This window comes from Serratia proteamaculans (assembly GCF_949794035.1).
Lineage (GTDB): Bacteria > Pseudomonadota > Gammaproteobacteria > Enterobacterales > Enterobacteriaceae > Serratia > Serratia proteamaculans.
On record NZ_OX461105.1, the window covers coordinates 5,106,380 to 5,221,722 of the forward strand.

The following is a 115,343-nucleotide window of genomic DNA, read 5'->3' on the forward strand; positions in this document are numbered from 1 at the left end:
TAGGGATCGACAACCCCTGCCGCTGACACTCGAAGGTCGCCCCGATGGCCAGGTCATCGTTGGTGCAGAAAATACTGTCAATTTGCGGGTAGTCGCGCTGCGCCTGACGCAGTAACTCCCCCCCGGCGGAATAGGACGACGAACGCGCAGTCATCACGCTGTAGGGCTGCAGGCCAGATTCACGCATCGCCTGCTCGTAGCCCTGCTGTTTGATAATGGTACGCTCATCCTGACGCGCGCCAAAATACACCACGTGGCGATGACCATGCGCAATGATTTGCTGGGTCATCTGGCGCGCCGCTTCAAAGTTATTGAAGCCGACCGCCAGATCGATGCACGGTGAAACGCAGTCCATCAGTTCCACTACCGGGATCCCCGCCACCTCGATCATCTTCATGGTGCGCGCCGTATGGTGGCGTTCAGACAGGATCAATCCATCAATATTGTAAGACAGCAGCGAGGTCAGCCGCTGTTCTTCACGCTCCGGCAAATAACCGTAGTGCGCCAGCATGGTCTGGTAATTGTGCGCATCCGTGACGCTCTCAATGCCGCGCAACACTTCGGCAAACACCTGGTTGGTCAACGACGGCAGCAAGACGCCAATGGCGCGACTGGTGGAGTTGGAAAGGATATCCGGCGCACGGTTGGGAATGTAGCCCAGCTCATCAAGCGCGACGGCAATTTTTTGCTGCAAGACGGCAGAAACCTGATCGGGATTACGCAGATAACGGCTCACCGTCATCTTGGTCACGCCAACCTTGTCTGCAACATCTTGGAGTACCGGCCGTTTTTTCTTCATTATCAATGAACTGGCTAACCGTGAATGGGCGCTCATTTTAGCAAAAAAAAACCGGGGCCGATATTGTTGGTTATGGAAGGGTACAACGTAAAAAGGGCTCACCCTGTGAGCCCTTGATATTTACCGCTTAATCAGACTGGCGGCAGATCGAACAGTAAGATTTCACTGTCTTCATCGGCTTTAATCGACAGTGCAGTTTCATCCCACACCGCGAAAGCATCGCTGGTGCCGGCCTGCTGACCATTGACCACCACCTTGCCGCGTACCACCTGAACCCATACACGGCGCCCAGCTTCAATCGGGCATTCCGCCTGCTCTTCTTTGCTCAACGCCCAACGGGACAACGTCATGTCCTGGAACACCTTCAGCGAACCCTCACGTGCATCCGGCGACAGCACCAGTTGACGGCCCTGTGGCGCATCAAACATGCGTTGCTCATAGCGCGGCTCCAACCCAACCTGATCGGGAATGATCCAAATCTGGTACAGGTGCAATGGACGATCGCTGTTGCCGTTGTACTCGGAGTGGCGCACCCCGGTGCCGGCACTCATGATCTGGAATTCACCGGCCTGGATCTGCTCTTTGTTACCCATGCTGTCCTGATGTTCTACCGTGCCGCTCAGCACGTAGGTCAGGATTTCCATGTCTTTATGCGGATGGGTGCCGAACCCCTGCCCTGCATCGATCATATCTTCGTTGATCACCCGCAGCGCCGAGAAGCCCATAAAATCAGGGTCGTGATAGTTGGCGAATGAGAAGGTGTGCCAGCTATCCAGCCAACCATGATTGGCATGACCACGATCTTCTGCCTTACGTAAGTAAATCATATTCAACTCTCCTCAATGTTTTTTACAGTCTAGTCCTGACAGCAGAATATGAAAGCGCAAAAAACTCTTCGCTCTGTTCAAAAAATTAGATGGAGTTTTGAAGCGATGGGCAGTGGATTTGTTGAGGGCTCGCAGGGGCGGAAAACAGGCAAAAAAAAAGCCAGCACCCGAGCTGGCTAAGTAATACTTGGAAGCAATGTGAGCAATGTCGTGCCTTCGCAGCGAGGGTACCAAAGGTTGATACTCTCCCCGGAACGCATCGCAATAATAATCATTATCATTCGCACCTGTAAAGCGTTTTTTTAACCAATACGTAATAATATTGACTCGACACATTAAACGGATAAATTCAGAGGTTATTCAACCGGTAAGCCAAAGGAGCAGCGCAATGAGCGAAATAGTGGTTCGTCACGTGGAAACGGCAGATGCCCAAGCCCTTCATCAGCTTTACTCTCAGCCAAAGGCTTACCGTGACACACTACAGCTTCCGCTACCTTCAATCGAGTTGTGGCACAAGCGCCTAGCCAACCTCGAACCGGGTACCCATAACCTGGTGGCCTGTATCGACGGGCAGATCGTCGGCCAGTTAGGCCTGATGCTCAATCAGCGCGTGCGTCGTCGTCACGTGGCGAGCTTTGGCATTGGTGTCGACGACCGTCATCAGGGTAAAGGCGTCGGCAGCAGTCTGATGAAGGCGATGATCGACCTTTGTGATAATTGGGCGGCCATCGAACGCATCGAACTGACGGTGTTTACCGACAACCAGGCCGCCATTGCGCTATACCGCAAGTTCGGTTTTGAAATTGAAGGCACCAGCCGCGCCTATGCCATACGCGACGGCGAGCTGGTTGATTCCCATCACATGGCGCGTTTTCGCAGCGAACAGCAGAAAAAACCTTCATTATGAGTGAAAACAAAAGTGGAACCGGGGCGGATAAGCGCCCCTTAACCGTCAGCCGCCGCACCTTTGTGCAAACGCTGGCCGGCGTAACGGGTGCTATCGGCATCCTTTCTCCCACCACCTTCCTGGGGGCCGCGATGCCAACTTCTCCTGCCGTACGTACCGGCACCCGTAACCTGATTACCGACGTGCCCGGCCTGCGGGTCGGTGTCGCCCAGGACAGCCGGGTGCGCACCGGCACCACGGTGATCTTGCCGGATCGCCCGGCGATCGCTGCAGTCGACGTGCGCGGCGGCGGCCCGGCAACCCGGGAAACCGACGCGCTGGGGGAAGATAACCTGGTGCAGACCATCGATGCGTTAGTGCTGAGCGGTGGTTCGGTGTATGGCCTGGCCGCAGCCGACGGCGTGGCCGCCTGGCTGGGGCAACAGGGCAAAGGCTATGCGCTGCGCCCGGCTCCGGGCGTACCGGTTTCTCCGATAGTGCCCACCGCCTGCCTGTACGATCTCAGCAACGCGGGCGACAAAGACTGGCAGTTGAACCCACCTTATCGCCAACTGGGGATAGAAGCCGCAAGCAAGGCAGGCCATGATTTCCCACTCGGTACCGTGGGCGCAGGCTATGGCGCCATGACCGGCATGAGCAAGCTGAAAGGCGGACTGGGTTCGGCTTCGATCGTAGCGGCTAACGGCGCGACCGTCGGCGCTCTGGTGGCGGTCAACAGCCTGGGGTCGGTGGTGGCTCCCGGCACTCGCGCCTTCTGGGCCACGCCCTATGAAATCAACGGTGAGTTTGGTAACGGCGGTCCCGCAGCGCTGGCACAACTGCACGGACAGGGGGAAGACTGGATGCCGGAAGAGCCGACAGGCGGCAGAAAAAACACCACCCTGGCCTGCATCGCCACCGATTTGGCGTTGACCCGGGTTGAACTTAAACGCGTGGCGATCATGGCACAGGACGGCATGGCGCGTGCTATCCGCCCACTGCACAGCCCATTCGACGGTGACGTGGTGTTTGCCCTATCCACCAGCCAGCGTGAAGTCGAAGGCAGCCGAGAACTGGCGGTGCTGCAAATTGGCGCGCTGGCGGCGGACACCCTGGCGCGGGCGATCGCCCGTGGCGTTTACGCGGCGACCCCGTGGCCCGGCGGGCAGGTCACCACCTGGAAAACCCTCGCCTGACCCCCACCAGTAATAAAAAGGGGCGCATTGATTGCTCAAGCGCCCCTCCCAGACCTCTGCCGGATTAAATGCCGGCGGTCTCTTTGATATAGCGGCGTGCCTTCACTATTTCACTAGAGGTTCATACGGAAATATCAGTCAAACCAAAAGCCTCACACTTCCGATAATTTATACCAAGCATCCAACTTGTAGTTAATACTTTAATTACAGAACCAATTATAGAAAAGTGAGTTATGAATAAACCCACACATCTTCAACCGTTAATAAATAACCTCATCATGAGCGTAATATTTAAAATCTCACTTACTTACAAATACTGAGCCGCCATGGCTATACAGCCGACAAGGCCGCACTGTAAAGCGCATAGGCGTTGGTGCCAAACCGATAGCAATAATTTTATATCTATTTTAAATGAAGCCTAAACAGCATTAACTTGCCATGAATGAATAAGAACTCCAGTTATTAGTCGCTGTTTTTACATTGGGAACAACAACACTACATAGACGGAGTAATTATTCAATGGAAAAACATTTCTGTACTTTACTGTTAGGCGCTGCACTTGTTTTATCGGGTTGCGCAGTAAAAAATGACAATACCCGGGTTGGATTTATTGGTTTATCTTATCACTCCAACATAGAGAAACTTCCGGATGGAAACTATACGGCAGCGGTGGAGGCTTCGCCTGGCCGTGGAAGAGTGACTGGCGCAGAGGCTCTGGTAGCAAAGGACGCTACGGATTTTTGTAAGCAGCAGAACAAGGCGATGAAAGAAGTTAAATCAGAAACCGATTCGCATCTTTTGGTTAATGGCGTAGCGAAACTCGTTTTCCAATGCGTATAAATTTTAAAGGCGAACGCCACAAGGCCTTCACCCGTGGCGCTTGCGTCACCACCTGAAAAACCCTCACCTGACACCCACCAAGAACAAAAGGGGCGCATTGATTGCTCAAGCGCCCCTCCCAGACCTCTGCCGGATTAAATGCCGGCGGTCTCTTTGATATAGCGGCGTGCCTTCACCGCATACTCAAACGGGTTGGCCAACGCCGGATCCTGCTCAGCCTCCACCACCATCCAGCCTTTGTAACCGCGCTCATCCAGCAGTTTAAATACCGGCAGGAAGTCGATCACCCCGTCCCCTGGCACGGTGAAGGTGCCTTTCTTCACGCCATCGAGGAAGCTCAGTTTGTTGGCCTTCACTTCTGCTACCACTTCGTCACGCACATCCTTCAAATGCACATGGTTGATGCGCGGCAGGTATTTTTCCAGGATCGCCATCATCGCCTGTTGGCTGCCTTCGGAGTAGTAGGCATGGCCGGTATCAAACAGCAGGTAGACGTCGTCGTTCACCATGCTCATGTAGCGGTCGATCTCGGCGGTAGTCTGAATGCCGGTGCCCATATGGTGGTGCAGGCAGACCTGCATCCCCTTGCCCGCGGCAATTTTAGCCAGCTCATTGTAACCTTCAGCCACCCGCTGCCACTCTTCATCAGTGAAGTACGGCTTCTCTTCGAATACCCCTTTGGTGGTGCCCTGAATACTCTTGCTCTGCTCGGAGCAGCCAATCACTTTGGCCCCCATCGCATGCAGGAAATTCATATGGTTAATAAATTCATCGATGGTTTTTTCTTTCAGGCCATCGGCGAAGAAGGTGCTGAACCAGGCATTGCAGATCTGAATGCCGCGGATATCCAGCATCGGCTTCAGCACCGCCGGATCGCGCGGGTACTTGCTGCCCACTTCACTGCCGGTGAACCCGGCCAGCGCCATTTCACTGACGCACTGTTGGAAAGTGTTCTCTTTGCCCAGGTCGGGCATGTCGTCATTGGTCCAGCCAATCGGGGCGATGGCCAGTTTTACGTTGTCTTTATTCATTGTCAGCCTCAATAGTCAGATCGGCCTGGCGGTGATTTTCACCCGCGCAGCCAGGAATTTATTTGCCCAACAGCTCTTTTTCGATCCGCTCGCGGGTCGCGACCGCCTGGGTTTTCATTCTTTCCGGATAACCAAACAGCGAGGTGCAGATAATCGACTCACCGCCGACCTTAAAGCTGCGATTGGCAAACTCCATATCCCGCAGGGTCTGGAACAGGATGTCGAAGTCCACTTCGCCTTCGCCGATGCCCATATGCTGGTGCACAGCGGCGTCGACACCCGGTGGGTTGACGATATAACGGCAATGTTTGGTATGGTTCATGGTGTCGGCGATCAACACATGCGAGAGATCGTCACCGGCATATTTCAGCATACCGGCCACGTCGCCCTGGCCTTTGTCGTAGTAGAAGGTGTGCGGCACACTGTAGAGGTACTTAACGTGATCGCTGCGCAACGATTTGACGATATCGGCGGTTTCGTTGCTCAGTTCACAGAAGTCCCAAGGATGGGACTGGATCTCCATGCGGATACCTTCGCGCTCGATAATCGGCAACAGCTCTTCCATGGAGCGATACCACAACTCTTCACAGATCTCCGGCTCATTGGGGTTGCCCGCCAGCTCGGTGTTGATCACCTGCACCCCCATTTCCACTGCGATTTCGATCATCCGACGCCAGTTTTTGACTGCCGCCTGACGACGATCTTCTCCCGGGCCGGACCAGCGATACACCACGATAAATGAGGAGATCTCCACGCCGGTGGCTTTCAGCGCGTTTTTGTATTCCGCCATCACTTCACGCCCGGCTTTCGGGGGCTTGTAGAACGGATTGATCTGCGGATGCGGTGACTGTTCAATATACTGATAGCCCCAGTCCGCCACCTGTTGAACCATTTTGGTGATGCCCAGGTCCCTGATGACATCAACATCAAAAGCGATCTTCATAGTGATTCCTCTTTAAACGTGAGTACGGCGTTCAGCACACTACTTGTTGTAGAACGCCGGACGCGGCGGCAGGGTCACCGGCACAATCTCACCGCTGAGCTGTGCAGCCACGCAGGCATCGGCCGTCACGGCGGCAGCGTAGCCGTCCCAGGCGGAAGGCCCGGTCAGCGCGCCTGCCAGCACATCATTGATAAAGCCTTGCAGCTCAACGTCATAGGCATCGATAAAGCGGTCTTTCCAGTCGGTCAGAATTTCGGTCGAGAGTCGGGCACCGCTGCGCATCTGTACTGAAGAGGGCTCTGGCAGTTTGGCGATGCCGGTTTCACCCACTACTTCACACTGGATGTCATAGCCGTACTGGCAGTTAACGAAGATTTCGACATCGATGCGCGTGCCCTTGACGGTTTCGAACAGCACAATCTGTGGATCTTTCAGATGCGGGAATGCTTTGGGGCTTTTGCGTGGGAACACCACCTGCACCGAAACATAGTCGTCATCCAGCAGCCAGCGCAGCACGTCGATCTCGTGGATCAGGGTGTCGGTGATCGCCATATCTGTGGTGTAAGCTTCACCAACGGTGGGGTTGCGGTGCGCGCAGTGCAGCATCAGCGGCTCGCCGATTTGCCCGCTGGTCAGCACCTGTTTCAGCGCACGATAGCCCTGATCGTAAGGGCGCATAAAACCGACCTGCACCAGGCGTTTACCGTGTTTGGCTTCAGCCTCAACGATGTTTTTACAGCCCTGTGCAGTGACCGCCAGCGGCTTCTCACAGAATACCGGCTTGCCGGCGGCAATCGCAGCCAACACGAACTCTTCATGGCTCGGGCCCCAGGAGGTGACCAGCACCGCCTGCACGTCCGCGGCCTTGACCAGATCGTGGCCGTTGTCATACACCTTGGCGTCCAGCTTCAGGTCGCTCACTACCTTGGCAGCGTTATCACGGTTGATATCATTCACCGCCACGACGCGGCTGCCTTGCAACACTTTGCTGCAGCGACGAATGTGATCCCGACCGATTGCGCCGGTGCCAATAACCCCAATGTTCAGTGTCATTTTCGTTATCCTCTTCAAATAGTTGCGGCAGACGCAAGGTCTGGGTAATCAAGCCATGTGTTAATCAGTAGTCGCGAGCCTTGTCGATGTTCTCTTGCAGCTTGCGGGCTACGGCGACGATTTTTTCGCTGTCGGCAACCTGGGCACCGCCCACGCGCCACCAGCTGAGATATTTGTGCACCATGGTTTTTGGCAGCACTTTGATGTCCAGCAGGGTAGAAACGCTTTGCAGACGCGCATCGGCCAGCGCCTCGATCAGCTGCTGTTCGGTGGTCACGCTGTAGGTTTTACAGCCGTAAGCCGCCGCCAGCATGGCGAAATTGACCGGTACCAGCTTGCCGTCGAGTTTGCCGCCCTGCGGGTTGCGGAAGCGGAATTCGGTGGTGTAGCTGTCCATGCCGTGTTCCATCTGCAGGTTGTTGATGCAGCCGTTGGTCATGTTGTCGAACAGCACCACGTTGATTTTGCAGCCTTCCTGAATCGAGGTGACCAGCTCGGAGTGCAACATCATAAAGGCACCGTCCCCAACCATCGCGTACACCTCGCGCTGCGGTTCAGCCAGCTTGACCCCCAGCGCGGCATTAACCTCGTAGCCCATGCAGGAGTAGCCATATTCCACGTGATAACCGTGCTCGCCATGGTTCTGCCACACGCGCTGTAAATCCCCCGGCAGGCTACCGGCGGCGGCCACGATCACGCTGTCCTGTGGCAGATGCTGATTCAGCACCCCCAGCACCCGGCTTTGGGTCAGCAGCGAATCGGTCTTTTCAATAAATTCGGCAAACACGCGGTCTCGATCGAGATGGTCGTCGATTTCCGGTACAAAGCCTTCGCCGGTGTATTCCACCGCATAAACGCGGGCGGTTTCCTGCTGTTGCGCACGACGAGCCTCGGCAATGGCATCGCCCCAACCGGCGCGGTAATCGGCCTGCGCCAACCGTGCCCCCAAGGCAGACAGTGCCTCGCGGGCATCGGCCAACACCTGCAGGCCGTCGAGCTTGCCGGCGTCAAAGGCGCTGACATTGACGTTGAGAAAATCGACGTCGGGATTCTGAAACAGCCATTTGGACGAGGTGGTGAAGTCGGTATAACGGGTGCCCACACCAATCACCAGATCGGCCTGTCGGGCCAGGGTATTGGCGGCCAAACAACCGGTTTCACCAATGCCACCCAGGTTAAACGGGTGGCTGGACGGGACCGTGCCCTTGCCGGCCTGGGTCTCCACAAACGGGATCTGGAAGCGTTCGGCGAACTCGCGCAGCGCCTGGCCGGCCTGGGAATATTTCACCCCGCCGCCGCACACCAGCAGCGGTTGACGTTTGGTGGTCAACAGCGCCAGCGCATCGGCCAGCATGCCTTCGGTCGCCGGGCGGCGATCCAGACGGTGCACGCGTTTCTGGAAGAAGTAGTCAGGGTAGTCATAGGCTTCGCCCTGCACGTCCTGCGGCAGGCTCAGCGTCACCGCACCGGTTTCTGCCGGATCGGTCAGCACGCGCATCGCGTTGATACAGGCGCTCATCAACTGTTCCGGTCGCACAATACGATCCCAGTACTTGCTCACTGCACGGAAAGCGTCGTTGGTGCTGATACTGAGATCGTAAGACTGTTCAATCTGCTGCAACACCGGGTCCGGCTGGCGCGAGGCGTAAACATCACCCGGCAGCAGCAATAAAGGAATGCGGTTGGCGGTGGCGGTCGCGGCGGCGGTGATCATATTGGCGGCACCCGGGCCGACGGAAGAGGTACAGGCGTAGATCTGCTGGCGCAGTTTCTGCTTGGCAAAACCGGTTGCGGCGTGGGTCATGCCCTGCTCATTACGCCCCTGATGCACCACCAGCTCACCGCTGTCCTGTTCCAGCGCCTGTCCCAGGCCAAGCACGTTACCGTGGCCGAAAATAGCGAAGATACCTTTAACGAATTTGGTTTCCACACCGTCGACCAGCAGATACTGGTTGTCGAGGAACCTGACGAGTGCCTGTGCCATGGTTAACCGGATCTTGCCCATTTGCTCACCCTTTTAGAGTAGTCACGCCCGCTCCGGCACCACCCGCATGCCGAACCTGAGAAGCTGTGTGATATCCGCCGTCTTTCAGCGCACTGCGCTACTTAAGCCGACAACCTGAAACGTGAAGCGATTATAAACAAATATATTTTTCATAAAATCACATTACAGAAGAAACATTTCATTTTGCGATAAAGATCGCATATTGATGAAAACACCGTTTCATCCATGCCTTTAGAATTCACTGACTTAGCACCTCCTGCCCCCACCGATGTCCCGCCCCATCCGCAGCCTAACTCGCTGTAACCCTTGGTACCGTCGGCCTGTGGCGCCCTCAATGCCCTTGCCGTTTGCCGGTGTTTTCCCTTCAGGCAGGGCGCGGTTTTTAGTGCTTTTTGCTGGCGCATTGGCGCTGTTTTAAATGCATCACATTTTTGGGGTGTAAATTTCATTCAATCTTGAAATTGAAATTTTTATTCCTCATACTCCAAAAATGCTTCGTAGTCGGGGTTTGGCTTAATACAGAAGGAAACGGGTATGGCTACACAAGAAAAACAGCTTGATGTCATTTGTCTCGGGCGTATTGCCGTCGATTTCTATGCACAACAGATCGGCGCACGCCTGGAAGATGCCAGCACATTCTCCAAATATCTCGGCGGCTCTTCCGGCAACGTGGCCTACGGCACCGCCATTCAGGGTCTGAAGTCCGGCATGCTGGCCCGCGTCGGCGACGAGCATATGGGCCGTTTCCTGCGCGAAGAACTGCAACGCGTCGGTGCAGACACCCAGAGCCTGATCACCGACCCCCAGCGCCTGACCGGCCTGGTTATCCTCGGCATCAAGGATCAGGAAACCTTCCCGCTGATTTTCTACCGTGAAAACTGCGCCGATATGGCGCTGACGCCGGACGATATCGATGAGTCCTACATCGCATCCTCGCGCGCACTGGCCATTACCGGTACCCACCTTTCACACCCGAACACCCGTGCGGCGGTATTGAAGGCGCTGGAATACGCCCGCCGCCACGGCCTGCGTACCGCGCTGGATATCGACTACCGGCCGGTGCTGTGGGGGCTGACGTCGCTGGGTGACGGCGAAACCCGTTTTGTCGAGTCAGAAAAAGTGACCCGCGAACTGCAGGAAGTACTGCATCACTTTGATTTGATCGTCGGCACCGAAGAAGAGTTTCATATTGCCGGCGGCAGCACCGATACCCTGACCGCACTGAAAAACGTGCGTAAAGCGACCCAGGCCACGCTGGTTTGCAAACGCGGTGCACAAGGTTGTTCAGTATTCGAAGGCGAGATCGCCAATGACTGGCAGCAGGTAAAGCTGCATTCCGGCGTGCGGGTTGAGGTGCTGAACGTGCTGGGCGCGGGCGATGCCTTTATGTCCGGCCTGCTGCGCGGTTACCTGAACGATGAAGGTTGGGATCAGGCCTGCCGCTATGCCAATGCCTGCGGAGCCTTGGTGGTTTCGCGCCATGGTTGTGCCCCGGCGATGCCCAGCAAACAGGAGCTGGATGACTATCTGCAACGCGAACAGCAAGTGAAACGCCCGGATCGCGATGAGCGGCTTAACCATCTGCACCGGGTCACCACCCGTAAACAGCAGTGGCCGGAACTGTGCGTGTTCGCCTTCGATCACCGCAAACAGCTGGTGGACATGGCGCGAGAAGCCAATGTCAGCGAGGAACGTATCCCCAAACTGAAAACCCTGCTGCTGACGGCGGCGCAACAGGCCGCAGAAGCCGCCGGGCTACAGGGCAACAGCGGCATTCTGGCCGACACCACCTATGGTCAGGCCGCATTGAACGAGATCACCGGCCAGGGCTGGTGGATCGGTCGACCGGTCGAGCTGCCCGGCTCACGGCCGTTGCGGTTGGAGCATGGCAATATCGGTTCGCAACTGATCGACTGGCCGCAGGAACACGTAGTGAAATGCCTGGTGTTTTACCATCCGCATGACGCCGTCGAACTGCGCCGCGAGCAGGATGAACTGATTAGCGACGTGTATCGCGGCTGCTGTAAGTCCGGCCATGAACTGTTGCTGGAGGTGATCCTGCCAGAAAGTAACGCTGACAAGAATGAAAGCTACTACCTGGAGATGCTGCAGCACTTTTATCAGCTGGGCATTAAGCCGGACTGGTGGAAATTGCCGCCGTTGAGCGCCGAGCACTGGCAGCAGGTCGGCGCGTTGATCGACGCTAACGATCCGCACTGCCGCGGGGTATTGATCCTGGGGCTGGATTCGCCGGAAGAAACGCTGAAAGCCGGTTTTGCGGCGGCGGCGGATGCACGCTGGGTGAAAGGTTTTGCCGTCGGCCGCACCATTTTTGGCCAGCCTTCACGCCGCTGGCTGCAGGGTGAGCTGGATGACGCCGCTTTAATCGAGCAGGTGAAACAAAAATACCTGACGCTGATTGGCTTCTGGCGTCAATACCGTCCGACACCTCACCAGCATTAATTGCCGAACCCTCCCCTTAAACGGATTTTCGCCGCTTTAAGGGGATTTTTTTGCCTGTTTTCTGTGAAGTAACGCATCTTGCAATCGAATAAATCGCTTTTTGGTGAAATGAAATTTCCAATCCATCTGTTAGAATAACCTGTCAATTACTCAGGCGTCAGGCCGATACGCCTTAGCCCACACTGCGAGCCGAATGGATGAACAACCCAACTCAACTTTCGCTGTTACAGGACGAGATCCGTCACCGCTATGAAACGCTGAGCAAGCGTTTAAAACAGGTGGCGCGTTACATTTTGGATAACAGTAACAGCATTGCTTTCGATACCGTCGCCTCCATCGCCGCACAGGCCAGCGTCCCCCCCTCTACCCTGATCCGCTTCGCCAACGCCTTTGGCTTTAGCGGCTTCAACGAAATGAAACAGGTTTTTCGTCAGCACCTGATGGAAGAAACGGTCAACTACACCGAGCGGGCGCGTCTGTTTCGTCAGACCTCGACCGACGGTAACGTGGCACCGGAAAAGCCGGCGGAAATCCTTAACGTTTTCACCATGGTCAACTCCCAGGCGCTGCAACAATTGGCGATGCAAACCAGCTCCGAGCAGTTGGATCGGGCAGTTGAGCTGCTGAATAACGCCGAGAATATCTACGTGATTGGTCTGCGCCGTTCTTTCAGCGTCGCGTCCTACCTCACCTATGCGTTACGCCATCTGGAGCGCCGGGCATTCCTGATTGACGGACTGGGCGGCATGTTTACCGAACAACTGAGCATGGTGAAGCCGAATGACGTGGTGATCGCCATCAGCTATTCGCCGTATGCGCAGGAAGCACTGGAACTGGTTGAATTGGGTGCCAAAAGCGGTGCGCAGCAGATCGCCATTACCGACAGCCAGGTCAGCCCGCTGGCGGCCTTCAGCGACGTGTGCTTTGTGGTGCGTGAAGCGCAGGTGGATGGTTTCCGCTCCCAGGTCGCTTCAATGTGTCTGGCGCAAACCCTGGCGGTATCGCTGGCATTGAATAACGCCAAAGAAGAGTAACGAAGAATTACCCTCTCCCCCTGGAGAGGGTGACGCTCATCTTAGCAACGTCGTAAATATGCAATTATTTAGCTGCGGGATAGCCGTCGGTATTAATCCAGGCGTGGTCTTTTTCCCAGGTAAACTTCCACAAGCGTACTGGCCCGGCCATCACGTTAAGATAGTAGCTGTCGTAACCGGCCAGCGTCGCCACCGGGTGGTAGCCGCGCGGCACCTTGACCACGTCACGGTTATACACCGGCATGCATTCATCCAGTGAGCGATCGTCGGTATACACCCGCTGCATGCAAAAACCCTGCTCCGGTTGGATCCGGTGATAATAAGTCTCTTCCAGATAGGTTTCATCCGGCGAGTCTTCCTGGTCGTGTTTGTGGCTGGGATACGAACTGGTATTCCCCTCATCCGTATAAACTTCCACCACCAGCAGGCTGTCGGCCGGTTCACTGTCCGGCAGAATATTATGTACCAGACGCTGGTTACGCCCTTTGCCACGACGTTCGACGCCCACCTCTGCCGGGGTGATCAGGCGCGACGGCAGGTGCCCATGACCCGGTGCGCTGCAGACCGCCAACTCCAGTGTGGTTTCCGCCCGGACTTCAATCTTGTCATGATGCGGCACGTAAACCGCGTAAGGCGGTGTGCGCTCAAACGGGCTCATACGTTTGCCGATGCTCGGGTATTCCGCACGCAGGGTAGCGACGGAGGCAATACCGGCGACCAACACCAGACATAATTCTTTGTCGCCGCTTTCCAACTGCAGCGACTGACCGGCCTCAAGGTGATAGACATCAAATCCGACAAAGCGCCAGTCGGCATTCTCTGGGGTGACATGCTGGATGCGGCCCTGACCATCCGGCTGCTGACACTTGGCGAGTAATGAAGACATAGTATTCCTCCGAATTAAATACCCGTCGTCTTTCAAGCTGCAGCGTTGTTACCTGCACTCGCTCACCCCAGTTACTTACTAAAGTAAGCGCCTGGGGATGAGTGAGCTGGTCGCCTAGCTGCCACTCGAAATCCATAGGGTATGGGCATTAATCAATTCAAACGTAGAACTTTAGCCCAGCGTCGGCATACTGTATTCCGACACCGTCTGCTGCCCGGTTGGCCAGCGGGCGGTGGCGGTTTTCATGCGGGTGTAGAAACGTACACCGTCGGTGCCATGGACGTTCAGCGCACCGAACACCGAGCGCTTCCAGCCGCCGAAGCTGTGGAATGCCATAGGAACCGGCACTGGCACGTTGACCCCCACCATACCGGCTTGCACTTCTTGCACGAACTGGCGTGCGTAGTGGCCGTTGCTGGTAAAGATGGCACTGCCGTTGCCAAACTCATGGCTGTTTACCGTGTCGATGGCGGTCTGGTAGTCCGGCACGCGGACAATGCCCAACACCGGTCCGAAGATCTCTTCACGATAGATACGCATATTCGGTTTGACGTGGTCAAACAACGTGCCGCCAACATAGTAACCGTCCGGGTAGCCCGACACCTGATAATTGCGGCCGTCAGCCACCAGCGTTGCGCCTTCTTCCACACCCAGATCGATATAACCCAATACTTTCTTCTGGTGCGCCGAGGAAACCAGCGGCCCCATTTCGTTTTCTTCGCCGCCCTGCTGAATGCCTGGGCCAACGCGCAGTTGGGCGATCAGCGGTTTCAGCCTGGCGATCAGTTTATCCGCCGTGTCGTCGCCGACCACCACTGCCACCGGCAGCGCCATACAGCGTTCACCGGCAGAGCCAAAGGCACCGCCCATCAGGGCATTTACCGTCGCGTCCAGATCGGCATCCGGCATGATGATGGCCTGATTCTTCGCCGCGCCGAAGGCCTGTACCCGCTTACCCTGGGCACTGGCCGTGGTATAGATATGTTCCGCCACGGCGGACGAACCGACAAAACTCACCGCCTGAATATGCGGGTCGGTGCACAGCTGCGCGGCATCTTCGTTAGCGCAGTGCACCACGTTGAATACGCCGTCCGGCAGACCGGCTTCTTTCAGTAATTCTGCCATCCGTACCGACGCCGAAGGCACCAAGGCCGGTGGCTTAAGCACGAAGGTGTTACCGCAGGCCAGCGCGATAGGGAACATCCACATCGGCACCATCGCCGGGAAGTTGAACGGGGTGATACCCGCGACCACGCCCAGCGGCTGCATCAGCGAGAAGCTGTCAACGCCGCTGCCGACGTCCGCCGAATACTCGCCCTTGATCAAATGTGGAATGCCGCAGGCAAACTCGACCACTTCAATACCGCGGGTCAGTTCGCCGAGTGCATCGGAGTAAACCTTGCCGTGCTCACTGACGATAAGCTTCGCCAGCTCGTCGCGATGCTGTTCCAGCAGCGCCTTAAAATTGAACATGATGCGCGCCCGGCGCAGCGGTGTAGTACGTGACCAGTCGGCAAAGGCCTGGTGAGCCACGTCAATGGCCTGCTTCACCTCGGCGGCGGTGCTCTGCGTGACGCGCCGTTCAACCTGCCCGGTGGCCGGATTATGCACGTCGACGGTTTGATTGCTGCTGCTCAGGCACACCTGCCCACCAATAAAGTTACCCACGGTTTTCATGTCTCACCCTCTTTTAAGTCCGCTGTCGCCTGACCGCCTGTGCGGCACTGCCGCACAGGGTAGCGTTTTCATCACACCACTTGCCGGAAACTGCCCACAAGCAGGCTAAATCCTGACCGGATGAAGCAAACTCTATTTCATTGAAAAAAAAGTTTCAAATAAATTATTTTAGAAAATTTGTTTTTAGTGCGGGAGGTCGCAATTTTGCCATGCCCTTGTGCAAAGCCATTACATGTCGGGAAAAAAGCCGCCCTGCCGATCATCCGCCAACCGGCGGGAATTAACCCTGACTTTTATACAGAAACAGAGCCCACCGGGCACTACGACAAAGCCTGAGGCAAAGGGGTCGCCTGGTAACGCGGGTGGACTGTTTGCGGTTTTTTTTGAACTGGATCTAAAAATCAATATTTCATTATTCACTAATTATGAAATAAATGTTCTTGTTTAGCCCAGATTATTTCGAATATCACCGCCTTGATGACAGGCACGGTTCACACCCTTCCGCCTCCCTCTTCCCTACAACCTACTGCGCGGGTGGAAGCCAGGATAAAAATCGGAGCAACACATGTCACATCAGCGTAAGCATAATACCGGGTACATACTGCGAATTTGCGGCATTGCGGCACTCGGCGGCATTCTGTTCGGGTACGACACCGCCGTGATCTCCGGCGCCATCGATGCCCTGAAAACCTATTTTGACCTTAGCCCGGCTGAAACCGGCTGGGCGGTTTCCAACGTGGTGATCGGCTGTGTGGTCGGTGCTTTTGGTGCCGGGCCATTGGCTGCGCGTTACGGCCGCAAGAAGGCTCTGATGCTGGCAGCGGTGCTGTTCACCATCTCGGCAGTGGGTGCTGCGCTGGCCGCCACCTTCACCTGGTTTGTGATTTACCGCATTATCGGCGGTCTGGCCGTGGGCATCGCCGCCACCGTCTCCCCCATGTACATGTCGGAAGTCTCGCCAAAAGACATGCGGGGTCGGGCGCTCAGCATGCAGCAGTTCGCCATCGTGTTCGGCCAAATCGTGATTTTCTACGTTAACTTCAAAATCGCCAGCATCGCCAGCGAAGCCTGGCTGGTGGAGATGGGGTGGCGCTGGATGATAGGGTCGGAAGTGATCCCCTGCATGCTGTTCCTGATGTTGGTGTTTATCATTCCGGAATCACCACGCTGGAGCGTGATGGTCGGCCGTGACGATCAGGCTTTGGCGATGCTGACCAAAGTCTCCAACGCCGCCCATGCGCAAAGCGTGTTGCAGGAAATCAAAGACTCATTGCAGCAGGACCAGCAAAAAAGCCGGCAGAAGCTGAATTTCGGCGACGTGCGGGTGCGCTTTATTCTGTTTGTCGGCTGCATGATCGCCATGCTGCAACAGGTCACCGGCGTCAACGTGATGATGTACTACGCGCCAATGGTGCTGAAAACCGTCACCGAAAACGCCCAGGAAGCGCTGTTCCAGACCATTTGGATTGGCGTATTGCAGTTGGTCGGTTCGGTGATTGGCGCCATGCTGATGGATCGCATAGGCCGCATTCCACTGATGCGTTACGGCACCCTGGGTGCCATCGCCGGGTTGCTGATCACCTCTTATGCCCTCTACACCCAGGCCACCGGCTACTTTGCCCTGTTCGGCATGCTGTTCTTTATGGTGTTTTATGCCCTGTCCTGGGGCGTCGGCGCCTGGGTACTGGTGTCAGAAATCTTCCCTAATCGCATGCGGGCGCAGGGCATGAGCATCGCCGTCGGCTGCATGTGGCTGGCCAACTTTGTTGTTTCGCAAAGCTTCCCGATGATCAACGACAACCCTTATCTGTTCTCCAGCTTCCACGGCGCGTTCCCAATGTGGGTCTTCGCCGCCTGTTGCCTGTTTAGCTACTGGTTTATCAGCCGCTACATTCCTGAAACCAAAGGCGTCTCGCTGGAAAAAATGGAAGACGTGGTGATGGCCAAACGCTATCGCCAACCGCAACCCGAAACACAAAGAACGCCGCTGTAAGTCGGCAAAACTCAGGCTTCTCACATTATTCAGGAGTAATGCATCATGACCATTGCGCCAGACCGTTTTTGTATCAACCGCAAGATCGCGCCAAATCTGGATTTGGAGCCGTTTTTCAGCCTGGTGAAAAGGTGCGGGCTCAGCAAAGTTGAGCTGCGCAACGATATGCCGAGCGGCAAGGTGACCGATAACCTGAGCAACGATCAATTAAATGCGTTGGCGGCAAAATACGGTATCGAAATCATCACCATTAACGCCCTCGGCAGGTTTAACCTGCTGGACGATCAGGCCGGGTTGCAGAAGAACGCCGAGGCGCTGTTGTCGCAGGCTCAGGCGATCCATAGCCAGGCATTGGTGCTGTGCCCGCACTGTAGCGCGGACGATCGGCGCAGTGAGGAGCAGAAAAAAACCGACACGCTGGCAGCCCTGAAGCTGCTGGCGCCGCTGTTCAAGCAATACGGCGTGCAGGGTTACGTCGAACCGCTGGGGTTCGGCATCAGTTCACTGCGGTCATCCTTGCTGACGCAGTCCCTGATCCGCGATTCAGGCGCGCCGTACAAAATCGTGCTGGATACCTTCCACCATTATTTAAGTGATGTGGCGCAGCCTGAGTTTGATGCGCAGATTCAGATCGAGGGTATTGGCCTGGTACACCTTTCCGGGGTGGAAGATGCACGAGACAAAAGTGCGCTCAGCGACGAAGAACGCATCATGCTGAGTGACCAGGATCGGCTGGAGAGTAAAAAACAGGTGCAGAACCTGGAGCGCCTGGGCTACACCGGCATTTACGCCTTCGAGCCGTTCTCTTCGCAGTTGGATAGCTGGACAGAGGCGGATATCGAACGTGAAATCCGCCAAAGTATCGCTCTGCTGCAAGGGTAATGGCCACAGCGTAGGGGTCGAGCATGCTCGACCTGATTTCACCGGGCGCAGCGTGCATTTATGACGCTATTTCAGCGTGCTCACCACCAGTTGGTGACGGGCATTGTAGAACTTACGGTAGGCCAGGTAGCAGGCGATAATGGTCGACAGGCTGGCGGTGGAAAGCAGCATAAAAGTCACCATAATCTGGTACTTAATCGCCTTCACCGGATCAATACCGGCGAAGATCAGGCCGGACATCATGCCAGGCAGGCTAACCAGTCCAACGGTTTTGGCCGAATCCACCGTCGGGATTAACGAGGCGCGGATGCTGTCGCGGATCAGCGCCGCTGAGGCAAACTTCGGTGAGGCCCCCAGGCTGAGCATCTCCTGAATTTTCTGCTGATCGCTTTTGAAACGCTGCCCCAAATTGTTGTAACACAGCCCGACCGCCACCATCGCATTGCCGGCCACCATGCCAGAAATCGGGATCACCTGCATCGGGGTAAACTCTATCGAGCCGGTCAACACCAGCACCACCAGGGTTAAAACCGCGCCGGTGGTGATGGCTATAAACGAAGTCATAAACGCATGATCGATATATTTGCTGCGCTTTTGCGCGTTGTAAGCCGCGTTAAAACAGATAAACAGCACCATCAACACCGTCAGAATGGCGTTGTTCACATCAAAAATATATTTCAGCACGTAGCCGACAATAATCAGCTGCACCACCGCCCGGAAAATGCTCCAGATAATGTCTTTTTCCAGCGCCAGCTTTTCTTTATGGCTGATTAAAATGGCGATAATCACCAACACCATCGACAGGGCCAAGGATTCATTGCTGATATTATGCTGGTTCATCGGTTTTCTCCTGTGCCCGGGCACCCTGCGCACTCAGGGTAATGACATCATCCGCATGTTTGATTTCGTCTTTATCATGCGTAACCCACAACACCGCCACGCCATGCTGCGCTACCAGCTGATGAATAATCTCGTTCACGTTACGCTTGTTATCTTCATCCAACGCGCTGGTGATCTCATCCAATAACAGCACCTTGGGCATAAACTGCAGATTACGGATCAACGAAATACGCTGCTTCTCCCCACCCGATAATTCGTTAACGCTTTTTTTCAGCATATTTCCCGGCAACCCGAAACGCACCAGATCGGCCTGCATTTTTTTCTCGTCCGGTTTTTGCTTACGGATCTGGTAAGGCAGCGCAATATTGTCATACACACTGTCGCCAAACAGCGAGGGGGTTTGAAAACAGTAAGATACCTGTTGGCGATACTCTTCCGGCGCTATATCGGTGATGGCCTTGCCGGCAAAGATAATTTTTCCACGGGTCGGATCGATCAGCGAGGAAACGATTTTAAGCAGGGTGCTTTTTCCACAGCCGGACGGCCCGGTAATCAGTTTAAACTCCCCCGAATTCAGGCTGAAAGACACTGAATCCAGAATAACTTGCTCATCTATTTGATAATGAATATCATCCAATAAAAGTATTTCTTTGCTTTCCTTCATTTAAGCCCGCATCCCTCATGAACATATTTGCACTCAGGCCGCCAGTATAGAGCTTAAAAAAATGCGCTGGCAATGGTTGGTCATGCATCGTAACAATGGCGTCGGGCTGAGGAGCATTTCGCCCCACCAGCCCTGTATTGATTCACTGTGAAAGGTAGTCAAAAATACAAAACAGGAAAGGAATTACCATTTTTTGGGTGATGCACAAATATACCAGCGTAACGAATTATTGATGCTGCGGTGGGTACAACTCACTTTCCCCTCTTTTTCCAGTGCCAATAACAACGTACGCGTGGTGTAAATGTTCTCACCGCATTTGTCTGCCAACTCCCTGGTTTTAGGCCAGTGTTCCGGAGCCGGCGGATGGTGCCCGCCCGCCCCCGCCGCACGTTCCATACACAGTTTTCGTAACACGTTTAGCATATGTGACTTCCTGATTTCATATGTTATCGGCGCCTTGGCCATCGCGTTCTCCTTGAGTTACTTTTGCCTGCTCCTATCCTGCGGCAGCACGTCGGCCACCCGCAGGGTGTAAATCATGGTGGCTCCCGGTGGAATGGCCGGGGGGCTTTCATCGACATTACTGCGAATGTCGGCATATCCGGGGCGTTGGACAACGACCCGTTAAAATAAGACCCAACGACTCTGGTAGCCTGGTAGATTAATATTCTTAAACGAGTTAACGCGTTGCTGACAAAACGCGATGCGTTACTCTTCAGCTTTTTCCTTAGGATTATTCTGTGAAACTTTTTTCACAGCTACGTTACCCGTGCTATTTTTCCAGCGCAGTTGGACAACAGTAAGCAGATCATTATCAACGCGACCGTAGCGACTGCATAACGGCGAGTTGAATCATTAATTCTGGTAATCATTCCGTTTATCATCCTTTAATTATCGCTTAGGTCATTATTATGTTTCGTGGCCCTTTTTTGATCTGCCAGACCACGATTAATCCTACCCAGCCAAATAACAAAAAATCGCAACAACGGCGGATTTTGGTAATAATCACGCCTCATTGATATTGTTATAATTTTGTTAATTTAAAAAAGGAAACCCTCGTCGTCATAATGAATAAAAGCCGTATTCCAAGCCAAAAACATCGGCATTCTAACCTTTCAAAACAACGAGTTAACTTTTAACTTATGATTAACAGACAGAATTCATCATCTGCTGTTTGAGGGCGATATTATCAAAACAATATTGTTAATTGTAGTGTGATGGACATCTCTGCCGATCTAATATCTCGCATATTGCTATTTACGCAGTCATTTATTCTGCATAATATTTGTATACGATCTATTGATTTTCAATAATATATATTTCTTTTTCCTTTTGGTTTTATATTCTGTATTTGACTTAAATTAATAAAAGGTATTTCCAAGCACACCTATTATTTGCAAGAATAATCCCAGCAAAACGCTATGGCGATTTACCTGTTTTTATTTTACAGATTTTGCCTATACGACTTCCCAAACCTTTCGTTATTTACCCATAAATAACGGGTGGTGGCGTATTGCCCAGAGCAAAAGGATCTGGCTCCAACTACCACGTCGGCGACATGAGGTTGCTGGCGTTGTGGGGGATTTAGATGTGCTGTTCTTTTTATTTAAATACTCTCTACAGGAAATTGAGAAATGAAACTGAATAAATTAATGCTGGCAACCATGATTGCTTTCGCTTCTGCATCTGTTGCTCACGCCGCATCTAACCAGGGCAGCGGTAAAGTTACTTTTACCGGTGAAATTATTGATGCGCCATGCAGCGTAGCACCGGGTTCTGTTGAGCAAACCGTGCCAATGGGTCAAATCAGCAGCCGTCTGTTGGCCAAAGAGGGTAAATCCAGCTCTGAGCCATTCAGCATTGAACTGAAGGATTGTTCTGTATCGACCATGAATAACGTCAAAGTGACCTTCACCGGTACACCGGACTCAGATAACAACAAATTGCTGGCTCTGAGCGGCACTGCCACCGGCGCTGGCATCATGATCTACGACAACCTGCACTCCAAAGACGTTGAACTGGGCACCGCGACCGATGGTCAGGGCCTGACCGAAGGCAATAACTCTCTGAAATTTGCCGCTTACCTGCAAGGTAGCAGCGCTTCTGGCGCAGTGGTTCCAGGCGAGTTCACCAGCGTTGCAAACTTCACTCTGGCTTACCTGTAATCCCTGGCTGGGGATGCCCCTGCGGTATCCCCGCTTTGCCTGCACGGACATTGGGTTACGGGACCAACGGCAACAGGGAGACGCCGGCATGACCAACCAGATTTGGGGTGTATTGCTTATTGCGCTCAGCGTTTGCAGCGCAGAGGCGATGGCAAAAAATCAGGGCCACGGCACGCTCAACCTGGGTGGCGAGATCGTCGAAACCCCCTGCGGGATTGCCAGTGAAAGCCTGGATCAAACCGTTGATTTCGGGCTGGTATCCATGACCGATGCCGCGTTGGATGGACAGCCGGTTCTGATCGGCAGCCGCCGCAACTTTGAGATCAAGCTGGTGAATTGCGAACTGGCAAGCCAGGTCAAACCCGACTTTATCTACCGCGCAGCCACCGTCACCTTCGACGGTACGGCCGACAGCCGGGATCCCGCTTTATTGGCCGTTTATGGCGAAGCGCAAGGCGTGGCTATTGAGCTGCTGACCGCCGACGGCATCCCGATACCGCTGGGTAGCACCACGGCGGATTACCAAATTGTTGCCGGCAATAATACGCTGCGCTTTGGCGCTCAACTACGTATTCATCCTGACAGGGCACGAGCCGGCGGATTCAGCTCACTGGCGAAATTCACCCTGTCTTATCTGTAACGCCTCGTTAGGCGGGTACCGCCATCAGGTACTGAATGACATCACGTATTACGTTTTCAGGTCGTACAGGATGACCTGCTATTGGGCGCGGATTTGCCATGAGTGATTATGCTATGACGTCATTACTGACACGGAAAAAAATACCCCTCACCGTCATTCTATCTTTCCTCTGGGTGCATCCGGCTTTTTCCGCCACGGAATTTAATACCGACGTATTAGATATTGCCGATCGCAGCAAAGTGGATTTATCGCGTTTTTCCGATGCCGATTACGTCATGCCCGGTACCTATTTGCTGGATATCAAGATCAACCAAAAAACCCTGCCGCAGCGCAGCATCCAGTATTATCCGTCGCCGGACCAAAACAACCGTTCTCGCGTCTGTCTGCCGCCGGATCTGGTTGAAAAAATGGCGTTGAAAGAAGAAGTCGTCAAAAAAATCACCCTGTGGCACGACAACAGCTGCGCCGATATCAGCGGCATTAAAGGGGCCACGATTTCCGACCGCATCGGCAGCGGCGTGTTGGCGATTACCATCCCGCAGGCCTGGATGAAATATTCCGATCCGGACTGGACCCCACCGGAGCAATGGGACGACGGCATTCCCGGCCTGTTGCTGGACTACAGCATCAGCGGCCAGATCGGCAAACAGAGCCACAATCACAATACTGCACAAAACCTCAGCAGCTACGGGACCATGGGCGCTAACCTCAGCGCCTGGCGCCTGCGCGCCGATTATCAGGCCAACTACAACCAGCAGGCCGGTGAGCGTGACAGTAATTTCGACTGGAATCGCATCTACGCCTATCACGCGCTGCCAATGCAGGCCGCCAAGCTGACTCTCGGTGAAATCTATCTTGATTCGGGGATATTCGACTCCTACCGCTTTACCGGCCTCAACCTGGCCAGCGACGAACGTATGCTGCCACCAAACCTGCAGGGTTATGCGCCGGAAGTCCGCGGCATCGCCAAAAGCAACGCCAAGATCACCGTGTCGCAGGAAGGCCGTACGCTGTATGAAACCACCGTGCCTGCCGGGCCGTTCGCCATCCAGGATCTCAACAGTTCGGTACGCGGCCGGCTGGATGTGAAGGTGGAAGAACAAGACGGCAGCGTTTCAACCTTCCAGGTAGATACCGCCACCATTCCTTACCTGACGCGCCCCGGCTATGTTCGCTACAACGTCGCCGTAGGTAAGCCCTCGGCTTACGATCACCGCACGCAGGGGCCGGTGTTCTCCACCGGCGATTTCTCCTGGGGGTTAACCAGCGCCTGGTCACTGTACGGCGGCGCACTGCTCAGCGGCGATTACAACGCTTGGGCGCTCGGCCTGGGCCGCGATCTGAACGTGTTTGGTGCCATGTCGGTTGACGTGACGCAATCCATCGCTCGCCTGCCCGGTGAACCCACCGCCAGCGGCCTGTCATTCAAGGTCAACTACGCCAAACGCTTCGATGAGATGAACAGCCAGATCACCTTTGCCGGCTACCGTTTCTCACAGCGCAAGTTCATGAACATGTCGCAGTACCTGCAAGAACGCTACAGCGACTACGACGAACGCTATGACGGCCGCCAGAAAGAGCTGTACACCATCACCGCCAGTAAAACCTTTATGGCAGAAGACAACGCCAAAGCGATCACCGCTTATCTGACCTATTCGCACCAAACCTACTGGGATGCCAGGGCACAGGATCGTTACGGGGTGTCCGCCAGTAAATTATTCAACGTCGGCAATGTCAGCAACATCACCGCATCGCTGTCGGCCTATCGCACCACCTATCACGGCCGTACCGATGACAGCACGATGGTGAATTTCAGCGTACCTATTGGCGATCGTCGGCAACTGGGCTATTCGCTGCAAACCAGCAACAGCGACGTAACGCAGACCGCGTCTTATAACGACTACAGCGATCCGAACAACACCTGGCAGCTCAGCGGCGGCTTTAATCAGTCCGGCAAATCGCTTACCAGTGGCTACTACAGCCATAACGCCTCGTTTGGCACACTCAATGCCAGTGCTTCTTACCAGCAGGACAGCTATTCGTCGATCGGCGGTACCTTCCGCAGCGGCGTTACCGCTACCCGACATGGCGTAGCCGCACACCAAAACTCCAGCAACGGCGGCAGCCGGATGATGCTGGATACCGACGGCATCGCCGGGGTACCGATCAACAACGGTCGCGCCTACAGCAACCGCTTCGGTCTGGCAGTGATCTCCGACATCACCAGCTACTACAACACCGATACCCGCATCGACGTCAATACCCTGGCGGACGACGTGGAGGCCACCCGGGCCGTAGTCCAGGGCACGCTGACCGAAGGTGCCATCGGCTACCGTCACTTTGAGGTGGTGAAAGGCAGTAAGCTGCTGGCCACCATCAAACTGGCTGACGGCAGTGAACCGCCGTTTGGTGCCATGGTGCTGAGCGAACGTGGCCGTGAAGTGGCGGTAGTGAACGACGGTGGCTCGGTCTACCTGACCGGCGTGCAGCCGCAAGAACAGCTGGACGTCGCCTGGGAAGGCCAACGCCAGTGCCGCATTGTCATACCGACTGCCGCCAAGCCGCTGGACCAGCTATTGCTGCCCTGCACCAAACTGTAATCCGTAACACAGAGAATTAATGATGATGAACAACTTCCCGTTAGTAAAAATGGCCGCACTGGGCCTGGTATTGACCGCTGCAGCCCCTGTTGCCAATGCGGCGATATCGCTGGATCGCACCCGTGCCGTCTACCTCAGCGACGCGAAATCGATCAGTCTGAATATCGTCAACGAAAACAAGGAACTGCCTTTCCTGGCACAGTCCTGGCTGGAAAACGAGCAGCACCAGAAAATCACCTCGCCGTTGGTCGTGTTGCCGCCATTGCAAAGGGTTGAAGCCAATGAACGCAGCGTAGTGCGCATCACCAAGACGCCGGAGGCTGACCGCTTGCCGCAGGATCGCGAATCAGTGTTCTATTTCAATCTGCGAGAGATCCCGCCGAAAAGCAGCAAAACCAATGTGATGCAGTTGGCACTGCAAACCCAGATCAAACTGTTTTATCGGCCGAAGGCCATCGTCGCGCCGAAAGGCGAAGTGTGGCAGGAGAAACTGGTATTCCGCAAAAACGACGGCGGCTTCACCATTGAGAACCCTACGCCGTTTTACATCACCCTGACCGGCATGACCCGCCAGACCGAGAAACAAGGCGGCGGCGCACTCGGTGACTTTAAAGCGGTGATGCTGAAACCGAAGTCCAGTGAATCCGTCAAGCTGCGCGACAACGGGCTCAACAGCTTTGTCGTCAGCTATATCAATGACTACGGCGGCCACCCGGAGCTGCGCTTCGTCTGCAATGGCAGCGTCTGTAATGTCGTGCCCGATGCGAAAAAATAAGGAGATAGCACATGGCTGAATTCACCGGCGGCCGTCTGCGGCCACTGTTGCTCGGCGCGTTGCTGCTCACCGGCAGTGCGACGGCGGCAACGCCATTGGGTGTGATCCAAGGCACCACCGGCACCGTCAGTTTTCATGGTGGCCTGCTCAGTTCCCCCTGCAGTCTGACGCCGGACAGCCAGGATCAGGCGATTGATTTGGGTGATGTCAACGCAAGTGATTTCCAAAATGCCGGCGATCAAAGCGCGCCGGTACGTTTTCGTCTCTCCTTTCGCAACTGCCTGCTGGGAGCCAAAGCATTGGCAGATAACCCGGCAGGCCCCCGCAATGGCGACGCCGGACAGCTTTATCTGAAGGGCGAACAGGCCGTTACTCTGGTATTTCTCGGCGACAGCGATGTCAACAACCCGGATCTGCTGAAGCTTAACGGCGGTGTGCAGGGCGTCGGCCTGCGGTTGAAAGATCAACAAGGCCGCGCACTGTCGCTTAACCAGCAGAGTCGCCCCTACATTCTGCAGCCCGGCAGCAATACGCTGTGGTTCAGCGCTCAAGTCGAGTCCACACAGAAATATCCTCTGGCAAATCAATTCAACGGAGTGGTGCATGTTCAATTGGTCTATTTATAAACGCCTGCTGCTGTTGAGCAGTCTGACGATGCCGTTCAGCGTACAAGCTCTGGAATGTCATCTGGATAGCGCCAATGGCATTACAGAAGAAAGCGAAGATATCGGTCAGTTAAAGATCCCGGCGACCCTGCCGATCGGCGAACGGCTTTGGACCTCGCAGCCGATGAGCCGCAACGTAGTCTGCTGGGGCTACTCCAACGTGCCGCAAGGGGAATGGGTTTATTTCTATCCGAACCCGGATAAAAAACTGTTCGCCCCGGGCATTTCCATGGGCGTCATTTATAACGGCACTGACCTGGGCTTGATCACCACCGCTGCCCAAACAGACATGTTCCGCAAACCCAATCAAAAGGAAATGGGTCACGTCAACTATCAAGTCTATCTGCAAAAAACCGGAGACATCACGCAGGGGGGGTCCAGCCAGATTTCGATCTTTCAACTGGATGGGGTCAAGGGCCTCAATAATAAACCGGGGAAAAACTACCGATTTACCCTGACCGGACTGGACAAGATCCAGGTGATCCAGTGTTCCGCATCGGTAGAGCTCACCACACCGGAAGGCGTCAATTTTGGTGAGGTCCCGAGCTGGAAACCCAATGCCGGCACGGTAGCAAGTAAAGATTTTACCGTATTGATCCGTAAAAATGGCTGCAGCGACAAGTTCTCACTGAACGCTAACTTTATGGTGAAAAGCGGTTCGTTAGTCGATGCCACGGGCCTGGATATGGATAACGGCTCGGCATTGCGCATTTACGACAACACCAACCCCAAGTGGATAAAATACAACCAATTCGACAGTTTTGCCGATATGACTAACCGCGATCAGGTGCAGAAATCTTATACCGCATCGTTGCAGGCAACCGCCGAAGGAAAGGAGGGCGACTTTCAAAAAACCCTTATTTTGTTGATTAACTACATTTAATGGCGGCTGAAATGAAAAAATACGCTGTTATTACCACCTTGTGCAGCATCAGTTATTTATTTTCCTGCACCGCGGCGGCAGAAAATAAAGAAATCGATTTTTTCGGCACCGTGGTAAGCCGCCCCTGCAATATTGAACCGAAATCGGCCGATCAGGTGGTGGAGATGGACACGGTAATCGTCAAAACGCTGTACCGCTACGGCCATAGCACCCCGGTTCCCTTCAGCATCAAGCTGACCGACTGTAAAACGGCAGTGTTCAAATCCGTCAACGTGACCTTCAGCGGCACCGAAGACGGCGAGTTGCCGGGCAAGCTGGCGATTAATAACGGCACCAACGGCGCCGCTATCGCCCTGTTTGATCACCAGGGGGCGGATATTGATTTGAACCAGATCTCCAGCGCGGTGGCATTGCAGGATGGTGACAATATTTTGAATTTCACCGCCTATGTGCAGGGTCACCCCAGCGCGATACAGAATAAGACCATTACCGAAGGCGAATTTAGCTCGGTGGCCAATTTCGTGCTGGCCTACCAATAAGCCTGAGGTTTGCAGGAACAAGTGATGATTTCCAAACCCAAAGCGGCCTGGTTATTCGGGCTGGCGGCGTTTTATTGCCTGATCGCCATGCATATTTACTGGCCCAATCGCGGCGGCAGCGGTTTTTATCTGCCGTGGAATCTGGTCGGTGGAATTTTTATCGCCCTGACTATCCTCGGCGCGATGCTGTTTTGCCGACCGCCGTTAGCCGTTTCCGGCTTTTTTAACCGGCTGGCGCTGGGTAGCCTGATTTTATTTTTGCCGTTGTTGTGGGCGCAGCAACCCTGGCTTAGTGAAGCCTTACCGCGCCTGATCGGGCTGGCACTCGGCGTGATGGCCTACTTCGCGCTGCTGCAGATCCCACTCGACCGCTCACGGCGGCGCAGGCTGCTGACATTGCTGCTGGCGGCGACGGTGATCGAGGCCCTGTTCGGTCTGGTGCAATACAGCCTGCTGCAACCGGGCAACTGGATCGGCTATAACAGCCTGAAAAACCGCCCCTACGGTATCTTCCAGCAGTGGAACCTGATGGCCAGCTTTATGGCCACCGGCCTGGCGTTGGCACTGTACCTGCTGAGCAACCGCCGCCCCTTGTCGCGCAGCCTGCAAGGGTTAAGCACCAGCATATTGTTACTGGCGCCGCTGTTGCTGGTGGTGATTGCCTCGCGCGTCGGCCTGCTGGCCGCCCTGCTGCTGTCGCCGCTGCAACTGTGGATGCTGTACCGTATTAATCGCCGCCGTGCCGCCGCCGCCTTGTTGCTGCTGATTGCCGGGGTTGGCTCCGGCCTGCTGCTGGTGGTGATCAACGGCGCGACGCGGGCGGTCACCGTGGCGGAGCCGATTTTTTACCGGTTGGCTTACTGGCAAGAAGCGCTACGCATGATCGCCGAGCGCCCGTGGTTTGGCTGGGGTTACGGTCATTTTCAACACGATTTTCTGCATCATTTCTACACCACCCACAGCAGCGGGATGGAAAGTGTCGCGATCAGCCACCCGCATAACGAAATTTTGCTGTGGGGCATCGAAGGCGGCCTGCTCAGCCTGAGCGGCATTGCTATCGTCTGCTGGGGGTTATGGCGTTTGCTGCAACGCACCCGGGCGTTGCCACTGCGCCCCGCCCCCTGGATGGCAGCGCTGCCGATCCTGCTGCACATGATGGTGGAGTACCCACTTTATCTTTCCGCCGCCCATGCCGTGCTGCTGCTGGTGATCCTGCGTTCTGGCGACGTACGCCGCCGTTTGCAATTACCCCACCGCCCACAGCAAACCCTGCGCCTGCTGACCGGCATCACCGCTGTACTGATGCTGCCCTATCTGCTTAACGGCCTGCACAGCGCGCTGATCATTACCGCGGTGGAAAAAACCGGCCTGCGGCAGTTTGGCCCCATGAGCCAGGTGCTGGCGCCAACGCCCTGGCAGGTGCGATATGACTACGATGTCCAGTTGCAGCGGCTGCTGCAATATCCGCAAACCCGCGATGCCACCACCCTGTGGAGTTACCGGCAATGGGCCGAAAACGAAATCCTTGTGCGGCCGGACGCCAATATCTATATCAACCTGATAGCGGTCAGTCGCCTACTGCAACAACCCCAGCGGGCCGCCGATCTGCAGCGTCAGGCACATCGACTGTTTCCGCACGATATGCGCTTTGAGGAGTAATCATGCTTAATATTCGGTTCACCCTGCTGGGCAGCGATAACTTTTATCAATTCGGCTTACGGCTGCTACTGGAAGTAGTATCTGCAAGACCTGAACAGCAGCAGCCGTAGATATCCGATCGATATGCAGAATCTGGATCCGATCGAAATCGTGTTCCGCACCCTGGAAGATACCTGTGGCTGTGCCCGCTGCTATCAAAGCCCGCACCAGACGCCGCGCCACCGGCAAATGACCGTGCTGGTCCTCAATGATCGTGATACCCGATATTCACACGCCCATCCGGCACTCTTCAGCATTAACCTGCGCGATGACTGCACCATGGTTCGCAACAAGTTGCAGATGGCGCTGGAGCTCTTTTGCCAACAACCCTGGGTGGCCATGCACGCCAGCGATATCTGGAAATGTCGGCAGTGCCGCATCGCCGCCCTGAGCAGTTGCGAAAAGAAAGTGCTGAAACTGATGAGCACCGGTATGTCCGCCTGCACCATCGCCGGCATGTTAGACCGCAGCCAGAAGACCATCAGCGCCCATAAGCGCTCGGCGATGCGCAAGCTGAACGTAAACAAAAACACCGAGCTAAACAAAATGCTGTTGAATCAGATGGGGTTGAATTAAAACCGGCAGGGATCAACCCGCCGCCAGCTTCTTTTGCAGGAAGATCTCCGCCAGCATGCAGCGTGCACCACCGCCGCCGAGATCTTCAATAATGTCGATCGGCCCCAGTGCCAGTCGGGCATAACCGCTAATCAACCCCTGCTGCTGCGGGGTGAAACTGGCCCAGGCGCGGGTCGACATGGCGTAAACCGGGCTGCCGTCTTCGGCGCGCAGTTCCAATACGTTGCAGGCGAACGCCTCCATCTGAGCGAAGCTGACGTCAATAAGGGTTTTTCCGCTGCGTTCCAGCGTGGCGATCAGCGCGCTTTTTTGCGCCTCATTACACAGGCTTTCAAGACAAATAATGGCGAACTGAGCGCCGACGCTCATCATCACATTGGTGTGATAGATCGGTTGATTATTACGATCCACCGCGTCAAACCACACAATCTTATAGCCGGAGTGGCATTCAAATTCGTGGCCAACCTCCGGCGAACTGCGGGAAGACAGGCAGCAGTAAGCCAGCTTGTGCTGGTGATCCAGGATCAGTGAGCCGGTGCCTTCCAGAAAGCGTCCGGCCAATTCGTGGGTGGAAAGATCGATTCGTCGTTCAATCACAAAATCATTGGCGAGCTGCGCGATAATATCCTGGCGGCGTTCCCGTCGTCGGTTGAGCGCTTCCATCGGAAAGGTGAACAGGCTGCCGTCACCCAACAGAGCAATCCAGTTATTGGGAAATAAGGCGTCCGGCGTTTCCTGCCCGCTAATCTCATCAATCACCCTGACATCGACCCCGGCTTGCTGTAATGCAGCGACGTAGCCGTTAAAGGCAACCAATGCCTCTGCCATGTGATTTTCATTTTTCTGCGTAATCTTCTGGAAAAAATTACTGAGCAGGGTTTCCTGATTGGCGGCAAAGCCAGACGGCCTGATCATAAAAACGGATTGGGTGGTTTGCATGATATTTCTCACCGGGTTCAGGATTTTCCAAGGGCTGGCACTACACCATTATGGATAATCAACTTGAAGCCAAACAGTGTGAAAAATGACTAAATTGCTCTATATTTTTACAAATCGATACTTAACAGTGACACTTTGACAGCATGAATGATACCGATCGCCAGATCCTCGCGCTGCTGCGCGAAAACGCGCGTGCCTCCGTCACCGAGATCGCCGGCAAGGTGCGAGTCTCGCGCGCAACGGTACAAAAAAGAATTGAGGCGCTGGAAGCACAGGGGATCATCACCGGCTACACCATCCGTATAAAACCGGGCGTGGAACATAACCGCATCCGTGCCTGGATGTCTGTGGCGGTAGAAGGCACCAAGGCGCAAAGCGTGTTGCAACAGCTGCGCGGTGAGCCTTCGGTCTTCACCCTGCACACCACCAACGGCAAGTGGGATATTCTGGTGGAGATCCGTACCGACAGCCTGGAGAACTTCGATAAAATTTTGGGCCGCATCCGGCGCATCGCCGGTATTTCCAGTACCGAGACCAGCATCCTGCTGTCGACGCACAAGGCTTAGCGGCTCACGGGAGGTTTGACTACCCCAAATTTTAAACAGGCAATACCGCAGATGAAGGTAGGGCTAAAAAGAAGCGGTAAGTGATGGCTGTTATTTAAACTCTTTATCATTACACCAATAGTATAAAGCGAAGATACTCATCCACAGGGTATAAAAACCTACAAAAGAAAGAGCTGCGACGATAACGTCAATCAACTGCCCACAAGGCTGAACAATCTGCAATGATGACTTATTGATAAACCATAGATTAAAAAGACTGGCAGCCGCAGCTAGCGGCCTACAGGATTTTCGGCTTTCCATGCCCCTCTCCCTTTACGAGTTATATTAAAACGAAACGGTAATTGATAGCGGTTACTTAAATTCTTCCCCCTTATACCAAAAGTACAAAGCAAATACATTCATCGACAAGGTATAAAACCCGACAAAAGAAATAATCGCAACAATGATATCAAAGACATCCCCACAAAACTGGGCAATCTGCAATGATGATTGATTGACAATCCACATATTAAAGGAACAAGAGCCTACAGCTGATGGCATCCAGGATTTTCGACTTGCCATGTTAACCTTCTTTGCGAATTTATTTATTAAATGCTCGGGTAAATATTACCCGAACATTACTTACAATTACCAATGGCACTGGCCATTTACGCTGTTTGGATTGGCATCGCCCCCAAAAGCGCCCCGCCCCCTATCACCATTATTATTATATGGGCTGTTGCTGGGGTATCCTATTGCTCCTGCGATTCCTGCCATAATTCCCGCAGCAATTATTCCATATGGGCCAAGTCTGGATGTAACTGAAATCCCTGCACCAAGTAAGCCTATGACAGCAGTATCATTTACTTGGGTTTTAGGCGCACCGCCCCCATTACCGCGACCGCGCTGCTTGTTTCGGCCACCATTATCGGTACGGTCCCCGCCATTATTCCCTCGGCCACCGGCTATCTGATCTAATAAATTGCAATCAATAGTTTTCATTAACGGTTCCTTTTATTTGAATTATTTAATTGACCTACGCCTTTTAATTCTATTTATTGTTAACCCGTAGATTCCTCAAAAGCAAGCTAATACCAATAAAATAAAAACGCGTAGTTCACATATTTTCAACGCTACATATAAATACATATAATAATTTAATCATTAAACAATGATTTATTAATGCAGCGATGGGAATAAGGGGGGTGTTTTTTTAGCTTTATCACGTGCAAATACTTTTCACTTACCGATTCATTTAAATCTTATAACTGATATATAACGCATGCGGCCACTGCCGGGGAAGGCAGTGGCCGTATGCATTTAATGCTAGTGAAAATTCACATGCTTAAATTACATGGTTACCCGCGGTGATACCGCCGTCAACAAGCAGGGTTTGCCCGGTCACAAACCGGCTACCTTCGCCAGCCAGCATATCGGCCCAGGCGACAATGTCGGATATTTTACCCAGTTTGCGTAATGGGTGCAGGTTCGCCAACGCGCGGAAGGCCTCTTTATCCATAAGTTCATCGTACAGCGGGGTTTCGATCACGCCCGGTGCAATGGTGTTAACCCGGATATTGTCTTTGGCAAACTCGATCGCCAAATGGCGGGTCAGCGTGTGCATACCCCCTTTGGCCACCTGTGAGGCGGAGCTTGGCGTCGCTTCAAGCGGGTGCTCTACCCACATTGAACCGATATTAATGATAGAACCGCCGCCTTGCTTGATCATGGTAGGGATCACCGCCTGTGACGCAAAGTAAGGTCCTTTTACGCCACTGGCGTAATAACGATCCAAATTCTCTTCGGTCTCATCAAGGAAAGGCTTGGGAACAAAGATACCCGCATTATTGATCAGCACATCTATCGTACCGAATTTTTCCATCGCCACCCGGGCCATATTATCACTGGTGGTTTTCAGACTAATATCTCCGGGCGCCAATGCAATGCGATCTTTATCGGCAGGGTGTTCAGCCAGAAACTTTTCTAGTTTCGACGCGGTCCGACCGTTAATCACAACATTGGCGCCCTTAGCCAGAAAGTGCTCCGCCATCGCTTTCCCCAGGCCTGAGGATGCACCGGTGATCAATACTGTTTTTTTAGCAAACATACTATTTCCTTACTTATCAAATATCATCAGGACTACTCTGCTGGGGATAACTACCTGACCGCTGAAGCAGTAATACTGAAAAATTACAGGCCGTTGACCAACCAGCGGCCCTGATTAACGCCGAGCCTTGCGAGAAACTCGCAAGGCAGATATCGCAGTTACACGCGTTGTGGCGCAACCTGAGGTTGGGCAAAAGGAGGCGACATAGGGTAAGCCGAAGGCTCGCCATGTAAGTGCCGCGACAGTGGTAACCACATCGTCAGGATCGGCGTAGTGCGATCAAATACTTTTTGCACATTAAGCTCTAATGGCAACAGGGGTTCCGCTGATGGAAGTAACGCCAGACGATCTATCGAGCGTGTCGCAACGTCACTCGGCTGGTCGCCATCAACCTTGCTGGCAACGCTCAGGATGGCGATTTGTTTCTCATCCGGCTGGTACATCAACCACACCGCCGCCAGCCCCTGCTTTTCGGCCTGCTTGCGCAGGGTCGGCCAGATGCGGGTCAGCAACTGCTCTGGATTATCGCCATTGAATGTCCAGCGCTCGAAGCGGTTCACATGGTGAGTGGTCGCTAATGGGGTAAAGTCATGGGCACCAATCACCTTCCAGATATGGCGATCTACCGGGCCAAAAATATCGCGGTCCCAGAATTTAACCCCCGGTTCAAACTCCAGCTCTTCACTGGTAAAACGGGCGTAATCGCTCACATTTTCCCAGGTATCAAACAAATATCGGCCACCATTAATTTGCGCGCCCGTGGCGGCATGGAAACCCAGCGGCGAATATTTACGGTTCATGCCAGGACGAATATCCATGCTGCGTCGTTCTATTTCCATTTGATCAACCAGCACCTGATTCGGAATATCGCCAACTAATTCAAAATCGGAAGTCATTGCTGCTTTGGCAAGGATCTCGCCAGTTTCATAACCTAAAATAGTCATTCGTTATCTCCTTAAAATATCCAGTACTGCTTGAGAGAAAGCTACTGTACTTCCCCCCTGCGGAATGATAAATAAGGTAAAGAACACAGGGCTTATTACATGGAGTAACAGATTGCAGCGAAAATTCGACGATCTTCAATTGGGCACGCTCGAGCTATTTTGCCTGGTCGCTGAGGTGGGCAGTTTTTCAGCGGCGGCCGTGTCGTCAGGCATTACGCCAGCGGCGGTCAGCCGTTCGATCGCCCGGCTGGAAGATCGCCTGGGTGTCCGGCTGTTTGTCCGTTCCACTCGCCATATTCACCTGACCGATGCAGGCAAAGGCTTTGCTGAACAATGCCGGGAGGCGATAGCATTAATCGACAATGCAGAACGGCAGATACAAGGCCAGCAGTTGGAGCCCGCAGGGTTACTACGCATCAGTATCCCCACGCCTTACGCTCACTTTCGGCTGTTACCGGTCCTGGCGGCCTTTAGCCAACGCTACCCTAAAATTCAGTTGGCACTGAACCTTAACAACTACAACGTTGACCTTACGGATGGCGGATACGATCTGGCGATCCGCGGTTATCACCCCGCTGACTCAAACCTGATTGCCCGTAAGCTGGAAGATGCCGAGTTGGTGGTGATTGCCTCTGCCGATTATCTGGCGCGGGCCGGTGAACCCAAGCAACCGGAAGATCTGGCCCAACATAACTGCATTCAGTTTGAGCTGCCCAGCACCGGCAAAAGCGCCCCCTGGACGCTTAAGCACAATAATAAATTGATCGATGTCGCCACTCGCGGCAATGCCAGCTGCAATGGGGATTTTTTGGGCGGGCTGACGCTGGCAAAACATGGCATGGGGGTATTTCAGACTTACCGTTTTACCGTAGAAGAGCTGCTGGCGAGTGGCCAACTGGTGGAGATCCTGACGGAATATGGCGGAGCCACGCGGCCCTTTATTATGGTCTACCCGCACCAGCGGCATAAGTCGCTGGCGCTGCGCAGCCTGATGGATTTTTTAGTGGCGACGCTGCAACCGGCTTCAGCCTAATCATGCTCCGCCGGTTTGCTTAATGCCCGTCAACAACGGGAGCCGCCTTTATGCTCCATAGCCGGCAAGATAACCTTCGTGCATGGCCGCCAGGCCATTGCGCACCTGCTTAGCATCGCCAATGACCTGGGTTAAAATCCCCGCCTCATTCAGCGGGGTTTCCAGTTTGTTGACCGAACGGGAGCCTGCTGCCACCACTACGGTATCAACATCATCCAGCCTGATCTGTTTACCGTTTTTCTCAATGGCAACATAATCATCGCCAATACCGACCACTTTTGCCGATTTGATCACATCCATACGGTAATGGCGAATAGCCTCTTTAAGGCCTATTTTAGTTTCTCGCTCCAGGCCCGGAAGGATCTCATTGCGCATTTCCACAATGGTAATAGAACTGCCGCAAAAGGCCATGTATTCGGCAGTTTCTACCCCCACGGAGCCCCCGCCGATCACCACGACATTCTCACCAAACGGCGCATCCTGCGTTAATATCTTGTTAGCCTGCACAACACTTTGACGTTCAATCCCGCTAACAGGCGGTAAAATCGGTTGGCTGCCGGTAGCAATAATCACCTTATCCGGGGCTAACGCCACAATCTCTTCCACCTCAGGGGCTGAGTTAAGCTTTATGGTTATATTCAGGCGTTTCATTTCGCTGATTTGCCATTTAACCAGCGACACCAACTCGCCTTTAGATAAAGGTAAACTGGCGATTAACCAGGTTCCCCCCAGTCGGTCTGATTTTTCATACAGGGTAACGTCGTGCCCTTTTCGCGCGGCCGTAATAGCGGTTTCACAACCGGCAATGCCGCCGCCGATAATTACGATGTTCTTCTTATCGACGGCTTTAGTCAGATCCAGCTGATATTCACGATTGATTTCTGGATTGACCATACAACGACAGATTTCCCCACGGACATTGTTACCAATGCAGCCCTGATTACAGCCAATGCAGTGGCGGATTTCATCCCAGCGCCCTGCCAACACCTTATTGGGCAGGTCGGGATCCGCAAGAGAGGCACGTGCCATACCGACAAAATCGCTCTTCCCTGATAACAGGGTAGTTTCAGCCAGGTCGGCATCATTAATCCGCCCCGTGGTGATCACCGGGATACTGACTATTTTTTTAATTTCCTCGGCAATATCGACGAAAGGTGCGTTCCCCACCTGGAAAGGTTCAACAATATTGTTTGAGACGGTGACAATGCCCTGAGAGCAATTGATGGCATCGATACCCAGTTCTTCCATCCTTTTGACGATCACCCGGGTTTCTGCGATTGATAGCCCACCGGGGACAAACTCCTTAGTGGATAACCTGACCAATACCGGAAAATCGTCCCCGACCTTAGTCCTGACATCCTTAACAATCTCTTCCAGAAACCGCATGCGATCTCTCAAACTACCACCATACTCATCAGTTCGATGATTGGTGTATTTAGACAAAAAGTTTGAAATAAGGAAGCCATGCGCGGCATAAATTTCTACTGCGTCAAAATTGGCCTTTTTAAGGTTTCTGGCCGTATCACCAAATTGAGAAACGATTTTTTTAATTTCCGGAATGGTCATCTCTCTCGGTTTAAACTCACCGTAAACATCTTTCAGCGCTGAGGAGCTGACGGCATTTTCTCTTGGATGCCCATGATAAATTTCTCTGCCTGCATGGGATATTTGCGCCGCAATCTTTGCACCGGTTTGATGTACACGCCGTGTCAATTCCGTATGGTTTTTTATCAGATCGTCGTTCCAAATCCCCAATGCCCGGGGGAAATAGCCGACGTGTGGCGCTATGGCATAATACTCCGTGATGATCATCGCCCATCCACCCTGGGCTTTACGCGCTAAATAGGCCATCAGTTGTTCAGTGGCGTAACCTTCATCGGTGGCCGTCAGGGTTGAAATAGAGGTTACAATCATCCGGTTTGCTAACCTGAGATTGCCAATCTTGCCAGGTGTAAATAATTTGATAAACATAATATGTCTTCTTAATTTAATTATTCCTGGCGCCATTTAACCCTAAATAGTTAGTTTTATTTTTGATTATGCGTGCCTGTTTTCCAATATGTTATTTTTGGTTTATTTTGTTAACGGCCGGAGGGAATGTTGGGATTTGAAAGAAAAAACTCATGGGGTTCTTTATGATTATTGCTATTTATTATGAATGTTGCGCGTCATGTAGAAAATAACGCGCAACAAATGTAAATCCGGGAAAATATCAGGCTGATTTTACGGTTATCGCGCCAAACACCATCATCGCGTAAAATCCGTCCCAGTACTCTTCAAAATACGTTATTTTTCCATGATGGACTTCTACAAATGCGTGAATATCCTGATGGTAGGGTTTATTATCGGGAACCGTAATTGCATCCCCGGTGTATTCGAACAGAAACTTTTTAGATCCACTCAGTGAGTAACACCCCCAATCACTCAAGGGATTAATTTTGTAATCACGTAATGCAGACTGCAAGCCCTTGGCATATTTTAAAATCGCGGCCCTGCCTTCAATTCTTTTAGGGAACCCGTAGGCTTCACCTGGCGCGTAAGGAAACTCAATAACAGCATCCTCAGCAAACAAATCGATGATCTTTTCCGGATTATTGGCAAAGTTATCCAACATCTTTTTCATCAGTTCCGCGGCATGTTTTAAATCGTCATGGTGCATAATTTGTTTCCTCTATTTGATAGCTAAGTTCATCTAGTTCCTCTTGAACCAGGGGATCCCCCTTAGCTGCAAGAAAACTCCGACAAATACGACCACCTATACATCAGTTAAATTATAGGTTAACAAAATGTTGTAAACATACCGAAGAACAAATGTAAAATTACATCATGTAATATATACATCCTGAAATGGTTAACCCCAATAGCAAGAAATTAAAATTAACACTATTTTTATTGCGAAATATCATATCAGAAGGGAATATTTATTAACGCAGCCAATGGAGTAGGCATAATCGCAATATCAGGCGGTTGCTACGCACAGGTAATCATAATAAATAGCACAGGATTTACTTGAGAAGGTTAAGGATGAAATCTGACGGGCTGGTTTATACCAACGAAAAAGAATTACAGCGCTCTTCACGTTGCTGGGACTATGGCCGGGTCGATCTCGTACGAGTCAGCGGCCCTCATGAAGCTCGTCTGATTCGTCCAGCCCATACGTTGATCGTCTATGACGGCTATCACTCGGTCGATGGCAGCACAACCATCAGCGGTGATGTTTGGTTCGACCAAAAACGCACGTCGGCAACGCGGGTTATAGGTCAGGTCGCCGATATCATTCCAGCGGGATGCGATTTTGACGCCATGAGCTATGCCGAAGGCACATTAAGCTATACCGCAATCTCGATTTCACCACGGTTGATTGAGTTAATGCCTGGCGGAAAAGCAGGCCTGATCATTGAACCTGGGGCAAACCTGCGCAACCCGGTGCTTAAACAGTTATGCCTTGGTCTGCAGCAAAGTGACAGCGAGCTGCACGCCGCTTCACTGATGATTGCCATGTTGGCTGAAGCTGCACGTTATCAGCACGCGGCAATACCGGACCGGCAACACCGTGAAATTCTTTCCCGGCCGGTGCGCGAACTGCTGGCCAGTTATATAGAAGACAACCTGGGTGAGAATATTACCTTGCAGGCCCTGGCGAAGATTGCCAACCTGAGCATTTTTCATTTTTCTCGTGCCTTTCGGCAACACTTTGGCCTGCCGCCCTACCAATATGTTTTATCACGCCGCCTGGAACGGGCCCGCCAGCAAGTCACCCAAACAACTCTCACCCTGACCGCCATTGCCCTGCAGTGCGGTTTTAGTTCACCCGGGCAATTCAGCACCCAATTTCGCCGTTACTTTGGCCAGACGCCTTCCGCTATGCGGAATAATCTTGGGAGGTAAGTACCACCAGGCCTCCCATCGGCTGGCACCAGCGCAATCTACATTGCCATTCGCCGGACTTTATTGCCCCTGCACAGCCAAAGCCTGAGCACAGGCCCAGGCCGAGCTCCAGGCCCACTGGAAGTTATAGCCCCCCAGCCACCCTGTCACATCCACCACTTCGCCGATAAAGTACAGGCCCGGCACCTTGGCGGCCTCCATCGTCTTGGAAGAAAGCTCTTTGGTATCCACACCGCCGAGCGTCACTTCTGCAGTACGGTAGCCTTCGGTGCCGTTCGGCTGCACGCGCCAATTCTGCAAAGTATCTACCAGCTCAGCCTGCTGCGTCGGGTTCAACTGCTTCAGCGTGACTTCCGGTAATTGCCCTAACGTCTGCAGACACTCCACCAGACGCTTCGGCAGGTGTAGCGCAAGGGTGTTTTTCAGGCTTTGATTCGGGTGGGCCTGGCGTTGCTCGTTAAGGAAGTCCGCCAGATCAAGCGCAGGAAGTAAGTTAACGCTTACAAACTCACCGGGTTGCCAGTAGCTGGAAAGTTGTAATACCGCCGGACCAGACAGGCCACGGTGGGTGAAAAGCAGGCTTTCGCGGAAGCTGACGCCATTTTCGGCAGTGATCACCGCAGGCACAGAGACACCAGACAGGGCCTGCAGATGTTCCAGCAACGGTTTATGCAGCGTAAAAGGCACCAGCGCGGCACGCGTCGGCAGTACTTTCAGGCCAAACTGCTCCGCCAGCTTGTAGCCGAACGGCGTAGCCCCCAGTCCCGGCATCGACAGACCACCGCTGGCCACCACAAGTGAGCGAGCACTCACTTTCTCGCCATTCAGTGCCAGTTCGAAGCCTTCGGCGGTTTTTTCGACGCCCAGCACTTCGCTACGCAGGCGCGTTGTCACCTGACCCAGCTCACACTCTTTGAGCAGCAGTTCGACCACCTGCTGCGCCGAGTCGTCGCAGAACAGTTGCCCCAGCGTTTTCTCGTGGTAGGCAATGCCGTGGCGGTTGATCAGATCGATAAAATCCCACTGGGTGTAACGCGCCAGTGCCGATTTACAAAAATGCGGGTTATTCGACAGGTAAGCGGCCGGTTCGGTGTACATATTGGTAAAGTTACAGCGCCCGCCGCCGGACATCAGGATTTTGCGGCCCGGTTTTTTGCCGTTGTCGAGCAGCAGCACCCGGCAACCGAGTTGCCCTGCCTGCGCCGCGCAAAACATGCCCGCTGCGCCCGCACCTATTACCACGACATCAAACTGTTCCACCTGCGCCTCTCTGAATAAAAATCACAATCGCGACAAAAGGCCGCCATATTAAGCCGAATCGCTACCGGTAACCGGCAACTTTACGGCGGCAGATTGTAAAGCCATGACACCGACAACACCATAGTAAGAAAATATTACAACGGGCAAGACAGCATAACGCACTGATATTTCATATCTTTGTCATACCACTGCCATCATTTCGTCATATCTAAATCAAAAAAACGTCATATTTTCCTTTTCCCCGGCCCCGGTTGTCACGGATAATGCGCGGCGTTCATGTCCACAAACTGGCGTAACGCTTATGCTGCATTTGTTCGCTGGCCTGGATTTCCATACCGGCCTGATGTTAATTCTCGCATTGTTGTTCGTGTTGTTTTATGAAGCCATTAACGGTTTTCATGATACGGCCAATGCGGTTGCTACAGTAATCTATACCCGTGCCATGCGCTCGCAACTTGCGGTCGTGATGGCTGGTTTGTTCAACTTTCTTGGCGTAATGCTCGGTGGTTTGAGTGTTGCTTACGCCATTGTTCACCTGTTGCCAACAGATCTGTTGTTGAACGTCAGTTCAGCACACGGATTAGCCATGGTATTTTCCATGCTGCTGGCGGCTATTATCTGGAATCTCGGCACCTGGTATTTCGGTCTGCCGGCCTCCAGTTCCCATACGCTGATTGGCGCAATTATTGGTGTGGGTTTAACCAACGCACTGATGACCCACACTTCGGTGGTGGATGCGCTTAACGTCCCGAAAATGATTGGTATTTTCCTGTCATTGCTCATCTCGCCGCTGGTTGGCATGATGGTCGCCGGGTTGATGGTGTTTGCCTTGCGCCGCTATTGGAGTGGCACCAAGAAACGCCAGCGTATCCACATGACGCCTGCTGAACGTGAAAAGGTCGACGGCAAACGCAAGCCGCCGTTCTGGACCCGTATCGCACTGATCCTGTCGGCTATCGGTGTCAGCTTCTCGCACGGCGCCAACGACGGCCAGAAAGGTATCGGCCTGATTATGCTGGTGCTGATCGGCGTGGCTCCGGCCGGCTTCGTGCTTAATATGAATGCAACCGGTTATGACATCACCCGTACGCGTGATGCCGTTGCCCACCTGCAGCAATATTACCAACAGCACAGTGACGCCCTGTCACATGTGGTGGCTCTGACTCCGTTGGTGCCAAGCCCGGATGAGGACGTCTCGCCGGATAAACCCGTCGAGTTCCATTGTGACAGTGCCCGCGCCATGCCGGCGATTCAGCTTGCCTCAGGTTTGCTGAACAACCTGCAAAGTTACGATCAACTGACGGTAGATCAACGCAGCCACCTGCGTCGCCTGCTGATGTGCGTAACGGATACCGCGGACAAGGTCGCCAAACTGCCGGAAACCTCTAGCCAGGACCAACGCTTCCTGAAAAACCTGCGTCAGGATCTGCTGCAAACCGTTGAGTATGCACCGATCTGGATTATCGTCGCGGTAGCTCTGGCGTTGTCACTCGGTACTATGGTGGGTTGGCAGCGCGTTGCGACTACCATTGGCGAGAAGATCGGTAAGAAGGGCATGACCTACGCTCAGGGCGTGTCGGCTCAGATGACCGCAGCCTTGTCGATTGGTGTGGCCAGCTATACCGGTATGCCGGTTTCCACCACCCACGTCCTCTCTTCGGCAGTCGCCGGGACGATGATTGTGGACGGCGGCGGTGTGCAGAGTAAAACCGTGAAGAACATCCTGTTGGCCTGGTTATTGACCCTGCCAATCTCGATTCTACTTTCCGGTTCGCTGTACTGGTTGGCGCTTAAAGTGATTTAAGCAGCTCGCTCCATGTGAAAGGCGGCCCTGGTGGCCGCCTTTTCTTTGTCTGTCGTCGGCAAAACCGGCCGGATTTAATACCAAATCATCAACGCCAGTAGGCTGATCACCACCAGTCCACACAGCGCGGAGGTCAGCATAAACTGCCCGCGTAACCGCTCACAGCGGCGAATAAACTCCGGATCGTGATGTTCTGTATAGCGCTGCGAGAAGATATAGCGCACCAGCCGTATCTGTTTACTCGGCTGACCGTGGGCGGTAAAGAAACCACCGCCGTCGACATACTGATACAGCAGCGGGTCGCAGCCGCGCAAAACCACTAACAGCGCGCGCAGAGAAGAGTAATACCGCACCATGTTTAACACACACACCACACACAGAGCCCAAAACAGCGCGACGGTACTGATCATGATTGCCTCCTCAAGGCGTTGTTATCCACGGCGCTCCGCCGGGTCCAACTGCCCTACCTCTATACCATTACTGCGGGAGCCTACCGCTCCGATCCCCTTGGCACCGCACAGGCCGCGCAAAACCCACTGCCTCTGGAGGTCACCCATCGTTATGCAGATGCACATCTCGCAGGTTTGGCTCAGAGGAGTAATGATAAGGCCCATATTCATTATTGTAGGTTATTGAAACGCAACTGGCCTGAGCAGTAGATAAAATTTACCGTAACCCGCCAATTTGTCATCTATCGATTGGTTATATCTGATTCCCGCCCTGACTGATGGCTGACGGCCTTTTCCCCTGCCCAATGGGCTATTTGGGACTATACTCTGTTTAAGAATGCTTATATTTCAATCGGTCAACCTGCCAATAGCACCACGGGCGATAGGATTTTCTGCCGGGCGGGTGTAAAACTGACAGAGTAGCGATAAAGAGATTTTTTGATGCGGTGCAGTGTGATCGCCCCAACATATCATTATGTTATCTGAATGATAAAATGAAACCTAAAGCGCCAGGCTGGTACGCTGATGCCTGCTAACTTTTAATCGGCATTATATGGAAGGAGTATTCTCATGGCTTACAAACACATTCTGATCGCGGTAGACCTATCCCCGGAAAGCAAAATTCTGGTAGAAAAAGCCGTATCTATGGCGCGTCCGTACAACGCCAAAGTTTCCCTGATCCACGTAGATGTTAACTATTCCGACCTGTATACCGGCCTGATCGACGTTAATCTCGGCGATATGCAAAAACGTATCTCGGAAGAAACGCATCACGCCTTGACCGAACTGTCACAAAACGCCGGCTATCCGATTACCGAAACCCTGAGCGGCAGCGGCGATTTGGCGCAGGTGCTGGTCGATGCTATCAAGAAATACGATATGGACCTGGTCCTGTGCGGCCACCACCAGGATTTCTGGAGCAAGCTGATGTCCTCCGCACGCCAGTTGATCAACACCGTGCATATCGACATGCTGATCGTGCCGCTACGTGACGAAGAAGAAAAAGCTGAAGATTAAGTAAGCGCCCACTAACATTAGTCCCCAACGCCCGCAGCCGCGGGCGTTTTTCGTTCTTCCGCCATCATTAATCGCTTGATAATCAACCGCCCTCCAGTGATATAGTCGCTAAAGACACAACATCATTCCCCACGCTTTACCCATACCAATATCTATAAAAATAGTGGGGGAATTCAACAATATTACCCTATGAATTTCAGGCTGTAGCTAGGCCGTGAATAACAACGCTACAGCCTGAAAGGCGACGGGTATAAAGGAGTTATCCATGGAACATGCCTTATCGGTAGAATCATTCTTGTCCTCACTACAACAGCATAATCCTCATCAGCCAGAATTTTTACAGGCGGTCAGAGAAGTCTTCACCTCGCTGTGGCCGTTTATCGAGCGCAACCCGCGTTATCGTGAATACGCCCTGCTGGAGCGCTTGGTTGAGCCGGAACGCACCATTCAGTTCCGGGTCAGTTGGGTGGACGATCGCGGCCAGGTACAGGTTAACCGCGCCTGGCGCGTGCAGTTCAACTCCGCCATTGGGCCCTATAAAGGTGGCATGCGTTTTCACCCGTCGGTCAATTTATCGATCCTGAAATTCCTCGGTTTTGAACAAACCTTCAAAAATGCACTGACCACATTGCCAATCGGCGGCGGGAAAGGCGGTTCGGACTTTGATCCGAAAGGCAAAAGCCAGGCGGAGATCATGCGTTTCTGCCAGTCGCTGATGACCGAGTTGTACCGCCATCTGGGGCCAGACACCGACGTGCCCGCCGGAGATATCGGCGTTGGCGGTCGTGAGGTCGGCTTTATGAGCGGCATGATGAAGAAGCTGTCCAACAACACCGCCTGCGTGTTTACCGGCAAGGGGTTGTCATTCGGTGGCAGTTTGATCCGCCCGGAAGCCACCGGCTATGGCCTGGTGTACTTCACCGACGCCATGCTGCAGCGTCACGGATTAGGCTTTGAAGGCATGCGGGTGGCGGTATCCGGATCAGGCAATGTGGCGCAGTACACCATTGAGAAAGCGCTTGAGCTGGATGCGCGCGTCATCACCGTGTCTGACTCCGGCGGCACCCTGGTCGACGAAGCCGGTTTCACCACTGAAAAACTGGCCCATTTGGTGGAGATCAAGAATCAGCGCTATGGCCGGGTGGAAGATTACGCCCGCGAGCGCGGCCTGACCTATCTGGCCGGTCAGCAGCCATGGAGCATCCCGGTGGATATCGCCCTACCGTGCGCCACCCAAAACGAGCTGGATCTGGAAGCCGCCCAAATGCTGATCCGTAACGGGGTAAAAGCCGTGGCCGAGGGCGCCAATATGCCGACCACCATTCAGGCGACAGACGCATTCCTGGACGCCGGCGTGTTGTTTGCCCCTGGCAAAGCCGCCAACGCCGGTGGGGTCACGACCTCCGGCCTGGAGATGGCGCAGAATGCCGCGCGCATCGGCTGGCGAGCGGAGAAAGTGGATGTACGTTTACAACATATCATGGCGGATATTCATCACGCCTGCGTGGAATACGGCGGTGAGGGCAAGCAAACTCACTACGTACACGGCGCCAATATTGCCGGATTCGTCAAGGTTGCCGACGCCATGCTGGCGCAGGGCGTGCTGTAATCACCCAATAAGGTGATGTTGTTCACACATTGCTTAAATGTTTCAATGCCGGCGCTCAGACCGGCATTTTTTACGCCAAAAAGCGACGTTCCTTCGCTCCAATCATTGCAAATATGTAAAATAATATGAGTTATATTGTTAATTAACTGATGATTTTAGGTGGTAAAATTACCACCCCTAAATTATTAAACATTTAATTAACATAAAAACCGCTATAATTTTACCTCAATGTGCACAGCTCACAGTTTTCAAATTCGGGTTACGCCCCCTCTTCCTTTCCTTTGTAATCTGCTCAGGTGGAAAAACAACCACCCCTACAGATAAAAAAGGTACAGCGAATGAAATTTAACCTCGCATTATTAAATGCATGTGTGGTTTCTGCGTGCATGTTATCAACAACACCTGCCTTAGCTGCTGAAAAGTACGAGATCGCCGTGGTTGCCAAAGTGACCGGCATTCCCTGGTTCAACCGTATGGAAGTCGGCGTCAACGAAGCGGCGAAAAAGCTCGACGTTAATGCCTACCAGACCGGGCCTTCTACCCCAGACCCGGCAGCACAGGTCAAAGTGATTGAAGACCTGATCGCCAAAAACGTTAACGCCATCATCGTGGTGCCTAACGACGCCAAGGTACTGGAACCGGTGCTGAAGAAAGCCCGCGAGAAAGGCATCGTGGTACTGACCCATGAATCCCCGGACCAGCAGATTGGCCAGTGGGACATTGAAACCATCGACAGCGAGAAGTATGCGCAGGCCAACGTCGATGAGCTGGCAAAAGACATGGGCGGCAAAGGTGGCTATGCCATTTACGTCGGCTCGCTGACCGTGCCGCTGCACAACGCCTGGGCGGATTCCGCCATCAAGTACCAGAAAGCCAAATACCCGGACATGTTCGAAGTGACTTCGCGCCTGCCGGTGGCGGAAAGTATCGATAAATCCTACGCCACTACGCTGGATTTGATGAAAACCTATCCGCAGATGAAAGGCATTATCGGTTTCGGCTCCCTCGGCCCGATCGGTGCCGGTCAGGCGGTCGCCAAGAAGCGCGCCAAGGACAAAATTGCCGTGGTGGGTATTGCCATGCCGGCGCAAGCCGCACCTTACCTGATGCGCGGCGACATCAAGAAAGCGCTGCTGTGGGACCCGAAAGATGCCGGCTACGCGCTGGTGACCGTCGCCGACCAACTGTTGCAGGGCAAGGAAGTGACCAAAGATTTGTCGATCGAAGGTTTGGGTAAAGCCGACGTCGATATGGATAAGAAAGTGATTCGGTTTAATAAAATTCTTGAAGTTACCAAAGATAATGCCAAATCACTGGGTTTTTAACCTTAAGTAATATTTCGCCACACCGGGAAAATCATTAAATAACGTCGGCGCGCAGCCCACCGCGCCCGACGATAATAAAAACCTGCACAGGTTAACGCTATGACCACATCCACCGCATTTATCAGCCTGGAAAATATCAGTAAACAATTTCCAGGCGTGCTGGCACTGGACCAGATCAACCTGACTCTAAATAAAGGCGAAGTGCACTGCCTGGCCGGACAAAATGGCTGTGGTAAAAGCACCATAATTAAAATTATTTCCGGCGTTTACCAGCCGGAAAAAGGCGCCAATATTTCACTGGAAGGCAAACTGTTTCATTCCCTGACGCCGCAGCTATCCGGTTATTACGGCATTCAGGTGATTTATCAGGATCTGTCTTTATTCCCCAATCTGACGGTGGCGGAAAATATCGCCATTCACCGCTACCTGCCCGGCGGCCATTTCTGGGTACGCAAGCGGGTAATGCGTCAGACGGCACTGGACGCCATGGCGCGCGTCGGCGTGCATATCGATCCCGACAAGAAAGTCGAAAAGCTGTCGATTGCCGATCGGCAACTGGTGGCGATTTGCCGCGCCATTGCCGCCGAAGCGCGGCTGGTGATCATGGATGAACCTACCGCCTCGCTGACGCGTCAGGAGGTCAACGGCCTGCTGCGGGTGGTCAACGAACTGAAAGCGGCGGGCATCTGCGTGGTGTTTGTCAGCCACCGGCTGGATGAAGTGATGGAAGTCGCCGACCGCATCAGCGTGATGCGCGACGGCAAGCTGGTCGGCACTTACCCGGCAAGTGAGCTGGACAGTCATGAACTGGCGTTCCTGATGACGGGCCAACGCTTTCACTACAGCCAGTTACCCCCACGGGCAGAAGCCGACGGTGCGCCGCGACTCGAAGTGCGCAATCTCAGCCGACGTGGCAAATATCAGGACATCAATCTTTCCCTGCACGGCGGCGAGATCGTTTCGATCGTCGGGTTGCTTGGCGCAGGGCGCACCGAGCTGTGCCTCAGCCTGTTCGGCATGACCCGGCCAGACAGCGGTGAGATCAGGATCGACGGCCAACCGGTACGGCTGCACAACAACCGCGAAGCGGTGCGCCAGGGCATCGGCTATGTGTCGGAGGATCGTCTGACGCAGGGATTGATCATGGAGCAGTCGATCTACGACAACACCATCGTCACGGTGTTTGATCAACTGCATACCCCGCTCGGGCTGCTGGATCATGCCAAAGCCGCCGGGTTGGTTAACCGGCTGATCCGCGATCTGAACATCAAGGTGTCCGACAGCGCGCTGCCGGTCAAAACCCTGTCCGGCGGCAACGCCCAGCGTATCGCCATCGCCAAATGGGTAGCGACGCAGCCGAAGATCCTGATCCTCGACTCGCCGACCGTTGGGGTAGATATCGCCAACAAAGAGGGGATCTACCAGATCGCCAAAGATCTGGCGGCACTCGGCATGGCGGTGTTGATGATCTGCGACGAGATCCCGGAAGCCTATTACAACAGCCATCGGGTGATGGTGATGCGCAAAGGCGAGTTGATCGCCGAGTTTTCGCCGCACCACAGTACCGAACAACAGATCGCCGAGGTGGTGAATGGATAAGTCATTACTGGCCCGCCTGGCCGGGCGGCATGAGTTTTACCTTGGCCTGCTGGTGTTGCTGCTGGCCATCGGCCTGAGCGTCAGCACCAGCGAATTTCTGACGCTGGGCAACCTGACCGATGTGGCCACCAGCTACGCCATTCTCGGCATTCTCGCCTGCGGCCTGTTCGTGGTGCTGATTGCCGGCGGTATCGACATTTCGTTCCCGGCGATCACCGCTATCGCCCAGTACGTGATGGCCAGTTGGGTGATCCAGCACGGCGGCGGTTTCCCGCTGGCGTTCGTTCTGGCAATGGGCGTCGGTCTGCTGCTCGGATTGGTGAACGGTTTTCTGGTCTACTGGCTGAAAGTGCCGGCGATCATCATCACCATCGCCACGCTGAACCTGTTCTACGGCCTGCTGGTGTACGCCACCAACGGCACCTGGCTGTATGGATTCCCCGATTGGTTTATGGACGGCATCAGTTGGTTCTCGTTCCAGGGCACTGATGGCTATGACTACGGCTTGACGCTGCCGCTGCTGTGCCTGCTGGCAGTGATTATCGTCACCGGCGTGCTGATGAACTTCACGCGTCTCGGCCGCCAGATTTTTGCCATGGGCGGTAACCGCGATGCGGCGTCGCGCCTGGGGCTGAACCTGCTGCGGCTGCACTTCTACGTTTACGGTTACATGGGCATTCTGGCTGGCATTGCCGCGGTGGTACAGGCGCAGATCACTCAGTCGGTGGCCCCCAATTCGCTGCTCGGCTTCGAACTGACGGTACTGGCGGCGGTGGTACTGGGCGGCACCAGCATGACCGGCGGCCGCGGCTCGCTGACCGGTACGCTGCTGGGTGTGGTGCTGCTTGCCTTCCTGCAGAACGGTCTGACGCTGCTTAGCGTATCGGCCTATTGGCACCAGGTATTCAGCGGCGCGATCATTTTGATCAGCATCAGCAGCACCGCCTGGAATGAAAAACGCAAGCTGGCCAAGGAGCTATAACATGATCCAGTTAACCCACCTGATCCCAAACGATCGGATCATCCGCCTGCAAAGCGCGATCATTATCATCGTGGCGCTGCTGTTCGCCGGGCTGCTTGGATCGCGTTTCTTCAGCCTCGGTAATTTCCAGTCGATCGCCTCGCAATTGCCGATCCTCGGCATGTTGGCGCTGGGCATGGGTATTACCATGCTGACCGGCGGTATCAATCTGTCGATTATCGCCGGGGCCAACGCCTGCTCGCTAGTGATGGCGGCCGTTATCGTCAGCCACCCGGATCAACCGCTGTTTCTGGTGCTGGCGCTGCTGGCCGGGTTACTCGTCGCCGTCGCCATTGGCGCGCTTAACGGCGTGCTGGTCGCCTGGGTCGGCGTTTCGCCGATCCTTGCCACACTCGGCACCATGACGCTGATCACCGGCCTGAACATTCTGCTGTCCAACGGCGCGGTGATCTCCGGTTTCCCGGCGGCCATTCAGTATCTCGGCAACGGCAGCCTGCTCGGCATTCCGGTGGCACTGCTGCTGTTCCTGCTGGTCTCGGTGAGCCTGTGGCTGCTGCTGGAGCACACCACGCTGGGACGTAGCCTGTATCTGGTCGGCTCCAACGAGCAGGCCACCCGTTTCAGCGGGGTGAACACCGCCCGGGTGCAAATCGCGGTGTATATCCTGTCGGCCCTGCTCGGCTGGGGTGCCGCACTGCTGATGATGGCCAAATTCAACTCGGCCAAGGCTGGCTACGGCGAATCCTATCTGCTGGTGACCATTCTGGCCTCGGTGCTGGGGGGGATTAACCCGGATGGCGGATTTGGCCGGGTGCTCGGGCTGGTGCTGGCACTGATTGTGCTGCAAATGCTGGAGAGCGGCCTCAACCTGCTGGGCGTCAGCAGCTATCTGACCATGGCCCTGTGGGGTGCGGTGCTGATCTTGTTTATCGCATTACAGAATCGAAAAGCCTGACTGGAGAAAAATAATGGCGAGCTATTTTATTGGCGTAGATGTAGGCACCGGGAGTGCGCGCGCAGGGGTATTCGATCTCAACGGCCACATGGTCGGACAGGCCAGCCGAACCATCGATCTGTACCGCCCGAAGGCCGACTTTGTTGAACAGTCCTCGGACAATATCTGGCAGGCGGTGTGCAACGCAGTACGTGATGCGGTCAATCAGGCCGACATCAACCCGATCCAGGTCAAAGGGCTGGGCTTTGACGCCACCTGCTCCCTGGTGGTGCTGGACAAAGAGGGTAAGCCGTTGACCGTCAGCCCTTCCGGCCGTACCGAGCAGAACATTATCGTGTGGATGGATCACCGGGCGATCACCCAGGCCGAGCGCATAAATGCCACCAAACACCGGGTACTGGATTTCGTCGGCGGCATCATCTCGCCGGAAATGCAGACCCCCAAAATGCTGTGGCTGAAGCAGCATATGCCGACCACCTGGGCCAATGCCGGTTACCTGTTTGACCTGCCGGACTTTCTGACCTGGCGCGCCACTCAGGACGCCACCCGTTCGTTGTGTTCGACGGTGTGCAAATGGACTTATCTCGGCCATGAACAACGCTGGGACAAGAGCTATTTCAAACAGATTGGGCTGGAAGAGGTGCTGGAACACGATGCCGCCAAGATCGGCAGCGACGTCAAAATGATGGGTGAACCGCTCGGACACGGCCTCACCCAGCGCGCCGCCAGTGAGATGGGATTGATTGCCGGTACCGCGGTCAGCGTGTCGATCATTGATGCCCACGCCGGTACCCTCGGCACGCTGGGTGCCACCGGGGTTTCCGGTGAAGTGGCGGACTTTAATCGCCGCGTCGCGCTGATCGGCGGCACCTCCACCGGACATATGGCGATGTCGCGCACCGCACGCTTTATCCCCGGCGTGTGGGGGCCGTATTACTCGGCCATTCTGCCGGAATACTGGCTGAACGAAGGCGGCCAGTCCGCCACCGGTGCACTGATTGACCACATGATCCAATCGCACCCTTGTTATCAGGAGTTGCTGGCGCAGGCAAAAACGCAGGGCCTGACCATCTATGAAGTGCTGAACGCCCTGCTGCGTCGTATGGCGGGTGAGCCGGAGGACATCGCCTACCTGACCAAAGACATTCATATGCTGCCGTATTTCCACGGCAACCGCTCGCCGCGCGCCAACCCGACGCTGACCGGCACCCTGACCGGGCTGAAGCTGTCACGCACCCCGGAAGACATGGCGCTGCACTATCTGGCGACCATCCAGGCCATCGCGCTCGGCACCCGCCATATTATCGAAACCATGAACCAAAGCGGTTACAGCATTGATACCATCATGGCCAGCGGCGGCGGCACCAAGAACCCGATTTTCGTGCAGGAACATGCCAACGCCACCGGCTGTGCCATGCTGCTGCCGGAAGAGAGCGAGGCAATGCTGTTGGGCGGCGCGATGATGGGCACCGTGGCGGCCGGAGTGTTCGAAACCCTGCCGGAAGCGATGAGCGCCATGAGCCGCATCGGCAAAACCGTGACGCCGCAGACCAACAAGATCAAGCGCTATTACGATCGTAAATACCGCGTGTTCCATGAGCTGTATAACGACCACATGAAATACCGCCAACTGATGCAGGAGGAAGCCTGATGCAGCAGGAATGGCAGCGAGCCACACAGGCCTGGGCGGTCTACAGCCGGGAGTTGGCCCAGTTGGGTCAACGCATCGACGCGCAGACCTGGCAGCGGCTGCTGACCCGGTTGGCGGAGTGTCGGGGCAAGATTGTGGTCACCGGCGTCGGTACCTCCGGCATCGCAGCCCGCAAGATTGCCCATATGCTGGCCTGCGTGGAGCGGCCGGCCATCTACCTGAACGCCACCGATGCGGCGCACGGCGATCTGGGCTTTCTGCGCGGCGATGACCTGATGATTCTGATTTCGCGCGGCGGTAATTCTGACGAGTTGACCCGGCTGCTACCGACGCTGCAGGCCAAGGGCGTGCCCTTGATTGGCGTGACGGAAAATCCGGATTCGGCAATCGCCCAGGCGGCAGAGTTGGTGATCCGCACCGGGGTGGAAAATGAGATAGATCCGCTGAATATGCTGGCAACCACCTCTATCGTTCTGGTATTGGCGATTTTCGACGCGGCCTGTGCCTGTTTGATGGAACGCAGTGGCTACAACAAAGAAACGCTGCTGGCGGTACACCCAGGCGGGGATGTCGGCAAACGGTTACTGCTGGGGCATTAAGGTAACAGGGCTCAGCATGCTGAGCCCCTACACACATGCCGAGCCCGTAATCATTCTCAGGCTTTGTTAATCGCCTCGATAATCACCAACTGGTCACTCAAACGCTTTTTCGCCACCGGATCACTGGCGGCAGTTAACTGCGCCTGCAGCGCAGCCTGTTGCTGCTGACGTGCCTGTGGCTCGCTGAGCAGCAACCCTTTCACGTTGAATGACGCCACGTTGCCGTAACGCCCATCTTCACTGGTAGGTACGCTGATTTTGCCGTCGTTCAGCAGTTTTTCGACGATCTTGCGTTCGCGGTCATAACCTTCCAGCCCGACCAACTGCCAGCGCTGCACCGCCTGCCCCTGATACTGGCCTTTCTTCACCTCGGTCAGATAACGAATGGTCAGATTACGGATGGTGCCCGCCTCTTCGCCGTATTCCACCTTGCTGTCAGACAGCACCGGGAACTGCATGCCTTCCAGCGCGCCGCCTTTTTGCGTCAGGTGCCCCATGCGGTAGCTGTTCATCCCCAGACGGATTGGCGTGCTGTCTGTCACCGGCGTGCCGTCGGCCATCCGCAGGTCACGGATGCGCTGCCCGGCCGGCTGGCGCAGGTCAATTTTGTAGGTCACGCCATCGAAGAAATCATTGGTCGAGTATTTTGATGCGCGGCGCTGCGGGTTGAAACTGTAGGTCACATCGCCGTCATGCAACTGATTGAAGTAGCCCGCCGACCATTCCATGTACTTCTTCAACTCTTTGCCGCTGAGCTGATAAACGGTGATCTCGCCGCCGGCATATTGGTAGTTGAAGGCGATGTCCTTGGCGGTAATGGTACCGACGTTCAGTTTCGGCCGGTCGTTATCAATCTGCAGCGCGATCACCTGCGCCTTTGGTGCATAGTAATGCCCGGCTTCCTGATACAGCTTGCTGATGCCGGTATCCTGCACATGCACCTGCGGAATGCCTTTCACTGCATCCGGCGGCACCAGATCCTGACCGCTGAGCTGGGCAATCGGCCGATTGGCGTTGGCCCGCAAAATCTTGTGGTACGGCTGATAAATCTCTTCCAGCTTTTTATCAGACGTGATGCCTTTGATCGGATAGGTATAGCTGTCTTTGTTGATCAGCACGTACTTGCCGTTGTGCTGCTCAAACTGCAAATCGATGCGTGACAACGCGCGGCCATATTTGTCCGGTTCTGTGACGATCACCCCGTTAATCACTTCTTTATCGACTTTTACATGCATATGCCCGGCGACGATCGCTGTCAGTTCCGGGTTAGCCCGGGCAATATCACCCACGCCGGTGCCCGGCCGCTGGTTCTCATTGTCGATCCCCATGTGTGCCACCAGCACGATAGCGTCCACTTTCCCCTGGATCTGCTGGATCACCTGCTTCACCGCCTGGACCGGGTCGGTAAAGTTCAGCCCTTTCACCCGGTCGGTGCCTTTGGCGAATTCGGCAGTCATCGGCGTATCCATGCCGATAATGCCGATTTTTACCCCCTGGCGTTCGATGATTTTATACGCCGGCAGGTAGGGCTTACCGCTGTCCCACAGAATATTACCGGCCAGTGCCGTGCCCTTGAACTGGTTCAGTGAAGTGGAAAGCGGTTTGAGGCCGAAGTCGAATTCGTGGTTGCCCATCACCCAGACGTCATAGTCCAGCGCGTTAAAGCCGAGGATCATCGGGCTGGTTTTGTCGTTCTTAAAGGTCTCGACAAAGTTGCCCTGAATGGTGTCACCGGCATCTACCAGGATCACATTCGGCTGTTGGGCGCGCACCTGATGCACCTGGGTGGCAATTTGGCTCAGGCTACCGGCCAGATTTGCGGTATCGGTGGAGTAATCCCAGGGCACAAAGGTGCCGTGCAGATCAGAGGTGCCAAGAATGGTGATATTGACAGGTTCAGAGGCCATCGCAGAGGTACCCAGGCAAAGCAAAACGGCAAGGAGTGTCTTCTTCATTATCATCTAATTATAGGAGTGGAAATGAACAGGAATCATGCGATCTGGAACACAAGCTTGCCAGTATCTTTGCAAGGTAAAAAATAAAATTGGGAGGTAGATCAATGAATGCCTCCCTATTTAGCCATCTATACCCTAAATAATTGGCGTTGTATCAAGGTGGCTTGTAGGGGCGCTGCATGCTGCGCCCAAATTAACGGGGATAGGGCATGTATATATCGAAACGATGACTTTTCGTCGTCGACGCTGCATGCGCCTGTACGTTAGCCAACGGCGGGGCGTAATCCGGACGTTTCACCACCACGCGCTTGGTCGCCAGGCGGCGGGCCGGCTCCAACAGACCATCGGCGTCATCGTCGCTGCCCACCAGCGACTGGAACACCCGCATCTCTTTCTTCACCAGCGCACTTTTCTGCTTATGCGGATACATGGGATCGAGATACACCACCTCCGGGCGTGGATCAATATCACCCAACGCCGTCAGGCTGGAGGCGTGTAACAGCGTCATGCGTTCACGCAGCCACGGGCCGATCTCCGCATCCTGATAGCCGCGCTGCAGGCCGTCATCCAGCAATGCCGCGACCACCGGATTACGCTCCAGCATCCGCACCCGACAGCCCAGAGACGCCAGTACAAAGGCATCACGCCCCAAACCGGCAGTGGCATCCACCACATCAGGCCGATAACTGCCCTTGATGCCGACCGCCTTCGCCACCGCTTCACCGCGCCCTCCGCCAAACTTGCGCCGATGGGCCATAGTGCCGGAGACGAAATCGACGTAGATCGCCCCGAGTTTGGGTTCGTCACGCTTGCGCAGCTCCAGCCTTTCGGGCGTCAACACCAGCGCCATCAGCGCATCGTCGTCCGAAGTTAACTGCCAGCGTTCCGCCAGAATAGACAAGGCGCCGGGATCGGCGCCTTCTTCACACAATAAACACACGCTCACCGGTGGGGTTATCCTTTAATACCGTAATGGCGCAGCATAGCATCCAGCTGCGGCTCACGGCCACGGAAGCGTTTGAACAGTTCCATCGGTTCTTCCGAACCCCCGCGCGACAGAATGTTGTCGAGGAAGGATTTACCGGTTTCGGCGTTGAAAATGCCCTCTTCCTCAAAGCGCGAATAGGCATCGGCCGACAGCACTTCAGCCCACAGATAGCTGTAATAACCTGCCGCGTAGCCCCCGGCAAAGATATGGCTGAAAGCGTGTGGGAAACGACCCCAGCTTGGTGAAGGCACGACCGCCACCATTTTTTTCACTTCCGCCAGCGTTGGCAGGATCTGCGCGCCTTTTTCCGGGCTGTATTCGGCATGCATACGGAAATCGAACAGGCCGAACTCCAACTGACGCAGAATGAATAACGCCGCCTGGTAGTTTTTGGCTGCCAGTAACTTGTCGAGCATCTCTTTCGGCAGCGGTTCGCCGCTCTGATAATGACCGGAGATAAACGCCAGCGCTTCAGGCTCCCAGCACCAGTTTTCCATAAACTGGCTCGGCAGCTCGACCGCATCCCATGGCACACCGCTGATGCCGGAGACACCGGCGGTATCTATCTGGGTCAGCATGTGGTGCAGACCGTGACCGAACTCGTGGAACAGCGTGGTCACTTCGTTATGGGTGAACAGTGCCGGCTTGTCGCCCAACGGACGGTTGAAGTTACAGGTCAGGTAGGCGACCGGTTTTTGCAGTTCGCCGTTGGCCTTGCGCAGACTGCCGACACAGTCGTCCATCCACGCCCCGCCGCGCTTGTTTTCACGCGCATACAGGTCGAGGTAGAAGCTGCCGCGCAGTTCACCACTGGCGTCGAACAGGTCAAAGAAGCGCACCTCAGGATGCCAGGTATCCACATCCTTGCGCTCTTTGGCGGTGATGCCGTAAATGCGTTTGACCACTTCGAACAGCCCTTCCACCACGCGCTGCTCCGGGAAGTACGGACGCAATTGCTCGTCGCTGATCGAGAATAAATGCTGTTTTTGTTTTTCGCCGTAGTAGGTGATATCCCAGGCTTCCAGTTCATCCACACCGTAATGCTGTTTGGCAAAGGCGCGCAGCTGTGCCAGCTCCTGCTCGGCCTGCGGACGGGCACGCTTGGCCAGATCGCTGAGGAAACCGAGCACCTGCTCCGGGTTTTCCGCCATTTTGGTCGCCAGCGATTTGTCGGCATAGCTGTCAAAGCCCAACAGCTGGGCCAGTTCGTGGCGCAGCGCCAGCGTTTCCGCCATCACTTCGCTGTTGTCCCACTTGCCGGCATTTGGCCCCTGATCGGAGGCTCGGGTAGCAAAGGCACGATACATCTCTTCACGCAGTGCGCGGTTGTCGCCGTAGGTCAGTACCGGCAGATAGCTCGGCATATCCAGCGTCAGCAACCAGCCGTCCTGCTCTTTGGCCTGCGCCATCGCCTGAGCCTGAGCCAGCGCGCTTTCCGGCAGACCGCTCAGCTCGGCTTCACTGGTGATCAGCTTGCTCCAGCCCATGGTGGCGTCGAGCACGTTGTTACTGTAGGTGGAACCCAGCTCGGACAGGCGCGCGACGATCTCGCCGTAGCGACGCTGTTTTTCCGGTGACAGGCCAATGCCTGACAGCTCAAAATCACGCAGCGCATTTTCTACCGACTTGCGCTGTGGTGCGGTCAGCTTATCGAACGCCGCGCCTTCTTTCAGGCTGCGGTACGCCTGATACAACCCTTCGTGTTGCCCTACCCAGGTGCCGTACTCGGACAGCAACGGCAGCGCCTGCTCATAGGCCGTACGCAGTTCAGGGCTGTTTTTCACCGAATTCAAATGCCCCACCGGCGACCAGATGCGCGACAGGCGATCGTCAGACTCAGCCAGCGGCTGACACAGGTTATCCCAGGTAAATGGCCCCGGCTGCGCGACAACGCGCTCTACCGCAGCGCGGCAATCGGCCAGGGCGGATTGCACCACAGGCACGATATCTTCTGGGCGAATGGCGGAAAACGGCGGCAGGGAAAACGGGGTCAGCAACGGATTTGTCATAGGGCAGTCCTGATTAGCGTTGGGGCCCGCCGCAGCGGGCAGGCCTTAAAATGCGTATGAATATCTAACATGGAGCCAAGCAGCAGGAAAATCAATGATCGCGACTCAGGTATTCCGGTGCGATCTGTTGCAAATCATCAAACACTGACCAGACATGGGCCTTGATCAGTTCCCGTGCGGGCTGTGCCTGTCCACTGACGATCAGCTGCAACAGTTGCTGATGTTGTTCTATGGAGCGGCGAATACCCGCCACATTGACTGGTGAACACTGGCGAGCGCGATCCAGATGGGCGCGATTGGCATACAGATTATCCCACAGTGAATCCAGCGCCAATTGGTCGACCAAGCGGTGGTGGAACTCCAGATCAATGTGGAACACACTGGCATAGTCTTGCTTGCCAAAAGCACCAAGCTGGCTATCGATCAGTTTTTGGCAGGTTTTTTCCACCGCTTTACTGATACCGCTTAATGCCAATTGCTCGACGACGGCGCCTTCCAGCGCTGTACGGATAAAGGCGTTCTCCTCTACCCGTTTGACGTCTATCAGTTTTACCCGCGTATGCAGATTCGGCACCATATCGATGAAGTTATCGTGCTTCAACAAAATCAAGGCTTCTCGCAATGGCGTGGGCGATACATTCAACTCATGCGCGAGCTCGTTTTTTTCCAGAATCATTCCAGGCGCAAACTCACCATAAATAATGCGTTCTTTCAGCCAATGGTAAATTTGCATCTTGACGGGTTTTTCCCGATCCAACAGCAGCCGACTCATAACCCATCTCATGCGTGGTATTTCTGAAATAGTATTCTCCCACTGATTACAAAGCTATAGCCCCGGTAAAAAGGTCGAAACCGCCGGTACCAGCGTCACCAGCAGCAATACCGCCAGCAATGCCAATAACATCGGCCAGACCTCTTTGATAAATGCAGAAACCGGGGTACCGGTAATCGAATTGGCAATAAACATAATGGTGCCCATCGGCGGTGTCAGACTGCCAATCGCCAGGTTAAGAATGATCAGAATGCCGAATTGGATAGGGTCGATCCCCAGAGCCTTCACCGTTGGCATCAGCAGCGGGACCAACACGATAATCGCCGCATTGCCTTCAATAAACATCCCCAGCACCAGTAAAAACAGGTTGAGTACCAGCAGGAACAACAACGGGTTATCAGACAGTGACGTAATCATCTCCGCGACCGTCTGGGCGGTTCTTTCCCAACTCAGTATCCAGGCGAATGCGGAGCAGGCCATAATAATGAGCATAATACCCGCTGTGGAAGATACCGTATCCAACAGGGCCTCACCGATGTCGGCCACCTTCATCTCACGGGTGAAAAACAGGCCAATGCCAATGGCAAATACCACCGCAATCGCCCCCGCTTCGGTCGGCGTAAAAGCGCCGATGCGGATCCCGCCGATAATCACCAACACCAAAATAAGCGCCGGCATCGCCTGCCACAGCGCTTGCCCAAACTCGCGCCAACTCGGTGTGGCGGTATTGCCGGCCTGATAATTGCGCCGCCGTGAAAGATGACGGATCGTCAGCATCAGCGCCGCACAGCACAATATTCCCGGCACGATGCCCGCCAGAAACATTTTGCCGATCGACACATCCGCCACATAACCATAGATAATCAAGGCAATGCCCGGCGGGATGATCGGCGTGATCAACGAGCCCGCCGCCGTCACCACCGTTGCAAAACTCTTGCTGTAGCCTTTGCGCGTCATTTCCGGCACCAGCATTTTGCACAGCATGGCACAGTCCGCCAGACTGGAAGCCGAAAGGCCGCCCATCAGGGTACTGAGTAGCACATTGGCCTGCGCCAGTCCGCCGTAAAACTTGCGCGTCAATAACTCCGCCAGCGTCAACATTCTTCGGGTAATGCCGGTGTAATTCAACAGATTGCCCAGCAAAATAAAGAACGGGATCGCCAACAGCGTGGTGTTCTCACTGGCCCCGACGATCCTTTGTGCCGCAATGATCGGCGAGGGATCGCCCGCGAGGAAAAACCAGCTCAGTACCGCGAGGATCACACTGATGAATATCGGTAATTTGCTGATAAAACCCAGCAGTAAAATGATGCAGGAGATCGCTACCGTCATGATGATTCCTCCATACGTTTGTCGCGATAACAGAGGTTGACGACCAATTGCAGCACCATCAGCAATGACCCTACCGGGATCGCCATATCGATCCAGCGGTAACGAATACCGAGGATCGGGGTGATCTTTTCCCCCGCCCCTTCGGCCAGCAGCAAACCGAGCCAGGCAAACGACAGCAAGACAATCATGCTCAACGCATCGTTCCAATAAAGCATCAATCGGCGGGCACCTGCGGGCAACAGATTGACAAAAACATCAATGCCGACGTGCTTGCGCCGCTTCATGGCGCTGACCGCCCCCAGCATGATGGCCCACAGATAGAGCGCTAATTGCAGCTCTTCCACCCAGGGTAATGGCGCATGCACCAGGTAACGCATCACTACCGCCAGTACCGTCACCGCCACAATCGCAGTCAACACCAGGCAGGCGAGAATATCGTCAAGATTAACCAGTAATTTACGTATCATGATTTTCACTCCCCCGGTGCAATGCAGCGGAAGTTATCGAGGAATGGCAGATAATTACTCTAAGTAACCTTGCAGTTTTTCATATAACCCCGGAGTCCATTCCGGGAATTGCTGATAGGCCGACTTTGACGCCTGCCGGAATAATTCCCGGTCAACCTCAATCACCGTCACGCCTGCCGCTTTCATTTTTTCCCGGTCTTGGCGGTCAGCCTTAATAATTAACTGAGTCATATAATTACCCGCTTCCTCACAAGATAGCGTTAACGCTTTTTTAATATCATCAGGAAGTTGGCTGTAATATTTCTGACCAATAATCAGTTGGGTGACATTATCAATATGCCCGGTCATGATCAGGTACCTGGCCGGCTCAAAAAGTTTTTGGCCGTACAGCACCGGGATCGGGTTTTCCGCGCCGTCGATCACACCGGTAGTCAGCGCGGTATACACTTCACCCAATGGCATTGGGGTTGGCGTCGCGCCCATCGCCTTGATGGCTTCAATAAAGATACGGCTGTTGGCGACGCGGATTTTCACGCCTTTCAGGTCCGCCGGGGTATGGATGGGTTTGTTCACCACCATCTGGCGGATACCGTACAGCCAGTTAGCCGCAAGGATATGAAACCCTTTGTCGTCCAATTGACGTGACAAATCAGCAAACCAGGGCGTTTTGGTCAGGGTGAAAATATCGTTGTAATCGCGCCCCAGATACGGCCCCATCATAATGCCGAAATCAGGCAGATAGTCGGCAAAGAACGCCCCATCTGCCAGGGTGATCATCGCGCTACCCAGCTTGATTTGCTCCATCACGTCTTTTTTTGATCCCAATGAGGAACTGGGGAACAAGACCAATTCCCCCTGACCGTTAGTTTTTTGTTTAAAAAGTTCGGCCCATTTCTTTACCGCCAAATCAAAAGGTTCACCCGGGTTATTTTCATAAGAAACCCGTATAGTATATTTAGCTGAAATTGATTCCGTGCTGAAAACAAACAAAGAAAATAATGCGCAGGTCACTATGACCCACCGCTTAAGTTGTCCTTTCATAATAATTATCTCCAGTTCAATTATTCAGGTAACCGACTGCTGACGCTTAAAATAGAATGACCGACTTCACATTGCCTGGCTGATTGAGTTGTTCAAATTGAAATTGGTCTAATTCAGTGAAGGATATTTCACGGGTACAGAGTTTTTCCGGGTTGATTTTTCCCTGCTGCAATAAAGTGATGACCTTGATGAAATCTTCGCGATCCGCTGCACGGCTGCCGAGCAGATCCAGTTCCCGCTTATGGAAAGCCAGGTCATTAAAGCGCACCTCGCCGGTATGCAGGCCGACAAATACCAGCGTTCCGCCCGCCGCGATCCGCTCGACCTGGCGGTTCATTGAAGCAGGGTTACCCGTCGCATCAATGACGATCTGGGGACCATCCCCCTGGGTTAGCACCAGCAATTGTCGCTCAAAATCGCTATCCAATGGATTTAATACGTGAGCAAAACCATAGTGTTCTGCAGCAAAGGCCTGACGCTGTTGATCGGCTTCAGCCACTATCACTTCGGCCCCCAGGCTACGCCCGATATCCGCAACGCCTAACCCGATAGCCCCCGCCCCCACCACCAACAAGCTCACTCCCTGAGTCACTCCACTACGCCGTACCGCATGGGCAGCAATGGCATAAGGCTCAATTAACGCCGCCTGAAGATGAGAGATTCCCGTGACCGCCACCAGAGCATCCTCAGCCACCGTGACATATTCCTGCATCGCTCCGGTGCGATGGATCCCCATCACTGACAAAGAAGTACAGCACGTGGTGCGTCCGCGCCGACAGGCCACGCACCGCCCACAATGGCGATAGGGGATCACCACCACCTGTTGGCCAGGGTGATAGCGCGTGGCATCTTGCCCGCAGGCCACCACTTCAGCGCTGATTTCATGCCCCAGCACCGCCGGGTACTGCATCATCGGCTGACGGCCATGGAAAGCGTGAATATCCGAACCGCACATGCCCAGGGCGCACATTTTCAGCAACACTTCTGCGGCAGCCGGTTGCGGTATTGGCAGGCGCTGTTGGCTCAGTTGACCCGGTTTGACGCACACTAATACCTTCATGTCAGAAGCCATAGCTCAGCGCCCCCCCATCCACGGCAAAATCCTGCCCGGTGATGTAACGCGACGCCTCGCTGACCAAAAACCACACCATGGCACCCAGTTCTTCACGCGGGTGGCCATAACGGTGTAGCGGCATCCGATTGATAATACGTTCCAGCCTCTGCGGATCGGCAACTACCTGCGTCATATTGGTCTGGATCCAGCCCGGTGCCACCGAATTGACGCGGATGTTTTCCTGCGCCCATTCCACAGCCAATCCACGCGTCATGCCGGTGACCGCAGCCTTGGTCGAGCAATAAGGCACTACCTCGCTAAAGCCCAGATGCGCCGCCATTGAGGAAATGTTGACGATGCGGCCAATATGCGCCGAGCGGGTCAAATGCGGAAAGCAAAGCTGCGACAAAAAGAACACCGCATCAACGTTAATCTGGTGGATTTTTCGCCACCAGGCTTCATCAACCTGTTCGGCGCGCACACGCTTGGTAATGCCTGCATTGTTAATCAGGAAGTCGATCGCCCCTTCTGCCGCGACCCTATTGACGGCGGCCTGCAATTGTTCGCGATCGGTAATATCCACTTGTATATCAATCACTCTGGGGTTCAATTCATAGTCAATGCCGGTGGCCTGCGTGGCCTCCAGACTGAAGTTGAACACCCGTGCCCCGGCATCCGCCAGCAGATGAGCAATGCCGCGACCAATACCGGATGATGCTCCGGTAACAATGCCGGTCCGGCCCTGTAATGAAAAATACTGATTTAAAACGTCCTGTTTCATCGCCCTGTCCCTATTTGATTTCTGTCAGAGATGCCGGGTTAAAGTTAAAACCCCAGCCTGCACCCGAACGCGGAAAGGCGTAGCCGCCATCAATGACCATCGGGTTATCGATAATGCTGTCGATCCAGTCGAAAGACTCCGCACCGTAAGGATTGGGGATAGTGCACAACAGCGGCACGTCATAATCCTTGTAGTAATGCGGCAATACCGGCAGGTGATGGGCATGTGCCAGCATCGCCGACTCACGCCAGGGTTCAACGCCACCGATGCGGATCAGATCCGGTTGCCACAGATCAAGCGCATTACGGGCGATCAAAGCCTTGAGCGGTTCCATGTCATATTCCCGTTCACCCATGGCCAGCGCGATGCCGGTTTTCTGGCGCAACTGCTGATAGCCGTCGAAATCGGTATGCACCAAAGGTTCTTCGAACCAGTGAATGCCGATGTCTGCCGCCTGTGTCGATAACTTCAGCGCGTCCGGCAAGGACATCCCCTGATTGGCATCCATCATGATTTTCATCCCAGAGCCCACGGCTTCCCGCACTTTGCGCAAACGCATAATGTCCTGCTCGACTTCCGGCGAACCCACTTTGATCTTCACCGCCTGCAAGCCGCGCGCCTGGTATTCCAGTACTTCTTCCAGCAGTTCGGCTTCGCTATAGGACAACCAACCACCACTGCCATACACCGGCACGCGATCGACGGTGTTACCCAACATCTTCCAGATCGGCTGTTGCAGGGTCTTGCCCCAGGCGTCCCACATCGCGACATTGAGCGTTGCCGCCGCCCACTTCTGTAAGCCGTTGTGACCGAAGTATTCGTGCTCTGCCGCCACTTCTTGCAGGAATTTTCCGGTCTGCCAGCAGTGGTAACCCACGGCAAACTGCTGGAGATCTTTCATTGCACCGGCAATCGCCTCCGGCGAATAGTGGAACGAAAGCAAATACCCTTCCCCAGTGATGCCACTGGCCAGCACGACTTCGGCTACCACAAAGGAAATTTCATTGATGTAATGCGTGGAATCCGCGATAGGGCGGGATAAAGGCGAGACGGCTCGATAGAGATTGACCTGTTTTATTTTGTCCATTTTGCATACTCCAAAGTCGGTTAATGAATTAAAAACCTATTAAAACAAACGACTAAGTGACTTCATTGTCTGTGATCCCTGATGCAAAGCAACGATACACCGATATATTGGTTGATGCAAAAACAAACAACTCTAAAAGAGATCCCGTTAACAAATACTCTTGGCAGGCAGGGGAAGATAAGGCCGTACCTCGAGCCGGCCCATAGCCATTGAGAGAAGACAGGTAACCTAACTAGCGCGATGCACTCCCCGCCCAAATAGCAGGACGTCGCTGCTGCCAGGGCGCAGCCCGCTCCAGTTGACCCGCCAGTTGCAATAGCAGATCTTCACGGCCAAAACCGGCAACAAATTGCATACCTATCGGCAGGTTATGCTGCGGATCCTGCGCCAATGGCACCGACATCGCCGGCACGCCCGCCACGTTAAATACCGGCGTAAACGGCGAGTGATCGAATAAATGCGCTGTCCATTCCAGGCCGCTCATATCCGCCGTCCCTGTGCCGTAACGGCCAATGCGCCAGGGTAAATCGGGCAGGGTCGGGGTCAGCAGCAGGTCATACTGCTGGAAATAGGCAGCCACCGCGCGGGTCACCCGATTACGCACATCAAGTGCCGCGACCATATCCACCGCCCTGGCAGCCAGCCCGTAGCGGTAACAGGCCAGCGTTTCCGGCTCCAGCGTTTCGGTTGAGATCGGCCGCCCGGTTGCCTGACTCAGGCCATCCACCCAGCCGACCAGGTTGGCACACCAGATTTGCGCATTGGCGAACACCAGTTCTTGCCAACTGGCGCCGATCGCCATCTCAGCCTCGCTAACCTGATGGCCCAATTCACTCAGCAGCACGGCAGTATCGGCCGTGGCCTGGGCGATGTGCGGATCGGTTTTCCCGCCGTTCCACGCCTGAGTCATCATGCCGATACGCAGACGGCCGGGTTCTGACGTGACCTGTGACAGCCAGGTCTGTGCCGGTGGTGTGGTGTAATAAGGTTCGCCGGGATGTGGGTGCTGAAGGGCATCCAGCAAGGCCGCGCTGTCGCGTACCGTACGACTCAGCCCCAGTTGCACGCCAAAGCCGTTGAAGACTTCGTCCATCGCCGGTCCATGTGATACCCGCCCGCGCGTCGGTTTGAGGCCGAACAGTCCATTCGACGAGGCGGGCACGCGGATCGAACCGGCGGCATCCGTAGCGTGAGCGATAGGCACAATTCCGGCAGCCACTGCCGCACCGGCACCGCCGCTGGACCCTCCGGCGCTAAAATCCGGATTCCAGGGGTTACGCGTCGCGCCGTAAAGCACCGCTTCGGTGGTGGTGCTGAAGGCCATCTCCGGCGTGGTGGTACGGCCGAAGGTGACCAGCCCGGCGCGACGAATATTGCTCATAAGATAACTGTCCGTCGCCGCGATATGGCCCTGTGCCAACCGGCTACCCAGTTCCTGACGCTTACCGGCCATGCTGATGGCGATATCCTTGATCAGGAAAGGCACGCCAGACAGTGAGCCTTCACCCTCCGGTGGTGGCGGCGTCCAATGTTCCACCACCGCATTAATCGCCGGGTTCACCGCCTCAACCGCGGCCTGCGCCGTCTGTTGCAGCTCCTGCGCACTGACTTCGCCGCGCTGCACCAGTTCGGCCAGCCCCAACGCATCGTAGCTAACGTACTCGCTCAGTTTCATCATCTCGTCCTTATCCGTTGCAGTTTCACCGGCTTTTCCGGCGTCCGTTCCACGGTAGGAGGATTGGAGCTATAGTTGAAATTGATAGATTTAATACGAGGAATAGTTATCAACAATTTAAAGCGGGTCGATCTCAATTTGCTGGTCACGCTGGAAGCGCTGCTCAGCGAGCGTAACGTCACGCGGGCGGCGGCCCGTCTTAATCTGAGCCAACCTTCGGTCAGTATCCAGCTCGCCAAACTGCGTGAGATTTACCACGATCCCCTGCTGCTACCCGGCCCACGTGGCATGTTGCCCACGGCGCGCGCACTCGGCCTGCTGACGCCACTGCGCCAGACGCTGGCCGACCTTGGTCGTTTGGTGGCGCCGGAACATCCCTTTGATCCACTGCAGGCCGAAATGACCTGGCAGTTGGCCGCCGCCGACGCGGCTGAATATGCCATTCTGCTGCCGATGTTGCCCAAACTGCGGCTGGCAGCGCCCAAATCCCGTCTGGCGATCCGCGAAGCGTCGCCCAAAACCATGAGTCGTGATTTGGCCGACGGCGTGATCGACCTGGGTTTTCTGGCCCGTGAAGAAGCGCCAGCCGGGCTACGTCACCGCCAGTTATTTCACGAGAACTACCTGCTGGTGGGCCGCCGTGACCACCCGTTATTACAGACCCCTCCTTCACTGGAGCAGTTCTGCCAGCTGGAATTTGTGATGGTTTCACAGGACGGCGGCGGTTTTCGTACCCTGACCGACACGTTGCTGGAGGCGCAGGGGTTGGCACGGCGGGTAGTGATGTCGCTGCCGCACTTCCTGTTCATTCCCACGCTGCTGGCAAAATCCGATCTGGTGGCCATGCTGCCTTCACGCATGCTGGGTGAACTGCTGGGCAGCCTGCGCACCTGCCCGGTGCCGCTGGCGCTGCCAGGCTATGACATGGTGATGGTATGGCATGAACGTTCGCACCTCGATCCGGCCCATAGCTGGTTGCGGGAACAGGTGGTTGCTGCGCTAGAGCAACCTGCCGCGTAACTAGAGGACCTCAACCAGGGCAAACTCTTCAAATACCAGCCACATTTGCGGCGAAAAGGTACCTTCGCGAGTAAAAAATGCCTGATGTTCCTCGCGCCAGAAGGCCAGGCTCTTATCCCCCTCGCCTTCCAGCGCGGCCATCTCGGTGGTGACGTCACAGTAACGAGTCAGCTTCAGTGAAAGCGTTCTGATGACGCAGGCGGGTTCACCCCGGCCATTAAGGATCACGTTATAATCCCCAACCAGCGGTGATTTCGCTTGTTGATAGGCGACATAGGAACCACAGGTTGCGGTTTTGTCGCCGTCGAGCACCCGTTGCAACAGCTCATCCGCCAGCGCCGGGCTGTCGCCAAATTGCCAGCGCGATGCGCCGGGATAGTTAGCCAGAATAGCCGACTCGGTCATTGTCCTGCTCCTTGATAGAGGGTCTGTGGTAACGCATTCCGGTTTTTCCCGCCCAGACAGTTTATACTGTGCAGAATATAAGCCTTTATTCTGTTCAGCACGCTCCGTCGGGAGCACAAGGAATTACCACAAGCCATGTTAAGTTACCGCCACAGTTTCCACGCCGGCAACCACGCCGACGTGCTCAAGCACACCGTTCAAAGCCTGATCATTGAATCGCTGAAAGAAAAAGACAAGCCGTTCCTGTACCTGGATACCCACTCCGGCGCAGGGCGCTATCAGCTGAGCGGTGAACACGCCGAGCGCACCGGGGAATACCTGGAAGGCATAGGCCTGCTGTGGCAACGTGACGATCTGCCGGAAGAACTGGCGGCCTACATGAGCGTAGTGCACAACTTTAACCGCGGCGAAAGACTGCGTTACTACCCTGGCTCGCCGCTGATTGCCCGCCAACTGCTGCGTCCGCAGGATAAAATTCACCTGACCGAACTGCACCCGAGCGACTTCCCGTTGCTGCGTAATGAGTTCCAGAAGGACGAGCGCGCCAAGGTGCAGCGCGCCGACGGCTACCAGCAGTTGAAATCCCAATTGCCGCCACTTTCACGCCGCGGGCTGATCCTGATGGATCCGCCGTACGAAATGAAAACCGATTACCAGGATGTGGTCAAAGGCCTGCAGGAAGGCTACAAGCGCTTTGCTACCGGCACTTACGCGCTGTGGTATCCCGTGGTGATGCGCCAGCAGATCAAGCGCATGCTGAAAGAGCTGGAAGCCACCGGCATCCGCAATATTCTGCAGATCGAACTGGCGGTCAGACCCGACAGCGACCAGCGCGGCATGACGGCCTCCGGCATGATCGTGATTAATCCGCCGTGGAAGCTGGAACAGCAGATGAAAAACGTGCTGCCGTGGCTGCACAAAATCCTGGTGCCGTCGGGCAATGGTCACCAGTTGGTGAACTGGGTAGTGCCGGAATAAGCTTCCGGGGCGCGGCCCGCCGCGCCTTTACCCCACCTATCACAGCCATCGACGCAATCTTTGCGACAAACCTGCATCAGGCGTTAAACTCTTACGCTCTTCGATTCACACAATTCATGGAAATCCCAGATGACCAAACATTACGATTATCTAGCAATTGGCGGCGGCAGCGGCGGCATCGCATCGATCAACCGGGCAGCCATGTACGGCCAGAAATGCGCACTGATTGAAGCCAAGGAACTGGGCGGCACCTGCGTCAACGTGGGTTGTGTACCGAAAAAAGTTATGTGGCACGCGGCGCAGATCGCCGAGGCTATTCACTTGTACGGCCCGGATTACGGTTTCGATACCACCGTCAATGCGTTTGACTGGAAAAAGCTGGTGGCTAACCGCACCGCCTATATCGACCGCATCCATAATTCCTACGACAACGTGCTGGGCAAAAACAAAGTCGACGTGATCAAAGGTTTTGCGCGCTTTATCGACGCCCATACGGTGGAAGTGAACGGTGAGAAAATCACTGCCGACCATATTCTGATCGCCACCGGCGGACGCCCAAGCCACCCGGACATTCCGGGTGCAGAATACGGCATCGATTCCGACGGTTTCTTCGATCTGGACGCCATGCCAAAACGCGTTGCCATCGTAGGCGCGGGCTATATCGCGGTAGAAATCGCCGGTGTGCTGAACGCGTTGGGTGCCGAAACGCACCTGTTCGTGCGTAAACACGCGCCGCTGCGCAGCTTCGATCCGATGATTGTCGAAACCCTGGTGGAAGTGATGAACACCGAAGGGCCAAGCCTGCACACCGACTCGGTACCGAAGGCCATCGTCAAGAACGCCGACGGCAGCCTGACGCTGCAGTTGGAAAACGGCAAGGAATTCATCGTCGACAGCCTGGTGTGGGCGATTGGCCGCGAACCGGCGACCGATAACCTGAATCTGGCCGTGACCGGGGTGAAAACCAACGAAAATGGCTACATCGACGTCGATAAATACCAGAACACCAACGTAGCAGGCATTTACGCGGTGGGTGATAACACCGGTGCCGTTGAACTGACCCCGGTTGCCGTGGCCGCCGGTCGTCGCCTGTCCGAGCGCCTGTTCAACAACAAACCGGAAGAGCACCTGGATTACAGCAACATCGCTACCGTGGTGTTCAGCCACCCGCCAATCGGCACTATCGGCCTGAGCGAACCGGAAGCCATCGAGAAATTCGGGGCGGACAGCGTGAAAGTGTATAAATCTTCATTTACCGCCATGTACAGCGCCGTGACGCAGCACCGTCAGCCATGCCGTATGAAACTGGTGTGTGTAGGTAAAGAAGAGAAGATTGTTGGCCTGCACGGTATCGGCTTCGGCATGGACGAGATCCTGCAGGGCTTCGCCGTGGCAATCAAGATGGGCGCCACCAAGAAAGACTTCGACAACACCGTGGCGATCCACCCGACCGCCGCCGAAGAGTTTGTCACCATGCGCTAAGCGCGAAAATCAGCGCAAACCGAGGCCAGGGCAATCCCTGGCCTTTTCTTTTCGTGCTCTTTACCATTCCCTTCAACACAAATTTTTATTTTCTGCCATTATTTTGCCTGATCAATGAGCGGAGCTCATGCAAGCATCCGCGACTCTGGAGAACACCGATGCTGTTCAAGCTATTTAAAAACATCACGTTGGCTTTTTTTGCGTTGATGGTCGTCCAATCCAGTGCGCTGAGTTTTACTCTGGAAGTCTCGGGCAACATCAAAAACACCACCGACCCGGTAAAGAAAAGCTATCTGTTTACCGATAAACAACTGTTGGCAATGCCGGTGCAGAGCATCACCACCTCAACCTCCTGGACGCCGCAAAGAAAGTTCGAAGGGATTGCTGTGGCGGACATTTTGGCGCGTGTGGGCGCCAAAGGCAGCACGCTGACGTTTTATGCGCTGAACGATTATTACATCGATGTGCCGCTGTCCGACGTCGAAAAATACAATATGATTTTGGCCTACAAGATGGACGGCGTAATGCTGAAGGTCAGAAACTTCGGACCGCTATTTTTGGTTTATCCCAGGGATGCCGCAGGGCCTGAGTTGAATTCCCCGCTCTACAACTCACGCTTTATCTGGCAAGTGGACAGGATTGTGATCAAATGAAGCTCACAGGGTTTAAAAACAGCAGCAGGCTGGCGATCCCGGCGATTTTTGCCGCCTTGTTTCTGGTAGCCTCGACGGTAACGCTGTATTACTACAGCGCGACCCTGTCAAAGAAAGGGTTGTATGCTATTGCCGGCACTCAGGAAAATTACTCCTGGTCGATCGCCAAATTCTCCATCAAGCTGGCCGAGTTTGATACGCTGGTCGAACAGCTGAAAAATGCACCGCAGGTGGATGCCGAGGATCTGCGGCTTAAATTTGAAATCCTTTATTCCCGTTTTTACGTGCTGGAAACGGTGTCAGAATCCACCCAGCCACTGTACGCCGAACCGGATTATCCCGAAGTGGTCGCACATATGCGGGCGAAAATGGATCAGATTGATACTCTGCTGAACAGCCCAAAGATTGATTTCTCGTTGATTTCGCAGGCCATGCGGCAGATCAAGCCTTACGCAATTGAGATGGCCAACCTGACCGACCACGCCGAAGTGAAGCAACGCACCGCCGCCTACGAAGACTATATCGAAAAACGACATATCATTTTTTACGGTCTGGTGATCGTGATGTTCTCGGTGATCGCCTTGATTGCCATCACTCTGATTGTGCTACGTCAACAACGCCTGACCATCCGCCAACAGGCCAAGGCAATTGAGGCGGAGAAAGCCACCCGCACCAAAAATGCCTTTCTGGGGGCTATCGGTCATGAGTTACGCACCTCGCTGCAGAGCATTATGTCCGCCATTGATGTGCTGGTGAATACCAAGGTGTCAACGGAGCATGCAGATACCTTCCAGCGGCTGGAAACCGCCGCCCAGCAAATTGAAAGCCAAATGAAAGATCTGACCGATTATGCCCATCTGGACAGCGGTATGATGGAACTGCGCATTGCCTCCTTCGACGTCCAACGGCTGGTCGAGGAAACGGCTAACGAAATCAATATGCTGCGCCAGAAAGATCAGGTGACGCTGCTGTGTGAGGTGGAGTGCGGTCATCTGCAGATACATTCTGACCCGCTGCGCATCAGGCAGATTATCGTCAACCTGCTGACCAACGCGTTCAAGTACACCGAAAGCGGTACCATCACGCTGTACAGCAGCCTGCGACGCCAGCCGACCGGCAATTCGTTGATTATTGAGGTTACCGACACCGGCATCGGAATCGAAAAAGAGATGCTTGACCAGATATTCCGGCCTTTCACCCAGTTGGACCAATCCCATACCCGGCAGTATGGCGGCGTCGGGATGGGGTTGGCGATTGTGCATGGGCTGGTCACGCTGCTCGACGGCAGCATTACCGTCTACAGCGATATCAAAAAAGGCAGTACCTTTATCGTCAGTATTCCGGTCGAGGTCAGCGACGATCAACCACTGGACGAAATACCGCACCACCACCAGGGTCTGCTGCGCAAACAGCAGCATGTTTTGGTGGTTGATGACAACAAATCGGTGAGTGACGCTTTCGCTGCGCTATTGGACAAACTCGGCTATCAATATGAACTGTGCAACTCGTCGGAACGGGCGCTACAAAAGCTGCTCAGGCGCCCTTACGACGCATTGCTGCTGGACTTGCAAATGCCCGGCATTGACGGTGCCGCGCTGGCGAAACAACTGCGTAGCCAGCGGGGTCCCAATCGCCAAATCCCGATTGTCGGCATCAGCGCTTATAGCCCGGAACAGCTGGCTGCCGAGCAGCGGGCGCTGTTCGACAACTATTTAATGAAGCCGGTGCGGTTGGACGCCTTGTCATCCGCACTGGCCTCACTGCTGATCGCTAAAGGTTAAAACACCGCAGCAGCGCGGCTTCGATCACATGGAGCCGTACTGGCTTTTCATAAGGACCCAGCACGTCATAATCACGCATCGCCCTGGCGATTTCAGACTCACGCTGATCGGTGCCCAGTTGGCCGGTCAGCACCAGGACTGGCGCATCCGGGTTGTCTGAAGCGCGGATGGTTTCAATGCATTGGTCTGCCGTTTCCTGGCCGATCAGCCAGTCGACCACATAACCGTCGAACAGGCTCTGCTGCAACGCCAGGCAAAAACTGCTGACGTCATAAAACGCCACCGCATGGAAACCCCGCCCGTTCAGGTATTTTGTCAGTTCATCGGCCGCCTGATGTGAATCATCCAGGACCGCAATGCTCAAACGCTCGTCTTCGACGGCTGCTGGGCGAACCTCGATCAGTTCCACGCTGTAACGCTGGCCCTGCGGCGCATCATCCGCACGATAAACACACCATTGCCCTGCCTGTTGCAGCGCGACATATTCCGACGTCCTTCCGCCAACCAGCTCATGGCCGATATAGCCGACACAGGCTAACTCCGCACCGCCGACGTAAAAGATGGCATCTCGTGCAATAGTTTGCGCGGAGATGTCATTTTCAGTACCGAGATCCACGATCGCTGACGGCGTCTCCCCTAATGCCGCCGCAACGTTGTTAATCTGCTCCAGAGTCCAGGGACTTTGCCCCTTCAGCTTACGGTGCGCATGCGAAAAACTCAGATCCAGAATACGGCTGAGCTCTTTAGCATGCTGACGCTTGCCAATCCCATAATGTACAAACAGTTCCCTGACCCGGTTTGCAATCGACTGTGAATCGAATTTTTGGTGATTGTTATCCATTTTTTCCTTCGATTTTTTTTGCTGTTTTTTCAGTCGTTTTCATACTTGCCGTGCAAAAAAGCGATCCAAAACTGGTATATCATACAATGTACAATCTAAACATTGCTTGACATACCACATTATATAGTCAAACATGGTATCAGAAGAGACACACAGCAACACCACAATAAAAATATAACAATAGTAAGAACGCATCACCAATAATCACAATGACACCAGGGAAAGCTCGTTTCGATTACGGCGCAGAGAGAATGTATGCAACAGACCCTCGCCGTAAATGGGCCGTAAGCGCTAAACTGTTTTACCGCGTTTTGAACCGGGATCCGCAAGGGTCCCGTTTTTTTTGTCGTTTTTACCGCAAAGCGGCGTGATACATCATACGTGCTCCCTCCGTCATCACCCCGTTAAAATCCAAAAAAATAGGGCCAGCAAGCTGACCCCAGGGTTTCAGTAACAGGATTTAAGTTCGTTGGATCAGAACTTCCAGGTGAAACCGGCGTTGACGCTGTTGTCCTGGTAGTTTTGCGACAGCAGGCCGCCGTAACCCAGTGACAGCGTGGCATTCTTGTTCACCGCCACCTCTGCACTGGCTTTCAGCACCGCACCGTCACGCGAGGCCGACACGCTGTTCACCACGAAAGGCGAGTTGCCACCGTTGAAGCGCAGCCCGGTGCCGCGATCCAAATCGCCGTACTGATGCTGCCAGCCCAACTCGCTGCGCAGCGCCACCGAAGTGGTTTTGCTCGCCTGCCACTGGGTATCAGCTCGCAGCCCCAGCGTCGACACCGTGGCGTCGGTGTGCTGTTTGTCGCCGTGCAGCGCCGCTGCCCCGCCATCTTCCGAGATACCGTTGTTCTGGAAGTTGATGTACGCCAGGTTGGCGAACGGCTCCAGATTGACCCAGTCAGCCTTCACGCTGTAACCCGCCTCGGCGAACACCTGCTCGGTGCGCGCGCTGTATTTCGCGGTTTCGCGATCTGATTGCATGCCGTAATTGACCGAGCGCGAGGTATCGAAACGGTGCCAGGTGTAGCCACCGCCGGCACGCAGCGCCAGCTCACCGAACTGTTTGCCGCCGTACACCGCCAGGTGGTAGTTGTCGCTGTCGGCATTCGAGCCATAGCCACCGTCCAGCGAAGTGCGGGTGTAACCGGTCGCCACGCCCAGGCGCCAGTCATCCGCCAATGCCGAGTCCAGCCCCACCAGCACGCCGTAGGTCGAAGCCTGATAGCCCGTCGCATTGGCATCGCCCGACGCATGATCCCAGGCACCCAGCAACTGCGCCCAGGCACCGCCGTCATCGTCAGCCTTGATGTCCGGCGAGGTCGCCAGCCCTTCCGCCTGCCGCAGGCGGCCATTCAGCGCATCACGCAGGTAACGGCTGTCGTTGACCTGTGCCGAAGCGATATCCGCGTGGATCTGCCCGGACAACTGACGGAACGCCTGACGGGCTTCCCCTGTAGATCCCGCATTGAGGATGCTCTCGTACACCGGATTGCCCGCCGCCAATGCCTCTGCCGCTGCTGCGACCGCACGTTCGTTCTGGGTTGCTGCCACGCTGGTGAAGCTGGTGTCGTTACGACCGACGTTCAACGTGACCTGATTGGGTTGGTAAGTCAGCCCGGTGCCGAGGAACAGGTAGTTCGGTGCTACCGAATCAAACTGCCCGCTGATGCCCTGCTGGGCGGTCAGGATGTTGTACTGCTGGCCGAGCAGGCTGCGGACTTCGCTTTGCGACAGCAGGTTAGTGCTGTTCTCCAGCGAGACCGCCACTTCACCCCCGCCGATCGTCGCCGATCCGTTGCTTTGGATCCGATCGCTCTGGCCGTTGGGGGCTACTTCCACCGCGTAACGGGAACCCGGCTCGAAACTGACGTTACGAGCCACATTCAGCGTGCCGATTGAATTGCCCGGTGCCACGGTACCGCCGCTGCGGGCGGTCAGTGATCCCACCGTCCCGGAGCCGCCCAACACACCGGCATTTTGCACCGTGACGTCCGAAGTGACCGAGCCATTCACCGCCAGCAAGCCTGTGTTCACCCAGGTCGGGCCGGAGTAGGTATTGTTGCCGGTCAGCACCAACGCACCCTGGCCTTCTTTGGTCAAACCACCATGGCCGTAGATGTCATTGGAATAGACCTCTACCGAACAGTGGTAGTCATCACAAGTGCGAGCCTGCAGCGTGCCTGGATCGATTTCAGCTCCGAAGCCAGGAATGTTGGCGACAAACTGTGACGAGCCATAAGCCACGCCCGTCGGATCCGGAATGCGGAACTCTTCAGGAATGTCTTCGACGGTATAGAACATGCCCGGACCGTTAATCGCCTTGCCCAGGTTGATCATCCCCCAGCCGTACAGCGCATCAATACCCGGTGCACCCATATCGGTAGCGGTAGTTTTCAGCACGTCGGCAATTTGCGCCGACGTCATGTACGGGAAGCGTTGCAGCAACACGGCGACCGCGCCGGTCACGTGCGGCGTCGCCATTGAGGTCCCATTTTTATTGCCGTAGTCCGAGACCAGCTGATTCGGGTCTGAACCGTTGGCAACGGTGCTGTAGATTTTACTGCCCGGTGACGAGACACAGAAACTGGCGGTATAGCCGCAGCGGGAAGAGAAGCTGCTGATGGTATAAGGCACGCTGTTGGTGGAGGCATCATCTTGCGCAACGCTGGCAACCGACAACCAGTTAGGCGCAATATCCGGTACAAAATAGGCCAATCCACTGATCACGTCCGGTTGGTTGTAGTTGCCGTCATTACCGGCGGCGAACAGCACCAGAATATTTTTACGTGCCGCATCGATCGCGCCCTGATAACCGGCCCCCGCCAAACTGCCCAGCAGCGGTTTCACCTGATCAAACTGCTCCTGTGCGTCTTTCAGCTCGAAATGCAGTGCATCGGGTTTTTTGCCATTATCCGACAGGAAATCGGGAATACTGACGCCCCAACTGTTATTGATGACCCGCACGCCGTTGTTGATCATCGCCTGCCAACCCGCGTTGGTCACGCTGCCGTCCAGCCCGAGGAATTCGCCATACGCCGGGCCGTCATTGTCGTTATCAACGCTGATGATTTGTGAGTCAAAAGCCACACCATGCATGCCGGTGCCGTCACGATTGGCCCCGCTGATACCGGCCACGTGGACGCCGTGGTTACTTAGCGTCGCACCGTTATAGAAATGGAAGGTGCCGTCGAAGTAAAAACGATCGCCGGCCTTAATATCTGTCCGATGCGGATCGGTATAGGCACGATTGCCCTGGGTAACCACATTCACCAGTTTGCCGTCACCGGCAAATTCAGGGTGCTTGTTCACCGGAGTATCGAAAATGCCCACCTTTTGCCCTTTACCGGTATAACCCGCGGCATAGGCCTCATCGGCGTGAATAGCCCCCAACCCCCAGTTGGCATTGAATTCATTACTGCGCCAGCTTGACGGATCGCCTATCTTGCCGCCTTCCGTATAGGGTGCGGCCTGTACGCCACCTGCCGCCAACAACGCGCACAGCAAGGCGTTCAATTTCCATGTTGGCGCCAATGCCGGTTTGTTCTTTCCTGTCGCTTGCTTCATTCCCTTATCCTTTTTGTTTTAGTCAAACCGCCCCCCGAAGAGGCGGCTTGTCCCTCAGTTTTTTAAGATCAGAAATTCCAGGTGAAACCGGCGTTAACGCTGTTGTCCTGGTAGTTTTGCGACAGCAGGCCACCGTAGCCCAGTGACAGTGTGGCATTCTTGTTCACCGCCACCTCTGCACTGGCCTTCAACACCGCACCGTCACGCGAGGCCGACACGCTGTTCACCACGAACGGCGAGTTGCCACCGTTGAAACGCAGCCCGGTGCCGCGATCCAAATCGCCGTACTGATGCTGCCAGCCCAGCTCGCTGCGCAGCGCCACCGAAGTGGTTTTGCTCGCCTGCCACTGGGTATCAGCTCGCAGCCCCAGCGTCGATACCGTGGCGTCGGTGTGCTGTTTGTCGCCGTGCAGCGCCGCTGCCCCGCCATCTTCCGAGATACCGTTGTTCTGGAAGTTGATGTACGCCAGGTTGGCGAACGGCTCCAGATTGACCCAGTCAGCCTTCACGCTGTAACCCGCCTCGGCGAACACCTGCTCGGTGCGCGCGCTGTATTTCGCGGTTTCGCGATCTGATTGCATGCCGTAATTGACCGAACGCGAGGTATCGAAACGGTGCCAGGTGTAGCCACCACCGGCACGCAGCGCCAGTTCACCGAACTGTTTGCCGCCGTACACCGCCAGGTGGTAGTTGTCGCTGTCGGCATTCGAGCCGTAGCCGCCGTCCAGCGAAGTGCGGGTGTAACCGGTTGCCACACCCAGGCGCCAGTCATCCGCCAATGCCGAGTCCAGCCCCACCAGCACGCCATAGGTCGAGGCCTGATAGCCCGTCGCATTGGCATCGCCCGACGCATGATCCCAGGCACCCAGCAACTGCGCCCAGGCACCGCCGTCATCGTCAGCCTTGATGTCCGGCGAGGTCGCCAGCCCTTCCGCCTGCCGCAGACGGCCGTTCAGCGCATCACGCAGGTAACGGCTGTCGTTGACCTGTGCCGAGGCGATATCCGCGTGGATCTGCCCGGACAACTGACGGAACGCCTGACGGGCTTCCCCTGCCGAACCGGCATTGAGGATGCTCTCGTACACCGGATTGCCCGCCGCCAATGCATCTGCCGCTGCCGCCACCGCACGCTCGTTCTGGGTTGCTGCCACGCTGGCGAAACTGGTGGCGTTACGACCAACGTTCAGCGTGACCTGATTCGGTTGGTAAGTCAGCCCGGTACCGAGGAACAGGTAGTTCGGTGCTACCGAATCAAACTGCCCGCTGATGCCCTGCTGGGCGGTCAGGATGTTGTACTGCTGGCCGAGCAGGCTGCGAACTTCGCTTTGCGACAGCAGATTAGTGCTGTTCTCCAGCGAGACCGCCACTTCGCCCCCGCCGATCGTCGCCGATCCGTTGCTTTGGATCCGATCGCTCTGGCCGTTGGGGGCCACTTCCACCGCGTAACGGGAACCCGGCTCGAAACTGACGTTACGAGCCACATTCAGCGTGCCGATCGAGTTACCCGGCGCCACGGTACCGCCGCTGCGGGCGGTCAGTGAGCCCACAGTACCGGAGCCACCCAGCACACCGGCGTTTTGCACCGTGACGTCCGAAGTGACCGAGCCGTTAATCGCCAGCAGGCCCTGATTGATCAATGTCGGCCCCGCGTAACTGTTATTGCCGGTCAGTACCAATGTGCCGATGCCCTGTTTGGTCAGGCCGCCGTGGCCGGAAATGTTGTTGCTCCAGACATCCAACCCGCAATGCGTATCGTCACACACGCGTTCGGTCGGTTTGCCCTTGTCCAGCACCGCGCCGACGCCCGGTAAATTCACCACAAACTGTTCCGGGCCGTAGGCACCGCTAACACGGAACTCCTCAGGAATATCTTGTTCGGTGACAAACATGCCCGGGCCGTTAATCGCCTTGCCCAGATCGATCATCCCCCAGCCATATAGCGCATCGATACCCGGAGCGCCCATATCAACGGTGGTGGTCTTCAGCACCGAGGCAACCTGTGCGCCGGTCATGTACGGGAAGCGCTCCATCAGCACCGCAATGCTGCCTGCCACGTGCGGCGCCGCCATTGAAGTCCCGCTGTATTTGGCGTAACCGGTGGTCAGGTTATCTACGCTGTTGCCTTCGATGATCGAGCTGTACACCTTGGTCCCCGGTGCGGCAACGCAGAAGCTGGCGGTATAACCGCAGCGTGAGGAGAAAGTGCTGATGCTGTAATCGCCGGTGTTGCTCGGATCCTGCAGGCTGGCGACCGACAGCCAATTGGGGGCGATTTCCGGCACGAAATAGGCCAGACCGGCCATGGCGTCCGGGTTATTCAGGTTGTAATCGTTACCGGCGGCAAAAATGGTAACGATGCCGCTACGTGCCGCATCGATCGCGCCCTGATAAGCGCCACCGGCTTTGGTGCCAAGGATCTGTTTGATTTGATCGAACTGCTTTTGCGCATCGGCGAGCGTGAAGTGGGGATAGGCAGGATCCTTGCCGCCCTGATCAAACTTCTCAGTGATGCCGATGCCCCAACTGTTATTGATAATGCGCGCGCCACTGGCGATCAACGCATCCCAGCCAGCCTGGTACACCGCGCCATCATTACCGAGAATGATGCCGTCTTCCGGGCCCGGATCGCCGTTTTCCGCGCTGATGATTTGTGCATTGAACGCCACGCCGTGCATCTCGCCACCATCGCGGTTGCCGGCAGCGATGCCGCCCACATGGGTACCGTGTGAACCCAGCGTGCCGTCGGAGTCCACACTCGGCGTGCCGTCATAGCGGAATACGTCGCCTTTTTTCACCGGAATATAGGGATCGGTGTATTCGCGGATGCCGGTCGTCACCAGATTGATCACTTTGCCCTGGCTGGCAAACTCCGGGTGTTTGGCATACACCGGCTGATCGAAAATGCCGAGTTTTACGCCTTTCCCGCTATAACCGGCGGCGTAGGCCTGATCGGCGTGGATCGCCCCCAGGCCCCATTCGGCGTTGAATTCATTACTACGCCAACTTGAAGGATCACCCGGCTTACCGCTCTCTACATAAGGTGCAGCCTGCGCTCCACCGATCGCCGCCAGGCAAAAAAGCACAGCACTCCACTGTGCGCGATTAACACCAATTTCAGGCCAGCCGAAGGCCGCCTGAACAGGCTTGACTCCTTTACGTCTATTTTCCATCCCAGATACCGTCCATTGTTGTTTGCAAATGTCTTATTGATTTTTTTGTGTAACAGTTTCGTAACACCAAATAAATAAAGCACAACAATCTCAAGCGCGCCTAATGGGTCAAGGCGCTGGATGATCTAAACGGGAGCCTGAGGATCGAGTAAAAAGGGGGAAAGACATAAGGATCTTCGATGGCTTTAAGCCAGCGAGAAGCGTGAATTTATCGTGCTGAGGATGAAATATAATCAAATGATAAATAAGGATAATAGAAACAAAAAAGGCCGCATGGGTATCTCCCCTGCGGCCTGTTCAACAATGCTTAAGATGCTCTTTTTATCAATTTTAATTATAACTATTGCCAATACTCACTCAGTGAAATGTGCTGGTTTTCGCCGAGAATGGCAGTAAAAATTGGACTATCATGCTAGCGGTTTTCTGCTGTTCATCGCATCTTCCTCGGCCTGACGAATTATGGCTTTCGCCATCCACTGCGTCACATCCTGAATACCACCGAGATCCAGACCCCAAATATCTTTCAGGACCAGGAAAACTTCCGAACCATAGATCAGCGAAAAAGAATGAATCACCCGCTGTAACGCCTCGGGCGGCAGTTTATCCTGCAACGGTTCTACTGCCAGGTTCAGCAGGCGTTTGCGGTTGCCGCGGACGAACTTTTCAATCGGTTTAATGGTGCTGGATTGTGCCTCGGCCCATTGCTGAAGAGACAACAGCAATGCAGCGCGCAAAGCCCCCTCATGTTGTTCCATTTGCGGATAAGCAAAGCTCAATAATTGTTGGATGCGTGTCCCAGCGTCATGGTCTGTCGGTTGCCATTCAAGAATGGGCCCCAAACTCTCGGCAACCACCGCAGTGATCAATGCACTCTGGGTGGGAAAGTAGCGATAAGCCGTCGCACGGGAAACTTGCGCATGCTGAGCCAATTCAGTAATGGAAGGAAAGGCCCCAGCATCAAACAATACCATCGCGCTAGCGAGCAACAGCTTGCGAGTTCTGGCTCGGGTATGGGTCAAATCTTGGGGTAGGGTTAATGGCACAGCGGACCTCTTTCTCACCAATATAACGCAGGCCAGAACAAGAGCTCAGGCGAATATACCCACTGTAACAAACTTGCCGGACTCTGCGCTATCCAGGAGAAGACGCAAATCTGTCCTTTCACTTATTGAATGAGACATCAATCTCATTTTCATACCAAACCCACTTGCATAAATGATACGACAGTCTCATTATGATGTTGAATTCACCGACTACGCTCAGCAACCTTAGTCAGCACCAGGGATTCAATTTATATAACTAATTAAATTATAATAAAATTAGTAAAAAGCGTGGCGGCCATCCGGACCTATAATTCAGGAACAGGCTAATGAACAATAATCAGGCAATCATCTATATTGCGACGACAGCGGACACTAAAGGACGAGAACTAGCTTATGTTCGCAGCCTGATCGCTGATACTGGACTACCCACGCTAACCGTCGACTTATCGACTCATCATGTCCCGGCCTGCCACCCTGCCGATATTTCCGCAGCCACGGTTGCAAGCTATCATCCTGAAGGCGAGAGCGCCGTATTTTGTGGCGATCGCGGGAGAGCCATTGCCGCCATGGCCATTGCTTTCGAGCGATTTATGCTCTCACGGCAGGACGTTGCAGCCTTGCTTGGCCTCGGGGGCTCCGGCGGCACCGCATTGATTACGCCCGCCATGCAGCAATTACCCATTGGCCTGCCAAAGTTGATGGTGTCGACCATGGCTTCCGGTGACACCTCCGGCTATGTCGGCGCCAGTGATATAGGCATGTTGTATTCGGTTACCGACGTCGCCGGGCTCAACCGTATTTCCCGCCTCGTTTTAGGTAACGCCGCACATCAAATTGCCGGTGCCGTTCGATTTGCTACGCCGGTTGATACCGACAGTAAACCCGCCGTTGGACTTACCATGTTCGGCGTCACGACTCCCTGTATTCAGGCGGTGACTGCGGCAATTGAAAATGAGTGGGATTGCCTGGTATTTCATGCGACAGGCAGCGGTGGCCAGGCGATGGAAAAACTGGTCGACAGCCATCTGCTGAACGGGGTGTTCGATTTAACCACCACCGAGGTCTGTGACCATCTGTTTGGCGGCGTGCTGGCCTGCACAGAAGATCGCTTCGACGCGATAGCCCGTACCGGCATTCCCTGTGTCATGTCCTGCGGTGCTCTGGATATGATCAACTTTGGTCATCCCGGTACCATTCCTGATCACTACGCTGAACGCCAGTTCTACAACCATAATGCCCAGGTGACGCTAATGCGCACTACGCCAGAAGAAAATGCCCAAATGGGCCGCTGGATCGGTGAAAAGTTGAACGCATGCGCAGGGGAGATTCGCTTCCTGATCCCTGAAGGAGGTGTTTCAGCACTTGATGCCCCAGGGCAAGCCTTTTGGGATCCTGAGGCGCTGGCCGCCTTCGTCAGCGCACTGGAAGCAACCTGGCAGCCCACAGAGAAACAGAGTCTGATCAAGACCCCTTACAACATCAACGATCCCCGCTTTGCCGACACCGCCGTGCTGCATTTCCGGGAGATCTCTCATTCTTTTTGATTGGAGTTACACATGGCCAAACACACTCGACAGGCATTACTGACCAAATTCAGGGGAATGATTGCCCGCCGCGAACCGATCATCGGTGGCGGTGCCGGCACCGGCCTATCGGCCAAGTGTGAAGAGGCTGGTGGTATTGATCTGATCGTCATTTACAACTCGGGCCGCTACCGTATGGCTGGCCGCGGTTCCCTGGCTGGCCTATTGGCTTACGGTAATGCCAACGAAATCGTGATGGACATGGCCAAAGAAGTCTTGCCGGTAGTTAAGCACACCCCGGTTTTAGCTGGGGTAAACGGCACCGATCCTTTTTGCCACTTTGATAAGTTTCTTGATGAAATTAAAAGCACGGGCTTCGCTGGTGTACAAAACTTCCCGACGGTGGGCCTGATTGACGGCAACTTCCGCGCCAATCTGGAAGAAACCGGAATGGGCTATGCGCTGGAAGTGGATATGATTCGGCTAGCGCATGAAAAAGACCTGCTGACCACCCCCTACGTTTTTAATGCGCAAGACGCGATCGCAATGACCGAAGCAGGTGCAGATATCATCGTCCCGCACATGGGGCTGACAACCGGTGGGAGCATTGGCGCAGAAACGGCGCTGACACTGGCTGATTGCGTATCTCTGATTAACGAATGGGCCCAGGCCGCCAAGCAGGTTCGCGAAGACGTCATCGTCCTGTGTCACGGGGGCCCAATAGCCACGCCTGAAGACGCTTCCTATATCATGCAGCACTGCCCGTTAGTTGATGGTTTCTATGGTGCCAGTTCGATGGAACGCCTACCTACGGAGCTCGCTTTAACCGAGACTACTCGTCAATTTAAAAAAATTAACAGAGATTGATGGGAAAATAGCTTACTCGCGCGCAACACCAGGGAAACCCGTTTTTAACGGGAAGTGAAGTAGCAGTGAGATAAGCAAAAGGGCCAGAGATTAATCTGGCCCTTTTTATTTACCACATGAAATTATTACTGTGCAGTCGTCATTTTCGACTTCATGTTTTTCATGTGTTCCATCATTTTCTGTTCGCGTTTCTGATAATTCTCATTGTATTGTTTTTTCTGCTCAGGGGTCAGCAGGTTATACATTTTATTTTCAGCTTTGGCGCGCTCCAGCATATGTTCGGACTGCGCTTTGCTGATGGCGTCAATTTGGGTTTTCGCTTTGGCTTCATCGAAGCTGTCGGAAGCCACCATGCTATGCAGCGCCTGGCGCTCATCTTTGGTCCCTTCGCCGCGCTTCTGGTGTGTTTCTTTCATGATATCGCGCATTTGCTGGCGCTGCTGCTCGGTCAGGTTCAGGCCGGCAAACGGGCCACCTTTACCTTCGCCTTTGTGGTGCATCATTTTCATGTTCATCGGTGTGGCATCTGTAGTGACCGGCGCCGCCGTAGTATCGGCTGCGAAAGCCATAGAAGCAGAACCCAGAGCCAGAGTAGAAGCGACAAATAAAGCGGTCAGTTTACGCATAATCATTTCCTTAAAATTATTCTTCATCAGGAGCGCTGTACGTGAACAGGCTCATCTTTCGTCGGAGATAATAATAGGCCGATAAATATATAGTAATGCGATGCTGTGTAAATTTATTAAAGCCCGAAACACTTTTATTCATCAATAATGAATGAATTATGAAGATAATGTGTATTAACTGGAAATTTTGGTTTCCCATCACATAAAACTCACCACAACATGGAGTTTAATTCTATAGGATTACTCCTGCCAACGGCCCACTTTATTATAATGTAGAGCTCTGTGCTACAACCGCCCTGCAACAAGCTGATAGCCGTGCCAATGCGCTGAGATCGCATGGATCTCTCGAAACCTCAGGTTCTCACATACACTCTAAGGCAAGGGGATAATCGAACGATTACAGAGCAAAACTAATTATTGCTTATATAATAGTTTCATCCCCCACCGGTGAAAAACGTGTTATATGATGGAGATACGTGCACTACGGCCACTCCCGGGCCAATAACCTGCGGCTGCGCTCCTTGCACAGACCTGGCTGTCGTGCCCTTTTGAGGAATCATCATGTTCGCAGACCAAGGCCCTATGCTTCTTAACGCCCACTTCGGCACCAACAGCCCTTATTGGCGGTTGACGTTTGACAGCAACGCCCTGGCGTTGTCGGCAGTTAAAGGCAAAACCCATATGGCCGTGGCGCTCAGCGCCATGCAGGCAGCAAAAATCCGTCGCCTGAGTGGCATTACCGCCAGCCTTGATATCACCATCACGATCAGCGGTGAGCCAATACACCTGCATCTGGTCGGGCGCAGAATCAACAATCTGGAGTGGGCGGGCACCGCTTCCGCCTTCAGCGATACCCAATCGGTCGCCCGTGATTTGGTGCACGGCCTTTCTTTCGCCGAACAGGTGGTATCTGAAGCCAACTCTGTGATTGTGATTGTCGATCAGCATGGCCGTATTCAGCGCTTCAACCGTCTGAGTGAAGAGTACACCGGCCTGCACGAACATGATGTTATTGGTAAAAACGTCTTTCAGCTGTTTATGAGCCCGGAAGAAGCTTCGGCATCGCGGCGCAACATCGCCGGCTTTTTCCGTAATGGGTCGTCCTATGAGGTGGAACGTTGGATCAAAACGGTAAAGGGCGAGCGGCTGTTTTTGTTCCGCAACAAGTTCGTTCACAGCGGCAGCGGTAAAAATGAAGTCTTTCTGATCTGCTCCGGCACCGATATCACCGAAGAGCGTCGCGCCCAGGAACGTCTGCGGGTGCTGGCCAATACCGACATCATCACCGGCCTGCCTAACCGCAATGCCATTCAGGACAAAATCACCCAGTCGATCGCCGCACGCGATGGCAGCAACGTTGGGCTGGTGTATCTCGATCTCGACAACTTTAAAAAGGTTAATGACGCCTACGGCCATATGTTCGGCGATCGTTTACTGGTAGAGGTGTCGCTGGCAGTGCTCGGCTGTCTGGCTGAGGACCAAACCCTGGCCCGACTGGGGGGCGATGAATTTCTGGTACTGGCCCAGCAGGCCGACCGCGAAATGCTGCAACGCCTGGCTCAACGTATTATCGACCGGCTGAAAACGCCGTTCCGTATAGGGCTAATCGAGGTTTATACCGGCTGCTCTATTGGTATTGCGCTGTGTCCAGAACATGGCAACGATCTCGACAGCCTGATCCGCAGCGCCGATACCGCCATGTACGTCGCCAAAGAGCACGGCAAACGGACCTATACCGTGTTCTCGCCGGAAATGAACAAACGCGTCGCGGAATACATGTGGCTGGATACCAACCTGCGTAAGGGATTGGAGCAAAACCAGCTGGTGGTGTATTACCAGCCAAAAATCGAGGCGATCAGCGGCAAAGTCTGCAGTGTGGAAGCGCTGGTACGCTGGGATTCACCCGAACGCGGTCTGATCCCACCGCTGCAGTTTATCTCTTACGCCGAAGAGTCCGGCCTGATCGGCCCGCTCGGCCGCTGGGTGCTGCAAACCGCCGCCAAACAGGCCGCTCACTGGCAACGACAAGGGCTGCAACTGCGGGTCGCGGTCAATCTTTCCGCCCGGCAATTGGTTGATGACTCTATCGTTGAGGATTTGGCGCAGGTGTTGCTGCAAAATCAACTGGCCCCCTGCCTGCTGGACTTCGAACTCACGGAAAGCAGCCTGATTGAAGATGAGAAACGCGCACGCGAAGTGATTACCCGGCTACGTGAGCTGGGTGCACAGGTTCATCTTGATGATTTTGGCACCGGCTACTCTTCGCTGGCGCAGCTGGCGCGTATTCCGCTGGATGCCATTAAGCTGGATAAAAGCTTTGTGCGGGGCGTGAATGATAATCCGGTTTCACAGTCGCTGGTGCGCGCCATCGTGGCGGCGGCCGAAGCGCTCAAATTCCGGGTGATCGCCGAAGGTGTGGAGACCGAAAGCGAGAACCGATTCCTGGATGAAATCGGCGTGGATGAAAAACAGGGGTTCCTGTTTGCGCGGCCAATGCTCCCGGAACAGCTGGAACATTGGCTGCAGTCTTATCGCCCGCCATCTTCCTCAGCGTGAGGCGGGCAGGGTAACATTAGCCGGCACGACGCAGGTTCAGCGTGTGGCGATCCTGCAGCATCACCAGGCGTTCAATATAGGCGCGATCCTTCTCCTCGATGGTGAAGGCCGAATGCACCCAGTCTTCGGTAATGTCCATCAGTTCAGAACGCGTTAACTGCAACACCCGCTGACGGGCACGCAGCATGGCACGCATACCGTTCAGTTTGGGCCGGATGGTATCAATGAAGGTACGGGTAGCCACATAGGCATCGCCGGGCTGGAATAACTGATCGACCAGGCCACGGCTTTCAAACCATTCCGCCGTGTGCGACTCACCGCCCCAAATCAACTCTTCCGCCAGACGCATGTTTCCCTTACGCGCCACCAGCGAATAGCCGCCCATACCGGGGAACAGATTGAAGGCAATTTCCGGGAACCCCATACGCGCATTGTTCTGCGCCAGAACGAAATGGTGCGCCAGCGCCGCCTCAAAGCCACCGCCCAGCGCGCTGCCCTCCACCATCGCGATGCTGACCGCGCCGGTATCAAACCCGCGTGCCGCCGCATGCACACAATCAATGCAGGCGCGTGCGTAAGCCATCATCGCCTCACGCTTGCGGTTTTTAATCGCCTCGGCGAAGAACTGCAGATCGCCACCCACGTTGAACATATTTGGCACCAGCGAGCCAGTAACCCAAAAATCAAACTGCAATGATGACTCTTTGGCCGCCTGCGCCAGCGTCATGATGTCTTCAATTAACGCCTGATTGAAGCAAGGACGCGGTTCGGCGCGCAGCAGCATCCACATGATGTGCCGCTCTTCCTCATAGTAGGCGGAGATTTGTGTCAAATTGCCCGCTTCGGTAAACGGACGACAGGTGGGGTGATTAAGTAATTTCATATGACCTTCCATTTTATCCAGTGATAACAGGTGAAACCGTTCCAGCCCCTACGGCTGCAGTGATGCTGCGGCAGGTAAACCGCAGCGCCACATCATGAGTAAACGCTTTCTTAGTGATGAAACAGATAAAAATTGGAGGCCGATGAACGAAAAAAAGCGTGCTGGCACGCGACTGATATAAGAATTTTACCTATCGGTGGGGAGTAACATTTCACCCGGGGAACGAACGCGCTAAGCTCACAAATTAGCCTGTTGCCCAACCCGGCGGCCAAATCAGCGCGCCTTTTGGCTATAATCAAGGCTGAGAGAGCCTATTTATCGTTAAGGAAATCGTGACGTAATGCCTACAGGATCAGATAAAGACCCCCACCAGCCCAACAGTGAAGCGCCGCAAAAGCCGCTGATCGCCATCAAAACCGGCCACCAGAATATTGATCGGCGCATCTCCGGTTTTTCACGCCTGGTTGAACGTATCAAGGCCTGGCCAAGCATCGCTCACCTGCTGCGCGCCACCGAACGCTTTAACGATCGTCTGGGTAGCCAGTTCGGCGCCGCCATCACCTATTTCTCGTTTCTTTCGTTGATCCCGATCCTGATGGTGTCGTTTGCCGCCGTCGGCTTTGTACTGGCATCCAATCCTGACCTGCTGACCGGGATAATTAATAAAATTGTCGGTAGCATCAGTGACCCTACGCTGGCCAGCACGCTGAAAAACACCGTCAATACCGCCATTCAGCAACGCACCACCGTCGGGCTGACCGGTCTGGCACTGGCGCTGTATTCGGGGATCAGTTGGATGGGTAACCTGCGTGAGGCGATCCGCGCGCAATCGCGGGATGTCTGGGAACGTAATCCGCAGGATCAGGAAAAAATCTATTTCAAATACACCCGCGACTTTGTCTCGCTAAGTGGTCTGGTAGTAGCGCTGATTATCACCCTGACGCTGACCTCCATCGCCGGTTCGGCACAGTCGGCGATTGTCCGGGCGCTGGGTCTGGAAGGCATCGAGTGGCTGCGGCCGGCGATGACGCTGATTGCGCTGTCGATCTCCATCTTCGCCAACTACCTGCTGTTCCTGTGGATCTTCTGGATGCTGCCGCGGCATAAGCCGAAGAAAAAGGCGCTGTTGCGCGGCACGTTACTTGCCGCCATTGGTTTCGAAGTGATTAAGTTTGTGATGACCATGACGCTGCCACAGGTGGCAAAGTCCCCCTCCGGCGCCGCCTTTGGTTCGGTAATTGGGCTGATGGCGTTTTTCTATTTCTTTGCCCGCCTGACGCTATTCTGCGCCGCCTGGATCGCCACTGCGCAGTATAAAGAAGATAAAACCCTGCCAACGTCCGAACAATCCGCACCCTGAAGCAATGCAATCATACCGGCCACCCTCGGGTGGCTGGTTTTTTATTCCAACCTTAAGCCAATAAACCAGCATATAAAACCAAAAAACCACCATCACACCTGCCAAACCCAGCATAACAAACTACAGGCTAACTTTTCTTTCCGGCTTTTACAGATGTTCAGTCTACGAATCATTCATTTGGCAACGTTAAAAACCACGCATAAACACACCAATGAAACATTAAGCTTTTTAACCGGTTAATTACGGCATTGTACAAAGTTTCATCATTGAAAAGGCATTTTGCTATGACTAAGATGGATTTTTACAAATTCAAAATATAAGAAAAATTATGCAAGCCTCCATCGCACCAACTCTGGACGCCGACGACGCGTCAACACCGGTTAACTCACGCGGAAAAGTGATTGTCGCCTCGCTGGTCGGGACCGCCATCGAATTTTTCGATTTCTATATTTACGCCACCGCGGCGGTGATCGTATTCCCGCATATCTTCTTCCCGCAGGGCGATCCCACCACCGCAACGCTACAATCGCTGGCCACCTTTGCCGTCGCCTTTATTGCACGTCCAATTGGCTCGGCGCTGTTCGGCCACTTTGGCGATCGCGTCGGTCGCAAGGTGACGCTGGTCGCCTCGCTGCTCACCATGGGGATTTCCACCGTGCTGATCGGCCTGCTGCCAAGCTATGAAACCATTGGCATCTTCGCCCCTATCCTGTTGGCGCTGGCGCGTTTCGGTCAGGGCCTGGGTCTGGGAGGGGAATGGGGCGGCGCCGCCTTGCTGGCCACCGAGAACGCCCCACCCAAGAAGCGTGCGCTGTACGGCTCGTTCCCGCAGTTGGGCGCACCTATCGGCTTCTTCTTCGCTAACGGCACCTTCCTGCTGCTCTCCTGGCTGCTGACGGACCAACAGTTTATGGAATGGGGCTGGCGCGTGCCGTTTATCCTGTCCGCCGCGCTGGTGCTGATCGGCCTGTATGTGCGGGTATCGCTGCATGAAACGCCGGTGTTCGCCAAGGTGGCCAAAGCCGGCAAGCAGGTGAAAATCCCGCTCGGCACTCTGCTGAGCAAACACCTGAAGGCAACGATCCTCGGTACCTTTATCATGCTGGCGACCTATACCCTGTTCTATCTGATGACGGTTTACTCGATGACCTACGGCACCACGGCGGCCCCGCTGGGGCTGGGGTACTCACGCAACAGCTTCCTGTGGATGCTGATGGTGGCGGTGATTGGCTTTGGCGTAATGGTGCCGATTGCCGGCCTGCTGGCAGATGCCTTTGGTCGCCGCAAGACCATGATCGTCATCACCCTGCTGATGATCGCCTTCGCCTTCCTGTTCCCAAGCATGCTGGGCTCCGGTAACCAGGCGCTGGTGATGGGCTTCCTGCTGTGCGGCCTGAGCATCATGGGCCTGACCTTTGGCCCGATGGGCGCACTGCTGCCGGAGTTGTTCCCGACCGAAGTCCGTTATACCGGGGCGTCGTTCTCGTACAACGTGGCGTCGATCCTCGGGGCGGCAGTCGCGCCTTATATCGCCACCTGGTTAGCTACGCACTATGGTCTGTTCTATGTCGGGCTGTATCTGGCCTCCATGGCCTGCCTCACGCTGATCGCCCTGTTGCTGATGAAAGAAACCCGAGACCAGTCACTGTAACCCTTCTTAGGCGGCCCCTCCTGTGGGGCCGCACTTCCCGCGTTGTCTCCTGTCATAAAATCAGACTATGCTGAACGCTTCTCCTTTCATGGAAACGGAAATCAATAATGTCTCTGCGCCGCAGACTGTTTTTGTACGTTGCGCCATTGGTGATGATCGCCATCGCGATAGCTGGGGCGCTCTGGATATGGGTGAAACCACCCCAATCGAGCGCGCTGTGGCGCATCGTCAGCCAACAGTGTCTGCCCAATCAGCAGGCGCATAATAATCCGGCACCCTGTGCGCAGGTTGACCCACAGGCCGGCTTTGTGGTGTTCAAAGACCGCAATGGGCCGCTGCAGTATCTGCTGATGCCGAGCGCCAGAATCACCGGTATTGAAAGCCCCGAGGTGCTGGCTGCCACGACCCCAAACTTCTTTGAGCAAGCCTGGCAGGCACGGCACTTTATGGCCGATAAGTACGGTAAGGCGATCGACGACGCCAATATTTCGCTGGCGATTAATTCAGCCTATGGCCGGACCCAGAATCAGTTGCACATTCATATCTCTTGCCTGCTGCCGTCGGTAAAAACGCAGTTGGCGCAGTACGCGGCGGATTACAGCGAACAGTGGGAGCCGATGCCTGGCGGCCTGCTGGGCCATGATTATCTGGTGCGTCGGGTAACGCCCGAAGAGTTACAAAAACAGGGGGCTTTCCGCCTGCTGGCGGCGGGCGTGGCACGCGCAGACGGTCGCATGGGGAGCTTTGGGTTGGCGATGACGACGCTGCCGGGCGGCGATTTTCTGTTGCTGGCCACCGAGCGTAGCCTGCTACCATTTACCCTGGCCTCGGCGGAAGAGATCCAGGATCATGATTGCCAGGTACTGAAGTAAAAAGCCCGCGGGTTATCAGCGGGCTTTCGTGATCATTTCTTCTGTTTCATCTGCTGCAGAATTTTCCCGCACTGGTTTTCCTCACCACCTTCACTGGGGGAAACCAGTGCCAGCAGGGCCGCTGCCGGCGTCAGCACCACGCCCAGTGCCACCGCCGCCGCACCACGTGCAATCAGCGGGCCGGCCTTCACACCGGCATCCGGGTGCGCGAAGGTGCCTTTCACATACAGCGGCGAACGCAGCGTCAGCACCCGCATGCCCTTGCTTTCCGGATCGATGGACAGGTCCAGCCGTTCCGTGGCGAAGTTGGTATTGCCGCTGATATTGATAATCGCGTTCTCGGTGTCGAACACAAACAGCCGCGGTGCCGCCACACCGTCACGGATACCGACATCCGCCGCCGCGCAGTTTATCCCCACGACGTCATCACCAAATAGCTGCGCCACCAGATAGTTGCCGACGTTCAACCCGAGGATTTCCATCAGGCTGCGGCTGATCACCCCGTTATTAATCACCATGCGCAGATCGCCGCTGCTGGTTGCCAGCAGATCGGCCACCGAATTACCGCTGCCGGTCAGTTTGGCATCGCCGTTCAGTTGTCCCAGGCTGCGTTTCATCGATCCCACATCCGGCAGCAACTGCTTGAGCTGGAATTTACGCGCATGCATATCTGCCCGCCCCTGCATCGGGTTTTTACTGCCGTCGAGACGGACGGTAGAATTGAGGTTACCGCCCGCCACGCCGAACCGCAGCGGATCCATCAGGATAACGCCATTATCCAGTTGCAGATGGGTATAGAGATCGCTCAGCGGCAGTGAACTACCGTGTTCAATGCGTTTGGCGGTGAATTTGACGTCGGCATCCATCACCTGCCAGCTTTGGGTATCAAATTTCTCTACCGGCAGTACTTTTCCGGCCGGCTGGCGGCTCTTCTCGCCACGACCGGCTTTTTCCGTATTGGAGTCGGCGCCAATCAGCGGGGCCAGATCGGCAAAACGCAGCTGTTTTGACAGCACTTCGCCACTCAATTTGGGGCGTGGTTTACTGGCGACATATTTCAAATCACCGTGGATATCGCTGTCGCCAATTTTGCCGTCGAACTTCTGGTACTGGAACACCGCACCGCCTTTTTCGTGCAGCCGGGCGATCAGGTGGCCATCCGTGGAGTATGGCGGGGTATTGGGCAGCAGCACCCCGGTGAGGGCATACAGATTGCCCAGGCTGTCGCCGGAGAATTTAAGCTGCAGATCCAACCCACCGAGGTTCATCGGATCGGACAGCGTACCCGCCACTACCACCCGGGTGGAACCGGAGCGCACATCGGCCTGCAGCGGGAACGGCACCTCGGCATTTTGCAATGACAGCATGCCGCCCATCTTGCCGCTGCCCGACAACGGCTCGCCGTTGTATTTGCCCTTCACCTTCCAGCCAAAGATATAGTCGGCAGGGATCTGAGTACCGGCACTCTTTTTACCGGTTACCTCACTAAACGGCAAAGGTTTGCCGAGCGGATCAATCTCCGCGCGAAAATCAGCCTTCAGCGTGGCGTCTTTGAAAGCAATGTGACCACGGTCGAAAACGATGTCATGAATGTTCACCGACCAGGCGGACGGGGGTTGGTCAGGATCGCCGGCCAGGTTAAAGGTCCAGTTATTCTCACCGTTAGCCAGCCGCTGCAAGCTGGCGTTCGGCTGCTTGAGCCAGATACGCGGGATCAGCAACTCTTTACCCAACAGCGCCAGCGGCGAGATACTGGCCTCGACGCGTTGCAACTGCACCATGCTGTCGCCAGGAATATTTTTCGGGTTGCCCAGTACGACATCTTCAGCATGAATGCGCGGCCACGGCACCCAGGCGCGCCAGCTACCTTCCTCTTTATCGCGCGACCAGTCCACGCCCAAATCACCACGAATGGCGAACGGACGGTGTAACTCGGCCGACACCTTGTCATTGATGGTTGGTTTGAGACGGTTCCAGTCGAAGGTCAGCACCAAGACCACCAACGCGGCGATGATTAGCAGCACAATGCCGCCAACCCAAGTGAATGCTTTTCCTGTTTTTGTCATAACGGCTCCCTGAACGCGATAACTTACCCATAAATTGATAAGTGGCTTTACCAAGCCTAGCCGAGGATAGGCAAGAGTTCACGCTTTAGCGGGAGACAGGTATCAGGCGGCAGGCATGGAAAATTGCGTAGGCAAGGTTTGCAGAGTATCGAAATGGGCCGGGCGAGACAGATAGTAACCCTGGGCAGCCAGTGCGCCAGAGCGCTGCACCAGCAACCATTCCTGCTCGGTCTCCACCCCTTCGACGATCACCCCTTCGCTGTGTTGATTCATCATTTTGACCAGGGTGGAAAGCAACTGGACGCCGTCCTCTGTCTGTTTGAGCAAGGTGAAAAGCTCACGCGCCACCTTAATGTATTGATAACGCCAGGTGCTGACCGCAGAGAAGTTCGCCAGGCCACTGCCGAAATCATCCAGCCACAGCCGCTCTGCCCCGGCAATCTGCTGCAACGGGCCGTTTAACGCCATCCCGGCGTGCTCCACCAGCTCAAAGCGCAGATAGGGCATGCTGGCAATCTGCCGTTGCAACGCGCCGTGCTGCTGCAACGCCTGCAGTGCAATACCGTCGATATTGACCGAGACCATCAGCCCATGGCGACTCAGCAGCGGCTGCCAATACTGCAGCAGTTCCAGCTGTTCCTGAATGATCTGCAGACGCTTACGGACGTCGAGGGCGGCAAAATAATGCTCCGGGGACAGTGGCTTATCCGGCGCCGCCGGATGATAGACCGCGGTTAGCAACTCCAGCGCCAGCAAAGCGCCACAGGTGCGGTAGATCGGCTGGAAGGTGTACTGCCGTCGGCATTGCCGCCAATAATGCTGCGCCTTGATATGCGAGCATACGGCAAGGAGTGGCGCCAGCAGACCCGAAGTCATCTTGGTTGTCATTGGTACTATCGCCATCGAAGGGAAATGAAAATGCTCAGGCTGCAGGATTGCTTCCCTGATCTATCGGCAGCGGGCAATAAAACTTTAAGCAGCGGCGAAAGCCTTCTACATTGAATAGCGCATCCACATCCAAGGAGAAAAACATGCCCTACGTAAATATCAAAATTACCCGCGAAGGCGCGACGCCGGAGCAAAAGAAACAACTGATCGCCGGTGTCACCCAACTGCTGGTAGATACGCTGGGGAAAAACCCGGCCACCACCGTGGTGGTGATTGATGAGGTAGAAACCGACAACTGGGGCATCGGTGGCCACAGCGTCACCGACCTGCGCGCCGCGGCAAAATAGCGGGCAGAGATGGGGTCCGTATCGGGAAACTTTTTAGTTTCCCGATCGCGATCATAAATAAATTAAAACGTTGTTTTATTTTCATTGACTCCCCCCGCCCCTTGCATTGAGACTGGCTGTATTTCGTCCCTATCCACCTTCTTCTTTCAGCCAGGGCTCGTTGACTATGACCACCCAGAATCTTGCCGTGATCGGCGAATGCATGATTGAACTGTCGCAGAAAGGCGCGGACCTAAGCCGCGGTTTTGGCGGTGATACCTTAAACACTGCCGTCTATATCGCCCGTCAGGTGGCAGAAAGCGCGCTGCAGGTGCATTACGTGACCGCACTCGGCACCGACAGTTTCAGCCAGGAAATGCTGCAGTCCTGGCAGCAGGAAAAGGTCCACACCCGCCTGATCCAACGGCTGGAAAACAAACTGCCGGGGCTGTACGTGATTGAAACCGATGACGCCGGCGAACGTACCTTCTATTACTGGCGTAATGATGCGGCCGCTCGCTACTGGCTGGCAGGCCCGCAGACGGAGAGCCTGTGCGAGCAACTGGCCCAATTCGATTATCTGTACCTCAGCGGCATCAGCGTGGCGATCCTCGACGCCGCCAGCCGCAGCAAATTGCTGGCATTGCTAAGACAGTGTCGCGCCAACGGCGGCAAGGTGATTTTCGATAACAACTATCGGCCCCGCCTGTGGCAAAGCCGGGAAGAAACGCAGCAGGCGTACCGCGAGGTGCTGGCCTGTACCGACATTGCCTTCCTGACGCTGGACGACGAGGATTTGCTGTGGGGTAAATTCCCGGTGGAACAGGTGGTACAGCGCACCCAACTGCTGGGCGTGACGGAAATAGTGATTAAACGCGGCGCAGAGAGCTGCCTGGTATTTAGCGCCGAAGGCAGCGAATTTGAGATCCCGGCGGTGCGTTTGCCGAAAGAAAAAGTGGTGGATACCACCGCGGCGGGCGATTCCTTCAGTGCCGGTTATCTGGCGATACGCTTAACCGGCGGTGATGCCGTGCAGGCGGCGCAGCGCGGTCATCTGACCGCCAGCACGGTGATCCAGTACCCTGGGGCCATTATCCCACTGGCCGCGATGCCGCAATGATTCCAGCTCCGTAGAAATGCGAAAGGCCAGCAATGATGCTGGCCTTTTTATTGGACTCGAAAACCCATCTTAATACCCTAGGGATTTCAGGTTGTAGCCAGGCGCCAAGCTATCTCATCCCCAGGCGCTTACTTTAGTAAGTAACTGGGGTGTGATAGTGCAGGTAACAACGCTACAGCCTGAAAGACGACGGGTATTTAGCCTGCCACCGCGATACGTTTCATATCGGTCATATACCCGCGCAGTTTGCGGCCAACGGATTCGATTGGGTGATTGCGCACCGCTTCGTTCACGTCACGCAGTTGCGCGTTGTCTACTGAAGTACCGGCAACAGATTTACCCAAATCGCCCGCCTGCAGCGTCGTCATAAACTCTTTCAGCAACGGCACTGCCGCGTTGGCGAACAGGTAGTTACCGTATTCTGCGGTATCAGAGATAACCACGTTCATTTCGTACAGACGCTTACGCGCAATGGTGTTGGCGATCAGCGGCAGTTCGTGCAGTGATTCGTAGTAAGCAGATTCTTCGATGATGCCCGCGTCAACCATGGTTTCAAACGCCAGCTCAACACCGGCTTTCACCATAGCAACCATCAGTACGCCATGGTCAAAGTATTCCTGCTCGCTGATTTTACCTTCGAACTGTGGCGCATTCTCGAACGCCGATTTGCCGGTCTCTTCACGCCAGTTCAGCAGTTTCACGTCGTCTTCTGCCCAGTCGGCCATCATGCCACCGGAGAAAGCACCGGAGATGATGTCGTCCATGTGTTTCTGGAACAGAGGCGCCATGATCTCTTTCAACTGCTCAGACAGCGCATAGGCACGCAGTTTGGCCGGGTTGGACAGGCGATCCATCATCAGAGTGATGCCGCCCTGCTTCAGCGCTTCGGTGATGGTTTCCCAACCGAACTGAATCAGTTTTTCTGCATAAGCCGGCTCGGTGCCTTCAGCAACCAGTTTGTCGAAGCACAGCAGTGAACCCGCCTGCAGCATGCCACACAGAATGGTTTGCTCGCCCATCAGGTCAGATTTCACTTCGGCAACGAAGGAAGATTCCAGTACGCCCGCACGGTGGCCGCCGGTCGCAGCTGCCCAGGCTTTGGCAATCGCCATGCCTTCGCCTTTAGGATCGTTTTCCGGGTGAACCGCAATCAGGGTCGGCACGCCGAAACCACGTTTGTATTCTTCACGGACTTCGGTACCCGGACATTTTGGCGCAACCATCACTACGGTGATGTCTTTACGCACCTGCTCGCCCACTTCAACGATGTTGAAGCCGTGGGAGTAGCCCAGCGCCGCGCCGTCTTTCATCAGCGGCTGTACGGCACGAACTACCGAGGTGTGCTGCTTGTCTGGCGTCAGGTTAACCACCAGGTCTGCCTGGGGGATCAAGTCTTCGTAGGTCCCTACCTTGAAGCCGTTTTCGGTCGCTTTACGCCATGAAGGACGTTTTTCATCGATGGCTTCTTTACGCAGGGCATAAGCCACATCCAGGCCAGAGTCACGCATGTTCAGGCCCTGATTCAGACCCTGGGCGCCACAGCCGACAATCACCACTTTTTTGCCTTTCAGGTAGCCGGCTTCATCAGCGAATTCGTCACGTGCCATAAAGCGGCATTTACCCAATTGCGCCAACTGCTGACGCAGGTTCAATGTGTTGAAATAGTTAGCCATGGTGGTACTCCGTTAGATGTTGTGTCTTGCATACCCGTCGTCTTTCAAATTGCAGCGTTGTTATCTGCACTAGCTCACCCCAGTTACTTACTAAAGTAAGCGCCTGGGGATGAGCTAGCTGGTCGCCTAGCTGCAAATTGAAATACATAGGGTGCATGTTATTTTCATTCCCCGCCTTGTCTGTGCGGAGATTCGTTGAACTCAATGTATAACAGGAAACGCGTTGCTTAAATTGATATATTACGAATGTGACATTGCAATTTATGCAACACTCTTGCTGCGAGCGTACTGATATGGATTTGCGTGATTTAAAGCTGTTCCTCCATCTGGCTGAAAGCCATCACTTTGGCCGCACCGCCAAGGCGATGCACGTCAGCCCTTCGACGCTTTCCCGCCAGATCCAACGGCTGGAAGAGATCCTCGGGCAGCCGCTGTTTTTGCGCGATAACCGCACCGTGCAGCTCACCGACGCCGGTGAACAGCTAAAAGATTTTGCCCAGCAGACGCTGCTGCAATATCAGCAACTGAAACATTCGCTGGGTCAACACGGTCCTTCGCTAAGCGGTGAGTTACGGCTATTTTGCTCGGTCACCGCCGCCTACAGCCACCTGCCGCCGATCCTCGATCGCTTCCGCGCGCAGCATCCACTGGTCGAAATCAAGCTGACCACCGGTGATGCCGCCGATGCGGTCGACAAGGTGCAATCCAACGAAGCCGACCTCGGCATTGCCGGCCGGCCCGAAACCCTGCCCACCAGCGTAGCGTTCACCAAAATCGGCGAGATCCCGCTGGTGCTGATTGCTCCGGCGTTGCCCTGCGCAGTACGCAGTCAGGCGTTTGCCGAGCAGCCCGACTGGGCCAATATTCCGTTTATTTTGCCGGAGCACGGCCCGTCGCGAAAACGCATCGAACTGTGGTTCCGTCGCCAGCGCATCACCAACCCGCTGATTTACGCCACCGTTGGCGGCCATGAGGCCATCGTTTCGATGGTGGCGCTGGGCTGCGGTATCGCGCTGATCCCCGGCGTGGTGGTGGAAAATAGCCCGGAACCGGTGCGTAACCGCATCTCGCAGCTGGAAAATATTTCCATGGTCGAGCCGTTCGAACTGGGGGTCTGCGTGCAGAAAAAACGCCTCAGCGATCCGCTGATCGACGCTTTCTGGCGTTTACTGTCATAAGTCAGAGGGATCGACCTGTTTCATCGCCTCTACCTGCATCAGCCAATGGTAGAGCGGTTCCAGTTGCAGGAACCCCTGCGCCAGAGTCTGCACCAAACCGGCGTTGAACAGCTTTTCCACCTGACCATCGGTCGCCATTACCGCAAAGGATTTACGGTTGTACCAGGTAGCAATTTCTGCCGCCGGCTCTTTCACCAACGGTCGCTTGTAACTTTCGCCCACCAGCTCGAACGGTGGCTGACAGCAGGCCGCGACCTCCAAAAAGGGCTGCGGTCGGCGCTGCAGCGTATGGCGAAACAGGTCCATGGTCGGTTTGTTGGCGCTGTAATAACCCAGCCCGTAGCGCAACATGTCCGGCCCCAGTTCGAAGAAGTACACCGGCGCGTCCTTCCAGTCTTTGCTTGGCCGTTTGAACGTCAGCCACATGCGGCTGCGGTAACGCGATTTATCGTGGGAAAAACGCGTGTCACGGTGAATGCGCGACAGCGTTTTGCCGATCGCCGGACGAGTCTCGAACAGGGGATCGATCGCCAACATCGCCGGGCTCAACTCCGCCACCAGCGAACGGAACGGCGTCAGCAGTTCGCTATCGTAAACACTGCGGTTGGCCTCAAACCACTCCTTGTCGTTCTCGATGCGCACCTGCTGGAGAAAATTCAGGCCCTGCTGGCTAAAGCCGTTAAATTGTTGCGTCATATTCCTTCCCGTAACGAGGTTTCTATCAGGGGTTACGCATGGCTTCCATCTGCCAACGGCGCTTTACAAAAACACGTCGGCGCGTCCTGAAATAGGCAACATACAGATAAAACACCGTCCGATTGCTGAAAATAACCCCGCCAATGCAGGCACACAGCAACATCAGGCCATTGGCTATACCGGTGATGTTCGCTATCCAGGCCACGACTGCACCGATCAAAAACACGGCCAGCATGCCGAGATAATATTTCAGTAATAACACTCCGACATTTTTACCCTGAACCAATTGAAACAAAATCAGCGTCATCCACACAGCCATGACGGCACCACTACCCAACAGTGTGGCGGCCGAAGCACGGCCGGTTGCGGCAAAGGCCAAATCGGCCAATAGCCCCATGGTTCCTGCCATTCCCAGTGTGAGACAAATCAGCAGCAATATGACATTGCCCACGCCCGGCGGCGACAAACGCTGCCCCGGCGTCAGAAAATGTTGATCTAGCTGCGCATCCACGCCGGCATAGACGGCCGGATCCCGCTGCAAGATTTGATGTTCCATTTCTCGCCCTTGAGATATCAGGCGGTTAATCATCCAGTCTGACATTACCTCACCATCTGCGGTAATTTTTGCATGATCCCAACAAAATATTGCCCCGTTTCCTTCACATTAACCGGCGAGGACAAAGTACCGCTGATACCGCTGCCCACAAAGGCCATAGAGTTATTCAGCGCCGACCGCAATTGCTGTCGGAGTCCGTTCTGGAGGGCTTGCGTTGGATAGCGTTTCGGGTATAAGCCCGCATTAACCATCTGTTTTAATACTTGATTGGAAATACCCGGATTCTCCGCCCGTATGATGCTCTCAGTGAGTCTTTTTCTTTCACTACGGGGCATGCTTTTTAGCCACTCCGTCGCCTTACGCGATGAAACCCTTCGCATTGCGCGATAGGTCATCGCCGCTTCTTTCAATGCGGCCCCTGCGCTCGCCAAAGAGATCACGTCCAAAATGGTGCTGGTAGCAACATACCACTGTTCCGAATCCAACTGCGCAAGCTCATCGCCTTTCCCGTCATAAAGCTTATTCACACGATACAGGCCATTGCCACACTGTAAGGCACTGGCGGCCATGCCGGCATAGCCTAAATAGGCGACCGCCGAACTGGTACCACCGGTAAAGGGCACCGCGACGCTCCCCGACGCCAGTAAAAAAACGGAGACCAGCAGTGTGCCGCAAGATAGCGCCGCCGACGCAAGTTCTTTGCCGACGTTCGGTTTGGTCAAAGCCTCAGACAGGGTATTGGTCGCCGCGGTACGCGAAGTATGGGCAACGGTTTTGGTGATCACCACGTGAGTGACCTGCGAGGACGTTGAGTAACCGGTATGTTTGGTCGGCCTGACCAAATACGAATTTTGGCCGTCAGAAAAAATAATTCCCACCCCATGAAAAGCGATGCTGCAGTCCAGGGAGTCCTGCAAGGACTGTAAATCAATATCCCGATACAGTTCCTGCACATTGCTGTTACCGAGCATACGAGCGAACTCGGCGCGGGTTAATTGATCTTCGGGAGAACCAAATGGCGAAGAAAAGGCCGTTGTCATTGTCGCGCATCCCTATACGTCAAAAGTCTTGGCAGTATAAAAATGCACAACAAAATCACAACTACGCAACCCATAAACTGATTTATAGGTCACGATTACTTATGTATTTTTTCTCATCCCTGCAAAAAGAAACGGAACGCCGGGTTGTCGGTTTCATCGTGACAATCGTAGCCCAGCGCCTGCAGGTGCTGCTCAAACTCAGGTTCGGTCTGCGACAGCTCAAAGCCTGCCAGCACGCGGCCAAAATCGGTGCCGTGGCTGCGGTAGTGGAACAGTGAAATATTCCAGTGGGTGCCCAAGGTCTGCAGAAACTTCAGCAGCGCGCCCGGTGACTCCGGGAACTCAAAGCTGTACAGACGCTCGCGCAACGGCTTCGAAGGCCGCCCACCGACCATGTAGCGCACGTGCAACTTGGCCATTTCATCGTCGGACAAGTCCACCACCTGATAACCATCGGCATGCAATTCTTCGATGATTTCCAGTCGTTCGGCATGGCCGCGCGTCAGGCGGACGCCGACGAAAATACAGGCGTTATCTGCATCGGCATAGCGGTAGTTGAACTCGGTGACCGAGCGCCCGCCCAGCAGTTGGCAAAACTTCAGGAAGCTGCCCTTCTGTTCTGGAATGGTCACGGCCAACAGGGCTTCGCGTTGTTCGCCCAACTCGCAGCGTTCCGACACATAGCGCAAACCGTGGAAGTTCAGGTTGGCACCGGACAACACGTGCGCCAGACGCTCACCCTGGATGTTGTGCTGCTGTACGTACTTTTTCAGCCCGGCCAGTGCCAGCGCACCGGAGGGTTCGGCAATGGCACGCACGTCTTCAAACAGATCCTTAACCGCTGCGCAGATGGCATCGCTGTCGACGGTGATCACGTCGTCCAGGTATTCCCGGCACAGGCGGAAGGTTTCATCACCGATGCGCTTTACTGCCACACCTTCGGCAAACAGCCCAACGCGGGCCAGATCCACCGGATGCCCGGCATCCAGCGCCGCACGCAGGCAGGCGGAGTCTTCCGCCTCCACGCCGATCACTTTGATTTGCGGCATCAGTTGCTTGATCAATACCGCTACACCCGCCGCCAGACCGCCACCGCCCACCGGCACAAATACCCGGTCGAGGTGCGCGTCTTGCTGCAGCAGTTCCATCGCCAGCGTGCCCTGCCCGGCGATCACCGTTGGGTGGTCGAACGGCGGCACAAAGGTCATGCCCTGCTTGAGCGAAAGCTCAATCGCTCTGGCCTTGGCTTCATCAAAATTGGCACCGTGCAACAGCACTTCGCCGCCGAAGCCACGCACCGCATCCACTTTGATGTCCGCGGTGGTTACCGGCATCACGATCAGCGTTTTGATCCCTAAGCGTTTACCGGAGTAGGCCACGCCCTGCGCATGGTTACCGGCCGAGGCCGTCACCACGCCACGCGCCTTTTGTTCTTCGTTCAGGCTGGCGATCATCGCGTAAGCCCCGCGCAGCTTGAAGCTGTGCACCGGCTGACGATCTTCGCGCTTCACCAAAATGGTATTGCCGAGGCGCGAAGAGATTTTGCTCATGGCCTGTAGCGGGGTGACCTGAGCCACCTCGTAAACCGGCGAGCGGAGCACCGCTCGCAAATACTCCGCGCCACAGGGGGCGTCGGGTAGGGGTTGCGATTCCGCCATGGTGCTTAGCCTCCCAGCTTGCTCTTGTCGCGCACGGCACCTTTGTCGGCGCTGGTCGCCAGTGTGGCGTAGGCGCGCAGAGCGAAGGAAACCTGGCGCTCACGATTTTTCGGTGTCCAGGCCTGATCGCCACGCGCCAGTTCAACTTCACGGCGTGCCGCCAGTTCGCTGTCCGTCACGTCCAGTACCATGCTGCGTTTTGGAATATCGATGTCGATCATGTCGCCATCTTCAATCAGCGCAATCAGGCCACCGCTGCCCGCTTCCGGAGAAACGTGGCCGATAGACAGGCCGGAGGTGCCGCCGGAGAAACGGCCGTCGGTGATCAGCGCACAGGCTTTACCCAGCCCCATGGATTTCAGGTAAGTGGTCGGATAGAGCATTTCCTGCATGCCCGGCCCGCCCTTTGGCCCTTCGTAGCGGATCACCACTACGTCGCCGGCAACCACTTTGCCGCCGAGGATCGCTTCCACCGCGGTGTCCTGGCTTTCGTACAATTTTGCCGGACCGCGGAAGGTCAGGTTGTCTTTGTCGACACCGGCGGTTTTTACAATGCTGCCGTCCAGTGCCATGTTGCCGTACAGTACGGCCAGGCCACCTTCCAGGCTGAAGGCATTTTCCAGCGAGCGGATACAGCCTTCTGCGCGATCATCGTCCAGCGTGTCCCAACGACAATCCTGCGAGAACGCCTGAGTAGTACGGATACCCGCCGGACCGGCGCGGAACATTTTCTTCACCGCTTCGTCCTGAGTCAGCATGATGTCGTACTGATTCAGCGTTTCCGTCAGCTTCAGGCCCAGGATGTTGTCGACGTCGCGGTTCAACAGACCCGCACGATCCAACTCGCCCAGGATGGCCAGTACGCCACCGGCACGGTGTACGTCTTCCATATGGTATTTCTGGGTGCTTGGCGCCACTTTGCACAGGTGCGGTACCTTGCGTGACAGACGATCGATATCTTCCATGGTGAAATCGATCTCGCCTTCCTGAGCCGCCGCCAACAGGTGCAATACGGTGTTGGTCGAGCCGCCCATGGCGATATCCAGCGTCATGGCGTTTTCAAATGCAGCCTTGTTGGCAATGCTGCGTGGCAGTGCGCTTTCGTCGTCCTGCTCGTAGTAACGCTTGGTCAGCGCAACGATGCGTTTACCGGCGTTGAGGAACAGATCCTTACGGTCAGCGTGGGTCGCCAGCAGCGAGCCGTTACCCGGCTGAGACAGGCCCAGCGCTTCGGTCAGGCAGTTCATCGAGTTGGCGGTGAACATACCGGAACAGGAGCCGCAGGTTGGACAGGCGGAACGTTCGATCTGCGCACTGTCGGCATCGCTGACGTTCGGGTTGGCACCCTGGATCATGGCGTCGATCAAATCCAGCTTGATTATCTTGTCGGACAGCTTGGTTTTGCCGGCTTCCATCGGGCCGCCGGAAACGAAAATCACCGGAATGTTCAGGCGCAGTGACGCCATCAGCATCCCCGGGGTGATTTTGTCGCAGTTGGAGATACACACCATCGCATCCGCGCAGTGGGCATTCACCATGTATTCAACCGAGTCGGCGATCAATTCGCGCGACGGCAGGGAATAGAGCATGCCGCCGTGGCCCATGGCGATACCGTCATCCACCGCAATGGTGTTGAACTCTTTGGCGACGCCGCCTGAGGCTTCGATCTGTTCTGCAACCAGCTTGCCCAAATCACGCAGATGCACATGGCCCGGAACGAACTGGGTAAATGAGTTGACCACCGCAATAATGGGTTTACCAAAATCGTCGTCGGTCATTCCGGTCGCGCGCCATAATGCGCGGGCACCTGCCATGTTGCGGCCGTGGGTGGTGGTGGCGGAACGGTACTTAGGCATGCTCTTCACTCCAAATGTATTTATTACAGGCGGCGAACGAACCGCCTGGATATTCTTATCTGTCTGTCAATTTACCCTATGAATTTCAAGCTTCAGCTTAAAAGGCGATGGGTAAATTATGGATTTACCGGATCCAGCCAACCGTACTTGTCTTCGGTCTTGCCAGTGAACAGGCCAAAGAACGCCTGTTGGATCTGTTTGGTCACCGGGCCGCATTTACCAATGCCGACCTGGATGCCGTCAACGCTGCGAACCGGGGTAATTTCTGCGGCGGTACCGGACATGAACACTTCGTCGGCCAGGTACAGCGACTCGCGTGACAACACTTGCTCACGCACTTCAAAGCCCATGTCTTTCGCCAGCTTGATGATGGCGTCGCGGGTGATGCCCGGCAGCGCGGAAGAAGTAAACGGCGGGGTGAACAACACGCCGTCTTTCACTTCAAACAGATTCTCACCTGCGCCTTCGGAAATATAGCCGTGCACATCCAGCGCAATCCCTTCCTGATAACCGTGGCGGCGCGCTTCACTGCCCACCAGCAGGGAGGAAAGATAGTTACCACCGGCCTTGGCCGCGGTTGGGATGGTATTCGGTGCCACACGGTGCCAGGACGAAACCATTGCATCGATGCCTTGTTCCAGCGCCTCTTCACCCAGATACGCGCCCCAAGGAAACGCCGCGATAATCACGTCGGTTTTGTAACCGTCCGGTGGGTTTACTCCCATGCCGACGTCACCGACAAACACCAGCGGACGAATATAAGCGCTGACCAGATTGTTTTTACGCAGCGTGGCGCGACAGGCTTCCATCAGCTCATCAACGCTTTGCGATACCGGCATGCGGTAGATTTTTGCCGAGTCATGCAGGCGCTGCATATGTTCACGGTGACGGAATACCACCGGACCTTTATGGGAGTCGTAGCAACGGACCCCTTCAAACACCGAAGTGCCGTAGTGCAAGGCATGCGACATCACGTGCACTTTGGCGTCAGCCCAGGGAACCATCTCACCATTGAACCAAATGTAATCGGCTTTCTTCGTCATTATTCTTATCCTTCTCGCGCATCAGGCGCGTATTTGTTGTGATGTTTGTTGCTGGATCTCAACGCAGGAGACATCCATCAGTTTGCTCAACTGAGATGACAGTAGATCCACCGGGCGCTGGCTGGCAACGGTCAATTCAATATTAATCTTGTCGGTGTTTGCAGCCGTTGCCATATTCATAGCACAAACCTGAAAGCCACGATGACGCACGACGCGCAATACGCGCTCTAACATTTCAGGGCGAAAGCGGGCCTGGATCGAGAGTTGATGCTGCATCATGATATTTTCTCCAACATGGTTTCGTTACCGGCACCCGGCGGCACCAGCGGCCAGACGTTTTCAAGCTCATCGATCGATACATGCAGCATGTAAGGCCCTTCGCTGTTGAATAAGGCATCGAGCGCGCCTGCGACCTGATCTTTACGGGTGATGCGCTGGCCGGGGATACCGAAGGCATTGGCCAGCATCAGGAAATCGGGGTTATCGGAAAGGTTGGTTTCACTGTAGCGCCCGTCAAAAAACAGTTGCTGCCACTGACGAACCATCCCCAAGCGCTGGTTATCCAGCAGAACGATTTTCAGCGGTAACTGTTTGCGTTTGATGGTGCCCAGTTCCTGCACATTCATCATGAACGAACCGTCGCCCGATACGCAGATCACCGTATCCTCCGGGCGGGCCATCTGGGCGCCAACCGCGGCCGGGACGCCAAAGCCCATGGTGCCCAAACCGCTGGAGGTGATGAAATTCTCCGGACGTTCAAAGGTCATGTGCTGTGCAGTCCACATCTGGTGCTGGCCGACGTCGGTGGTGATCACGCTGTTAGCGGGCTTGCGCTCGGACAGTTGCTTCAACAGCAGCGGCGCGTAGATCGGCTGGCCTGGGTGATCGTAGCGCCAGGTATGGGTTTCTTTCAGTTCAACCACTCGCTGCTGCCAGGCGGTGATATTCAGCGGCTGCTGCAACGCTGGCAACAAGGCTTTCAAATCCCCCTGCAGTGCCACGTGTGCCTGACGCAATTTGCTCATTTCCGCCGGGTCGATATCCATGTGGATCACCTTGGCGTGCGGGGCGAAAGCATTCAGTTTGCCGGTCACGCGATCGTCAAAACGCGCGCCAACGGCAATCAGCAAATCGCATTCCTGTACCGCCAGATTGGCGGCTTTGGTGCCGTGCATACCCAACATACCAAGATAATACGGCTGCTCCGCGTCCGGTGCGCCCAGCCCTTTCAGCGTGGCAACGTTGGGCATTTGGGTTACCGCGATAAACTCACGCAGCGCCGGTACCGCCTGCGCCATGCCAACCCCACCACCGACGTACAACATCGGCTTGTGTGCCTGCGCCAGCAATTCGAAGGCCTGCGCCAATTCCGCTGTCGGGTAATGAAGTTCTTCCACTACCGGCATCAGGTGCGGATGTAATTCACCCTGAGCCAGTTGAATGTCTTTCGGGATGTCGATCAGCACCGGGCCAGGGCGACCGCTGCTGGCGATGGCAAAGGCTTCCGCCATGATGCCCGGCAGCGCGTCCAGTGATTCCACCAGGAAGCTGTGTTTGGTACAGGCCAGAGACAGGCCGAGGACATCGATCTCCTGAAAGGCATCGGTACCAATCAGTGCAGAACCCACCTGACCGGTAATCGCCACCACCGGAACAGAATCCAGCAGCGCATCGGCCAGGCCGGTGATCAGGTTGGTGGCGCCAGGGCCGGAAGTGGCGATACAAACGCCGACCTTGCCGGTTGAGCGGGCATAACCAATGGCGGCCATCGCGGCGCCTTGCTCGTGGCGGCACAGCAGGTGTTCCACCCCGCCGTCATACAATGCATCGTAGACCGGCATGATTGCGCCACCCGGGTAGCCGAATACCGTATCAACCCCCTGTGCACGCAACGCTTGTACTACCCACTGAGCCCCATTCATAGTTATTTCCCCGCCTTACTTCGACAACCGCAGGATTTTGTTCTGTTATTCATTGTCTTATCCTCGCTTCACTTTTCTCTTGCCAATAAAAAACCCCCGGACCTTTCGGTGCGGGGGTTCTCTTGCGATTCCGGCTTGTTTTCTAAGCCATTCTTCGTCCAAGTGCAGCCCCGCACGGTGGGATAATAATCACCACCACGCTAATCACGACTAGGCTAATCACTTGGGCAAAGGCTTTCATAATAAGTTTGTTCACTGTGCTCGTTTCGAACTAATACCTACAGAGGTACCATAGTCCCGCGCGGCATGACAACACTTTTTTTGCGTTATTATCCGGCGCAATCTGGTCATACCTCGTGCAAAAAGCCCGGATTTCAAACGTTAGCCTGCACACCCGAAGATTTCGCCTCGCCCGAGATCGCCTTGCTGCCCGTGTCCTTACCCAAGAACACCAATAGCGCAATGACGATGGCCACCGTGCCGGCGATAATCGCCATCGCCAGCCCGTAATTATGGCCATGATGCTCGGCAATCGTCGCCTGCAGCGTGGCGTTGACCGAAGCAATCAGATTACCCAGTTGGTAAACAAACCCCGGCAGTACCGCACGGGTATTGGCCGGCACCAGTTCGGTGAGATAAGTCGGTATCACGCCCCAGGCACCCTGCACCATGAACTGCATCAGGAAAGCACCAATCCCCAGCATCAGCGAGCCGCTGGAAAATGCCCACAGCGGGATCACCGGCAATGCCAGTAGCGCAGCAATGATAATCGCCTTCCGGCGGCCAATTTTTTCCGATAGCGCACCAAAGAAAACACCGCCGATAATTGACGCGATATTGTAGCTAATGGCGATGATACTGACGGTTTTAGGGTCGAAACCGTGCTGAACTTTCAAAAATACCGGGTACATATCCTGAGTGCCGTGCGAGAAGAAATTGAATGCCGCCATCAGCAACACCAGATAGCCGCACAGCTTCCAGTGGCTCTTCAGCACCGGCAGCAGAGCACTGCTTTCCTTGCGTTCACGCGCCGCCAGCCACACCGGCGACTCCTGCACACAGTAGTAGATAAATGGCAGCAGTAAAATCGGTGCTGCGCCGATCACGAACATCCCACGCCAGCCAATCACCTCAAACAGCAGGCCATATACCACCGCCGCCAACAGATACCCAAAGGGGTAACCGGCCTGGAAAATCCCCGACATCAGGCCACGCGAGCGGTCTGGGATGGTTTCCAGCGCCAGCGACGATGCCACGCCCCAGATCCCCCCCATCGCCACGCCATACAACACCCGCAGTATCAGGAATACCGTCAACGACGGTGCCGTGGCAGACAACAGCTCAAAGATCGAGAAGAAGACAATATTCAGCATCAAAATCGGTTTACGGCCGTATTTTTCCGCCGCCCGGCCGAAGATCAGTGCGCCAATCGGGCGCACTGCCAACGTCAGCAGGATCGCCAGCGTCACCTCCTCCATGCCGACATGGAAAGATTGCGCGATATCGCTGAGCAGAAAGACCAGCACGAAAAAATCGAAAGCATCAAGCGTCCAGCTTGAAAAGCTGGCGATGGCTGCATTGCGTTGCAGCGGGGTCCAACCAAACATAGTGTTATCCCTACTCTGGAATACGAGGTCATGAGGTTTAGCGGCTGCCGTGTCGGAAGGCGACGGCGGTCGGAGTTTGTTAACGAAGTGATTTTTATTTTAATCAATTGTTAAATACACCCATTCCCCCTCTCACCGCAACTTGGTTAGCCTGCTAATTTGTTGCAGCATTCACGCAATTGTTAGGGGGTATTGCCACCCTTTGCGCAGCTCTGCACAAAAATTCGTTATCTTTATGAAATTTATAATTTTAATTACGACTCAGCACGCAAATACCCCAAGCTTGCCGCACTCCGCTGGCCCATCTCCCGCATCATGTTGCCTTCAGCAAGGAGAGCAACATGGCACTGGCGGTTATTTATACCCGAGCCACACTGGGCGTTCAGGCCCCGTCGGTTACGGTGGAAGTGCATATCAGCAACGGACTACCCGGCCTGACCATGGTCGGCCTGCCGGAAACCACGGTGAAAGAAGCCCGCGATCGGGTACGCAGCGCCTTGATCAATAACGGCTTCACCTTTCCCGCCCGGCGCATCACCGTCAATCTGGCGCCCGCCGATTTACCCAAGGAAGGCGGCCGTTACGACCTGCCGATTGCTCTGGCGATCCTCGCGGCCTCCGAACAGTTGCCGGCTGATAAGCTGGCGCGTTATGAGTTCCTGGGAGAGTTGGCGTTATCCGGTGCACTACGGGGAGTCAGTGGCGCGATACCCGCCGCGTTGGCGGCGCTGGATGCGGGCAGGCAGTTGATTTTGGCTACCGCTAATGGCCGGGAGGTGGGGTTGATTACCCAGAGCGAAACCCTTGTGGCAGAACACCTGCTGGAGGTGTGTGCCTTTCTGTTAGGCAAGGGCGACTTACCGGCAGCCAGCGCACCGCCGGCAACGGAGACGACGCAGGAGCCTGCCGATCTGCAAGATATTCTGGGCCAGGAACAGGCGAAACGGGCGCTGGAGATCGCCGCCGCCGGGGGCCACAACCTGCTGCTGGTCGGCCCACCGGGGACCGGGAAGACCATGCTGGCCAGCCGTTTGAATGGCCTGCTGCCCCCGCTGACCGACCGTGAGGCGCTGGAGAGCATCGCCGTCGCCAGCCTGCTGCACCATCCCGCGCAAGCGCTGCCGTGGCGACAGCGGCCGTTTCGTGCACCGCATCACAGTGCTTCGATGGCCGCGCTGGTTGGTGGCGGCTCACTGCCGCGACCGGGTGAGATTTCCATGGCGCACAACGGCGTGCTGTTTCTTGATGAGTTACCTGAATTCGAAAGACGGGTGCTGGATGCCCTGCGTGAACCGCTGGAGTCTGGCGAGATCGTCATTTCACGCGCCACGGCCAAGGTCTGCTTTCCGGCCAGAGTACAGTTGATCGCGGCCATGAACCCCAGCCCAACCGGGCATTATCAGGGCATGCACAACCGCGCGTCCCCACAACAGGTGCTGCGCTATCTCGGACGGCTTTCAGGGCCGTTCCTCGATCGCTTCGATTTATCGATTGAGGTGCCGCTGCTGCCACCGGGCGTGCTAAGCAAACGACGCATCGCCGGCGAAAGTAGCGCACAGGTACGGGAGCGGGTGCTGTTGGCACGTGAAAGGCAGCTCGAACGTGCCGGGAAGATCAATGCCCTGCTGAATAATCACGAGGTTGAACGGGATTGCGCACTGAGCGAGGCAGATGCGGACTTTCTTGAGACGACGTTAAACAAATTGGGATTATCGGTTCGCGCCTGGCAACGGATTTTAAAAGTGGCTCGCACACTGGCAGATTTGGCGGGGGATCGGGAGATTGATAAGCGCCATTTGAGCGAAGCGCTTGGCTACCGCAGTATGGACCGCCTGTTGCTGCAGCTGCACCGCAGCCTGGAATAAAAATGGGGCCCAAAGGCCCCATCGATATCAGTCGTCGCTGTCGGTGTAATCTTCCACCGCATCAGCCTGCGGCTTGCCGCCGGACAGGGTATGGAATTTTTTCGGGCGGCGTGTGCGCACCAGATATTTAGCCCATACTTTTTCCTGCTCGGTAACCGGCTCACGCTCACCGTGGCACACTGCGACGAACAACTGTTCTTCTTCAGTGACCGGCTGACGTTTGCCTGCGTCCAGCTCGTTGAACGCATACCCGAAACGCTCTAGTAATTGCGCTTCTTTAATGGTGAAATCGCCGTGACGGGAGAACCCGCGAGGATAATGTTTATTATCAAAAAAACGATTGGTCGTGGTGAAGCTATCCGCCATCTGACACGCTCCTAATTCTCTCATGGCCGTGCTGTTTATGGCGCGGAGTATTAGATAGGCTTGACATTGTGTAAAACAAAACATTTAAATCTTAACGATAAAAATTTCTGGAGATGGGTGTGGATACCGAATTACTGAAAACCTTTTTGGAGGTCAGTAGAACGCGTCACTTTGGCCGAGCTGCAGAATCCTTGTACTTAACGCAGTCTGCCGTCAGTTTTCGTATCCGCCAGTTAGAAACCCAATTGGGCGCGAATTTATTCACTCGTCATCGTAACAATATCCGGCTGACGCCAGCTGGGGAGCGGCTTCTGCCTTATGCTGAGAGCCTGATGATGACCTGGCAATTGGCAAAAAAAGAGGTGGTGCGTTCGCTGCAGCATACCGAATTGTCCATCGGCGCCACCGCGTCGCTGTGGGAAGCTTATCTGACCCCGTGGCTGCAATCGCTGTATCAACAACGTGAGGCGTTACAACTGGAAGCCAGGGTGGCATTACGGCACTCTTTGGTAAAACAGCTGCATGAAAGGCAGCTCGATTTGCTCATTACCACCGAGCCACCCAAGATGGATGAACTGGCCAGCCAGCTATTGGGCAATTTTTCGCTGCGGCTGTTCTCCTCCACCCTGCGTGATAAACAGGCGCCGATGCCCTATATCAAGCTGGAATGGGGGGCGGATTTCCACCAACAGGAAAGCCGTATGCTGGAAGGGGATACCCTGCCGGTGCTGACCACCACCTCCGCACACCTGACCCGACAACTGCTGGAAACCACCGGCGGCTGTGCCTTCCTGCCCAGCCAATGGGAGAAGGACTATCCGCAGTTGGCCGCCACCGCCGATATCCCGCCGATTATCCGCCCGCTGTACGCCGTTTGGCTGCAAAATAGCGACCAACAGCCGTTGATCCGCCAACTGTTGAAAATACCTTTAAATACCACAGCATGAGGCGCTATAACGGCTTCAGACGAGGATGGCGGGGTTTGGTTCGTCTGCCAAGCCAAAACGCGCTCATCGCCTTCTGAAGGCCGATAAAGCAGAACAGCAGGATGCCGATAACGATTTTGGTCCACCAGGAGCTGAGCGTGCCGTCGAAAGTGATGTAACTCTGAATCAGCCCCTGGATCAGCACGCCAAACAGCGTACCCAGCACGGTACCGACCCCGCCGGTCAACAAGGTGCCACCAATCACTACCGCGGCAATGGCATCCAGCTCCACGCCGCTGGCGGCCAGCGCGTAGCCTGCCGAGGTATACAACGAGAAAATAATCCCGGACAAGGCTGCCAATGTGCCTGAGAGCATATAAATCAGCACCGTCGTACGCTGCACAGGCACGCCCATCAGTGCCGCAGACACCCGGTTGCCGCCAATGGCATAGACGTTGTGGCCAAAGCGGGTGCGGTGCGCTAACACTATGCCGACCGCCACCACCATTAGCATCACCAACGCCAACAACGTAAAGCGGCCACCGCCCGGCAGTTTCCAGGCATAGTTCGCCAGCGTGGCATACAGCGGATGATCAATGGGAATCGACTCTTCCGAGACGATAAAACTCATGCCCCGCACGAAGAACATTCCAGCCAGAGTGATGATAAACGCCGGAAGTTTCAGCACATCAATAATCCAACCCATCAATGCGCCGAACGAAGCGCCCATCAGCAGCGCAATAACAAACGCATAGCCCGGTGCAATACCGTAGGTTCCGATCAATTTGGCCAATAGCACCCCGGTGAAGGCGATCACCGAGCCGACCGACAGATCGATACCGCCGGAAAGGATCACAAACGTCATGCCTACCGCAACGATGCCAAGAAAGGCGTTGTCGGTCAGCAAGTCACACCATACCCGCGTTGAAGCAAAACTGGGGAACTGAGTGAGGCAAAAACCATAGCCCAAAAGGAACACCAGGACAGTAATCAACAGTGGAAGATTACGTTTGATCATGGCTTTCTTCTCCTAAGCAGTTGGCGCAACGAGACGCTGGGTGATTGCACCATCAGCACCGCCAGCACCACGATCGCCTTCAGCACCAGATTAAATTCCGGCCGATAGCCGGACAGCAGAATACCGGTATTCATCCCCTGAATGATTAACGCCCCCACCACCGACAACAGCAGGTTAAAACGCCCGCCCAGCAATGAGCCGCCACCAATCACCACCGCCAGGATCGCATCCAGCTCCAGCCACAGCCCCGCATTGTTGGCGTCTGCACCGCGGATGTCCGCCGTGACGATAATCCCGGCCACCGCAGCACAGAGTCCGCAGATGACATATACCGCCATCACCACCCAGCGCGTACTGACCCCCGCGTTGCGTGCCGAGCGCAGATTGATGCCCACGGCTTCGATAAACAGCCCCAGCGCCGTTTTACGCGTCAGCAGCCAGATCAACAGCAGCATCACTGCGGCAATGATCGCCGGCATCGGTAGATACATCAGCGCACCGCTGCCAAGCCGAGCCAACCCTTCTCGTTCAAAGGTGACGATTTGTCCTTCGGTGATCAGTTGCGCAATACCGCGACCGGCCACCATCAGCATCAGCGTGGCGACAATCGGTTGTATCTGCAGTACTGCCACCAGAAAGCCGTTCCACAGGCCACACAGCGCACCCGCCGCCAAGGCAGCCGCCAGCACGTAACCAAGCGGATAACCGGCGCTGGTCAGCGTTGCGGCCGTGGCACCGGCAATAGCCATCACGGCCCCCACCGAAAGGTCGATACCACCGGTGGCGATCACTAACGTCATGCCTAATGCCAATAACGCTACCGGCGCGCCACGGTTAACAATGTCGATCACACTGCCAAACAGTCGACCATCCTGAATGTGGATGGAAAAGAAATTCGGGGCGACCAGGCTGTCGATTAACAAAATCACCGCCAGCGCCCCCAGTTGTGTCGCCCCTGCGGGGAAGACCCATCTGACTTTACGTGGTCCACCGGTCATGGAGAAACTCCTGAGGTTCATTCGGCCCCCTGTTGCGCGGCTATCGCCTGCATGATCGCAGGTACCGTAATGGCGTCATGCTCAAGCTGCGCCACATGTTTTCTGTCGCGTAGCACCAGGATACGATCGGCATAGCCCGCCAGCTCTTCCAGTTCGGAAGAAATCACCAGCAGCGCCAGCCCTTCATCACAGAGTTTTTCGATCAAGCGGATGATTTCAGCATGCGCGCCAACGTCAATGCCGCGCGTTGGTTCGTCCAGGATCAAAAAGCGCGGTTTGGTTGCCAGCCAGCGAGACAGCAACACCTTCTGCTGATTTCCGCCGGACAGATATTGGATCTGCTGCTCCGGCCCCGGCGTGCGAATGCCCAACAGTTGGATATAATCCTCGGCAATACGGGTTTGTTCCCGCAGTGATAACGGTTTTAACCAACCGCGTTGCGCCTGCAGGGCCAGAATGATGTTTTCCCTTACCGTCGCAGCACCGACAATCCCGTCGGTTTTTCGGTCCTCCGGGCAATAACCAAAACCGAGGCTGGCAGCTTTACGGGGCGTGCGGATGTTCACCGTACGACCCTCAACTTTCGCACTGCCGCTATCACGCGGTTTGATGCCGAATATCAGCTGAGCCGTTTCCGTGCGGCCAGAGCCCAGCAGACCGGCCAAGCCTACAATCTCGCCCGGACGGATTTGCAGATCAAAGGGTTCAACCATGCCGCGTCGTCCATAACCCCTGAATTCGACCAGGGATGGCGCATCCGTTGGCGCGTGCTCACCTCGTTTAAGCAGCGACTCGTCAAACGCGTGGCCAAGCATCATCTGTACCAATTCCAG

General features: G+C 55.1%; 101 protein-coding genes (2 of these 101 running past the window's edge). 44 read left to right on the top strand and 57 right to left on the bottom strand.

The features are described 5' to 3' along the window. Positions 1-799: the 5' portion of a gluconate operon transcriptional repressor GntR gene (gene gntR, locus QOT07_RS23780; RefSeq protein ID WP_099063478.1), read on the bottom strand. The gene continues 197 nt to the left of window position 1, outside the view; only the first 799 of its 996 coding nucleotides appear in the window; it begins with the start codon at positions 797-799; its stop codon lies off the left edge, out of view. Between the two features lie 131 nt (positions 800-930). Next, positions 931-1,626, bottom strand: a complete 696-nt coding sequence (locus QOT07_RS23785) for a pirin family protein (protein WP_099063477.1) — start codon at positions 1,624-1,626, stop codon at positions 931-933. A 388-nt stretch (positions 1,627-2,014) separates the two neighbouring features. On the opposite strand from QOT07_RS23785, the gene QOT07_RS23790 reads away from it, so the two are divergent. The 3 genes from QOT07_RS23790 to QOT07_RS23800 all read left to right on the top strand — a co-directional run bounded on the left by QOT07_RS23790 (position 2,015) and on the right by QOT07_RS23800 (position 4,548). After that, entirely contained in the window at positions 2,015-2,533 is a 519-nt protein-coding gene (locus QOT07_RS23790) for a GNAT family N-acetyltransferase (RefSeq protein WP_261427765.1), read from the top strand. Beyond that, positions 2,530-3,708, top strand: a complete 1,179-nt coding sequence (locus QOT07_RS23795) for a P1 family peptidase (RefSeq protein ID WP_283604028.1) — start codon at positions 2,530-2,532, stop codon at positions 3,706-3,708. Before QOT07_RS23790 ends, QOT07_RS23795 begins: the two co-directional genes overlap by 4 nt. Positions 3,709-4,227: 519 nt before the next feature. Next, the gene (locus QOT07_RS23800) at positions 4,228-4,548 is read left to right on the top strand and encodes a hypothetical protein (protein WP_207979738.1); all 321 of its coding nucleotides are present in this window, start codon (positions 4,228-4,230) and stop codon (positions 4,546-4,548) included. Between the two features lie 134 nt (positions 4,549-4,682). Here QOT07_RS23800 and iolE read toward each other — a convergent pair whose 3' ends face one another. The 5 genes from iolE to QOT07_RS23825 all read right to left on the bottom strand — a co-directional run bounded on the left by iolE (position 4,683) and on the right by QOT07_RS23825 (position 10,029). Continuing rightward, on the bottom strand, positions 4,683-5,579 hold the full coding sequence (gene iolE, locus QOT07_RS23805; RefSeq protein WP_207979740.1) for a myo-inosose-2 dehydratase: 897 nt from the start codon (positions 5,577-5,579) through the stop codon (positions 4,683-4,685). A 58-nt stretch (positions 5,580-5,637) separates the two neighbouring features. Further along, the gene (locus QOT07_RS23810) at positions 5,638-6,522 is read right to left on the bottom strand and encodes a sugar phosphate isomerase/epimerase family protein (protein WP_283604031.1); all 885 of its coding nucleotides are present in this window, start codon (positions 6,520-6,522) and stop codon (positions 5,638-5,640) included. Positions 6,523-6,561: 39 nt separating this feature from the next. Next, positions 6,562-7,575 carry a bifunctional inositol 2-dehydrogenase/D-chiro-inositol 1-dehydrogenase gene (gene iolG, locus QOT07_RS23815; RefSeq protein ID WP_099063472.1) on the bottom strand — a complete coding sequence of 338 codons (1,014 nt, stop codon included), beginning with the start codon at positions 7,573-7,575 and terminating at the stop codon, positions 6,562-6,564. A gap of 64 nt (positions 7,576-7,639) precedes the next feature. Beyond that, positions 7,640-9,580 (bottom strand): 3D-(3,5/4)-trihydroxycyclohexane-1,2-dione acylhydrolase (decyclizing), encoded by a 1,941-nt coding sequence (gene iolD, locus QOT07_RS23820; RefSeq protein WP_283604034.1) that lies wholly within the window; start codon positions 9,578-9,580, stop codon positions 7,640-7,642. Positions 9,581-9,729: 149 nt separating this feature from the next. Beyond that, positions 9,730-10,029: a hypothetical protein gene (locus QOT07_RS23825; protein WP_283604036.1), complete on the bottom strand. Its 300-nt coding sequence runs from the start codon at positions 10,027-10,029 to the stop codon at positions 9,730-9,732. Between the two features lie 85 nt (positions 10,030-10,114). Here QOT07_RS23825 and QOT07_RS23830 point away from each other — a divergent pair, with 85 nt between their 5' ends. Together QOT07_RS23830 and QOT07_RS23835 are read left to right on the top strand one after the other, a co-directional pair. Next, positions 10,115-12,043: a bifunctional 5-dehydro-2-deoxygluconokinase/5-dehydro-2-deoxyphosphogluconate aldolase gene (locus QOT07_RS23830; protein ID WP_283604037.1), complete on the top strand. Its 1,929-nt coding sequence runs from the start codon at positions 10,115-10,117 to the stop codon at positions 12,041-12,043. A 197-nt stretch (positions 12,044-12,240) separates the two neighbouring features. After that, the gene (locus QOT07_RS23835) at positions 12,241-13,077 is read left to right on the top strand and encodes a MurR/RpiR family transcriptional regulator (RefSeq protein WP_099063469.1); all 837 of its coding nucleotides are present in this window, start codon (positions 12,241-12,243) and stop codon (positions 13,075-13,077) included. 64 nt (positions 13,078-13,141) lie between these two features. Here QOT07_RS23835 and iolB read toward each other — a convergent pair whose 3' ends face one another. After that, positions 13,142-13,963 carry a 5-deoxy-glucuronate isomerase gene (gene iolB, locus QOT07_RS23840; protein ID WP_207979746.1) on the bottom strand — a complete coding sequence of 274 codons (822 nt, stop codon included), beginning with the start codon at positions 13,961-13,963 and terminating at the stop codon, positions 13,142-13,144. 171 nt (positions 13,964-14,134) lie between these two features. Next, complete coding sequence (locus QOT07_RS23845; protein ID WP_099063467.1) at positions 14,135-15,640, bottom strand: CoA-acylating methylmalonate-semialdehyde dehydrogenase; 1,506 nt, start codon at positions 15,638-15,640, stop codon at positions 14,135-14,137. Between the two features lie 565 nt (positions 15,641-16,205). On the opposite strand from QOT07_RS23845, the gene QOT07_RS23850 reads away from it, so the two are divergent. Continuing rightward, entirely contained in the window at positions 16,206-17,633 is a 1,428-nt protein-coding gene (locus QOT07_RS23850; RefSeq protein ID WP_099063466.1) for a sugar porter family MFS transporter, read from the top strand. A gap of 45 nt (positions 17,634-17,678) precedes the next feature. Then, on the top strand, positions 17,679-18,515 hold the full coding sequence (locus tag QOT07_RS23855; protein WP_099063465.1) for a TIM barrel protein: 837 nt from the start codon (positions 17,679-17,681) through the stop codon (positions 18,513-18,515). 66 nt (positions 18,516-18,581) lie between these two features. Here the strand turns inward: QOT07_RS23855 and fetB are convergent, their stop codons facing one another. From fetB to QOT07_RS23870, 3 genes are all read right to left on the bottom strand, one after another. Next, on the bottom strand, positions 18,582-19,355 hold the full coding sequence (gene fetB, locus QOT07_RS23860) for an iron efflux ABC transporter permease subunit FetB (protein WP_099063464.1): 774 nt from the start codon (positions 19,353-19,355) through the stop codon (positions 18,582-18,584). Next, entirely contained in the window at positions 19,342-20,019 is a 678-nt protein-coding gene (gene fetA, locus QOT07_RS23865; protein ID WP_099063463.1) for an iron efflux ABC transporter ATP-binding subunit FetA, read from the bottom strand. The genes fetB and fetA overlap by 14 nt, the downstream gene beginning before the upstream one ends. A 183-nt stretch (positions 20,020-20,202) precedes the next feature. Then, the gene (locus tag QOT07_RS23870) at positions 20,203-20,484 is read right to left on the bottom strand and encodes a FaeA/PapI family transcriptional regulator (RefSeq protein WP_129936986.1); all 282 of its coding nucleotides are present in this window, start codon (positions 20,482-20,484) and stop codon (positions 20,203-20,205) included. A gap of 1,169 nt (positions 20,485-21,653) precedes the next feature. On the opposite strand from QOT07_RS23870, the gene QOT07_RS23875 reads away from it, so the two are divergent. The 9 genes from QOT07_RS23875 to QOT07_RS23915 all read left to right on the top strand — a co-directional run bounded on the left by QOT07_RS23875 (position 21,654) and on the right by QOT07_RS23915 (position 30,560). Beyond that, a complete protein-coding gene (locus QOT07_RS23875) occupies positions 21,654-22,184 on the top strand; it encodes a fimbrial protein (RefSeq protein WP_099063462.1) in 531 nt (176 codons plus the stop codon). A gap of 88 nt (positions 22,185-22,272) precedes the next feature. After that, positions 22,273-22,824: a fimbrial protein gene (locus QOT07_RS23880; protein WP_099063461.1), complete on the top strand. Its 552-nt coding sequence runs from the start codon at positions 22,273-22,275 to the stop codon at positions 22,822-22,824. A 98-nt stretch (positions 22,825-22,922) separates the two neighbouring features. Continuing rightward, the gene (locus tag QOT07_RS23885) at positions 22,923-25,424 is read left to right on the top strand and encodes a fimbria/pilus outer membrane usher protein (protein ID WP_283604045.1); all 2,502 of its coding nucleotides are present in this window, start codon (positions 22,923-22,925) and stop codon (positions 25,422-25,424) included. Positions 25,425-25,443: 19 nt separating this feature from the next. Beyond that, positions 25,444-26,199, top strand: a complete 756-nt coding sequence (locus QOT07_RS23890) for a fimbrial biogenesis chaperone (protein WP_099063460.1) — start codon at positions 25,444-25,446, stop codon at positions 26,197-26,199. 11 nt (positions 26,200-26,210) lie between these two features. Further along, on the top strand, positions 26,211-26,825 hold the full coding sequence (locus QOT07_RS23895) for a fimbrial protein (RefSeq protein WP_099063459.1): 615 nt from the start codon (positions 26,211-26,213) through the stop codon (positions 26,823-26,825). Continuing rightward, the gene (locus QOT07_RS23900) at positions 26,803-27,747 is read left to right on the top strand and encodes a fimbrial protein (RefSeq protein ID WP_099063458.1); all 945 of its coding nucleotides are present in this window, start codon (positions 26,803-26,805) and stop codon (positions 27,745-27,747) included. Before QOT07_RS23895 ends, QOT07_RS23900 begins: the two co-directional genes overlap by 23 nt. A gap of 11 nt (positions 27,748-27,758) precedes the next feature. Next, a complete protein-coding gene (locus tag QOT07_RS23905; RefSeq protein WP_176980405.1) occupies positions 27,759-28,286 on the top strand; it encodes a fimbrial protein in 528 nt (175 codons plus the stop codon). Positions 28,287-28,310: 24 nt separating this feature from the next. Further along, positions 28,311-29,945 carry a PglL family O-oligosaccharyltransferase gene (locus QOT07_RS23910; protein ID WP_283604048.1) on the top strand — a complete coding sequence of 545 codons (1,635 nt, stop codon included), beginning with the start codon at positions 28,311-28,313 and terminating at the stop codon, positions 29,943-29,945. 123 nt (positions 29,946-30,068) lie between these two features. Further along, positions 30,069-30,560 (top strand): helix-turn-helix transcriptional regulator, encoded by a 492-nt coding sequence (locus QOT07_RS23915; protein WP_283604050.1) that lies wholly within the window; start codon positions 30,069-30,071, stop codon positions 30,558-30,560. Between the two features lie 12 nt (positions 30,561-30,572). Here QOT07_RS23915 and ctlX read toward each other — a convergent pair whose 3' ends face one another. Next, positions 30,573-31,499 carry a citrulline utilization hydrolase CtlX gene (gene ctlX, locus QOT07_RS23920; protein WP_283604051.1) on the bottom strand — a complete coding sequence of 309 codons (927 nt, stop codon included), beginning with the start codon at positions 31,497-31,499 and terminating at the stop codon, positions 30,573-30,575. 143 nt (positions 31,500-31,642) lie between these two features. Here ctlX and QOT07_RS23925 point away from each other — a divergent pair, with 143 nt between their 5' ends. Further along, the gene (locus tag QOT07_RS23925) at positions 31,643-32,065 is read left to right on the top strand and encodes an Lrp/AsnC family transcriptional regulator (RefSeq protein WP_112349169.1); all 423 of its coding nucleotides are present in this window, start codon (positions 31,643-31,645) and stop codon (positions 32,063-32,065) included. Positions 32,066-32,155: 90 nt separating this feature from the next. Here the strand turns inward: QOT07_RS23925 and QOT07_RS23930 are convergent, their stop codons facing one another. From QOT07_RS23930 to QOT07_RS23950, 5 genes are all read right to left on the bottom strand, one after another. Then, a complete protein-coding gene (locus QOT07_RS23930) occupies positions 32,156-32,365 on the bottom strand; it encodes a hypothetical protein (RefSeq protein ID WP_283604053.1) in 210 nt (69 codons plus the stop codon). A gap of 51 nt (positions 32,366-32,416) precedes the next feature. Continuing rightward, positions 32,417-32,626, bottom strand: coding sequence for a hypothetical protein (locus QOT07_RS23935; protein ID WP_099063451.1), 210 nt, complete (start codon positions 32,624-32,626; stop codon positions 32,417-32,419). 66 nt (positions 32,627-32,692) lie between these two features. Then, on the bottom strand, positions 32,693-33,046 hold the full coding sequence (locus QOT07_RS23940) for a hypothetical protein (protein WP_283604054.1): 354 nt from the start codon (positions 33,044-33,046) through the stop codon (positions 32,693-32,695). Positions 33,047-33,389: 343 nt separating this feature from the next. Beyond that, the gene (locus QOT07_RS23945) at positions 33,390-34,151 is read right to left on the bottom strand and encodes an SDR family NAD(P)-dependent oxidoreductase (protein WP_099063450.1); all 762 of its coding nucleotides are present in this window, start codon (positions 34,149-34,151) and stop codon (positions 33,390-33,392) included. A 158-nt stretch (positions 34,152-34,309) separates the two neighbouring features. Beyond that, positions 34,310-35,095, bottom strand: coding sequence for a hypothetical protein (locus QOT07_RS23950; RefSeq protein WP_283604055.1), 786 nt, complete (start codon positions 35,093-35,095; stop codon positions 34,310-34,312). 112 nt (positions 35,096-35,207) lie between these two features. Here QOT07_RS23950 and QOT07_RS23955 point away from each other — a divergent pair, with 112 nt between their 5' ends. Further along, complete coding sequence (locus QOT07_RS23955; protein WP_283604056.1) at positions 35,208-36,128, top strand: LysR family transcriptional regulator; 921 nt, start codon at positions 35,208-35,210, stop codon at positions 36,126-36,128. A gap of 48 nt (positions 36,129-36,176) precedes the next feature. Here the strand turns inward: QOT07_RS23955 and QOT07_RS23960 are convergent, their stop codons facing one another. Both QOT07_RS23960 and QOT07_RS23965 read right to left on the bottom strand, forming a co-directional pair. After that, positions 36,177-38,099 carry an FAD-dependent oxidoreductase gene (locus QOT07_RS23960; protein ID WP_283604058.1) on the bottom strand — a complete coding sequence of 641 codons (1,923 nt, stop codon included), beginning with the start codon at positions 38,097-38,099 and terminating at the stop codon, positions 36,177-36,179. A gap of 241 nt (positions 38,100-38,340) precedes the next feature. Beyond that, positions 38,341-38,787: a nuclear transport factor 2 family protein gene (locus tag QOT07_RS23965; RefSeq protein WP_207979781.1), complete on the bottom strand. Its 447-nt coding sequence runs from the start codon at positions 38,785-38,787 to the stop codon at positions 38,341-38,343. Positions 38,788-39,152: 365 nt separating this feature from the next. Between QOT07_RS23965 and QOT07_RS23970 the strand changes: the two genes are divergently transcribed. Next, on the top strand, positions 39,153-40,016 hold the full coding sequence (locus QOT07_RS23970) for a helix-turn-helix domain-containing protein (RefSeq protein WP_283604061.1): 864 nt from the start codon (positions 39,153-39,155) through the stop codon (positions 40,014-40,016). A 60-nt stretch (positions 40,017-40,076) separates the two neighbouring features. On the opposite strand, the gene QOT07_RS23975 is transcribed toward QOT07_RS23970, so the two are convergent. Then, the gene (locus tag QOT07_RS23975; protein WP_283604063.1) at positions 40,077-41,276 is read right to left on the bottom strand and encodes a BaiN/RdsA family NAD(P)/FAD-dependent oxidoreductase; all 1,200 of its coding nucleotides are present in this window, start codon (positions 41,274-41,276) and stop codon (positions 40,077-40,079) included. 301 nt (positions 41,277-41,577) lie between these two features. On the opposite strand from QOT07_RS23975, the gene pitA reads away from it, so the two are divergent. Beyond that, positions 41,578-43,080 (top strand): inorganic phosphate transporter PitA, encoded by a 1,503-nt coding sequence (gene pitA / locus QOT07_RS23980; RefSeq protein WP_099063443.1) that lies wholly within the window; start codon positions 41,578-41,580, stop codon positions 43,078-43,080. Positions 43,081-43,154: 74 nt separating this feature from the next. Here the strand turns inward: pitA and uspB are convergent, their stop codons facing one another. Further along, the gene (uspB, locus tag QOT07_RS23985; protein WP_283604065.1) at positions 43,155-43,490 is read right to left on the bottom strand and encodes a universal stress protein UspB; all 336 of its coding nucleotides are present in this window, start codon (positions 43,488-43,490) and stop codon (positions 43,155-43,157) included. 609 nt (positions 43,491-44,099) lie between these two features. On the opposite strand from uspB, the gene uspA reads away from it, so the two are divergent. The 8 genes from uspA (at position 44,100) to QOT07_RS24025 (ending at position 53,266) form a co-directional block, all read left to right on the top strand. Further along, positions 44,100-44,546, top strand: a complete 447-nt coding sequence (uspA, locus tag QOT07_RS23990; protein WP_044554836.1) for a universal stress protein UspA — start codon at positions 44,100-44,102, stop codon at positions 44,544-44,546. Positions 44,547-44,811: 265 nt separating this feature from the next. After that, positions 44,812-46,155 (top strand): NADP-specific glutamate dehydrogenase, encoded by a 1,344-nt coding sequence (gene gdhA, locus QOT07_RS23995; protein WP_283604066.1) that lies wholly within the window; start codon positions 44,812-44,814, stop codon positions 46,153-46,155. Positions 46,156-46,493: 338 nt separating this feature from the next. After that, positions 46,494-47,480, top strand: a complete 987-nt coding sequence (locus QOT07_RS24000; RefSeq protein ID WP_085119918.1) for an autoinducer 2 ABC transporter substrate-binding protein — start codon at positions 46,494-46,496, stop codon at positions 47,478-47,480. A gap of 99 nt (positions 47,481-47,579) precedes the next feature. After that, complete coding sequence (locus QOT07_RS24005) at positions 47,580-49,079, top strand: sugar ABC transporter ATP-binding protein (RefSeq protein ID WP_261427786.1); 1,500 nt, start codon at positions 47,580-47,582, stop codon at positions 49,077-49,079. Further along, on the top strand, positions 49,072-50,061 hold the full coding sequence (locus QOT07_RS24010; RefSeq protein WP_099063440.1) for an ABC transporter permease: 990 nt from the start codon (positions 49,072-49,074) through the stop codon (positions 50,059-50,061). The genes QOT07_RS24005 and QOT07_RS24010 overlap by 8 nt, the downstream gene beginning before the upstream one ends. Before the next feature lies 1 nt (position 50,062). Then, positions 50,063-51,016 (top strand): ABC transporter permease, encoded by a 954-nt coding sequence (locus QOT07_RS24015; protein WP_283604067.1) that lies wholly within the window; start codon positions 50,063-50,065, stop codon positions 51,014-51,016. A 13-nt stretch (positions 51,017-51,029) separates the two neighbouring features. Next, positions 51,030-52,667: an FGGY-family carbohydrate kinase gene (locus QOT07_RS24020; protein ID WP_261427788.1), complete on the top strand. Its 1,638-nt coding sequence runs from the start codon at positions 51,030-51,032 to the stop codon at positions 52,665-52,667. Further along, the gene (locus tag QOT07_RS24025) at positions 52,667-53,266 is read left to right on the top strand and encodes a KpsF/GutQ family sugar-phosphate isomerase (protein WP_283604068.1); all 600 of its coding nucleotides are present in this window, start codon (positions 52,667-52,669) and stop codon (positions 53,264-53,266) included. The genes QOT07_RS24020 and QOT07_RS24025 overlap by 1 nt, the downstream gene beginning before the upstream one ends. Positions 53,267-53,322: 56 nt before the next feature. On the opposite strand, the gene QOT07_RS24030 is transcribed toward QOT07_RS24025, so the two are convergent. The 11 genes from QOT07_RS24030 to QOT07_RS24080 form a co-directional block, all read right to left on the bottom strand. Further along, positions 53,323-55,221, bottom strand: coding sequence for a bifunctional metallophosphatase/5'-nucleotidase (locus tag QOT07_RS24030; protein WP_283604069.1), 1,899 nt, complete (start codon positions 55,219-55,221; stop codon positions 53,323-53,325). Positions 55,222-55,414: 193 nt separating this feature from the next. Further along, positions 55,415-56,167: a 16S rRNA (guanine(1516)-N(2))-methyltransferase RsmJ gene (gene rsmJ, locus QOT07_RS24035; protein WP_219017175.1), complete on the bottom strand. Its 753-nt coding sequence runs from the start codon at positions 56,165-56,167 to the stop codon at positions 55,415-55,417. Between the two features lie 8 nt (positions 56,168-56,175). Continuing rightward, positions 56,176-58,218, bottom strand: a complete 2,043-nt coding sequence (gene prlC, locus QOT07_RS24040) for an oligopeptidase A (protein WP_283604070.1) — start codon at positions 58,216-58,218, stop codon at positions 56,176-56,178. A 91-nt stretch (positions 58,219-58,309) separates the two neighbouring features. Continuing rightward, entirely contained in the window at positions 58,310-58,990 is a 681-nt protein-coding gene (locus tag QOT07_RS24045; protein WP_283604072.1) for a GntR family transcriptional regulator, read from the bottom strand. 54 nt (positions 58,991-59,044) lie between these two features. Continuing rightward, positions 59,045-60,322 (bottom strand): TRAP transporter large permease, encoded by a 1,278-nt coding sequence (locus tag QOT07_RS24050; protein WP_283604074.1) that lies wholly within the window; start codon positions 60,320-60,322, stop codon positions 59,045-59,047. Continuing rightward, positions 60,319-60,789, bottom strand: a complete 471-nt coding sequence (locus QOT07_RS24055; protein ID WP_085119929.1) for a TRAP transporter small permease — start codon at positions 60,787-60,789, stop codon at positions 60,319-60,321. Before QOT07_RS24055 ends, QOT07_RS24050 begins: the two co-directional genes overlap by 4 nt. Positions 60,790-60,843: 54 nt before the next feature. Further along, a complete protein-coding gene (locus tag QOT07_RS24060; RefSeq protein WP_430523287.1) occupies positions 60,844-61,830 on the bottom strand; it encodes a C4-dicarboxylate TRAP transporter substrate-binding protein in 987 nt (328 codons plus the stop codon). Positions 61,831-61,876: 46 nt separating this feature from the next. Next, positions 61,877-62,890 carry a zinc-binding alcohol dehydrogenase family protein gene (locus QOT07_RS24065; RefSeq protein WP_283604076.1) on the bottom strand — a complete coding sequence of 338 codons (1,014 nt, stop codon included), beginning with the start codon at positions 62,888-62,890 and terminating at the stop codon, positions 61,877-61,879. A gap of 1 nt (position 62,891) precedes the next feature. Further along, positions 62,892-63,665: an SDR family NAD(P)-dependent oxidoreductase gene (locus QOT07_RS24070; RefSeq protein ID WP_283604077.1), complete on the bottom strand. Its 774-nt coding sequence runs from the start codon at positions 63,663-63,665 to the stop codon at positions 62,892-62,894. A gap of 10 nt (positions 63,666-63,675) precedes the next feature. Next, entirely contained in the window at positions 63,676-64,752 is a 1,077-nt protein-coding gene (locus QOT07_RS24075) for a mandelate racemase/muconate lactonizing enzyme family protein (protein ID WP_283604078.1), read from the bottom strand. A gap of 232 nt (positions 64,753-64,984) precedes the next feature. Next, positions 64,985-66,430 carry an amidase gene (locus QOT07_RS24080; protein ID WP_283604079.1) on the bottom strand — a complete coding sequence of 482 codons (1,446 nt, stop codon included), beginning with the start codon at positions 66,428-66,430 and terminating at the stop codon, positions 64,985-64,987. Positions 66,431-66,535: 105 nt separating this feature from the next. Between QOT07_RS24080 and QOT07_RS24085 the strand changes: the two genes are divergently transcribed. Beyond that, complete coding sequence (locus QOT07_RS24085; RefSeq protein ID WP_261418170.1) at positions 66,536-67,447, top strand: LysR family transcriptional regulator; 912 nt, start codon at positions 66,536-66,538, stop codon at positions 67,445-67,447. On the opposite strand, the gene QOT07_RS24090 is transcribed toward QOT07_RS24085, so the two are convergent. Then, positions 67,448-67,852: an ASCH domain-containing protein gene (locus QOT07_RS24090; RefSeq protein ID WP_207979801.1), complete on the bottom strand. Its 405-nt coding sequence runs from the start codon at positions 67,850-67,852 to the stop codon at positions 67,448-67,450. 135 nt (positions 67,853-67,987) lie between these two features. Here QOT07_RS24090 and QOT07_RS24095 point away from each other — a divergent pair, with 135 nt between their 5' ends. From QOT07_RS24095 to QOT07_RS24110, 4 genes are all read left to right on the top strand, one after another. Continuing rightward, positions 67,988-68,830, top strand: coding sequence for a 23S rRNA (adenine(2030)-N(6))-methyltransferase RlmJ (locus tag QOT07_RS24095; RefSeq protein WP_099063426.1), 843 nt, complete (start codon positions 67,988-67,990; stop codon positions 68,828-68,830). Between the two features lie 129 nt (positions 68,831-68,959). Further along, positions 68,960-70,312 (top strand): glutathione-disulfide reductase, encoded by a 1,353-nt coding sequence (gorA, locus tag QOT07_RS24100; RefSeq protein WP_283604081.1) that lies wholly within the window; start codon positions 68,960-68,962, stop codon positions 70,310-70,312. A 158-nt stretch (positions 70,313-70,470) separates the two neighbouring features. Beyond that, a complete protein-coding gene (locus tag QOT07_RS24105) occupies positions 70,471-70,965 on the top strand; it encodes a putative pterin-binding protein (RefSeq protein WP_099063409.1) in 495 nt (164 codons plus the stop codon). Further along, entirely contained in the window at positions 70,962-72,746 is a 1,785-nt protein-coding gene (locus QOT07_RS24110; protein WP_283604083.1) for an ATP-binding response regulator, read from the top strand. Before QOT07_RS24105 ends, QOT07_RS24110 begins: the two co-directional genes overlap by 4 nt. On the opposite strand, the gene QOT07_RS24115 is transcribed toward QOT07_RS24110, so the two are convergent. The 4 genes from QOT07_RS24115 to QOT07_RS24130 all read right to left on the bottom strand — a co-directional run bounded on the left by QOT07_RS24115 (position 72,736) and on the right by QOT07_RS24130 (position 81,370). Next, a complete protein-coding gene (locus QOT07_RS24115) occupies positions 72,736-73,587 on the bottom strand; it encodes a helix-turn-helix domain-containing protein (RefSeq protein WP_099063407.1) in 852 nt (283 codons plus the stop codon). The two genes, QOT07_RS24110 and QOT07_RS24115, sit on opposite strands and share 11 nt — an antisense overlap. A gap of 474 nt (positions 73,588-74,061) precedes the next feature. After that, positions 74,062-77,157, bottom strand: a complete 3,096-nt coding sequence (locus QOT07_RS24120; protein ID WP_283604085.1) for an autotransporter outer membrane beta-barrel domain-containing protein — start codon at positions 77,155-77,157, stop codon at positions 74,062-74,064. Positions 77,158-77,225: 68 nt separating this feature from the next. Further along, positions 77,226-80,327 (bottom strand): autotransporter outer membrane beta-barrel domain-containing protein, encoded by a 3,102-nt coding sequence (locus QOT07_RS24125; protein WP_283604087.1) that lies wholly within the window; start codon positions 80,325-80,327, stop codon positions 77,226-77,228. Positions 80,328-80,734: 407 nt separating this feature from the next. Beyond that, positions 80,735-81,370: a TetR/AcrR family transcriptional regulator gene (locus QOT07_RS24130; protein ID WP_283604088.1), complete on the bottom strand. Its 636-nt coding sequence runs from the start codon at positions 81,368-81,370 to the stop codon at positions 80,735-80,737. A 326-nt stretch (positions 81,371-81,696) separates the two neighbouring features. Between QOT07_RS24130 and QOT07_RS24135 the strand changes: the two genes are divergently transcribed. Continuing rightward, on the top strand, positions 81,697-82,914 hold the full coding sequence (locus tag QOT07_RS24135; RefSeq protein ID WP_099065461.1) for a Tm-1-like ATP-binding domain-containing protein: 1,218 nt from the start codon (positions 81,697-81,699) through the stop codon (positions 82,912-82,914). A gap of 12 nt (positions 82,915-82,926) precedes the next feature. Beyond that, the gene (locus QOT07_RS24140) at positions 82,927-83,760 is read left to right on the top strand and encodes a phosphoenolpyruvate hydrolase family protein (protein ID WP_129937315.1); all 834 of its coding nucleotides are present in this window, start codon (positions 82,927-82,929) and stop codon (positions 83,758-83,760) included. Positions 83,761-83,885: 125 nt separating this feature from the next. On the opposite strand, the gene spy is transcribed toward QOT07_RS24140, so the two are convergent. Further along, positions 83,886-84,386, bottom strand: coding sequence for an ATP-independent periplasmic protein-refolding chaperone Spy (gene spy, locus QOT07_RS24145; protein ID WP_283604091.1), 501 nt, complete (start codon positions 84,384-84,386; stop codon positions 83,886-83,888). Between the two features lie 561 nt (positions 84,387-84,947). On the opposite strand from spy, the gene pdeR reads away from it, so the two are divergent. Next, positions 84,948-86,942 (top strand): cyclic di-GMP phosphodiesterase, encoded by a 1,995-nt coding sequence (pdeR, locus tag QOT07_RS24150; RefSeq protein ID WP_099065458.1) that lies wholly within the window; start codon positions 84,948-84,950, stop codon positions 86,940-86,942. Positions 86,943-86,958: 16 nt separating this feature from the next. Here pdeR and QOT07_RS24155 read toward each other — a convergent pair whose 3' ends face one another. Beyond that, positions 86,959-87,825, bottom strand: coding sequence for a crotonase/enoyl-CoA hydratase family protein (locus tag QOT07_RS24155; protein WP_085119944.1), 867 nt, complete (start codon positions 87,823-87,825; stop codon positions 86,959-86,961). 340 nt (positions 87,826-88,165) lie between these two features. On the opposite strand from QOT07_RS24155, the gene yhjD reads away from it, so the two are divergent. The 3 genes from yhjD (at position 88,166) to QOT07_RS24170 (ending at position 91,708) form a co-directional block, all read left to right on the top strand. Next, a complete protein-coding gene (gene yhjD / locus QOT07_RS24160) occupies positions 88,166-89,185 on the top strand; it encodes an inner membrane protein YhjD (RefSeq protein ID WP_207980127.1) in 1,020 nt (339 codons plus the stop codon). A gap of 328 nt (positions 89,186-89,513) precedes the next feature. Then, on the top strand, positions 89,514-90,836 hold the full coding sequence (locus QOT07_RS24165; RefSeq protein ID WP_099065457.1) for an MFS transporter: 1,323 nt from the start codon (positions 89,514-89,516) through the stop codon (positions 90,834-90,836). Positions 90,837-90,943: 107 nt separating this feature from the next. After that, a complete protein-coding gene (locus QOT07_RS24170) occupies positions 90,944-91,708 on the top strand; it encodes a CDP-diacylglycerol diphosphatase (RefSeq protein WP_283604093.1) in 765 nt (254 codons plus the stop codon). Positions 91,709-91,740: 32 nt separating this feature from the next. Here the strand turns inward: QOT07_RS24170 and QOT07_RS24175 are convergent, their stop codons facing one another. Both QOT07_RS24175 and pdeH read right to left on the bottom strand, forming a co-directional pair. Beyond that, entirely contained in the window at positions 91,741-93,774 is a 2,034-nt protein-coding gene (locus QOT07_RS24175) for an AsmA family protein (protein WP_099065455.1), read from the bottom strand. Between the two features lie 102 nt (positions 93,775-93,876). Next, positions 93,877-94,662 (bottom strand): cyclic-guanylate-specific phosphodiesterase, encoded by a 786-nt coding sequence (pdeH, locus tag QOT07_RS24180; protein WP_099065454.1) that lies wholly within the window; start codon positions 94,660-94,662, stop codon positions 93,877-93,879. A gap of 143 nt (positions 94,663-94,805) precedes the next feature. On the opposite strand from pdeH, the gene QOT07_RS24185 reads away from it, so the two are divergent. Further along, positions 94,806-95,009, top strand: a complete 204-nt coding sequence (locus QOT07_RS24185; RefSeq protein WP_004951695.1) for a 2-hydroxymuconate tautomerase family protein — start codon at positions 94,806-94,808, stop codon at positions 95,007-95,009. A gap of 166 nt (positions 95,010-95,175) precedes the next feature. Beyond that, a complete protein-coding gene (gene kdgK / locus QOT07_RS24190) occupies positions 95,176-96,108 on the top strand; it encodes a 2-dehydro-3-deoxygluconokinase (RefSeq protein WP_283604095.1) in 933 nt (310 codons plus the stop codon). Between the two features lie 197 nt (positions 96,109-96,305). Here kdgK and ilvC read toward each other — a convergent pair whose 3' ends face one another. Beyond that, on the bottom strand, positions 96,306-97,781 hold the full coding sequence (gene ilvC / locus QOT07_RS24195; RefSeq protein ID WP_099065452.1) for a ketol-acid reductoisomerase: 1,476 nt from the start codon (positions 97,779-97,781) through the stop codon (positions 96,306-96,308). A gap of 293 nt (positions 97,782-98,074) precedes the next feature. Between ilvC and ilvY the strand changes: the two genes are divergently transcribed. Next, positions 98,075-98,959, top strand: coding sequence for an HTH-type transcriptional activator IlvY (gene ilvY, locus QOT07_RS24200; RefSeq protein WP_099065451.1), 885 nt, complete (start codon positions 98,075-98,077; stop codon positions 98,957-98,959). On the opposite strand, the gene QOT07_RS24205 is transcribed toward ilvY, so the two are convergent. The 10 genes from QOT07_RS24205 to QOT07_RS24250 all read right to left on the bottom strand — a co-directional run bounded on the left by QOT07_RS24205 (position 98,954) and on the right by QOT07_RS24250 (position 109,337). Beyond that, positions 98,954-99,655, bottom strand: a complete 702-nt coding sequence (locus QOT07_RS24205; protein ID WP_283604097.1) for a DUF2461 domain-containing protein — start codon at positions 99,653-99,655, stop codon at positions 98,954-98,956. The two genes, ilvY and QOT07_RS24205, sit on opposite strands and share 6 nt — an antisense overlap. Positions 99,656-99,680: 25 nt before the next feature. Beyond that, complete coding sequence (ssi4, locus tag QOT07_RS24210; RefSeq protein ID WP_283604098.1) at positions 99,681-100,256, bottom strand: immunity protein Sip4; 576 nt, start codon at positions 100,254-100,256, stop codon at positions 99,681-99,683. Continuing rightward, entirely contained in the window at positions 100,256-101,251 is a 996-nt protein-coding gene (gene ssp4 / locus QOT07_RS24215) for an Ssp4 family T6SS effector (protein ID WP_283604099.1), read from the bottom strand. The genes ssi4 and ssp4 overlap by 1 nt, the downstream gene beginning before the upstream one ends. Before the next feature lie 113 nt (positions 101,252-101,364). Continuing rightward, positions 101,365-102,909, bottom strand: a complete 1,545-nt coding sequence (ilvA, locus tag QOT07_RS24220; RefSeq protein ID WP_099065447.1) for a threonine ammonia-lyase, biosynthetic — start codon at positions 102,907-102,909, stop codon at positions 101,365-101,367. 5 nt (positions 102,910-102,914) lie between these two features. Then, positions 102,915-104,765: a dihydroxy-acid dehydratase gene (ilvD, locus tag QOT07_RS24225; RefSeq protein ID WP_283604102.1), complete on the bottom strand. Its 1,851-nt coding sequence runs from the start codon at positions 104,763-104,765 to the stop codon at positions 102,915-102,917. Between the two features lie 116 nt (positions 104,766-104,881). Further along, complete coding sequence (locus QOT07_RS24230; protein WP_099065445.1) at positions 104,882-105,808, bottom strand: branched-chain amino acid transaminase; 927 nt, start codon at positions 105,806-105,808, stop codon at positions 104,882-104,884. Between the two features lie 21 nt (positions 105,809-105,829). After that, positions 105,830-106,087 (bottom strand): acetolactate synthase 2 small subunit, encoded by a 258-nt coding sequence (ilvM, locus tag QOT07_RS24235; protein WP_012147433.1) that lies wholly within the window; start codon positions 106,085-106,087, stop codon positions 105,830-105,832. After that, positions 106,084-107,730: an acetolactate synthase 2 catalytic subunit gene (gene ilvG / locus QOT07_RS24240; RefSeq protein ID WP_207980118.1), complete on the bottom strand. Its 1,647-nt coding sequence runs from the start codon at positions 107,728-107,730 to the stop codon at positions 106,084-106,086. The genes ilvM and ilvG overlap by 4 nt, the downstream gene beginning before the upstream one ends. Before the next feature lie 142 nt (positions 107,731-107,872). Next, on the bottom strand, positions 107,873-107,971 hold the full coding sequence (ilvL, locus tag QOT07_RS24245) for an ilv operon leader peptide (RefSeq protein WP_015962288.1): 99 nt from the start codon (positions 107,969-107,971) through the stop codon (positions 107,873-107,875). 133 nt (positions 107,972-108,104) lie between these two features. After that, positions 108,105-109,337 (bottom strand): MFS transporter, encoded by a 1,233-nt coding sequence (locus QOT07_RS24250; protein WP_283604104.1) that lies wholly within the window; start codon positions 109,335-109,337, stop codon positions 108,105-108,107. 341 nt (positions 109,338-109,678) lie between these two features. Here QOT07_RS24250 and QOT07_RS24255 point away from each other — a divergent pair, with 341 nt between their 5' ends. Continuing rightward, the gene (locus QOT07_RS24255) at positions 109,679-111,202 is read left to right on the top strand and encodes a YifB family Mg chelatase-like AAA ATPase (RefSeq protein WP_207980117.1); all 1,524 of its coding nucleotides are present in this window, start codon (positions 109,679-109,681) and stop codon (positions 111,200-111,202) included. Between the two features lie 27 nt (positions 111,203-111,229). Here the strand turns inward: QOT07_RS24255 and QOT07_RS24260 are convergent, their stop codons facing one another. Then, positions 111,230-111,568 carry a MaoP family protein gene (locus QOT07_RS24260; protein WP_085119975.1) on the bottom strand — a complete coding sequence of 113 codons (339 nt, stop codon included), beginning with the start codon at positions 111,566-111,568 and terminating at the stop codon, positions 111,230-111,232. A 119-nt stretch (positions 111,569-111,687) separates the two neighbouring features. Between QOT07_RS24260 and hdfR the strand changes: the two genes are divergently transcribed. Next, positions 111,688-112,515: an HTH-type transcriptional regulator HdfR gene (gene hdfR / locus QOT07_RS24265; protein ID WP_099065463.1), complete on the top strand. Its 828-nt coding sequence runs from the start codon at positions 111,688-111,690 to the stop codon at positions 112,513-112,515. 4 nt (positions 112,516-112,519) lie between these two features. Here hdfR and yjfF read toward each other — a convergent pair whose 3' ends face one another. The 3 genes in view from yjfF to ytfR are tightly spaced (at most 17 nt apart) and all read right to left on the bottom strand, a layout consistent with a single transcriptional unit that may run on beyond the window. Next, entirely contained in the window at positions 112,520-113,512 is a 993-nt protein-coding gene (gene yjfF / locus QOT07_RS24270) for a galactofuranose ABC transporter, permease protein YjfF (protein ID WP_207980116.1), read from the bottom strand. Further along, positions 113,509-114,510 carry a galactofuranose ABC transporter, ATP-binding protein YtfT gene (ytfT, locus tag QOT07_RS24275; protein WP_198404506.1) on the bottom strand — a complete coding sequence of 334 codons (1,002 nt, stop codon included), beginning with the start codon at positions 114,508-114,510 and terminating at the stop codon, positions 113,509-113,511. The genes yjfF and ytfT overlap by 4 nt, the downstream gene beginning before the upstream one ends. A gap of 17 nt (positions 114,511-114,527) precedes the next feature. Next, positions 114,528-115,343: the 3' portion of a galactofuranose ABC transporter, ATP-binding protein YtfR gene (gene ytfR / locus QOT07_RS24280; RefSeq protein WP_112349210.1), read on the bottom strand. Its footprint extends 699 nt past the window's final position; 816 of the gene's 1,515 nt are visible here — the last part of the coding sequence; the start codon falls outside the window, past its right edge — the gene reads right to left on this strand; the stop codon is at positions 114,528-114,530.

Excerpts from the sequence above, each read along its gene's own strand:
- QOT07_RS23785 (WP_099063477.1), bottom strand. The coding sequence starts at position 1,626 with ATGATTTACTTACGTAAGGCAGAAGATCGTGGTCATGCCAATCATGGT.
- QOT07_RS23790 (WP_261427765.1), top strand. The coding sequence starts at position 2,015 with ATGAGCGAAATAGTGGTTCGTCACGTGGAAACGGCAGATGCCCAAGCC.
- QOT07_RS23795 (WP_283604028.1), top strand. The coding sequence starts at position 2,530 with ATGAGTGAAAACAAAAGTGGAACCGGGGCGGATAAGCGCCCCTTAACC.
- QOT07_RS23800 (WP_207979738.1), top strand. The coding sequence starts at position 4,228 with ATGGAAAAACATTTCTGTACTTTACTGTTAGGCGCTGCACTTGTTTTA.
- iolE (WP_207979740.1), bottom strand. The coding sequence starts at position 5,579 with ATGAATAAAGACAACGTAAAACTGGCCATCGCCCCGATTGGCTGGACC.
- QOT07_RS23810 (WP_283604031.1), bottom strand. The coding sequence starts at position 6,522 with ATGAAGATCGCTTTTGATGTTGATGTCATCAGGGACCTGGGCATCACC.
- iolG (WP_099063472.1), bottom strand. The coding sequence starts at position 7,575 with ATGACACTGAACATTGGGGTTATTGGCACCGGCGCAATCGGTCGGGAT.
- iolD (WP_283604034.1), bottom strand. The coding sequence starts at position 9,580 with ATGGGCAAGATCCGGTTAACCATGGCACAGGCACTCGTCAGGTTCCTC.
- QOT07_RS23825 (WP_283604036.1), bottom strand. The coding sequence starts at position 10,029 with ATGAAATTTACACCCCAAAAATGTGATGCATTTAAAACAGCGCCAATG.
- QOT07_RS23830 (WP_283604037.1), top strand. The coding sequence starts at position 10,115 with ATGGCTACACAAGAAAAACAGCTTGATGTCATTTGTCTCGGGCGTATT.
- QOT07_RS23835 (WP_099063469.1), top strand. The coding sequence starts at position 12,241 with ATGAACAACCCAACTCAACTTTCGCTGTTACAGGACGAGATCCGTCAC.
- iolB (WP_207979746.1), bottom strand. The coding sequence starts at position 13,963 with ATGTCTTCATTACTCGCCAAGTGTCAGCAGCCGGATGGTCAGGGCCGC.
- QOT07_RS23845 (WP_099063467.1), bottom strand. The coding sequence starts at position 15,640 with ATGAAAACCGTGGGTAACTTTATTGGTGGGCAGGTGTGCCTGAGCAGC.
- QOT07_RS23850 (WP_099063466.1), top strand. The coding sequence starts at position 16,206 with ATGTCACATCAGCGTAAGCATAATACCGGGTACATACTGCGAATTTGC.
- QOT07_RS23855 (WP_099063465.1), top strand. The coding sequence starts at position 17,679 with ATGACCATTGCGCCAGACCGTTTTTGTATCAACCGCAAGATCGCGCCA.
- fetB (WP_099063464.1), bottom strand. The coding sequence starts at position 19,355 with ATGAACCAGCATAATATCAGCAATGAATCCTTGGCCCTGTCGATGGTG.
- fetA (WP_099063463.1), bottom strand. The coding sequence starts at position 20,019 with ATGAAGGAAAGCAAAGAAATACTTTTATTGGATGATATTCATTATCAA.
- QOT07_RS23870 (WP_129936986.1), bottom strand. The coding sequence starts at position 20,484 with ATGGCCAAGGCGCCGATAACATATGAAATCAGGAAGTCACATATGCTA.
- QOT07_RS23875 (WP_099063462.1), top strand. The coding sequence starts at position 21,654 with ATGAAACTGAATAAATTAATGCTGGCAACCATGATTGCTTTCGCTTCT.
- QOT07_RS23880 (WP_099063461.1), top strand. The coding sequence starts at position 22,273 with ATGACCAACCAGATTTGGGGTGTATTGCTTATTGCGCTCAGCGTTTGC.
- QOT07_RS23885 (WP_283604045.1), top strand. The coding sequence starts at position 22,923 with ATGAGTGATTATGCTATGACGTCATTACTGACACGGAAAAAAATACCC.
- QOT07_RS23890 (WP_099063460.1), top strand. The coding sequence starts at position 25,444 with ATGATGATGAACAACTTCCCGTTAGTAAAAATGGCCGCACTGGGCCTG.
- QOT07_RS23895 (WP_099063459.1), top strand. The coding sequence starts at position 26,211 with ATGGCTGAATTCACCGGCGGCCGTCTGCGGCCACTGTTGCTCGGCGCG.
- QOT07_RS23900 (WP_099063458.1), top strand. The coding sequence starts at position 26,803 with ATGTTCAATTGGTCTATTTATAAACGCCTGCTGCTGTTGAGCAGTCTG.
- QOT07_RS23905 (WP_176980405.1), top strand. The coding sequence starts at position 27,759 with ATGAAAAAATACGCTGTTATTACCACCTTGTGCAGCATCAGTTATTTA.
- QOT07_RS23910 (WP_283604048.1), top strand. The coding sequence starts at position 28,311 with ATGATTTCCAAACCCAAAGCGGCCTGGTTATTCGGGCTGGCGGCGTTT.
- QOT07_RS23915 (WP_283604050.1), top strand. The coding sequence starts at position 30,069 with ATGCAGAATCTGGATCCGATCGAAATCGTGTTCCGCACCCTGGAAGAT.
- ctlX (WP_283604051.1), bottom strand. The coding sequence starts at position 31,499 with ATGCAAACCACCCAATCCGTTTTTATGATCAGGCCGTCTGGCTTTGCC.
- QOT07_RS23925 (WP_112349169.1), top strand. The coding sequence starts at position 31,643 with ATGAATGATACCGATCGCCAGATCCTCGCGCTGCTGCGCGAAAACGCG.
- QOT07_RS23930 (WP_283604053.1), bottom strand. The coding sequence starts at position 32,365 with ATGGAAAGCCGAAAATCCTGTAGGCCGCTAGCTGCGGCTGCCAGTCTT.
- QOT07_RS23935 (WP_099063451.1), bottom strand. The coding sequence starts at position 32,626 with ATGGCAAGTCGAAAATCCTGGATGCCATCAGCTGTAGGCTCTTGTTCC.
- QOT07_RS23940 (WP_283604054.1), bottom strand. The coding sequence starts at position 33,046 with ATGAAAACTATTGATTGCAATTTATTAGATCAGATAGCCGGTGGCCGA.
- QOT07_RS23945 (WP_099063450.1), bottom strand. The coding sequence starts at position 34,151 with ATGTTTGCTAAAAAAACAGTATTGATCACCGGTGCATCCTCAGGCCTG.
- QOT07_RS23950 (WP_283604055.1), bottom strand. The coding sequence starts at position 35,095 with ATGACTATTTTAGGTTATGAAACTGGCGAGATCCTTGCCAAAGCAGCA.
- QOT07_RS23960 (WP_283604058.1), bottom strand. The coding sequence starts at position 38,099 with ATGTTTATCAAATTATTTACACCTGGCAAGATTGGCAATCTCAGGTTA.
- QOT07_RS23965 (WP_207979781.1), bottom strand. The coding sequence starts at position 38,787 with ATGCACCATGACGATTTAAAACATGCCGCGGAACTGATGAAAAAGATG.
- QOT07_RS23970 (WP_283604061.1), top strand. The coding sequence starts at position 39,153 with ATGAAATCTGACGGGCTGGTTTATACCAACGAAAAAGAATTACAGCGC.
- pitA (WP_099063443.1), top strand. The coding sequence starts at position 41,578 with ATGCTGCATTTGTTCGCTGGCCTGGATTTCCATACCGGCCTGATGTTA.
- uspB (WP_283604065.1), bottom strand. The coding sequence starts at position 43,490 with ATGATCAGTACCGTCGCGCTGTTTTGGGCTCTGTGTGTGGTGTGTGTG.
- uspA (WP_044554836.1), top strand. The coding sequence starts at position 44,100 with ATGGCTTACAAACACATTCTGATCGCGGTAGACCTATCCCCGGAAAGC.
- gdhA (WP_283604066.1), top strand. The coding sequence starts at position 44,812 with ATGGAACATGCCTTATCGGTAGAATCATTCTTGTCCTCACTACAACAG.
- QOT07_RS24000 (WP_085119918.1), top strand. The coding sequence starts at position 46,494 with ATGAAATTTAACCTCGCATTATTAAATGCATGTGTGGTTTCTGCGTGC.
- QOT07_RS24005 (WP_261427786.1), top strand. The coding sequence starts at position 47,580 with ATGACCACATCCACCGCATTTATCAGCCTGGAAAATATCAGTAAACAA.
- QOT07_RS24010 (WP_099063440.1), top strand. The coding sequence starts at position 49,072 with ATGGATAAGTCATTACTGGCCCGCCTGGCCGGGCGGCATGAGTTTTAC.
- QOT07_RS24015 (WP_283604067.1), top strand. The coding sequence starts at position 50,063 with ATGATCCAGTTAACCCACCTGATCCCAAACGATCGGATCATCCGCCTG.
- QOT07_RS24020 (WP_261427788.1), top strand. The coding sequence starts at position 51,030 with ATGGCGAGCTATTTTATTGGCGTAGATGTAGGCACCGGGAGTGCGCGC.
- QOT07_RS24025 (WP_283604068.1), top strand. The coding sequence starts at position 52,667 with ATGCAGCAGGAATGGCAGCGAGCCACACAGGCCTGGGCGGTCTACAGC.
- QOT07_RS24030 (WP_283604069.1), bottom strand. The coding sequence starts at position 55,221 with ATGAAGAAGACACTCCTTGCCGTTTTGCTTTGCCTGGGTACCTCTGCG.
- prlC (WP_283604070.1), bottom strand. The coding sequence starts at position 58,218 with ATGACAAATCCGTTGCTGACCCCGTTTTCCCTGCCGCCGTTTTCCGCC.
- QOT07_RS24045 (WP_283604072.1), bottom strand. The coding sequence starts at position 58,990 with ATGAGTCGGCTGCTGTTGGATCGGGAAAAACCCGTCAAGATGCAAATT.
- QOT07_RS24050 (WP_283604074.1), bottom strand. The coding sequence starts at position 60,322 with ATGACGGTAGCGATCTCCTGCATCATTTTACTGCTGGGTTTTATCAGC.
- QOT07_RS24055 (WP_085119929.1), bottom strand. The coding sequence starts at position 60,789 with ATGATACGTAAATTACTGGTTAATCTTGACGATATTCTCGCCTGCCTG.
- QOT07_RS24060 (WP_430523287.1), bottom strand. The coding sequence starts at position 61,830 with ATGAAAGGACAACTTAAGCGGTGGGTCATAGTGACCTGCGCATTATTT.
- QOT07_RS24065 (WP_283604076.1), bottom strand. The coding sequence starts at position 62,890 with ATGAAGGTATTAGTGTGCGTCAAACCGGGTCAACTGAGCCAACAGCGC.
- QOT07_RS24070 (WP_283604077.1), bottom strand. The coding sequence starts at position 63,665 with ATGAAACAGGACGTTTTAAATCAGTATTTTTCATTACAGGGCCGGACC.
- QOT07_RS24075 (WP_283604078.1), bottom strand. The coding sequence starts at position 64,752 with ATGGACAAAATAAAACAGGTCAATCTCTATCGAGCCGTCTCGCCTTTA.
- QOT07_RS24080 (WP_283604079.1), bottom strand. The coding sequence starts at position 66,430 with ATGATGAAACTGAGCGAGTACGTTAGCTACGATGCGTTGGGGCTGGCC.
- QOT07_RS24090 (WP_207979801.1), bottom strand. The coding sequence starts at position 67,852 with ATGACCGAGTCGGCTATTCTGGCTAACTATCCCGGCGCATCGCGCTGG.
- QOT07_RS24095 (WP_099063426.1), top strand. The coding sequence starts at position 67,988 with ATGTTAAGTTACCGCCACAGTTTCCACGCCGGCAACCACGCCGACGTG.
- gorA (WP_283604081.1), top strand. The coding sequence starts at position 68,960 with ATGACCAAACATTACGATTATCTAGCAATTGGCGGCGGCAGCGGCGGC.
- QOT07_RS24105 (WP_099063409.1), top strand. The coding sequence starts at position 70,471 with ATGCTGTTCAAGCTATTTAAAAACATCACGTTGGCTTTTTTTGCGTTG.
- QOT07_RS24110 (WP_283604083.1), top strand. The coding sequence starts at position 70,962 with ATGAAGCTCACAGGGTTTAAAAACAGCAGCAGGCTGGCGATCCCGGCG.
- QOT07_RS24115 (WP_099063407.1), bottom strand. The coding sequence starts at position 73,587 with ATGGATAACAATCACCAAAAATTCGATTCACAGTCGATTGCAAACCGG.
- QOT07_RS24120 (WP_283604085.1), bottom strand. The coding sequence starts at position 77,157 with ATGAAGCAAGCGACAGGAAAGAACAAACCGGCATTGGCGCCAACATGG.
- QOT07_RS24125 (WP_283604087.1), bottom strand. The coding sequence starts at position 80,327 with ATGGAAAATAGACGTAAAGGAGTCAAGCCTGTTCAGGCGGCCTTCGGC.
- QOT07_RS24135 (WP_099065461.1), top strand. The coding sequence starts at position 81,697 with ATGAACAATAATCAGGCAATCATCTATATTGCGACGACAGCGGACACT.
- QOT07_RS24140 (WP_129937315.1), top strand. The coding sequence starts at position 82,927 with ATGGCCAAACACACTCGACAGGCATTACTGACCAAATTCAGGGGAATG.
- spy (WP_283604091.1), bottom strand. The coding sequence starts at position 84,386 with ATGCGTAAACTGACCGCTTTATTTGTCGCTTCTACTCTGGCTCTGGGT.
- pdeR (WP_099065458.1), top strand. The coding sequence starts at position 84,948 with ATGTTCGCAGACCAAGGCCCTATGCTTCTTAACGCCCACTTCGGCACC.
- QOT07_RS24155 (WP_085119944.1), bottom strand. The coding sequence starts at position 87,825 with ATGAAATTACTTAATCACCCCACCTGTCGTCCGTTTACCGAAGCGGGC.
- yhjD (WP_207980127.1), top strand. The coding sequence starts at position 88,166 with ATGCCTACAGGATCAGATAAAGACCCCCACCAGCCCAACAGTGAAGCG.
- QOT07_RS24165 (WP_099065457.1), top strand. The coding sequence starts at position 89,514 with ATGCAAGCCTCCATCGCACCAACTCTGGACGCCGACGACGCGTCAACA.
- QOT07_RS24170 (WP_283604093.1), top strand. The coding sequence starts at position 90,944 with ATGTCTCTGCGCCGCAGACTGTTTTTGTACGTTGCGCCATTGGTGATG.
- QOT07_RS24175 (WP_099065455.1), bottom strand. The coding sequence starts at position 93,774 with ATGACAAAAACAGGAAAAGCATTCACTTGGGTTGGCGGCATTGTGCTG.
- pdeH (WP_099065454.1), bottom strand. The coding sequence starts at position 94,662 with ATGACAACCAAGATGACTTCGGGTCTGCTGGCGCCACTCCTTGCCGTA.
- QOT07_RS24185 (WP_004951695.1), top strand. The coding sequence starts at position 94,806 with ATGCCCTACGTAAATATCAAAATTACCCGCGAAGGCGCGACGCCGGAG.
- kdgK (WP_283604095.1), top strand. The coding sequence starts at position 95,176 with ATGACCACCCAGAATCTTGCCGTGATCGGCGAATGCATGATTGAACTG.
- ilvC (WP_099065452.1), bottom strand. The coding sequence starts at position 97,781 with ATGGCTAACTATTTCAACACATTGAACCTGCGTCAGCAGTTGGCGCAA.
- ilvY (WP_099065451.1), top strand. The coding sequence starts at position 98,075 with ATGGATTTGCGTGATTTAAAGCTGTTCCTCCATCTGGCTGAAAGCCAT.
- QOT07_RS24205 (WP_283604097.1), bottom strand. The coding sequence starts at position 99,655 with ATGACGCAACAATTTAACGGCTTTAGCCAGCAGGGCCTGAATTTTCTC.
- ssi4 (WP_283604098.1), bottom strand. The coding sequence starts at position 100,256 with ATGTCAGACTGGATGATTAACCGCCTGATATCTCAAGGGCGAGAAATG.
- ssp4 (WP_283604099.1), bottom strand. The coding sequence starts at position 101,251 with ATGACAACGGCCTTTTCTTCGCCATTTGGTTCTCCCGAAGATCAATTA.
- ilvA (WP_099065447.1), bottom strand. The coding sequence starts at position 102,909 with ATGGCGGAATCGCAACCCCTACCCGACGCCCCCTGTGGCGCGGAGTAT.
- ilvD (WP_283604102.1), bottom strand. The coding sequence starts at position 104,765 with ATGCCTAAGTACCGTTCCGCCACCACCACCCACGGCCGCAACATGGCA.
- QOT07_RS24230 (WP_099065445.1), bottom strand. The coding sequence starts at position 105,808 with ATGACGAAGAAAGCCGATTACATTTGGTTCAATGGTGAGATGGTTCCC.
- ilvM (WP_012147433.1), bottom strand. The coding sequence starts at position 106,087 with ATGATGCAGCATCAACTCTCGATCCAGGCCCGCTTTCGCCCTGAAATG.
- ilvG (WP_207980118.1), bottom strand. The coding sequence starts at position 107,730 with ATGAATGGGGCTCAGTGGGTAGTACAAGCGTTGCGTGCACAGGGGGTT.
- ilvL (WP_015962288.1), bottom strand. The coding sequence starts at position 107,971 with ATGAAAGCCTTTGCCCAAGTGATTAGCCTAGTCGTGATTAGCGTGGTG.
- QOT07_RS24250 (WP_283604104.1), bottom strand. The coding sequence starts at position 109,337 with ATGTTTGGTTGGACCCCGCTGCAACGCAATGCAGCCATCGCCAGCTTT.
- QOT07_RS24255 (WP_207980117.1), top strand. The coding sequence starts at position 109,679 with ATGGCACTGGCGGTTATTTATACCCGAGCCACACTGGGCGTTCAGGCC.
- QOT07_RS24260 (WP_085119975.1), bottom strand. The coding sequence starts at position 111,568 with ATGGCGGATAGCTTCACCACGACCAATCGTTTTTTTGATAATAAACAT.
- yjfF (WP_207980116.1), bottom strand. The coding sequence starts at position 113,512 with ATGATCAAACGTAATCTTCCACTGTTGATTACTGTCCTGGTGTTCCTT.
- ytfT (WP_198404506.1), bottom strand. The coding sequence starts at position 114,510 with ATGACCGGTGGACCACGTAAAGTCAGATGGGTCTTCCCCGCAGGGGCG.